Origin of the sequence: Pseudonocardia yuanmonensis, assembly GCF_039542425.1 — a bacterium.
In the GTDB taxonomy this organism is placed as follows: Bacteria; Actinomycetota; Actinomycetes; order Mycobacteriales; family Pseudonocardiaceae; genus Pseudonocardia; species Pseudonocardia yuanmonensis.
The window spans coordinates 56,853-169,272 of record NZ_BAABIC010000012.1 but is presented as its reverse complement, the minus strand read 5'-3'; the positions used below and the strand labels follow the sequence as shown (position 1 = coordinate 169,272).

Sequence of the window (112,420 nt, the reverse complement as noted above, 5' to 3'; positions counted from 1 at the left end):
GAGCGCGGGATCGCGGTTCGCGGCGGGGAGACACGCCAGCACCAACTCGCCCGCCTCGATCCGCCGGCCGGCGATCTCCACCGGTTCGGTGGCGATGCGCGTCGTGGCGGTGGTGATGATGCTCAGCCAACGGAGGAGTTCCTCCACGCCGGCCTCGACGGCGTCGGGTCGGTCCCGCATGATGCGCAGCTGATCGGGGTGCCGTAGCAGGGCCAGGGTGCCCAGGGCGAGCATGTTCGCGGTGGTCTCGTAGCCGGCGAGGAGCATCAGGTGACCGATGGCGGCCAGTTCGTCGGTGGTCAGCTCGTGGCCGTGCTCACGGGCCAGGGTCCCGAGCAGCCCCTCGCCCGGCGCGATCCGGGCGCAGTGGGCCAGGCCGGCCATGTAGGCGCGGACCTGACGGAACGCCGTCGTCCGCTCGCTCGGTGGCAGTGACAGGTCGAGCGGACTGCTCGCGAGGCGCCGGAAGCTGGTCCGATCGCCGTAGGGCACTCCGAGCAGTTCGCAGATCACCAGCGACGGGACCGGCAGGGCGAACGCCTGCACCAGGTCGACCGGAGGTCCGGTGCGTTCCATCCGGTCCAGGTGGTTCTCGACGATCTGCCCGATCCATGGCCCGAGCCGGCGCACCTGATGCACGGTGAAGGCCGGGCCGAGCATCTTCCGCAGGCGCGTGTGCTCGGGCGGGTCCTGGGACAGCAGGTCGCCGGCGCGTTCCCGGAAGACCTCCTCGTCGGTCATGTCCTCGTCGGCGAGGCGCCGGGAGCACTCCGCCGGGAGCTCGATGCCGAACCGCGGGTCGGACAACACCCGTCGAACGTCCGCGTGCCGGGTCACCAGCCAGGCCTCGTAGCCGAACGGGGTGCCGACGCGAGCGATGCCGGCCTGCTCGCGCACGCGCGCGATGCTCGGATCGGGGTCGAACTCGCCGTGCCGGTGCATGTACGGCGGCGCAACTGCGGCGTCGGTCATCAGGGGCTCCTCAGGCGTCGACCTAGATCGGCGCGGGTGCCGGGAACCGGGCGGCGAGAGCGGCGGCACCGGGACCGGTCAGCTGGGGCAGGGCGACGACGCGCCCGCTGCAGACCAGCAGCAGCGCGGCCGTCGGGCCGTGGACCTGCGGGCCCTCGCCGGCCGACCAGGCGGTGTCGGTGGCGGTCAGGCGGAACCCGGCCACCGCACGGGTCGCGGGATGCGGCGGCGGCCATCGCATGGACAGCACCCGGGTGGCGGCGGTGGCCGCGGCACGTGGTGGCATCTCGTGGCGCTGACCGAGGGGGATGGCGATGTCCTGGGCGTGGACGAGGACGTCGATGAGTGTCTCGAGGTGGGTGACGCCGAGGGTGTGGCGTCGTGAGCCGACCATCGCGCGGATCTCGGCGACGATCTGCTCGGTCGACACGGCAGCGGCGTGCCGGCGGGCGGCGTGCTCGATGGTGCGGTCCAGGCTTCCGCGCCATCGGGTCGTCGTCGCGAGCAGGTCGCGGAGGCCGAGCTGTTGCTGGGTCAGGTGCGCGGCGACGTCCCGCACGGTCCATCCCGCGCAGAGCGAGGGCTGCCGCCACTGCTCCTCGGAGAGGTCCTCGAGCAGGTCGGCCAGGCTGCGCCGCTGCGCGTCGACGACCTGCCAGACCTGGTCGGGGTCCAGGACGGCCGGACGGGGCGGCCGGTCGTCGGTCATGTCGGGACCTCCGCGGAGCGTGGGCGGACGACGCTGGTGACGAGCGCGGCGATCTGCGGGTACGGGTCGAACGCCGGGTCGGGAACGGCCAGTTCGTGCAGGACGATCCCGGTCCAGTGGTTCATGAGGATCGGGGCGTCGCGTTCGGGGTCGGTGGAGCCGGCGATGCGCAGCCAGTTCATGAACCAGGTGTTGACGCGGGCGCCGGTGGCCAGCAGCCGGGCCCGCAGTGACGGGTGGATCCCGGCCTCGACCAGGATCGCGTACCGGGCGAGGGTCAGCGTGCGTTGCGGGCCGGTCGCCTCCTGCGCGAACACCGCGAGGGCGCGCGCGAACTCCTGCGGGGTGACCGGGTACATCGTGGTCGCGAGCTCCTCCCAGTTGGCCCGCTCCCGGGCCGCGAACCGCTCCACCACCGCGTCGAGCAGGGCGTCCCGGGTGCGGAAGTGGTTGGAGGTGGACCCGGTGGGCAGGCCGGCGGCGGCGTCCACGGCGCGGTGGGTCAGTCCGTGCATCCCGGACCGGCCGAGCACGGAGATCGCGGCGTCGAGAAGCTGCGCGCGTCGGCTGCTCATGCAGTGATACTACGACCGTAGGGTAGATCACTACAAGTGTAGTGGGCGTCCTCCGCGCTACCGTCCCGCCGTGACCACCTCGCGGGACGACCGGGTCCTGGCGATCTCGCTGTGGGCCTCGGCCGGGTTCGCGGTGCTGGCGCTGGTGTGGGGCGCGCTGGCCGGCTCCCGGCTGATCGTGTTCGACGGCCTCTACTCCTTCGCAAGCGTCGGCCTCACCCTGCTCGCGGTCGTGGCCCTGCGGACCGCGCGCCGCGGCCCGGACGAGCGGTACCCGTGGGGGCGCGAGGCGTGGGAGCCGCTCGCGGTGGTCCTCAAGGCGGCGGCCATGGCGGGCTTGTGCGTCTATGCGCTGGTGGGGGCGGTGCTGGAGCTGATCGCCGGGCCCAGCGGGATCGCCGTGCGCGCAGCGCTGGTCTACGGCGTGGTGTCGACCCTCGGCGGGGTCGTGATCACGGTGCTGCTGCGGCGCCTGTCCGCGCGCGGCGCAGACCTGGCGCGCGCGGAGGCGGCCGAGTGGGCGGGGGACACGCTGCTCAGCGTGGGGGTGCTGGTCGGGTTCGGCGTCGCCTGGGCCCTGGAGGCGACCGGCCGCGGCGAGGCGGCCCGCTACGTCGACCCGGTGATGGTCGTGCTCGCGTCGGCCGCCTTCCTGCCCGTCCCGGTGCGGCTGATCCTGCGCGGCGGCCGCGAGATCCTCGCGATGGCGCCCTCCACGGAGGTCCTCGAGCGCATCCGGGTCGAGGTGCGCGCGGTGGAGGCGGCCCACGGCTTCGCCGAGTCGTTCGTGCGGGCCGGCAAGGTCGGGGGCCGGCTCGACCTGGAGATCGACTTCGTGGTGGACGCCGCCTCGACGGCCCGCACGGTCGAGGACCTCGACGGCGTGCGGGCCGAGTTGGACCGCCGGCTGCGCGACCTCGACCCGCCGCCGTCGATGTCGGTGGGGTTCACCGCGGACCGCGGCTGGGTCAGCTGAGCCGGATCAGCCGGGCCCGCTGCGCCGGGCCCGATCAGGCGGGTCGGACCTGTCGGACGGGATCAGGCGGAGGCCGTCGGGTCCATCCACACGACCTCCCAGTGGTGGCCGTCCGGGTCGAGGAACGAGCGGCCGTACATGAACCCGTGGTCCTGCGGGTCCTGCGCCTTCGCGCCGCCGTTCACGAGCGCGGCGTCGGCGAGGCGGTCGACCTCCTCGCGGCTGTCCACGCCGAGGGCCAGGATCGTCTCGGTCGCGCTGCCGTCGGCGATGGGCTTGACCGTGAACTCGCCGAAGTGCGAGTGGGACAGCAGCATCGCGGAGATCCCGGGCCCGATCTCGAGCGCGAGCGAGTTCTCGCCGGAGAAGTCGGCGTTGAACGTGTAGCCGAGAGCGCTCCAGAAGGCGCGGGTGGTCGCCAGGTCGGTGACCGGCAGGTTGACGAAGATCTGCGTGGTGGCCATCGGGGTGCCTCCTCGGTGCGTCGTGATGTCGCAGGGGGGACCGGGCAGCCGCTGCGGACTCATCGGTGTCCGGATCATCCGATCCCGTGAACCGGATCACAAGGAGCGTGCGCGCCGTGGGTCGGCGGCCGAACGACGAGGGCGGGCCCGGCGCATCGCCGGACCCGCCCCGAGGGTCGTCGGTCAGCCGACCGGCGCCGGCTGGACGACGCGGCGGCGCAGGCCGTGCCGCACGGCGTCCCGGTCGGGCCGCACCACGAGCATCGCGGTGAGGCCGCCCAGCACCATGAGCACGCCGGCGATGTCGAAGGCGCGCGAGTACCCGACGGCGGGGGTGGGCGCGGCGTCGACCAGCACGCCGGTGAGCAGGGGGGACACGACGCTGGCCACGGACACGATGGCGTACCAGATGCCCAGCGTCGCGCCCCGCTGGCGGACCGGGGTCACGTCGGCGACGGCGGCCTGGGACAGCGGGGTCTGCGAGTTGCCGATGCCGAAGGCCAGCGCGACGAACGGGAGCAGCAGGATCGGCGCGTCGACCCGGGTGATCAGCAGCATGCTGATGCCGGCGACGAGGGCGAACGCCCCACCGAGGACGCCCTGGGCCAGGTGCCGGGAGACCCCGCGGCGCAGCAGGCGCTGCGACAGCCAGCCGCCGAGCAGCATGAACACGATCGAGATGTAGGCGGGGACGGTCACCACGAAGCCGAGCGCGGTGCCGCTGAAGCCGACCTGACCCAGGTAGAGCGGCAGGAACGCGATGGCGAGCGCGAGGCCCCAGTAGACGGTGAACCCGGAGAACATGGTGCCCAACCAGGTGCCGGAGGTCAGCAGGCGGCCGTAGGACACCCGCGGCTCGTCGACGACGGCCGGCGTGACCGGGGCGGACTTCGGCGCGGTCGTGGCGTACGGGCCGTCGCCGCCGACGACGATCCAGGCGATCGCCCAGAGCAGCCCGATGGCGCCCAGGATGCCGAACGCCGACCGCCAGCCCCACTCCGCGATGGCCGCGTTGAGCAGCGGGGCACCGATGATCACGCCGAGGCCGGAGCCGACGGTCAGCAGGGCCGCGGTGAACCCGCGCTTGCGCTCCTCCACCCAGGTGAAGGCGACGTGCATGCCGAGCGGGATGCCGGGGCCCTCGCCCGCGCCCAGCAGCACGCGCGTGATCAGCAGGACCGCGAAGCCCGCGGCGGGCACCAGGATCGGCAGCTGCGCGGCGGACCAGATCACCGCGAGCGCCACCAGCATCCACTTGGCGGAGAAGCGGTTGCCCAGGAAGCCGAACACGACGGCGGAGATGCTGAACAGCAGGTAGAACGAGCTCGCGATGGTGCCGTACTCGGTGGCGCTGAGCCCGAGCTCCTTCATCATCGGCGCCGCGGCGAGCCCGATGATCGACTTGTCGGCGAAGTTGATCGCCACGAACAGCATGAGCAGGGCGATCACCCAGCGGGTGCGGGTCTGCGGGGTCAAGAGGTCTCCTGACGTCGTCGTCGAGGTGACAGGGGCACAGTGTCGCGAGCGACCTTAACGTACGTTCGGCAAGGCTTGTCCAGCTTCGACCACGGGGCCGACGGGGCGTCCCACGCGCCCGTCCCAGGGGTCGGCGGGCTCGTCGCCGCCGGCCCAGGCGTGCTGCGTAGGAGTGTCGCCCTCGGTCGTTCGCAACAAGGTAATCACCGGCGTTGCACGGGGAAGAGGTTTCCGGTGACGCAGCCGAACGGCCCTATCCGGGCAGGTCCGGACCGCAGTACGTTGACCGCCCACCGAACCGGCACCGGCCTGCCGAGGGGGAGCGATGACCGCTGTCGCGCCGCGCCCGATCGAGACCCGGCCCTATCCCGCCCGTCGCACGGGCAAGGGGTCGACGTTCCTCAAGATGCTCAAGACGACGGACCCCAAGGACATCGCGATCCTGTACCTGGTCACGTCGTTCGGGTTCTTCATGGCGGGCGGCGCGATGGCGCTGCTGATCCGCGCGGAACTGGCGCGGCCGGGGCAGCAGTTCCTGTCGAGCGAGCAGTACAACCAGCTGTTCACCATGCACGGCACGATCATGCTGCTGCTCTACGCCACGCCGATCCTGTTCGGCTTCGCGAACTACATCGTGCCGCTGCAGATCGGCGCACCCGACGTCGCCTTCCCGCGGCTGAACGCCTTCTCCTACTGGCTGTTCCTGTTCGGCGGGCTGATCGTGATGTCGTCGTTCCTCACGCCGGGCGGCGCCGCGGACTTCGGCTGGTTCGCCTACACCCCGTTGTCCGACGCGATCCGCTCGCCGGGGGCCGGGGGCGACCTGTGGATCGCGGGCCTCATCGTCGCCGGTCTCGGGACGATCCTCGGTGGCGTCAACTTCATCACGACGATCATCTGCCTGCGTGCGCCCGGGATGACCATGTTCCGGATGCCGATCTTCACGTGGAACATCTTCGTGACGGCGCTGCTGGTCCTGATCGCCTTCCCGATCCTCACCTCGGCGCTGTTCGGGCTGCTGATGGACCGGCACCTCGGCTCGCACGTGTTCGACCCGGCCAACGGCGGGGCGATCCTCTGGCAGCACCTGTTCTGGTTCTTCGGCCACCCCGAGGTCTACATCGTGGCGCTGCCGTTCTTCGGCATCATCACCGAGATCATCCCGGTATTCAGCCGCAAGCCGATCTTCGGCTACAAGACGCTGGTCTTCGCCACGATCGCCATCGGCTTCCTCTCGGCGGCGGTCTGGGCGCACCACATGTTCGCCACCGGCGCGGTGCTCCTCGCCTTCTTCTCCCTGGCCACCTTCCTCATCGCGATCCCGACGGGCATCAAGTTCGTCAACTGGATCGGCACGATGTGGAAGGGGAAGCTCACGTTCGAGACGCCGATGCTGTTCGCCGTCGGATTCCTCGTGACCTTCCTCTTCGGCGGGCTCACCGGGATCCTGCTGGCCTCGCCGCCCCTGGACTTCCACGTCTCGGACACGTACTTCGTGGTGGCGCACTTCCACTACGTGCTGTTCGGGACGATCGTGTTCGCGACGTACGGCGGCATCTACTTCTGGTTCCCGAAGATGACCGGCCGGATGCTCGACGAGCCGCTCGGCAAGCTGCACTTCTGGCTCACGTTCATCGGCTTCCACACGACGTTCCTCGTGCAGCACTGGCTGGGGAACGAGGGCATGCCGCGCCGGTACGTCGACTACCTGGCGACGGACGGGTTCACCGCGCTGAACATGGTCTCCTCGATCGGCGCGTTCCTGCTCGGGATGTCCGTGCTCCCGTTCGTCTACAACGTGTTCCGCAGCTACCGCTTCGGCCGCGTGGTGACGGCCGACGACCCCTGGGGTTTCGGCAACTCGCTGGAGTGGGCCACGTCCTGCCCGCCGCCGCGACACAACTTCACCGAGCTGCCACGGATCCGCTCGGAGCGACCCGCCTTCGAGCTGCACTACCCGCACCTGGTCGAGCGGGCACGCGCGGAGGCGCACATCGGCGGGCACGCGGCGGCGGGCGAGCACGCCGCGCAGACCGTCGGGCGCGAGCAGCAGCCGGACGAGGACCCGCGTTCGCGCTGAGGGCGGCACGGGCCGGAGCCGGGGCCGGGCGGGCCGGAGCCGGGGCCGGGGATCAGGACGGACAGGACTGTCGGGGAGGCGACGATGACCCTCGACGACCGGGGCGTCCGCCCGCTGACCACGCGGGAGCGGCGGATCCTCGCCCACCTCGAGCGGAGCCTGACGGGCGGCGGCCCGGCCCCGGGGGACCCCGGGCCCGACGACCGCGCGCCCGACGATCGCAGAACGACGGACCGCAGGATCGACGACCGCAGGCCCGGTGACCGGGGCCTCGGTGACCGCGGGCCGGGCGACGACGGCTCCGGCGACCCGGGCACCGACACCGTCGCACTGCACCGGACGGACCGGGTGGCCGCGGTGATCGGACTGCTGGTCCTCTGCGGCATGACCGCCGAGGCCGCGGTCGCCGGCGGTCCGGTCCTGGGCATCGCCGTCGGCACCGCCTTCCTGCTCATGGTGCTCACGTTGGTCCGGCTGGTGCGCCGCAACCACCGGCGCTGACCGCGGGCCGGTCAGCCCGCGGCGCGCACGACGGCGTCGACGACCGCCGGGCCGTGGCCGAGCTCCGGGTCGTTGTGCCGCGCCCCCGGCACCTCGACGGGCGTGCTCCGGGCGGCCGCGGCGACCGCGCGGCTCTGCTCCACCGGAACGATCTCGTCGGCCCCGCCGGCCACCACCGTGACCGGAGCGGGTACCGAACTTACCGTCCCGAGCACCGGGAAGCGGTCGCGGAGCAGCACCCGGACCGGGAGGAACGGGTAGAGCCGCGCGGCCACGTCGGCCAGTTCGGTGAAGGGGCTGCGCAGGACCACCGCCCGCACCGGCCGTTCCCGGGCGAGCCGGGTCGCGACCGCCGCTCCGACGCTCTCGCCGAACACGACGAGACGTCGTGCGTCCAGGCCCCGGTCCACGGTGAGGTGGCGGTGCGCGGCCAGTGCATCGCTCGCCAGCCCCTCCTCACTGGGCGAGCCCGGGTTGCCGCCGTAGCCGCGGTAGTCCAGGAGGACCACGTCGAGCCCCTCCGCGGTGAGGACGCGGGCGAGCGGCACGCGGTCGGCCCGGCTGCCGGCGTTGCCCGGGAGCACCAGCACCGTGATCCCGCGCGCCGGGGCGGCGGCGGGGGCGTGCCAGGCCTCGAGGACGAGCCCGTCGTCCGTCGGCACCGCGAGCCGCGTCCCGCCCGCCAGCACCTGCTCGGGCCCGACGGACGGGGACCCGCCGGGCAGGAACACCAGCCGCCGCTGGACGGCCCACAGCAACCCCACCAGCACGACGGCGACCACGAGCACGCCGACCGCGAGCCGCAGCGCCGTGCCCATGCCGGTCATCGTGCCAGGGGATGCCGGGCGACCGGCCGACGAAGGCGCAACGGCAGTTGCGTTGAAGCCCTCGGTGAGGTGATGTAGACCACAGGTGGGGGCGCGGAGGGGGTCGTCGGGATGGCGCCGGAGAGACGCCGGCGTCATCCCGCGGCGCCCCCGGACCGGCGGCGGGGGTGGCGGATGACGGTCGTGGAGGGCGGCTCGCTCGCGGTCGAGGCGCCGCGGCCCGGGGTCTGTGTGGTCTACGTGACCGGGCTGCTCGACCAGGCGCTGGCGACGCGTCTGGCCCGGGTGCTCGACGAGCGTCTGCACCCGGCCCTGCGGCACGTGCTCGTGGACCTCGCCGGGGTGGACCGGATGGAGCCGGGGAGCGTGCCGCTGCTGCGCAGCGCGATCCGGATCGCCGGCCGGCGGCGGGTCAGCCTGCACCTCACCGGGGCCGGGGCGCTGGGCGCGCACCTCGGCGTGCGGGACCGGCGGGTGCTCGCCGAGTTCGCCGCGTTCCCCACCGTCCCGGCCGCGCTCGCGGTGCTGGCGGCGGCGCACCGGCACGGCCGCCCCGGGCCCGGACCACGCTGAGCGGCGCGGGCCCGTCCCGGAGCATCACGGCGCGGGCGGGCCGGCCAGGTCGGTGAGCAGTGTCAGCATGCGGCGCAGCGGGCGCCGGACCAGGCCGCCCAACGGCGAATGATCGGCCGCCGAGTGCGCGCGCAGCGCATCGTCGGCCCGGGCCAGGGCGTCGCGGTCCGGGGTGCCCCGCAGTCCGGCCGCCACCGCCTCCGCCAGCGCCAGCACGATCTCCCTGTTCCGTGCGGCCGAGGCGGCCCAGGACGCGCGGGTGTCCGCGCGCCGGTCGAACTCGGCGACGTCGGCGACATGCGCGCGCACCAGCGTGGTGATCTCCGGCGCGACGGCGGCCGGTGCCTCCAGCGCGGCCAGCTCGGCGGTGTGGCGGCGGCGCCAGAGCGGGTTCAGGCGCACCGCGCGCCGCGCCGACGCGAGCTGTCCGGGGAGCTTCCGGGCCGCCTCGTCGCGGCGGTGGGTCCGGTCGGTGAGCCGCGCCGCCAGGTCGTCGCGCGCAGGGTCCTCCGGCGGCGCGAGCCGGTCCGCGGCGGCCCGCAGGTCCTCCGCGGCGCCGTCGGCGACCGCGTGCAGGGCCGCGACGAAGGAGCGCGCCGGGTTCGTGGGCAGGAGCAGCGGCGACAGAACGACCGTGACCACCGCCCCGACCGCTGTCTCCCACAGCCGCACCACGGCGTAGGACGCGGGATCGGCGCTCGCGAAGACGAGCAGGGCGGAGACGGCGACCTGAACGTTCAGCGCGTCGCCGATGCGCAGCACCATCCCGATCACCAGGGCCACGCCGAGGACCAGCGCCACGGTGAGTGCCGACGGACGCAGCCAGGACAGCACCCCGACGCCGAGGGCCAGCCCGGCGACCACGCCGACCAGCCGGGCCAGCGACACGTTGAGGGCGGAGCCGGGGGCGTCCCGGACGGCCACGAGCGGCACGATCACCGCGTAGACCGGGGGCTGCGTCGCCCCGAGCCACACGCAGACCTGCCAGCTCACGGCGGCCGCGACCACGATCCGGACCACCGTCGGTCCCTCGCGGGGCAGGGCGGCCCGCAGGGCGCTCCACGGGCGGACGTCGCGCAGGGCGGGCACCGGGCGAGCAGATCAGGTGGGCGGAGCGCGGGTCACGCCGTCCGCCGGGTGGTTCACGCGCTGTCGCCGTCCCGGTGACCGTCCGTCGTGCGAGCGGAGCGCGGGCCGGCCGTGCCCGCGTCGTCCTGCAGGGCGAGGGCCCGGGCCCGGATTCGGCTCCGCCGGACCGGTTCCGCGCGCCGCCGCGCAGTGGGACCGTGGAGCGGGTCGGGGCGCTGGTGCGGCAGTGCCCCGACCACCCTGGGACTCCGGGGAACCGCGCCGGGGTCCGGCCTGCCGGCGTTCGAGAAGGGCGGTGGTCGTCGTGACCGATCCCTGGTTCACCGATGTGCACGAGACCGATCCGGGCCGCGCCGAGACGGCCCTCGCGCCGCCGGGCTCCGCCGGGCCGTTCGTCCGGCGGCGGGCGGAGTCGCCGTTCACCCTGTGCGTGCGGCGCACCGTGCGCGGGCCGCTCGATGCCGAGGTGGTCCGGTGCACGGACGACGTGCGCCTGCGGCTGGAGCGCGACCCGCGGCACGTCGTGGCCGTCCCGCTGCAGGGGATGCTGCACGTGCACTACCGCGGCAGGGAGATCGACGTGGTGGCCGGCGGCGCCGCCGTGCTGGTGCCCGCGGACGAGGCGACGGTGCTGGTGCCGGCGGGCTCGGCCGTGGCCCTGGTGCGGGTCCCCGGCGACGTGCTCTGCGAGGACCTGGAGGCGCTCCTCGGCCGGACGGTCGTGCGGCCGCTGCGGGCCGGCGTCCCGGTCCCCGCGGCCACGGCACCCGACGCGCTGGGGCCGTTGGCGCCCTTCCTCGGCGACGTGCCGGGTCCCGACTCGGTGCTCGGCAACGCGCTCACCGCCGAGCCCCTCGAGGAGGCGATCCTCGACGGGGTCCTGCACGCGGCCGACGAGCCGGCGCGCGAGGCCCTCGACGCCACCGCCCCCTCCTGGGGTCCCCGGACCGTCCGCGCCTGCCTGGACCTGATCGAGACGTACCCGGAGCGGCCGCACACCGCGCGCACGCTGGCCGACGGGGCGGGGCTCAGCGTGCGCGCCCTGCAGGACTGCTGGCAGCGGCACCGGGGCCGCACCCCCGAGGAGGAGCTCGGCCGCGTGCGGCTCGAACGGGCGCACCGCGACCTCGAGGAGCTCCGGCGCGGCGAGGCCACGGTCGCTTCCGTGGCGACCGCCTGGGGGTTCCGGCACGAGGACTTCACCGCCCGCTACGAGATGCGCTACGGGCGCAGCCCGGAGGTGACGCTGGGGTCGCCGGCCTTCGCCTGACGGTCCAACAGCCACGCCCTTGCCCCGGACGGCCGACGTCTCGGTCAGCAGGGTCGTGCAGCTCGACGACCTCGACCCGCGGGCGCGCATCTCGTCGACGAAGGCGAAGTGGTCGCGGCGGGCGTTGTCCACCCAGATGACGTCGTCGAAGATCAGGTCGTCGCGGTTGCGCGGGGGGTCAGCCGCGAATGCGCCAGGCCCGGTGCGCAGACCAGCACCTTGCGCAGCACACCCACCTCGGAGTGCACCCCGTAGGAGGCCGAGGTGACGGGCGTGGCGACGGGCGTGGCGCTCACGACGATCTCCTCGGTGGACGGCAGGTAGGGGTCGGCGTCTCGTCGCCGACCCGGAGCCGGTCGCAGGTCCGACGTGCCGGTGGACGCGGACGTCGTCGACGACGGCACGGTCGGCCAGGGCGATCGGCCGCGCCGGCCGGCCTCACCTTCCACAGACGAGGCGGGCGTCCGCCGCCGGCCCGGCAGGGTGGCGGACGAACGGACGGCTGCCAGGCCGAGGAGGACGCATGACGCTGTACACCGACATCCCGACCCGCTCCGAGATCGACGCGCTCTGGCAGGCCGGGGCTCCGGCCGCCGTCTCGATCTACCTGGAGACCACGCCCCGCGTCGTCGGGTGACGCGGAGCGGATCGCCTACAAGAACGCGGTCCGGGAGGCGCTGGCGCGGCTGGCGCTGCGGGAGGTGCTGCCCGGGCACGGCGTGCCGCTGGTTCTCGTGGCGACCGAGCCGCTCGACAGCATCTTCCGCGCCCACTGCCGCTACCCGGACCTGGTCCCGCACGGCGTCCTGGGCAATCCGGAGGGCCGCGGCGACGGCGAGCTGGGCGCCGATGCCCGCCAGATCCTCGACGGCTGGTACGCCGATCGGCTGGAGGAGGAGAAGCGGACCTTCGCCGACCGCTCTTCCCGGGGCCGCACCTCGGTCGACGTCGCCGAGCTGGCCCGCTTCGCCACCCGCGGCGCCGTGGAGACGCCGTTCGTCGACATCGACGCCACCGTTCCCGGCAAGGTCGACGAGCTGGGTGAGGTGACGTTCGCGGGCCCGGGACCGGACGGATCGGGCGGTCTCGTCGACGAGATCGCGCGCCGGGCCTGGCTCTCCGGCGCCCGGCTGCTGGCGGTCCGGCACGAGGACGTGCCCGGCGGAGGGGACGTCGCGGGGACCCTGCGGTACGCACCGACCTGACCGGCGCCGGATCAGGGCGGATCGGAGTCAGGTGGCACGTGCGTCGAGGTGCCCTCCGCCGCGCACACATGATCGACGATCCGGAGGCGCTGGCGTTCGCCTGATGACCGGCCGGTCAGACGGCGATCTCGTCCGGCCGGGCGTCCGGCTGGGCGGCCAGCAGCTCCCGGACCCGCGGCGCCACGACCGTGCCGTACAGCTCGATGGACTTCATCAGCTCGGCGTGCGGCAGCGTGCCGGTCGTGTACTTGAGGTCGAAGCGCTGCAGGCCCAGGGCCCGGACGGTGCGGGCGATCTTGCGGGCCACCGTCTCGGGCGACCCGACGTGCTGGGCGCCCCCGCGGACGTCGGCCTCGAAGCGGGCGCGGGTCAGCGGCGGCCAGCCGCGCTCCCGGCCGATCCGGTCGAGCGCGATCTTCGCGTGCGGGAAGAGCGTCTCGACGGCCTCCTCGTCCGTCTCGGCGACGAAGCCCGGCGCGTGCACGGCGATCGGCAGCTGCTCGCGGCCGAGCTGCTCCAGGCTGCGCCGGTAGAGCTCGGCGTACGGGGCGAAGCGCACCGGGTCGCCGCCGATCACCGCGAGGACCAGCGGGAAGCCGTGGCTCGCCGCGCGGACGACCGACTGCGGGCTGCCGCCCACGCCGACCCACGTGGTGATCCGGCCGGACTCGGTCTTGGGGTAGACCTGCTGGTCCCGCAGTGCGGCGCGGACCGTGCCCTCCCAGGTGACCGGGCCCTCCTCGAGCAGGCGGGCCATCAGGTCGAGCTTCTCCTCGAAGAGCGTCTCGTAGTCGGCGAGGTCGTGGCCGAACAGCGGGAAGGACTCGGTGAAGGAGCCGCGGCCGAGCGTGATCTCCGCGCGGCCGTTCGACACGGCGTCGAGGGTGGCGAACCGCTCGAACACCCGGACGGGGTCGTCCGAGCTGAGCACGGTGACGGCCGTGCCGAGCCGGATCCGCTCGGTGCGGCCGGCGATCGCGGCCAGCACGATCTCCGGCGCGGAGATCGCGTAGTCGTCCCGGTGGTGCTCGCCCACGCCGAACACGTCGATCCCGAGCCGGTCGGCGAGGACGGCCTGCTCGACGACGTTCCGGATCACCTGGGCGTACGGCTGCCGGTCACCCTGCCCGTCGACGGTCACGTCGCCGAACGTGTCCAGTCCCAGTTCCACCCTGTCCGTGCTCATGCGTTCCTCCCGGTGTCGCCTCCGACCCTACCGCAAACGCTTGAGCGCTCAACCGTATGCCTCCGGTGTAGCGGGGTTACGCGGAGCGACAGGGGGTACCCGGGGTCACCACCCACAAGGAGGACGCCATGACCATCACGGGCATCATCTCGGCGATCGTCGTCGGACTCGTCATCGGAGCACTCGGGCGGCTCGTGGTGCCCGGCCGTCAGCCCATCCCCATCTGGCTGACGCTGCTCATCGGCATCGTCGCCGCGTTCGTCGGCGGCTTCATCGCCAGTGCACTGGGCTACGGCAACGCCAACGGCGGCTTCCCGTGGATCCTGCTGCTGATCCAGGTCGCGCTCGCCGCGGTCGGCGTCCTCGTCGCGGCGAACGCCTACGGCCGGCGCCGCCGCGGGGTCATGCGCCGCTGACCCTGCCCGACCCTGCCCGACCCCGGCCGACCACTCACCGGCGCGAACCCGCGCCGAACCCGATGCCGACCCCGGCGCCCACCCGGCGCCGGGGTCGGCGTCGGTCGGGGACCGGTCACCCCGCCGGGGTCAGGGCATCCAGGTGGTGAGGTCCCGCCAGGTCAGCCGCGGCCCGCCACGCATCGGGGCCGGTGCGCCGGGTGCGGGGTGGCCGAGGCAGACGACCAGCTCCGGCACCCAGCCCTCGGGCAGCCGCAGGACCACGGCGACGGCCGCGCGGCTGAACGAGGTGACCGGACCGGCACCGAGGCCGATCGCGTGAGCCGCGAGCAGCAGCGTGGCCGCGGCCGTACCGACGTCGACGTGCAGGCCGGGTGCGTCCGGCGGGAACCCGAAGGCCGCGGCGCGCGGTCGGTCGGTGCAGATCGTGATCGCTGCGGCGGGGCGCTGGATCATCCCGGGCGACACCATCCGCAGCACGCGCAGCGTCGCCGGGTCGTCCGTGACGACGAACCGCTGCAGGTGCCGGTTGCCGGCCGTCGGCGCCCAGCGGCCGGCGTCGAGGACGGTCTCCAGGGCCTCGCGGGAGACCGGCTCGTCCGTCATCGCGCGTACCACCCGGCGGCTGCGGATGGCGGCGAGCACGGCCTCGGCCGTCTCCGGGCGCGTGGTGGTCACGGGGTGCCCCGCCCGAAGTGTGCGGTGAGGTGGCCGGCGAGGGCCCGGCACAGCTCGTCGAGCCGGGCGGCGTACTCCTGCCGCCCGTCCCGGGGCACCGCCAGCTCGGGGACCGCGGCCAGGGGTCCGGCGACGAAGTCCGCGGTCGCCGCGGAGGCCCGCGGCGCGATGGCGGCGCCCAGCCGACGAGCGGCCGTGAGCAGCCGCAGCGGACCGTACTCCGCGGCCTCGTCGACCTGCGTGCGGGCGGCCGTGACGAGGTAGGCGAGCAGCTCGAGGGCCGCGTCCTCGTCGAGCACCGCCGGCTTCGGGCCCGGCGTCCCGTCCTCGTCGAGCGCCCGGCGCTCCTCGGGCACGGCGCCGTCCGGCGATCTGCGTTCCATCGCGACCTCCCGGTCCGGGGCTCGCTCGCCGTGCGGCGGGGGTTACCGCGGCGAGGTCCACCCGCCGTGGGCGTCGCCGTCCCGGAGGTCGGACCGGAGTGACCGCATGACGGGCGGGGCTCGCCGGTCGGTCCCGGTCGAACGGGCCGTCGTGCCAGCGGTGGTGGTGGCCGCCCGAGGGGCCGGAGCCGTCGGCATCGGTGGAGGCCGCGGGTGGGTGTGTCGGCTCGCAATGCTCGCGGATTCGCTTGGGGCATGACACACCCGCTCAGGCGCGGGACATCTGCTCGGACCGGGCGGCACACCGGGGAGTGGCTCGCACAGCCGGTCGACGGGGTGTGGTCGGCGCGGGTGGGCGTGTCGGGCCGCAATGCTCGCGGATTCGCTCGGGGGCGCGCCGCACACCTGCTCTGGCGTGGCACATCTGCTCGGACCGGGTGACACATCTGGGGAGTGGCTGACACACCTGGTCGACGGGCTGTGGGCGGCGCGGGTCGGTGTGTCGGGCCCGCAATGCTCGCGAATCCGCTCGGGGCGCGGCCGTCGTCCCGAGGACCGCCATCCCTTCCAGAGAGCGCGGCCGTCATCCGGAAGCGCGCCCTCGTCCAGAGCGCGGCCGTCGTCTCGGTGTTGCGGCCATCGTGGTGCGGACGTCGCGGGGGCGCAGCGGTCGTCGCTCTCGGTCGGCCGACCGGATTACCTCGAGCCAACGACGCCCTCGGCGTTCTCGAGCCGTCCCACCGCTCCCGGACTACCCGGCACACCCCGAAGCGCGCTCCACACCCGGTCGACGGCCTGTGCCACGGTCCTTCCGGCTGTGTCACCCCGTCCGAGCAGGTGTACCGGGCCCCGATGGGTGGTGCCAGCCGGCTCGAGCAGGTGTGCGCCGGGTCGGCGTCCCGGCGGCGGACCACCGGTTCGCTTACATCTCCTGCGGCACCTGGTCACCGGTCGGCGTGGAGCTGGAGAAGCCGGTGCTCGGCGAGGCCGGCCGCACCGCCGGGTTCACCAACGAGCTCGGCGTCGACGGACCGTGCGCTACCTGCGCAACCTCATGGGCTCTGGCTGCTGCAGGAGTCGCTGTGGGCCTGGCGGAACCCGGACCTCGGCCCGCTGCTGGCCGCCGCGGCCGACGTCCCGGCCTTCGCCGCCGTCGTCGACCCGGACGACCCGCGGTTCCTGCCGCCGGGTGACATGCCGGCGCGGATCGCGGAGGTGTGCGCGGAGACCGGGCAGGAGCCGCCGCGGGAACGGCCCGCGGTCGTGCGGTGCATCCTCGACAGCCTCGCCCTGGCCTACCGGCGCACCGTGCGCCGCGCGGCCGAGCTGTCCGGCCCGGAGATCGAGGTCGTGCACCTGGTCGGCGGCGGTGCCCGCAACGAGCTGCTCTGCCGGCTGACCGCGGACGCCTGCGGCCTGCCCGTCCTCGCCGGCCCGGTCGAGGCCGCCGCCCTGGGCAACGCCCTGGTCCAGGCCCGGGCCGCCGGCGTGCTCACCGGCGGCCTGCCCGAGCTGCGTACGGTGCTGCGGTCGACCCAGGAGGTCCGCCGCGACGAGCCCGCGGGCGCGTCGTCGGGCACCGAGGCCGCGCTCACCCGCGCCGCCCGCCGCGCGGGCCTGGATTGCTGAGCGGGCCCCGGCCCCTGCCGACCGCGGTCAGACCGGCTGCGGCCAGCGCGTGTGCTGGGCGTCGATCACGACGCGGTGGGCGTGCACCCATGCCGCGCCGTCCCACTCGGCCCGATCGAGGTGGCCGCGATCGGTCTCGTCGTCGTGGCGGTGCCGGACGATCTCGGTCAGGCCGGTGGGCCAGAGCCGTGCCGCAGCGACCGTGGCGGTCAGGACCAATCCGGCGAGCACCGCCCAGGCGACGGTGAGGCCCGCCAGCGAGCCGGCCCATCCCGTCAACGGGTAGGTGATCAACCAGCAGGCGTGGGACAGCGAGAACTGCGCGGCGAAGACCGCGGGCCGGTCCGACGCCGCGCAGGACGAGCGGACGATCCTCCCGACCGGGACCATGACCAGTCCGCTGCCCAGGCCGATCAGCAACCACACCCCGACCGCGAGGGGCCAGGACGGCCCGTGGGAGAGCGCGACGGCACCGACCACCGCGATCGCGGCGACAGTCGCCCCACTCATCAGGACCGGGCGCTCGGTGGCCCGCCGGAGGAGCACGGGGGCGCCGAGGGCCGCGGCGACCGTGCCGGCACCGGAGACGGCGAGCAGGAGCGGCACCCGCGACTCGGTGGCCCCGAGCAGATCGCGGACGACGTTGACCGTGCTGACGAGCGTGATCGCCCCGGCCCCCGCGACCACCATGTTCAGCGCCAGGACCGCGCGCAGGCGCGGGGTCCCGACGAACACCCGCAGCCCCGCGGAGAGCCGATCGGCGAGACGGGCCCGGGCGCTCCGCTGTGCCGGCGGGATCCTGGCGCCGACGACGAGCAGCGCGGACCCGAGGAAACCGACCGCGGTCCCGAGGAACAACATGCCGAAATCGACGACGAGCAACAGAGCAGCCGCGATCAACGGGCTCACGACGTTCTCCAGGGAAACCGCGACCTGGGACACCGACAGTGCCCGGGTGTAATCATCCTCGTCGGCGACCACGTCGGGCAGGACGGCCTGGAAGGTGGGTGTGAACGTCGCCGACCCGGCCTGCAGGACGACGACGAGGGCGTAGACCTGCCCGACGGCGGTGACCCACGGGAGCGCGACGACGACGGCGAGCCTGACGGCATCGGCCCCGACCATCAGCGCATGCCGCGGAACGCGATCGGCCACGGCCCCGACTAGCGGCGACACGCACACGTAGGCGACCATCTTGATCGCCAGCGCGGTACCGAGGACCTCGCCGGCCCGTGGGCCGGCCAGATAGTAGGCGAGCAGCCCGAGGGCGACCGTCGTGAGTCCGGTGCCGACGAGGGCGATCACCTGCGCGGCGAAGAGCCGTCGGTACGCCTGATTGCGCAACAGTTCGCGCATCGAATACCTGCCGCCCTCCGCAGAATTCTGTGGACAGGGCGAGAATAAGCGCGAGATCGGAATGCGACAACGGAGCTGTTGCAGACGAATGGCAACCAGGATCGCGCGGCAGAAACCGTTTCTGCCTAACCCGCGCGGCGCAGGCCCGTCGGGCAGACCACCGGGATGCCCGCCGGGCCGGTGAGGACCTCGCAGTCCACGCCGTAGAGCCGCCCGACCAGCTCGGCGGTGACGACGGCGGCGGGCTCGCCCTGGGCGACGACCTCGCCGTCGAGCATCGCGACCATGTGGTCGGCGTGGCGGCAGGCGGCGGAGAGGTCGTGCAGCACCATCACGACCGTGCGGCCGCGCCCGGCCAGCCCGTGCAGCATCTCGTGCACCTCGAGCTGGTGGCCGAGGTCGAGGGCGGAGGTGGGCTCGTCGAGCAGCAGCACGCCGGTGTCCTGGGCGACCGTCATCGCGATCCAGGCGCGCTGCCGCTGCCCGCCGGACAGGGTCTCGAGCGGCCGGTCGGCGAGGTCGAGCAGGTCGGCGGCGGCCAGCGCGCCCTCCACCGCGGCCGCGTCGGCCGCGGACCACTGGCGCAGCAGGCCCTGGTGCGGCGCGCGGCCGTAGCGGACGAGGTCGCGCACGGTCAGCCCGTCCGGCGCCGCGGCGGCCTGAGGGAGCAGGCCGAGCCGGCGGGCGACCTCGCGGGTGGGCAGCTCGGCCAGCGCCTCACCGTCGAGCAGGACGGTGCCCGCCCGCGGCGCGAGCACCCGGGCCAGCCCGGCGAGCAGGGTGGACTTGCCGCAGCCGTTGGGCCCGACGATCGCGGTGACCGCGCCGGCCGGGAACTCCAGGTCCAGCCCGCGCACGACCTCGCGGCGCCCGTACCCCAGGCCGAGGCCGGTGGCGCCGAGGGCGCTCCCACGCGTCGCGGGCGGGTCGTCGGTACGCGCGGTCGTCACGGCAGCCTCCGGGTGCGGGTGGTCGGCAGGAGCCACAGCAGGTACGGCCCGCCGACCACGGCGGTGACCAGCCCCGCGGGCAGTTCGATCGGGGCGAACGCGGCCCGCCCGACGAGGTCGGCGAGCAGGGTGAGCACGGCCCCGGCCAGCGCGGAGGACACGACGGGCACCCCGGTGGACCCGGACAGCTTCCGGGCGGCCTCGGGTGCGACCAGAGCGACCGTGCCGAGCGGCCCGGCGACGGCCACGGCGAGCCCGGCGCACACCACCGACGTCACGAGCACGGCGGTGCGGACGGCGCCGACGCGGGTGCCCAGGCCGAGCGCGACGGCGTCGGGGAACCGGAGGAGCGCGAGCGCACGCCCGAGCAGCACGGCCGCGGGCAGGCAGGCGACCAGGCCGAGCTCGAGCAGCGTCACGGCGGTGGGCGTGGCGACCGACAGGCTCCCGACGGTCCACGGGTAGGCCGCCCCGGCGGCGTCGATCGCCGACCGGGAGAGCATCAGGTTGGTCACGGCGCCGAACACCGCGCCGATCCCCAGCCCGACGACGAGGAACCGGTAGCCCTGCCGGCCCGCGCCGCCGCCGAGCGCGAGCGCGAGCACCGCCGCGGTCGCCGCGCCGGTGAGCGCCATGGCCGACGGCAGCGCGGACGTCGCGACCCCGATCACGCTCGCGACGGCGAAGGCGGTGGCGCCGTTGTTCAGGCCGACCGTGTCCGGCGTCGCGAGCCGGTTGCGGGCCAGGGTCTGCATGAGCACGCCGGCCAGGCCGAGCGCGGCACCGACGGCCGCGGCCGCCTCGATCCGGGGCAGCCGCAGCTCGCGGACGAGCAGCACGTCCCGGGCGGGACCGAGGCCGAGCAGCCCGCGCAGCGCCCGCAGCGGGTCGAGCAGCGTGCTGCCGATCCCGAGGCAGACCGCGAGCGTGCCGACGAGCACCACGGCCAGGACGAGCGCGACCAGGGCCGGCCGGCGGTGCACCAGGACGGCCCGGTCGCGAGCCGCCAGGCGCCGGCGGGGGCGGGTGCGCTCACGGCCGATTCCACGGCCGGGTCCACCGCGGGCCTCACAGCCGGGGAAGCCGCGCGGAGCGCACCACCGCGACCAGCACAGGGGCCCCGAGCAGCGCGGTGATCACCCCCAGCGGCATCTCGTAGGGGCGCACGAGCAGCCGGGACAGCACGTCGGCGACCAGCACCACGACCGGGCCGAGCAGCACGCTCACCCCGAGCACCCGGCGCAGCTCCGGCCCGACGAGGGCGCGCGCCGCGAACGGCACCACCAGCCCGACGAAGGCGATCGGGCCGGCGGCGGCGGTCGCCCCGCCCACCAGCAGCGCGACCGCGGCGACGGCGGCGACCCGGGTCCGGGCGGGACGCTGCCCGAGGCCGAGCGCGACGTCGTCGCCCAGGGTGAGGGTGGCCAGCGGCCGGGCGACCAGGGCGGCGAGCAGCAGCCCGGCGAGCATCACGGGCAGCGCGGCCCCGACCGCCGCGAGGTCGCGGCCGGCCACGGAGCCGACGGTCCAGAACCGGACCTCGTCGAGGGTGCGCTGGTCGATCAGCAGCAGCGCGGCGGTGACGGCCCCGAGCAGGCCGCTCACGGCGGCCCCGGCGAGCACGAGGCGGACGGGGTCGTCGCCGGCGCGGCGCAGCCGGGCCGCCGCGACGGCGAGTGCGCAGCCACCGGCCGCGCCGGCCACCGCGACCCACGGCCCGACCGTCGCCGCGGCCGCGCCGGCCGCCACCGCGACCACCACCGCGAAGGACGCCCCGGCGCTGACGCCGAGCAGGCCCGGCTCGGCGAGGGGGTTGCGGGCGACGGCCTGCAGCAGCGAGCCGGCGACGCCGAGGGCCGCCCCGACGGCGACCGCGACCAGCGTGCGCGGCCAGCGCAGCATCCCGACCGTGAAGGTCGCGTCCGGGTCGCCGGCACCGGCGAGGACGGCGAAGGCCCGGGCCGGCGTGACGTCCCCCGCACCGAGCGCGAGGCTCGCGAGCACGGCGAGCGCGAGCAGGACCGCGGCGGGCGCGAGACCGCGGCGGACCAGCGTGGCGGTGTCCACGCCCACACCTCCCGATTCCTTGGTGATCCCTTGACATTGAGGCGAGGCTGACCTTACCTCTGTCCGCAGAGGTTTCTACAGACCTCGCAGGATGAGGAAGGACACGTGATGAGGACTCGCTCCGCTCGCGGCGCCGGCGGCCGGGCCGCGCGCCGGCGCCGTGGCGCCACCGGAGTGCTGCTGGCCGCCGCGGCGCTGCTGCTCGCCGCCTGCAGCTCGGGGGGCCAGGAGGCCCAGGCACCCGCCGCGGACGGCGCGGACGGCGCCACCCGCGCCGTCGCCACCGCGTTCGGCGAGGTGCAGGTCCCGGCCGCGCCGCAGCGCGTCGTCGCGCTGGGCGAGCCGGCGCTGGACACCGCGCTCGCGGTCGGCGTGACCCCGGTCGGGGTCACCGCCAGCCGCGGCGGCACCGCGCCGCCCGCGTACCTGGGTGCGCAGGTTGCGTCGCTGCCGATCGTCGGCACGGTCACCGAGCCGAACGTCGAGGAGGTGCTCGCCGCGCAGCCCGACCTGATCCTCGGGACCACCAGCACCACGCAGGAGCAGTACGACGCGCTGAGCAAGATCGCGCCGACGGTGGCCCCCGCGGCCGCGGAGATGGGGCGCTGGCAGGAGCCCCTGAAGGTCTACGCCCGGGCGCTCGGGAAGGCCGACGAGCTCGGCACCCAGCTCGCCGACCTCGAGCAGCGGGCCGCCGCGCTGCAGCAGCAGGGCACCTTCGCGGTGCTGCGCTGGATGCCGGCCGGCGCGGTCGTGATGAACGCCGGGCTGATGCCGGGCTCGCTGCTGTCGGCCACCGGCGCCGCCCCGGTCCAGCCTGCGACCGCGCTGGGCAAGGCCCCGCACAGCGACCCGCTGTCGCTGGAGAACCTCACCCAGGTCGACGCGGACCGGATCTTCGTGGCGAGCCTGAACGCGGAGGGGCGCACCGCGCTCGAGGCGGCCCGGCAGCAGCCGGCCTTCACCCGGCTCAAGGCGGCCCGCTCCGGGGCCGTGAACAGCGTCGACGGCGCGGTGTGGAGCAGCAGCTCCGGCCCGATCGCCGCCCGCCTCGTGGTGGAGGACATCGAGGAGGCCGTGCGGGGATGATGGCGGGATGATCGAGGACGTCGGGGGCGACGACACCGCCGCGCTCGCGGCGGCCGTCCCCGGCGCGCTCGGTCCCTTCTTCCGCCTGATCCGCGGCGCCGTCCGCGTCGATCTTCCGACGCCCGGGCTGCCGACCGCCGAGGTGGACCTGCTGCGCGTGGTGGAGCGGGATCCCGGCATCACCGTGGCCGCCGCGGCCGAGCGGCTCCGCGTCGCGCCGAACACCGTGAGCACGCGGGTGACCCACCTCGTCCGGGCCGGTCTCCTCGACCGCCGGCCCGGCGTGGCGGACCGGCGGCAGGCGACGCTGTACCTGACCGCGGTGACCGAGGCCCGGTTCGCGGCGTGGGCCGAGCACCGGTCCGCCGTGCTGGACGAGCTGGTCGGCCGGCTGCTCCCGGAGGAGCGCGCCGCGATCACCGCCGCCCTCCCGGCGCTGCGGCACCTGCGCCGGCTGCTCGAGGAGCGGGCCGAGGCCGGCCCCGTCCGGTGAGACCCGCACCTCGATTTGAGGTTCCCCTTACATGCACGTGCGGAACCGTTGGCAGGGCCCTTCCTAGGGTCGACGCCGACCCCGCCGGGTGAGGCCGGCACCCCTTCACGACACTGGACGACGATGCAGCGGACCCTGTTCCTCTCCCGGGAGACCCGCCCCGCGGGTCGGCCCCGGCGCCGGCGGCCGGCCCCGGGCCGCCCCCGGTTCCTCGCAGTGCTCGGCGCCGTCGTCGCCGGCGCGGCCCTCCTCACCGCCGCGCTCCTCCTGCTGCTCGGCGGCGCGGGGAGCACGGGCGGCGCGACCGGCACCGGCACCGCGACGGGCGGATCCACCACGAGCGCGCGCGACGTCGACCAGGTCGTCGGGCAGCTGGTCAGCGTGTTCGAGAACGGCACGCCCGAGATCCAGTACGCCTACGTCGAGGACCTCGACGACGGCCGCGGCTACACCGCGGGCCGGGCGGGCTTCTGCACCGCGTGCGGTGACCTGCTCACCGTGGTCGACCGCTACACCGCGCAGGTCCCGGACAACGCCCTCGCCGGCTACGTCCCCACCCTGACCGGCCTGGCCGCGTCGTTCGGCGACTCCACCGCGGACCTCGACGGCTTCGAGGAGGCCTGGCGCAGCGCGGCCGACGACCCGGTGTTCCGGCAGGTGCAGGACCAGGTCACGGACGAGCTCTACGTCGCGCCCGCCCGGGAGCTCGCCGAGGCCAACGGCGTGCGGTCGGCGCTCGGCCTCGCCGCCCTCGTCGACACCGCCGTGCAGCACGGCACCCAGGACGGGCCCGACGGGCTCCCCGACCTGGTGCGGCGCACGAACGCCGACATGGGCGGCTCCCCGGCGGACGACGTCGACGAGACCGAGTGGCTGCGGGACTTCCTGGACATCCGCCGCACCGTCCTGGAGAACCCGAGCTCGTCCGCGACCAGCGAGGTCTGGAGCGAGTCCGTCGGCCGGGTCGACGCGCTCGACGCCCTGCTCGCCGCCGGCAACCTCGACCTCGCGACCCCCTTCACCGTCGACCCGTGGGGCGACCCGCAGACGATCGGCTGACGCCGCTCAGCGCCGGGTGCCCAGCGCGTCCCGCACCCCGTCCGGCCCGGCCCGCTCGGGGGGTCGGGCGGCCGGTTCGTGCCCGGCGGCACCGTCCGCGGCGGGCTCGGGTGCGGTGGGCTCGGGTGCGGCGGGCTCGGGCGCGGCGGGCCCGGCCGGGGTCGATGCACCCTCCTCGGGCCACGCCGCCGGTACGAACAGCGTGAACACCGGCGGCGCCGAGCGGCCGAGCACCAGCCGTCCGCCCTCCGCCTCGGCGAGCCGGCGGGCCAGCGGCAGCCCGATCCCGTGCACCCCGCCGCCCGCCGACCGCCGCTCGGGCGGGGCGGCGAACGGGTCCGGACCGGGCCCCGCGCCCTCGTCGGTGACGTCCACGGCCAGCGCCTCGCCCGACTCGCGCACCACGATCCGCACCGTGCCCGCCCCGTGCACCTCGGCGTTGTCCAGCAGCACGCCGAGGACCTGGCGGATCGCCGCCGCCGACGCGGCCGCGGGCGGGAGCTGCGGCGCGACGTCGAGGACCAGCCCGCGTCCCGCCGCCGCCAGCCGCTCGGCCCGCGCCGGCCCGAGCTCCCGGACGAGCGCGCCCACGTCCGTCGGATCCCCGCGGCCCGTGCGTTCGCGGGCGAGCTGGAGCAGCTCGTCGATGGTGCGCTCGAGGCGGTCGGCCTCGGCGATCCCCGCGACCAGGGCCGCCCTCAGGTCGGCGTCGGGCCGGTCCAGCGCCGCTTCCAGCCGCAGCCGTAGCCCGGTGAGCGGGGTGCGGAGCTGGTGCGAGGCGTCCTGGGAGAAGGCGCGCTCGCGGGCCAGCAGCGCGTCGAGCCGCTCCGCGGTGCTGTCCAGCGCCCCGCCGACCTGGTCGATCTCGGCGACGCCGGCGCGGCCCGTGCGCACGCTGAAGTCGCCGTCGCCGAGCCGGCGCGCGGCCCCGGCGAGGTCCTCCAGGGGGGTGGCGAGCCTGCGGGCCTGGCGGCGGGCCGACAGCCACACCGTGACCAGCACCGCGCCGGCCAGCCCCGCCATCCCGAGCCAGACGGGGACGAGGCCGGCGTAGACCGCCGACACCGGCATCGCGGCCCGGACGGCCCCGTCCGGCTCGTGCCGCCCGTCGACCGGCACCGTCACGACGAGGTTCCCGTCGACCGTCGCGTGCGAGCCGCGGCCGTCGAGCGCCCGGTCGACCTCGTCGCTGGAGGGATCGGGGCCGTCGCCGAGGAGGAGGTCGCCGTCGCCGTCGTAGACCCCGAGGACGACGTCGGCCGGGAGGTCCGGCAGCACGGTCGGGGAGTCACCGCGGGCCAGCTCGCCCTGCACCGACCGCGCGGTGATGCTGGCGGTCCGCTGCAGCACCGACTCCTGCTCCTCCAGGGTGTACTGCACGAGCCCGACGGCCAGCGGGATGCCGAAGAGCGCCACGGCGATCGCGGCGGTGGCGACGGTCAGGACGACCAGGCGGCGGCGCACCGGCTCGGGCTTCGGCATCGGCTCAGCCCTCCGGGGCGGCGCGGTCGGGGTGCTCCAGGCGGTAGCCGTGCCCGCGCAGTGTGGTGATCCGCGGGACCCGGGCCCCGTCGCAGGAGGCGATGCGGCGGCGCAGCGACGCCACGTGCACGTCCAGGGTGCGGGTGGGCCCGTGCCAGTGCTCGTCCCAGACGTCCGCCATCAGCGTCTCCCGGCTGACGGCGGTGTCGGGCTCCCGGGCGAGCCGGGCCAGCAGGTCGAACTCCTTGCTGCGCAACGCCAGCTCCCGCCCCCGCACGAGCACCCGCCGGCCTCCGACGTCGAGGCTCAGGTCGCCCAGCTGCACCACCGACGGCGCCGCCGGCGGCCCGGCCCGGCGCAGGTGGGCGCGGATGCGGGCGAGCAGCTCGTGCAGCCGGACCGGCTTGGTGAGGTAGTCGTCCGCCCCGGCGTCGAGACCCACCACGACGTCCATCTCCGCCCGGCGCGCCGTCAGCATCACGATCACCGCGGCGGGCAGCCGCTGCCGGAGCCGGCGGCAGACCTCCACCCCGTCCAGGTCGGGCAGGCCGAGGTCCAGCAGCACGAGGTCGACGCCGGGACCGCGGGCGGCGTCGACGGCCGCGACCGCCGCCCCTCCCGTCCGGGCCAGCTCCACCTCGTAGCCGTGGGACCGCAGGCTGGAGGCCACGACGTCACCGATCGTGTCGTCGTCCTCCACCACGAGCACCGAGGGCACGGCCCGATGCTAACGACGCCCGTCCCGTCCGGGGGTGCCCCGGCTGCGGTGGCGCAGGGCCGGCGCCGGGAGCCGGCGGGGGCCGGGATCCCCGACGACGCCGCCACACCGCCCGCGTGATCTCCTGGACCCTCCGCGATCGAGGAGGGCACGTGTCGGAACTGGCGGTCGGGGCCTGGCTGGGCACCACGTGGTCGGCCGAGGACATCGTGGCGGTGGCGCGGGAGGTGGAGGCCGCCGGCTACGACGGCATCTGGGTCGCCGACCACTTCATGGGCAACACGGGCACCGAGGAGCGGTCGGACACGCCGCTGCGCGAGTGCTTCGGCGTGCTCGCCGGCCTGGCCACGGCGGTGCCCCGGGTCCGGCTGGGCAGCCTCGTCGCGTCCATGACCTACCGGCATCCGGCGGTGCTCGCCAACACCGCCGCCACGATCGACGACCTCGGCGGCGGGCGGCTGGTGCTGGGCGTGGGCGCGGGGTGGCAGCTCAACGAGCACGCCGCGTACGGCATCGCGCTGGGCCCGGTCCGCGAGCGGATCGACCGGCTCGAGGAGGGCCTGGCCGTGCTCGACGGCCTGCTCCGGACCCCGCGGACGACCGTCGCCGGCACGCACTACACCGTCACCGACGCCCCGGCCGTCACCTCGGGACGGCGGATCCCGATCATGCTGGGCGCGTCGGGGGAGCAGCGGATGCTCGGCGTCGTGGCCCGGTGGGCGGACGAGTGGAACTGCTGGTCCACCCCGGAGGTGTTCGCGCACAAGTCCGCGGTGCTGGACGAGCACTGCGCGCGGATCGGCCGCGACCCGCGCACGATCCGACGCTCCACCCAGGCGATCCTGCGCATCGGCGGCTCCGAGGCGGACGCGCCCGCGGGCGTGGTGGCGGGGTCGGTGGACCGGATCGTCGACGTGATCGGGCGCTGGCGCGAGGCCGGCCTCGACGAGCTGATCGTGCCGGCCATCCGCGGGGACGCCGACCAGGGCCGCGAGCTGTTCGGCCGCTTCCACACGGAGATCCGGCCGCAGCTCGACTAGCTCATCCCGTCCCGATCGCGGCGAGGCACTCGCCCAGGCCGTTGCAGACCCGGACGGCGGGTTCGAGGGACACGTCGTCCCAGGCGGGGCCCGCGGCGACGACCGCCCCCGGGTCGGGGAGGACGCGGACGGCTCCCCCCGGGTCGTCGAGCCGCATCTGTGCGTAGAGCACGATCCGGCCCGAGGTCGGCAGGCCGGCGGCGGCCAGCACCGTCGCCGCCGGGGTCCGGGCGCCGAGCATGGTCGTGCGCACCGCGCGCTCGGCCAGCGCGGCCGCGAGCACCGTCAACGGCAGCTCGTGCTGCTCGGCGGGGGCGCAGGCCAGCACCACCGCGGGCCGGTCCGCCGGTTCGCGGCCCACCCGGGCGCCCAGCGCCCCGGTCACGACGTGCGAGAGCAGGTGCTCGGCGCCGACCAGGCGGGCGGGCGGCAGCGGCAGGCGCTCCAGCGTGACGAAGGCCGGGCGGACGAGGGACTCCCAGACGCGGACCACCCCCTCGGCGGCGAGGGCCGCGCCGACGAGCTGGCGGACGGCGTGGCCGTCGAGCTCGACGCAGGCTCCGACCAGCCGACGGGCCGCGGGCTCGTCCGGCTCGGGCGTGGTGAGCGGGTGCGGCGGCCCGAGCACGGCCCGCACGGCCGCCGCCGTCGACGCCCCCGCCTGGACCAGGTCGTGCACGGTCCGCAGCCGGACCAGGTCGTCGAAGGTGTACCGGCGATGGCCGCCGGGCGTCACCGCGCTGGCGCCGACGCCGTAGCGTCGCTGCCAGGCCCGCAGGGTCTCGACCGAGACCCCGACGTAGTCGGCCGCGGCCCCGATCGACACTCCGGTGGGTCCGGGACCCGGCAGTTCCGTACACTCATCCGTCACCCGAGCCACCCCCTCGCGGCAAGGTGTCGTCCGCGCCGTCGAGGCCGGGACCTCCGGTCCGAACCTGAACGGCGTGGCCAGCAAATCTACTAGGCCGTGGACAGGTCCGCCCACCGCTGACTACCACTGACACCAGCCGGTCCGGTTTCACCGGATTTCGGCGAGAGCCACGGCATCGTCGCTGGGGAGCCGACGATGCCCGCCCCGCGTGCTGGGCCCGGCGGGAGGGGCACCCGGGCCCAGCACGCAGTAACCGGTGGTTCTCTCAGCGCAGCGACAGGAACCGCGTCGTCTCTCAGCGCCGCTACAGCATCGGCGGCCCACACTCCTCGGCATCGGAGCCCGCCGTCGGCGGGACCGTCGGGACTCCGGACGACGAGGGGGCACGGGTGCGGTTCGCGGATCTGCAGCAGGGCGCCGGGGCGTTCCTGTCGTTGTGCTGGCTCGTCACGGCCGTGGCCCTCTGCGCCTACCGGGTCGGGTTGCGCGCCACGACGACCGGAGGCTCGCCGCTGGGGGTGCCGGCGCCCGGCACCCTGGTCGCGCCGGCCCGCCGGGTGTTGCGTCGGCCCGCGGTCTGGGGGACCGGCACCGCGTCCGTGCTGTTCACCGCGCACGCGACGGTGGTCGACGCCGTCGAGGACCACGGCGGGCTCGCCTCCGCGGACCGGCCCCTGCTGGGCTGGCTCGTCGCCCACCGGGTCCCGGACTGGACCGCGGTGATGGAGGCCGCCAGCCGCTACGGCGGCACCCTCGGCACGCTCGTGCTGGCTCTCGTCACGGTCGCGCTGCTGGTGTGGCGGCGGCACTGGTGGGAGGCCGCGACCGTCACGGTCGCGACCGCAGGGGTCGCGGTCCTCGTGCCCGCCTTCAAGGACCTCTACGCCCGGACCCGCCCACCCGTCGCCACGCAGCTCGTGCCCCAGTTCGACCCGTCGCTGCCCTCCGGGCACGCGCTGGGGTCGATCGTGATCGTCGGGGTGGTGGCGGTGGTCGCCGCCCGGCTCGTGCGGTCGGTCGCCGTGCGCGTGGCCGCCCTGGGCACCGCCGCGGGCACGGTCGTCCTCATCGGGATCTCCCGGCTCTACCTGGGCGTGCACTGGTTCACGGACGTGCTGGCGGGATGGTTCCTCGGCGGCGCGTGGCTGGCGGTCTGCCTGGCCGCGTTGCAGGCGCTCACCGCCGGTCGCGCCCCGGTCCGGCGGGACGGGACGCCCGCGCTCCTCTGATCGATCCGGGCCTTGTGCTCCAGGTCACACGCGGCCAGTATCGGTTCCGAAGGCGTCCAGCACCGTCGCCGCCCCGGGAGCCCGCATGGCCGTGCTCGAACCCCGCAACTTCCTGCAGCCCTGCCTGCTCCTGCTCCTGCGCGAGCAGGCCGACCACGGCTACGAGCTGGTCTCCCGGCTCGGCCCCCTGCACGACGGGGAGGGGGACTCCGGGGGCGTCTACCGCGCGCTCCGCGGCCTGGAGCGGCGCGGCCTCGTCCGCTCGCAGTGGTCCATCCCGAAGGCCGGGCCCGCCCGCCGCACCTACCACCTGACCATGGAGGGCGAGGCCTTCCTCGACCTGCAGGCCGCCGAGCTGCGGCAGGTCGACGACGCCCTCCACCTCTTCCTGGACCGCTACGAGCGCTCGACGGTCGTTCCGCCCGGTGCGGAGGAGGTGCCGGACGGCGGGTTCGGACCCGGCCGCGACCACGCCCGGCCGGGGGCCCGCTGACCGCACGCCCGGGCCCGCGGCCGTCCGTCGCTCGTGGGCGCCCGCAGGGGAATGAAGATCGACTTGCGGGGTCCGCGCCCGGCCTCGACGCTTCGACCGTCGAGACGATCGGGAGGCGGTGGCGCGGGTGGCGCGGATACTGAAGGACCTCGGCCGGCCGCGGCCGGCACCCGGCGGGACGCTGCGCCGGGCACTGGTGCTGCTGCCGTTGATCGGCTCGCTGGTGCGCAGGGCGCCCCGCGCCTGACCCTTCCGCACCGGGTGCCGGGGCTGCTTCACTCGGCCCATGTCGACCGGCCCGCGGTTGCGCCTCGCCGAGGAACGCCACGGGTCGCTCCCGGTGCTGCTGCTCGTCCTCACCCTGGTCACCGGGGTGATCGACGCCATCAGCATCCTCACCTTCGGCCGGGTCTTCGTGGCCAACATGACCGGCAACGTCGTCGTCACCGGCTTCGCGATCGCCGGCGTCCCGGAGTTCTCGCTGCGCACCTCCCTGGCGGTGCTGGCGGCCTTCCTGGTGGGCGCCACGGCCGAGGGGTTCCTCATCGACCGGATCGACGGCCGGGGAGGGCTGCTCCGCGCGGCGGTGCTGATCGAGTGGGTGCTCCTGGCCGTGTGCTTCGTCCTGGTGCTCGTGCACCCGCCGGTGGTCGACTCGGCGTCCACCCTGGCGGCCGCCGTGATCGCGGCCGTCGCGATGGGCATCCAGAACGCCGTGGCCCGCCGCATCGGGGTGCCCGACCTCAACACCAGCGTGATCTCGATGTCCATGACCGGGCTCGTCGCGGACCGCACGCACTCGACCCGGGAGGCCGCCCTGCGCCGGGCGTTGGCGGTGCTCAGCCTGCTCGTGGGCGCGTTCGTGGGTGCGGTGCTCGTCCGGACCCTGGGCGCTGCCGCGGCGTTCGGGCTGATCCTCGCGCTGTTGGCGGCGGTGGGCCTCACGGCCCATACGCTGCTGCGGCGGGGTCCGGACTGGGAGGGCTGACGGGACCTTCGGCTCTGCCCGGGCGTCGGGTCGGGACCGCAACGTGAGGGGGTCGTTCCCCGATCGAGGAGCCCGCGTGCGCCTGCACCTCCGCGCGGCCGCGCGCCGTGTCCCGCCCCTGCGCACCGCAACCCGGCTCGACGCGGCCGTCGCGGCGCCGGCGCTGCCCTGGGACCCGGCGGAACGCCCGGTCGTGACCGAGGAGGAACTGGCCGCCCTGCCGGTGCCTGCACAGCGGCACCTGCGCGCGATGCGCGTGGTGGGGCGGCCGCGGCCGCGAGCGTTCCGCGTGCGACTGCGCGGCCGGTTCCGCCTGCGGCGCACCGGCAACTGGCTGCCGTGCGAGGCGTGGCAGTACACCCTGGCCGACCCCGTCACCCGAGTGTTCGCAATGCAGCTGCGGGTCGGCGGCGTGATCCCGATGCTCGGCACCGACACGTACGCGGCCGGGCGCGGCCGGATGCGGGGCACGCTGCTCGGCCTGGTCCCGGTCGTCGACGGGCGGGGACCGGAGTTCGACCTCGGCGAGCTCGCCACCTGGGTCGACGACGCCTGCCTGCTCGCCCCGGCCATGCTCCTGACCCCGGCCGCGACCTGGCGGCCGGTCGACGACTCGTCGTTCGACGTCGTGGTCACGGACTCGGGCCTCGCCGTCACCGTGCGCCTCACGGTCGACGCGCGAGGACTGCCCACGGACGTCTCCACCACGGACCGCTTCTGCGCCCTGCCCTCGGGACCGGTCCGCGCCCGCTGACCACGCCGGTCGACGGCTGGCAGGAGGTCGGCGGGCGGATGCTGCCCACCCGGGCGAGGGCGGTGTGGCACCTCGACGACGGCGACCACTGCTACGTCGACGGGCGCTTCGAGCCGGACAGCCTCCGGTTCGACGTGCCGCCGCGCTAGACGATTCCCAACGCGGCCAGGCCGAGCACGACGAGGCCGCCGACCTTGAGGATCTCCAGCGCGACGTAGGCGAGGTGCGCCCGGGAGCCGGTGTGCGGGTCGCCGGCGAGGACGCGACGGGTGCGCGCGGCCAGGGCGGGCCGGACAGCCCCGAGCTGCACGAGCAGGAGGAGGGCGACCGCGGACGCCGCCCACCCGACCGGCGACGGCCGTGGCCCGGCGTACAGCGCGATCCCGACGCCGAGGAGCAGCGCGACCTCGACGGCGTTCAGCGCGCGGAACACCAGCCGCCCGATGCCCAGGCCGAGCGGCACCGTGATGCCGGGGGCGCGGAACTTCAGCGGCGCCTCCAGGAACGACAACGCCAGCACCATGCCCAGCCACACGAAGGCGATCGCGCCGACCGCGAGGTTCACGGCCCCTCCTTCCTTCATCGGTCAGGGTGTGCACATCCTGCACCGGGTGGGGGAGGGGAGCTGGGTGGGAGGGCGGTCCGGTCGCTGGTGTCCTCGGCTCATGCGACGCCGAAGCCGGGTTGTCGGACGTGTGCAAGGGGTGTCGGCGCGGGCACTCGTTCGAATCGGAGGAGCGACGGGGTAGGCCGGTGCAGCCCCGTTGCTCGGGCGGCAGGAGTAGTCGGTCGATGTGGCACTCCGATCTGCCTGTGGCGGCTGCCGAGGATCCATTCTGGAGGGTCCTCTGCGGACTTGATCCATGCCGTACGAAGCGCTAGACTCGAACATGTGTTCGAGTCTGGGGTGCCCGAGGGCTATGTCCCGGCCTTCGTGCGGGCGTGGGCCCAGGAAGCACCCGGTGTGCTGACGCCGAACCCGGCTCTGTTGTGGGGCGCCTACACCGACCCGGACCCGGTGCGCGAGCTCGCCGATACCGAGCCCTCGGCCGATCTGGCCATCGCTCTCGACAACCTGTGCGCTGCCCTCCGGGTGAAGCGCGAGTCCGGCGCGACGCTGACGGCGTCCCGGGCGGTGGTCGACGACGCCGCCCTGGTCGACGCGGTGATCGGGGCCGAGCACCTGCAGCGGTGGGCCGGGGCGCTGCGCGCCGAGTTGATCGCCGAACTGGACCGGCGCCGACCCGGGGACGAACCCAGCTACGTCTCCGGCGACGGCCCGCACCTGGGCTCACGGTGGGCCCCCGACGAACTCGGGCTCGCCCTGGATGCGACCCGGCTGACCGCGAAGACGCTGCTCGCCCGGTCCGAACGGCTCACCCGGCTGTTCCCCGCCACGCTGACCGCCTGGCGGGAAGGCCGTCTCGACGAGGCCCGGGTGCTGGACCTGCTCGACATCACCGCCGTGCTGCCCGACGACCTGGCCGTGATCGTCGAGGCACGGGCGCTGGAACGGGCCGCGGGCAAGACCCGCCCGCAGTGGCGGGCGGCGATGCGGCGGATCATCGCCCGGCTCGACCCCGACGGCGAACACCGCCGCCACACCGCCGCCCGCACCACCCGCGAGGTCACCTACCGCGCCCTGCCGGACGGAATGGGCTCGATCTGGGCCCGGCTGTCGGCGACCGACACCGAGGCGGTCTGGCAGACGCTGTGCCGCCTGGCCAAGGGCCTGGGCCCCGACGACCCGCGCACCATGGACCAGCGTCGCGCCGACCTGCTGGTCGACCTGTGCACCGGCCGGCTCACCCTCACCGACACCACCCAGGTCACAGCCCAGGTCGCCGGAGCCCTCGCGCGCCTCGGCGACACCGACACCGGCAACACCGAGGGCCCCGACCACGACGCCGTCGACCGCGACGCCGTCGACATCGCCGCCGATCACGGCACCGACCGCGAGGCCGCCGATGACGAGGTCGGCGGCGACGGCGCCCACGGAAACGCCGAGGCCGAGGGCGCCGGCACCGGTCCCGCCGACACCGGCTCCTCCGGCACCGGTGACACGGACGACGGGCCACCACGGACGCGGCGACGAGCAGAGCCGAGCGGTGAGGCGCTCGGCGAGGCGGTGCTGGCCTGGAGCGAGGCTCGACTCGCCGCCGCGGTCCGAGCCGTGCTCGAACACCGCCCCCAGCCTCGAACGGTCAGCGGCGGCGGAAAGCCGCTGGTGCACGTCGTGGTCGGCTACGACACCCTCTCCGGCGCCTTCGACGCACCGGCCGAACTCGTCGGCTACGGACCCATCCCCGCCGCCCTGGCCCGCGAAGCCGCGGCCCACGGGGTGTGGAAACGCCTGGTCAGCGACCCCCTCTCCGGAGCGTTGCTCGACCACGGCCGCACGGTCTACCGCCCACCCGCCGCGCTGCGCGACTTCGTCGTCGCCCGCGACCAGACCTGCCGGTTCCCCACCTGCAACCGCCGGGCGATCGACTGCGACCTCGACCACCACCAGCGTGCCGCCGACTGCGGTCCCACGTGCGAAGCCAACCTGCACGGGCTGTGCAAGCACCACCACACCCTCAAGGAGCAGGAGGACTGGCAGGTCCTCGCGCGCCCGGACGGCTCGCTCGTGTGGATCACACCCACCGGGCACCGGTACACCAGCCACCCCTACGACTACCGGCCCTTCACCGACGGCCTCGACGGCGACGGCACCGATCTGGCCGCGTGCGCCCAGGAACCGGGGCCGGGAACGGCGGTGGTGCCGGACCCGGAGGCCGCCGCCGTATTCGCCGCCCACGCCCGACAGGACACCGAGGCCGCCGCAGCCAGCGCCACACCGACCGTTCCGCCGGGCGGCTGGAGCCTCGCGGGCATGCGCGGCGAAGTCGTCCCCGCCGACCTCGACGAGCCGCCCCCGTTCTGACCTGGAGGGCCCCATGCGGCCCTTGAGCAGGAACTGCAGCAGCAGGAGTCCGGAAACCGGGTCATAGGATCGGCGCCGTCGCCGTGGGCCGCCGCTCGCACGAGCTGCTGTGGCCTCGGCCTGCGGCTGAGGGGAGAGGCTGATGGGCTCGTTCGATGTGCCGCTCGAGGACGAACGCACCCAGATCGAGGCGTTCGTCGAGGAGTACCGCAGCGCCCTCGAGGCGACGCTCGACGGCCTCACCGAGGAGCAGGCCCGCCGCCGGCTCGTCCCGTCGGCGACGACGGTGCTCGGGCTGCTCAAGCACGTCACGTGGATGCAGCGGGTGTGGTTCGAGGAGTGCGTCGGCGGTACGTCCCGTCGAGAGCTCGGCCTGGTGCAGAGCCCGGACGAGTCCTTCCGGCTCGCCGACGACGACACCATCGCCTCCGTCACGGCGGCCTACCGGAAGGCCTGCGCGACGGCCCGCGCGGCGGTCGCCGGCCTGCCGCTGGACGCCGTCGTGACCGGCCACCGGGCCGGGCCGCGCACACTGCGCTGGGTGTACCTGCAGGTCCTGCGCGAGCTGGCCCACCACTGCGGGCACGCCGACATCCTGCGCGAACAGGTGCTCGCCGGCTGACCTGTCCGCAGAGGACCCCTGACACACCGCGGCCGTGCCGACGCACGAGCGTCGGCACGGCCGCGTGGAGAACTCCGATCCTCCCTCGACGGTCGGGGCCGCCGGCGGGAGGCGTCGCGGGGGAGAGCCGCGACGGGATCACGCTCCTCAGAAATAGTGCCTGCGCCCGCCGACCGCCCGGCCGGCCGAGCCGAGGATCGCCAGGACGGCGCCGACGACCAGCAGGATGATGCCGAGGATCCACAGCAGCGAGATCTTCAGCAGGAATCCCAGCACCAGCAGGATCAGGCCGAGAATGATCATTGTTCCGTTTCCTCCACAGTGTCACGCCCCCTTCGGGCAGAGTCTCCAGAGGACGGAATCCCCAAGCGTCGACTCACGTTTCGATGCGAAACCGTGATGCCGAACCGGGGCCCGCCGGAGCGTTCACCCCCGCGGCGGGCGGCGCTCCGCGGCCGTCGACCCGGAGGGGTCGCTTTTGACCGGCGAACCGGTGTCGCCGGCGACGGCGCGGCGGACCCGGGCGAGGTTGTCGCAGAGGGCGTGCAGCCAGCCCCACCCGTCGAGCAGCCGGGGGTCGCCCTCGCCGGGGATCGGCGGGAACCGGCTCCGGCACTCCTCGGCGAGGCCCTCCGGCACCCGTCCCGCACCGATCGCGTCGGCGGTGCGCCGGTACGCCCGGGCGACGTCGGCGGTGGCCTCGCGCAGCGCGTCCGCGTCGGGCGCGGCGTGCCCTACGCGCACGCTGAGCAGCGCGGGATGGCGCTCGCGGAGGGCACCGCTGTAGGCGTCGAGCCGGTGGACCACGAGGACGACGGTCAGCCAGTCCGGGCCCGCGGCCCCGCGCGGCATCGGCTCGGTGCGGTACTGCACGTAGGCGTGCTCGAGCAGGGTGGCGGCGGCGTGCAGCCGGGCGGGCTCGTCGGCGTGCGGCACCGGGGACCGGGCCAGCTCCGCGGCGACGACCTCGGCGTCGTCGGCCACCGCCCGCAGGGCCTCGGCGGCGACCCGCCCCACCTCCCCGCCGCCACCCCGGGGCCACACGGCCGCGCCGATCACGGCCCCGATCAGCCCGCCCACCAGGACGTCGACCAGCCGGACCTCGGCGAGCTGCCAGGTCGGCGGGGCGAGCTGCGCGAACAGCGCCGCGACCAGCACGGTGAACCCCGCCTGCGCGGCAGCGACGCCCAGGAGCGGGCCCGCCGCGAACGTCACGAGCATGACGACGGGCAGCAGCCACGCGTAGACGGTCCGGTCGTCGCCGACCAGGACCAGCATTCCGGCGGCCAGGACCGCGCCGACGAGCGTGCCCGCGAAGGCCCGGATCAGCACCGGCCGGTCGGCCGACGCCGAGGTGCGCATGAGGCTGAGCGTCGCGAGCAGCACCCAGAACCCGTGCGCGAGGTCGAACACCCCGGCGACCACCCGCGCGACGGCCAGGCCGAGCGCGAGGCGGACGGCGTTCTGCAGGTAGACCGAGCGCGGGGTGAGGTGCGACCGCAGCCGCCGCCCCCACAGCTCGGCCGGCCCGGCGTGGAGGAACCAGAGCATCGGCGGGGCGTCCGCGGGCGCCGGGCGCGGCGCACCGGACCAGCCCGAGATCGCGAGGGCGGCGAGCCGGGTCTCCTCGGCGAGGGCGACGGCGGCGAGCCCGGCCCGCAGGGTCACCGCAGGCCCGGGGGTGCGGGCGGCGTCGTGGGCGCCGAGCGCGGCGTCGAGTGCGGCCGTGTCGACGGGCAGGGCCTCCCGCCCGGCCCGCAGGGTGCGGGCGAGTCCGCGGAGCACCCGCGCGGTCTCGGCGACGAGGTCGGCGGTCCGCGGGTGCGCCGTCGCGCCCGGGCCGGTGAGCAGGTCCGCCAGCGCCACCGACCGGTCCGCCGCGGCCCGCACGGCCGCGGCGGTGGTGAGCAGGCTGCGGTCCCGCCGTCCCGGGCCGAGCGGCCGTTCGGCGCGGGCGAGGCGGGTGATCCGCAGGTCCTCCGAGGACTGCAGCACCTCGCGTTGGTGGGCGAGCTCCGGCGCGGCCGCGCCGGGGACGCGGAGGGACTCGGCCAGCGCTGCCGCGAACCCCGCGACCTTGTCCGCGAGCACGGCCATCCGGTCGGGCACGGGCGTCGGGACCGGCGGGGGCAGGAGCCAGCGGTCGGCGGCGATCAGCAGCGCGGCACCGAGGACGAGGCCGAGCAGCCGCTGGTCGAGGGTGTCCGGCTGGAAGGGCGGGAAGCAGGGGAGCACGTAGAGCAGCTGCAGCCCGTTGGCCACGCCCACCACGCGCGGCCCGCCGGTCCCGGCGTAGGCGACCACGAACCCGACGACGAGCATGCCGGCCGCCGCGGCCCAGGTCCCGACGGCGAGCAGGGTGCCCAGGCCGACCAGCACGACCCCTGCGGCGGTCGCGGCCAGGAAGGTGCGCAGCCGCCGGTCCGGCGGGCCGGTGACCTCCGACAGCGCACCCAGCGCGATGACCGTGAACAGCGCGTAGACCGCGATCACCGAGTCGCCGAGGCCGTAGAGGCAGCCGTAGAAGCCGGCGAGCGCGGCCACCGAGATCCGGATCGCGCGGCGCAGGACCGGCGCGGCCGGCGACCTCACCGGGCGAGGGCTCCCTCCGGCACGGCCCGCGACGCCGGGGTGGACGCGGCGGCGGGCGCCGCCGGCGGCAGGGGGACCCAGCCGTCGGGCCCCGGCACCCGCTCGGCGGCCTCCGGCCCCCACGAGCCCCGCGGGTACGGCGCCGGCGCCGTCGCCGGGTCGAGGATCGGCTCGACGATCCGCCAGGCCTGCTCGATCGTGTCCATCCGGGCGAAGTGGGCCGGGTCGCCCGCGAGCGCGTCGCCGAAGATCCGCTCGTACGGGGCGTGGACGGGCCCCAGCACCTCCCGGAAGTCGACGGCGAGCGGGATCTCGGTCGGCACGTCCCCGCGGCCCGGTTGCTTGGCCAGCAGCGAGATCGTGATGCCGGCGCGGGGCTGCAGGCGCAGCCGGACCCGGTCCGGCGGCATCGTGCCGGTGCCGCCGGAGAACAGGGCGCGCGGCGGCGGGCGCAGCACGGCGACGATGTCCAGCAGGGTCTCCGGGAGGGCCTTGCCGGCGCGGAGGTGCACGGGCACGCCGGCCCACCGCCAGTCGTCGACGTGGAAGGTCGCCGCGACCAAGGTCTCCGTGGTGGAGTCCGCTGCGACGCCCGGGGTGTCGAGGTACCCGTCGTACCGCCCGCGGACCACCTCCGCGGGGTCGAGCCGGCGCACGGCCCGCAGCAGCCGTGCCTTGGCGTCCCGCTGGTCGTCGGCGGCGTCGGAGAGCGGGGCGTCCATCAGCAGGTAGGCCATGACCTGCAGCAGGTGGTTCTGCACGACGTCCCGGACGGTGCCCACGGCGTCGTAGAACGAGCCGCGGTCGGCGACGTCGAAGTCCTCGGCCATGGTGATCTCGAACCGGTCGATCCACTGCCGGTTCCACAGCGGCTCCAGCAGCGTGTTCGCGAACCGCAGCACCAGGAGGTCCTCCACCGGCTCCTTGCCGAGGAAGTGGTCCACCCGGAAGATCCGGTCCTCCGGGTAGTGCTTCGCGAGCAGGGCCTGCAGCGCGCGGGCCGAGGCGAGGTCGCGGCCGAAGGGCTTCTCGACGACGAGCCGGGACCGGGTGTGCAGGCCGACCCCGGCGAGCCCGTCGGCGACCGTGCCGAACAACGACGGCGGGACGGCGAGGTAGTGCACCGCGAACGCCGTGGGCCCGGCCTGCGCGGTGATCGCGTCGGCGAGCCGGGTGAACACGGCCGGATCGGTGTAGTTGCCCGCCACCAGGTGCGTCGAGCGCTGCAGCCGGTCGAGGGCGGCCTCGTCGACCTGGCCCTCGACCGCCCGGACGCAGTCGGCCATGTGGGCGCGCAGCCGGTCGTCGTCCCAGTCCGTGAGCGCGACGCCGAGGACCGGCACGGTCAGCTCGCCGCGGGTCGTGAGCCGGTAGAGCGCCGGGATGATCATCTTCTTGGCGAGGTCGCCCGTGATGCCGAACAGCACGAGGACGTCGCCCGCGGGAGCACTCACGCGGAGCCCTTCTCCAGGTGCCCGCCGAACTCCAGCCGCTGCGCGGACTCGACCTTGTCGGCGAACAGCTCGCTGCCGCGGGAGGCGAACCGGCTGTACAGCGCGGCGGTGAGCAGCGGCGCCGACACCCCCTCCTCGATCGCGGCGATCGAGGTCCAGCGGCCCTCGCCCGAGTCGGACACCCGGCCGGCGAACTGCTCCAGCCCCGGGTCGTGCTGCAACGCCTCGGCGGTGAGGTCGAGCAGCCAGGACCCGATCACGCTGCCGCGCCGCCAGACCTCGGACACCTCGGCCAGGTCGATGCCGTCGTAGGGGTAGTACTTCGGCTCGCGCAGCGGGGCGGTCTCCGCGTCGGCCTCCGCCGGCCGGACGCCGGCGCCCGCGTTGCGGATGACGTTCAGGCCCTCCGCGTAGGCCGCCATCAGGGCGTACTCGATGCCGTTGTGCACCATCTTCACGAAGTGCCCCGCGCCGGACGGCCCGCAGTGCAGCCAGCCCTGCTCGGCCGGGCTCGGGTCACCGGTGCGGCCCGGCGTGCGCGGCGCGGCCGCGACGCCCGGGGCGAGCGAGGCGAACACCGGGCGCAGCCGGGAGACCGCGCGGTCCGGTCCGCCGATCATCAGGCAGTAGCCGCGGCCGAGGCCCCACACCCCGCCGCTGGTGCCGCAGTCGACGTAGTCGATGCCGCTCGCCGCGGCCTGCTCGGCACGGTCGATGTCGTCCCGGTAGGACGAGTTCCCGCCGTCGACGATCGCGTCGCCGGCGTCCAGCACCTTCAGCAGCGCGGACACGGTGTCACCGGTGATCGCGGCGGGCAGCATCAGCCAGACGGAGCGGGGTGCCTCGAGGCCGGCGACCAGCTCCTCGGGTGAGCCGGCGCCCCGCGCGCCCTCGGCCTCCAGGGCGGCGACGGCGTCGGCGGAGACGTCGTACACGTGGCACTCGTGCCCCGCGCGCAACAGCCTGCGCACCATGTTGGCGCCCATCCGGCCGAGCCCGATCATCGCGATCTGCATGCGTGGTCCTCCGGTGTCTCAGGTGAGTACGTGCGGGCCGGAGCCGCGCGCGACCCGCCCGGCGCCGTGGTCGAGCTGGTGGTCGAGATCCACCGCCGCACTGATCAGCGCGAGGTGGCTGAAGGCCTGCGGGAAGTTGCCGAGCTGCTCGCCCGTCGCCCCGATCTCCTCCGAGTACAGGCCGAGATGGTTGGCGTAGGTCAGCATCTTCTCGAAGGCGGTGCGGGCGTCGCCGAGCCGGCCGGAGCGGGCCAGCGCGTCGACGTACCAGAAGCTGCAGAGCGAGAAGGTCCCCTCGGTGCCGGTGAGCCCGTCCGGCGACGCGGCGGGGTCGTAGCGGAAGACCAGCCCGTCGGACACCAGGGTCTCGTCGATCGCCCGGAGCGTGGACTGCCACAGCGGATCGCTCGGCACCACGAACCCGGCCCGGGGCATCATCAGCACGGCCGCGTCGAGGACGTCGCCCCCCAGGTACTGCACGAACGCCTGTCGCCCGGCGTCGAAGCCCTTGGCCATCACCTGGTCGTAGACGGCGTCGCGCTGCCGGGTCCAGTCCGGGATGTCGCCGGGCCTGGCCCGCTCGCGGGACATCCGGATGGCCCGGTCGAACGCCACCCACGACATCAACCGCCCGTAGACGAAGTCCTTGCGCCCGCCGCGGGTCTCCCACACGCCCTCGCCCGGCCGGTCCCAGTTCTCGCAGAGCCAGCCGAGCATGTCCCGCACCGCCTGCCACCCGCGGTGGTCGAGCCGCACGGCGTGCTGGTCGGCGAGGCTCAACGAGTCCAGCGCCTCGCCGAAGATGTCGAGCTGCAGCTGGTCGGCGGCGCCGTTGCCGATGCGGACCGGCCGCGAGCCCCGGTAGCCCTCCAGGTGGCCGAGGGTCTCCTCGGTGAGGTCCGCGCTGCCGTCGACCCGGTACATGATCCGCAGCGGCCTGCCGTCGGGGCCGTCGTGCTCCCCGACCCGGTCGGCCAGCCACCGCCCGAACGCCGCGGCCTCCTCCGTGTAGCCCAGGCTGAGCAGGGCGTGCACCGAGAACGAGGCGTCCCGGATCCAGGTGTAGCGGTAGTCCCAGTTGCGTTCGCCGCCGACCTGCTCGGGCAACCCGGCCGTGGGTGCGGCGACGAGCGCGCCCGTCGGCGCGTAGGTCATGAGCTTGAGCGACATCGCCGACCGGTGCACCGTCTCGCGCCAGCGGCCGACGTAGGTCGAGCGCCGGAGCCAGGCCCGCCAGAACTCGACCGTGTCCTCGAAGCGGGCGTCGGCCTCGCCGATCGGGATCCGGCGGGGCCGCAGCCCGGCGCCGGACTCCAGCACCGCGCCGACGGCCTGCCCGGCCGAGAGGGTGACGGTGGCCCGGACGTCCGGCCCGTCGCGCTGCCAGTCGAGCGCGCCCCCGCCGTCGACGATCGTGTTCAGGCAGAGATCGAAGTCGGGGCCGTGGAAGACCGCACCGTCCGCCGTGATCTCGGTGGTGTGGCCGGCGCGGCCGTAGTCGAAGCGCGGCCGGCACTCGAGGGTGAACCGCAGGGTGCCCCGCACCACGCGCAGCACCCGGACGATCTCGTGCCGGTCGGTGGCCGCCCCCGCCCGGACGGGCATGAAGTCGTAGAGCGCGCCGACGCCGTCCTCGGTCATGAACCGGGTCATCAGCACGGCGGTGTCGTGGAAGTACCACTGCCGCCGCGTGATCTCCCCGTCCGTGTCGGGCGCGATCCGGAAGAACCCGCCGCGGGCGCGGTCCAGCAGCGCGCCGAAGACGCTCGGCGAGTCGAACCGCGGGCAGCAGAACCAGTCGACGCTCCCGTCCGTGGTCACCAGTGCCGCGGTCTGCAGGTCGCCGATCATGCCGTGCTCGGCGATCGGGGGATAGTCGTCGGGATAGGCCACGCCGCGCTCCTCCCTCGCCCGGACGCGGGCGACCCGTGGTCGCGCTCGTCCTGATCACATCGGCCGTTAACCGGGCCGTGACGGGCGGCGAGATCCGGGTACTGCGTCGGCATGACCGAGTACGAGGCCGAGCGCCGGCTGCACCATCCCGCGGAGACCGTGTTCGCGGTCGTCGCCGATCTGCACCGTGCGGACGACTGGGGCCCGGGCGATCTCCACGTCCGGAGCCAGGACGGGGACCTGACGACCGTCGACAAGGGCGGGGACGAGGACGGCGGGACCGACGACGGGGACGCGACCGGGCTGGCCCGGGTCCGGCCGGAGCAGCTGCGCGTGGAGTGGGGCGTGCAGGGTTCCCCGGACTACACGGGCTGGATCCAGGTGATGCACGCCGACGAGGGGCACTCGCGGGTCGTGGTGCACCTGTCCTTCCTCGGCGACCGGCCCGAGGCGCACCCCGGGCCGGCGGCGGACGCGGTGCAGCGGCGGCTCGAGGAGGGGCTCACGCGGCTGGCGGAGCGGCTCGAGGCCTGACGGTCAGCCGGGCGGCAAGAGCGCCTGCAGCACGCGCGCGGCGCGTGTGCCGTCCGGCTCCTCCCCGGTGATCGTGCGCAGGTAGACGTAGGACTCGATCACCCGCACCAGGGTGTAGGCCAGGTCGTCGAGCGGGATCGGGCTGGCCAGCCGGCCCGCCGCCGTCTCCGCCGCGGCCAGCTCCCGGACCAGGCCGACCAGCCTGGGCTGGAAGCCGCCCGACGACAGCGTGAGCAGCCGGAGCGCGAACTCGCCCTCCTCCTCGAGGAACCGTCGCATCCCGCGGTGGGCGAGGGTGTCCGTGACGAACCGGCTCAGCAGCGCGGCGAGGGTCGAGACCCCGGCAGGGGCCGCGATCTCCCGCCGCAGCGTGCGCTCGGTGAGCGACCAGACGACCTCGCACAGCAGCAGCTCCCGCGAGCCGACCCAGCGGTAGAGCGTGGCCCGGTTGACGCCGAGCTCTGCCGCGAGCGCCTGCATGTCGATCCGCTCGCCCGCCTGGAACCGGCGGCGGGCCAGCAGGAACGCGTCGAACGCGCCGGGCCGGGCGGCGCCGGACCCCGCGAGCCGCCGCTGCAGCGGGGTGGGGGTGGGTGGCACGGGGCACGTCCCCTCGTTGACGCTCGCTGTGACGCCGCTCATACTAGCGACACTTCCGCGTTCTGTCGCATCGATGCGACGCGCGGACGCCTGTGACGCAGCAGCCGGTCCCGACCGCCGATCTCGACGAGGAGAGCGCCCATGACCACGGACGTGCCGACCGCCCCGAAAGCTCACACCGCCCCCGGCCGGCTGGGGGACCCCGCCCTGACGATCGGCACCGATCCGCGGGCCGATCCGCGGATGGTCGCGGTGATGGGGGAGCTCGGGCTCCTCGACCACGCCGACGGCGCCCCGCTCACCCCCGACGCCGGGCGCGAGACGCTACTGCAGTTCGTCGACGCCGTCGAGGAGGGGTTCGAGGGACTCTTCGCGAGGCTCGCGGAGGGCCTGCCGCCGATCCACGGCGTCACGTCCGAGCTGCGCACGATCACCGGCGACGGCGGCCACGAGATCGGGCTGCACGTGCACCGGCCCGAGGGGGTCGACGGCCCGCTGCCGGTGATCTACCAGGTGCACGGCGGCGGGATGGTCATGCTGGCCGCGACGGGCGGGCTCTACACGCGCTGGCGGAACGAGCTGGCGGCGGCCGGCGCCGTCGTCGTCGGGGTGGAGTACCGCAACGGCGGCGGCGCGCTCGGCCCGCACCCGTTCCCGGCGGGGCTGGAGGACTGCGCGACGGGGCTGCGCTGGGTCGCCCAGCACCTCGAGGAGCTCGGCGGCACGCACATCGTGGTCACCGGGGACTCGGGCGGCGGCAACCTCGCGCTCGCCCTGCCGATCAAGGCGAAGCGGGAGGGCTGGGCGGACGCGATCGCGGGTGTCTACGCGCAGTGCCCGTACATCCTTGGCGACTGGACCGACGCCTCGCTCCCGTCCCTGGTCGAGAACGACCGGTACTGGCTCAACCGCAGCCTGTTCCCGCTGCTCGCGGAGGTGTACGACCCGGGGGCGGGCAACGCGACGGAGGCGACCTGCTGGCCGTACCACGCGACGGCCGACGACCTGGCCGGGCTGCCGCCGCACGTCATCTCGTGCAACGAGCTGGACCCGCTGCGGGACGAGGGGATCGCGTACCACCGGGCGCTGCTCGCGGCCGGCGTGCCGTCCGTGGGGAAGGTCAACCTGGGGCTCTGCCACGTGGGCGAGCTGATGTTCCGGGCGGCGATGCCGGACGTCTACGCCCAGGCCGTCCGGGACGTCCTCGGCTTCGCCCGGTCGCTCGGCTGACCCACCGGAGGGCCGGCCGGACGCACCGGCCGGCCCCGTCACGCTCCGGGGCGGCCGGGGTCGCGCGAGGGTGGCGAGCGCCAGCACCGCCAGGCCGGAGGCCACCACCATCACCACGGCCATGACCAGCGGGCTCGCCCCGACCAGCGGTGACACGACGGCGCCGAGGCCGAACTGCAGCGCGCCGAGCAGTGCGGAGCCGGTGCCGGCGATGTCCCGCATCTCCGCGGAGGCCAGGGCGGCGCCGTTGCCCAGCACGAGGCCCAGGCTGGTCACGGCCAGGAAGAGCACGACGAGCGCGGGCCACCGCGGCGTGCCCGCCAGCACCACGACGAGGAACGCCACGGCGAGGACCAGCAGCGCGACCACCCCGACGCCGAGCAGCCGCCGCGGGCCCACCCGCCCGGCCAGCCGGCCGCCGACCAGGCTCGCGACCGTGAGGCCGGAGAACAGCCGCACCGCCCGGTCGCCCGAGGTCCGATCGGTGATCACCGCGCGGCTCAGCACGACCCCGGCCGCCCCGCCGAAGCCCTGCAGGAACCGCGCCACGACCAGCTGCTCTCCCGGACCCTGCGGCGGTCCGGGGAGCAGCACGTCGGACCGGATCCGCTGCCGGCCTCCGAGTTCGACGTCCTGCAGTTCGTCTCCGCCCTGCTGCGGACGAGCGAGCGGGCGCGGCAGCATTGCGCGCTCCTGGAACGGGCGTGGGCGCGGACTGTCGCCGGCGCCCTCGGCGCGCTGTCCGCCGACGAGGCCGCGGCGGTGCGGGCCGCCGTCCCGGGTCTGATGAGGCTGGCCGAGGCGCTGTCGCTGGGGGAGCGGGGGGCCTGAGCCCGTCGCGTCCCCTACTGCCGGGGCCTACTCCCAGACGACGACGTTGCGGCGCACCGGCACCGAACCCGACGCCGAGGCGAACAGCTCCGGCGAGCGCTCGCGGATGGCCTCGACGTCGTCGAACACCGCGCGCAGGTGGGTGCGCATGGCGGCGCGCGCCCGGCCGACGTCCCCGGACAGCACGGCCTCGAGGATGTCGACGTGCTGCTCGGCGAACCCGGAGGGCGGCGTCTCCTGCAGCCCCAGCCGTCGGGCCCGGTCCAGGTGGCCCTTCGCCGAGACCACGGTGGCCCAGGCGCTGCCGTGCCCGGCGAGCCGCAGCAGCCCGTGGTGGAACGCCTCGTCCAGCGCGAAGAAGTCCTCCACCGTGAGCCCGGGCCGGCGCTGCTCCTCGAGGTTGCGGCGCAGCTCCGCGACGATCTCCGGGTCGGGCTCGGCCGGGAGGTCCTCCAGCGACGCCAGCTCCACGGCCTCCCGCAGGAACTGCGCGTCGGCCACCTTGTCCGGGTCGACCCGGGAGACGAACGAGCCCACCTGCGGGAAGACCTGCACCAGGCCCTCCTCCACGAGCAGGATCAGGCTCTCCCGCACCGGGGTGCGGCTCACCCCGAGGGAGGCCGCCAGCTCGTTCTCCGACAGGGCGGCACCCGGCGGCAGCTCGAGGGTGAGGACCTTGCGGCGCAACGTCTCGTAGACGGCGCGACGGCTGGTCCGCGGGCTGGTCGTCCGGGTCACGTCCCCACGATATCCCGTGGGCGGCGTCACTGATCGATCGTCCGGCCCGGTCTTGCGCACCTTCGCGACCGATGCTTGTATACAAGTACTGCGCGACCAGCCGTGGGACGCGTGCGTGGACCGGATCGTCCGAAGGAGTGGGACCTGGTGAGCAGGATCGAGCGGGCCGAGGTGTTCGTCGCCTCCCCGGGCCGGACGTTCGTGACCCTGCGGATCACGACGTCCGACGGGGTCGTCGGGCTCGGCGACGCGACCCTCAACGGCCGCGAGCTCGCCGTCGCGAGCTACCTGCGCGACCACCTCGTCCCGCTGCTGATCGGCAAGGACCCGGCGCGCATCGAGGACATGTGGCAGTACCTCTACCGGGGCGCCTACTGGCGCCGCGGCCCGGTCACCATGACCGCGATCGCAGCCGTCGACACCGCGCTGTGGGACATCAAGGGCAAGGTCGCGGGCCTGCCCGTCTACCAGCTGCTCGGCGGCCGCTCCCGGGACGGCGTGCTGGTCTACTCGCACGCCAGCGGCCGGGACACCGCGGAGCTGCTCGACGACGTCGAGCGCTTCCTGTCCCTGGGCTACGAGGCCGTGCGCGCCCAGGCCGCGGTGCCGGAGGTCGGCGGTACCTACGGTGTCCGCAAGGGCAAGCTGTACGAGCCCGCTGCCGCCGCGCTGCCGGACGAGCAGCCGTGGGACACCGAGGCCTACCTGAACTTCGCGCCCACCTACCTCGAGGCCGTCCGCGAGCGCTTCGGCTTCGGCTTCCACCTGCTGCACGACGTCCACCACCGGCTCACGCCGCTCGAGGCGGCCCGGTTCGGCAAGGCCGTCGAGCCGTGCCGGCTGTTCTGGATGGAGGACCCGACGCCGGCCGAGAACCAGGAGGCGTTCCGGCTCATCCGGCAGCACACCACCACGCCGATCGCCACCGGCGAGGTGCTCAACTCGATCTGGGACGTCCAGACGCTGATCACCGAGCAGCTGATCGACTACGTCCGGACCACAGTCGTGCACGCCGGCGGGCTCACCCACCTTCGCCGGATCTTCGACCTCGCCGCGCTGTACGGGGTCCGCACCGGCTCACACGGCGCCACGGACCTCTCGCCGGTCAGCATGGCCGCGGCGGTGCACCTGGACGTCGCCGTGCCGAACTTCGGCATCCAGGAGTACATGGGCCACGCCGACGAGACCCTCGAGGTGTTCCGCGGTGGGCCCACCCTGGCCGACGGCATGCTGCACCCGACGGAGGTGCCCGGCCTCGGCGTCGAGTACGACGAGAAGGCGGCGGAGCGCTTCCCGTACCAGGCCCGCTACCTGCCGGTCGCCCGCCGGCTCGACGGGTCGGTGCACGACTGGTGAGCACCCTGGTCACCGGCCTGGACCGCGCGGCGCTCGCCCGGGTCCCCGCCGACGCCCGCCCGCTCGTCGAGCCCGGCGCGCTGCGGCCGCGGGTCCTGCACCTCGGCCTGGGCGCCTTCCACCGCGCCCACCAGGCCGTCTACACCGAGCGCGCGGCTGCCGCCACGGGCGAGCCGTGGGGGATCGCGGTCGTCGCGCCCCGCTCCGCGGACACCGCGGCCGCGCTGCGCGCGCAGGACTGCCTGTGGTCGGTGACCGAGCGGGGCGCGGCCGGCAGCCGGACGTACGTGGTCGGGTCCGTGGTCGAGGCGCTCGCCCTCGTGCCCGACGCCGCGCGCGTCGACGCCCTGCTGGCCGACCCGGAGGTCTCGGTCGTCACGCTGACGATCACGGAGAAGGGGCACCACCGCCGGCCCGACGGCTCCCTCGACACCGCCGACCCGGCGGTCGCCGCGGACCTCGCCGCGGGGCCGGACGGGGCCCGGACCGTCGTCGGCCGGCTCGCCGCGGGCCTGGCCGCGCGGATGCGGGCCGGGGCCGCGCCGATCAGCGTGGTGTCCTGCGACAACATGTCCTCGAACGGCACCGCGCTGGCCGCCGTCGTGCGCGGCTTCGTCGAGGCGGCGAGCCCACCGGACCGGGACCTCGTCCTGGACCGGTTGGCCGCGGCCGTCACCTTCCCGTCGACCATCGTGGACCGGATCGTGCCGGCTACGACGGAGGCCGACCGCGAGGCGGCCGCCGCCGCGCTCGGCGTCGCCGACGCGCTGCCGGTGGTGGGGGAGCCCTACCGGCAGTGGGTGCTGGAGGACCGCTTCGCCGGCCTGCGCCCGGCGTGGGAGCGCGACGGCGCCCTGGTCGTGCCGGACGTCGCGCCCTACCAGCTCACCAAGCTGCGGCTGCTCAACGGCGCCCACTCCGCGCTGGCCTACCTCGGCCTCGCGGCCGGGGCCACGACGATCGCCGACGCCATGGCGACGGGCTGGGGCGAGACCCTCGTCCGGACCCTGGCCGCCGAGGTCGCGCCGACCCTGCCCCCCGACGGCCCGGACCCGGCCGCGTACGCCGCGGACCTCGTCGAGCGCTTCCGCAACCCCGGGATCCGGCACCTGCTGCGGCAGATCGGCTCGGACGGATCGCTCAAGGTCCCGGAGCGGTGGCTCCCGGTGCTGCGCGAGCGAGGAACGGGACAGTGCCCCGTGCTGGAGCTGGCCCTGGCCGGATGGGTGCACGCGACCCGGCCCGGCGCTCGGGGACAGCTGCACGGCACCACCGACCCGGCCGCCGAGGCCCTCGCCGCCTGCTGGCGCGGCAGGGACCCCGAGGCGACCGTCCGGGGACTGCTCGACGCGATCGGCGCCCCCGACCTGGCGGCGACGGACGGCCTGGTCACCTCGCTGGCCGCCCACCTTCCCGCCCTCTCCGCGGGGCGCGTCGAGCTCTGACCAGGGCCCGGCAGCCTCCCTCGAACGACACCCCACCCAGCGGTCACTGAGCAACGGAGTTCACGATGACGGACAGCACGACGGACAGCACCAGGACGGAACCCCCCGGCGTGGCCACCCGCACGACGCGCGACCTCACCAAGGCCGCCGTGTCCGGGTGGCTCGGCACCGCCATGGAGTTCATGGACTTCCAGCTCTACTCGCTGGCGGCCGCGATCGTGTTCAACACGGTCTTCTTCCCGGACGTCAGCCCGGCGATCGGCCTGATCGCCGCCATGGCGACCTACGGCGTCGGGTACGTCGCCCGGCTCGCCGGCGCCGTCTACTTCGGTCGGATGGGCGACCGGCTGGGCCGCAAGAAGGTGCTGTTCATCACGATCCTGCTGATGGGCGTGTCCACCACGCTGATCGGCGCCCTGCCGACCTACGCGACCATCGGCATCCTCGCCCCGATCCTGCTGGTCGCACTGCGGCTCCTGCAGGGCTTCGGCGCGGGCGCGGAGATCGCGGGCGCCACGGTGATGCTCGCCGAGTACGCCCCGGCCCGCCGCCGCGGCCTCATCTCCTCGCTGGTGTCGCTGGGCACCAACTCCGGCACCCTGGCCGCGTCCGGGATCTGGGCGATCCTGCTCGCCGTGCTCTCCGAGGAGCAGCTGGTCGAGTGGGGCTGGCGGATCCCGTTCCTGCTCAGCTTCGCGCTGATGATCTTCGCGGTGTGGCTGCGTCGGAACCTCAAGGAGAGCCCGGTCTTCGAGGAGCGGGCCGACGTCGTCGACGGCGTCGCGCTGTCCCGCACCGAGGCCGCCCAGGAGGGTGTGCTCGAGGCGGGCCTCAAGCAGCGCAAGGGCAAGGCGTTCTTCCTCGCCCTGGGCCTGCGCTTCGGGCAGGCGGGCAACTCCGGCCTGGTCCAGACGTTCCTCGTCGGCTACATCGCCACCACGCTGCTCGTCGACCGCTCCATCCCGACCGACGCGATCGTCTACGGCTCGCTGCTCGGCTTCGCCACCGTGCCCCTCATCGGCCTGCTCGGGGACAAGGTCGGGCGCCGCCCGGTCTACGTCGGCCTCACCATCGCGACCATGCTCGTCGCCTTCCCGGCGATGCTGCTGATCACCAGCGGGAGCGCCGTCGCCATCACGCTCGGCATGATCCTCGCGCTCAACATCGGTGTCCTCGGCCTCTTCTCCATGGAGAGCGTGACGATGGCGGAGCTGTTCGGCGCCCGGACCCGGTTCACCCAGCTCGCGCTGGCCAAGGAGATCGGCGGCATTCTCGCCACCGCCATCGGGCCGGTCCTCGCCGCCACCCTCACCGCCGTGACCGGCAGCTGGTGGCCGATCGCCGCGATGCTCGTCGTCTACTCGGCGATCACCCTCGTGTCGACCCTGCTCTCCCCGGAGACCCGCGGGCGCGACCTGGTGAAGCTGGAGGACGCGGCGTGAGATCTGTTGTCGTCCACGGGGCGGGCGACCTGCGGGTCGACGAGCGCCCCGACCCCGTCGGCGGGCCCGGCGAGGTCCTGGTCGCCATGGAGTGGGGCGGGATCTGCGGTTCCGACGTGGCCTACTGGAAGAACGGCGCGTCCGGCACCGCCTCCCTGCGCCACCCGCTGGTGCTCGGGCACGAGGTGGCCGGCCGGGTCGCCGCGCTCGGGCCCGGGGTGACCGGCCCCGAGGTCGGCACGCCGGTCACGGTCCACCCGGCCGAGCTGGTCGGCGACGGGCACCTGCCGGAGCGGATCGCCGGGCGCACCAACCTGTACCCGCAGGTCAGGTACTTCGGGTCGGCGGCCTTCGACCCGCACACCGACGGCGGCTTCAGCGGCCTGCGCGCCGTCCGCGCCGACCAGCTGCGGGTCCTGCCCACGGGCGTCGACACGCTGTCCGGTGCCCTCGCCGAGCCGCTCGCGGTGGCGATGCACGCCGTGGCCCGGGCCGGGGAACTGCGCGGGCGCACCGTGCTGGTCAACGGCGCCGGCCCGATCGGCTCGCTGGTCGTGGCCGCGGCGAAGCACGCCGGGGCGGCGACCGTGGTGGCCTCGGACATCGCGGAGGTGTCCCTCGACGTGGCCCGCGCGATGGGCGCGGACGAGACCGTCGACGTCTCCGCGGGATCCCTGCCCGAGGACGTCGAGATCGTCTTCGAGGCCTCCGGCGCCCCCGCCGCACTGGGGTCGGTGCTGCGCGCCACGGCCCGCGGCGGCACGCTCGTGCAGGTCGGGAACCTGCCCGGTGCCGCCGTGTCCGCCGCGCTCGGCGACCTCGTCACCCGCGAGATCACCTGGATCGGCTCGTACCGGTTCGTCGAGGAGATCTCCGACGCGCTCGCGGCGATGGCCGCCGGCCTCGACGTCACCCCGGTGATCAGCCACCGCTTCCCGATCGACGCCGCCGCCGACGCCCTCGCGGTGGCCGCGGCACCCGGGAGCAGCAAGGTCATGCTGGAGCTGTCGTGAGCGCAGTGGTGACCCTCGGCGAGACCATGGCCCTGCTGACCCCCCAGGGCCGGCTGATCGCGGGTTCCGCGATGACCGTCGGCATCGGCGGGGCGGAGTCGAACGTGGCCATCGGGCTGGCCCGGCTCGGCGTCGACGCCACCTGGGTCTCCCGGGTAGGCGACGACGACCTCGGGCGCGCGGTGGTCCGCGAGATCCGCGCCGAGGGGGTGCGGGTGCTCGCCGGCACCGACCCCGACGCGCCCACCGGGATGATGCTCAAGGAGTTCCGTGGCGGGCGGCCGCACCGGGTGCGGTACTACCGCGCCGGCAGCGCCGCCTCGCGGCTGGCGCCCGCGCACGTCGACGCGGTCGCGGACGAGATCGCCGCGGCCCGGGTGCTGCACCTGACCGGGATCACCCCGGCCCTCGGCACCGGTCCCCGGGCCGCGGTCGTCCGGGCGGTGGAGATCGCGCGGGAGGCGGGCGTGCTCGTCTCGCTCGACGTGAACCACCGCCGCACCCTCTGGTCCGACGCGGAGGCCCGCGCGGTCCTCGCCGACCTCGTCGCGACCTGCGACCTGGTCCTCGCCGGACCGGAGGAGGCCGCGCTCGTCCTGGGCCTGGACCCGGGCCCGGTCGACGCCGAGTGGGGCGCCGACCTGGCCGCCCGGCTCGCCAAGCTCGGACCCGCCACCGCGGTGGTGAAGCTGGGCCCGCTGGGGGCCGTCGCGGTCGCCGACGGCGCGCCCGTCCACGCCCCGACCCGCGCGGTCGAGGTGGTCGACGCCGTCGGCGCCGGCGACGCGTTCGTCGCGGGTTACCTCGCCGAGCTCGTCGAGGGCCGGCCCGCCGAGGCCGCCCTCGCGCTCGGCAACGCCGCGGGAGGCGCGGTCTGCCTGGTCCCGGGGGACTGGGAGGGGCTGCCCACCCGCGCCGAGCTCGCGGCCCTGCAGGCCGACCCGATCACGGACGTCGTCCGGTGAACCGCTCAGGAGAAGCCGTGTCCCTGCTCGCCCGCTGTCCGGTCCTCCCGGTCGTCGTGCTCGACGATCCCGGCCAGGCGCTGCCGCTCGGCGAGGCCCTGCTCGCCGGGGGCGTCGACGTCGTCGAGATCACCCTGCGGACCGCGGCGGGTCTCGCCGGGATCCGCACCCTGACCGCGCTGCCCGGGATGCACGTCGGCGCGGGGTCGGTCGTCGTGCCGCGGCACGTCGACGAGGTCGTCGACGCCGGGGCCCGGTTCGTCGTGAGCCCCGGGCTGTCCACGTCCGTACTGGACCGCGCCGCGCAGCTCGACGTGCCCGCCCTGCCCGGGGTCTCCGGCGCGTCGGACCTCATGGTCGCGGCGGAGCGCGGGCTCAGCGAGGTGAAGTTCTTCCCGGCGAACCTGCTCGGCGGGCCCGCCGGGATCCGCGCGCTGGCCGCGCCCTTCCCGGGGATGTCCTTCCTGCCCTCCGGCGGGGTCAAGCCGGAGAACATGGCGGACTACCTGGCCCTGCCGAGCGTCCCCGCCGTCAGCGGCAGCTGGATGGTCGACCCGGAGCTGCTCGCCGCCGGCCGGTGGGACGAGGTGACCGCCCGCGCCGCCGACGCGCTGCGGCGGGCAGGGCGAGCGGTGCCGGTCGGCTGATCAGCGGGCACCCATGAGGTGCTCGACGGCGAGCTGGTGCAGCCGGACGAACCCGTACCCGCGCTGCCCGGCCGTGTCGGCGTCGAAGTTCTCGAACGACGACCGGTCGGCCAGCAGCTCGGCGTACCCCTCGCCCGGGGCGAGGGTCGGGGTCGACAGCTCGGGGACCCCCGCCGTCGCCAGTGCCTCCTGCACCTCGGGATCGGCGCGGAAGGCCGCGGCCCGCTCCTTGAGCAGGAGATAGGTGCGCATGTTGGCGGCCGCCGAGTCCCAGACGCCGGTGTAGCTCTCGGTGCGCGAGGGCTTGTAGTCGAAGTGCCGCGGGCCGTCGTAGGCCGGGCCGCCGCCGGGACCGCCGTTCTCCAGCAGGTCCACCAGGGCGAAGGCGTTGAGCAGGTCGCCGTGGCCGAAGACCAGGTCCTGGTCGTACTTGATGCCGCGCTGGCCGTTGAGGTCGAGGTGGAACAACTTCCCGGCCCACAGCGCCTGCGCGATGCCGTGCACGTAGTTCAGCCCGGCCATCTGCTCGTGGCCGACCTCGGGGTTCACCCCGACCAGCTCCGGGTGCGCCAGCTTCTCGATGAACGCCAGCGCGTGCCCGACCGTCGGCAGCAGGATGTCCCCGCGGGGCTCGTTGGGCTTGGGCTCGAGCGCGAACCGGATGTCGTAGCCGCGGTCGAGGACGAAGCCGCACAGCAGGTCCATGGCCTCGCGGTAGCGGTCGAGCGCCGCCGGGACGTCCTTCGCCGAGTCGTACTCCGAGCCCTCGCGGCCACCCCACAGCACGAAGGTCCGGGCGCCCAGTTCGGCGGCCAGCTCGATGTTGCGCAGCACCTTACGCAGCGCGAACCGGCGCACCGAGCGGTCGTTGCTGGTGAACCCGCCGTCCTTGAACACGGGGTGGGAGAACAGGTTCGTCGTGACCATCGGGACGACCATGCCGGTCGCGTCGAGCGCCTCGCGCAACCGCGTGACCTGCTTGTCCCGGGTGCCGGCATCGGGACCGAAGCCGAACAGGTCGTCGTCGTGGAAGGTCAGGCCCCACGCACCGAGGGCGGCCAGCCGCTCGACCGCCTCGACGACGTCCAGTGCGGGGCGGGTGGCCTCGCCGAAGGGGTCCCGGCCCAGCCACCCGACGGTCCAGAGGCCGAAGGAGAAGCGGTCGGCCTGCGACGGCGTCGGTGCGGTCATCGGACGGCTCCTTTATTAGTCCAGATCACGAACTAAACGGTGACGCTAGACCTGCCGTCCGGCCGGGGCAAGGGGCGGAAGGCCCGCGAGTCGCGCTGTGGGCTTCCGCGAGTCGCGCTGTGGGCTCCCGCGAGTCGCGCTGTGAGCTTCGGCGAGTCGCTGCCCGGTCAGGCGGGCATGATCCGCACCGGGTCGGCGAGCACCGCGTCGACGACGCTCAGCGCGGCCCCGAGCACCGCCGCGTCGGGACCGAGGGCGGAGGTGGTGACCGGGGGAGCGGTGCCGCGCAGCGCCCCGACCTGGGCGGCGAGGGCGGCGTCGAGCCGCGGGACCAGGACCGGGCCGAGGGCGGCGAGCGTCCCGCCGAGCACGATCAGCCCGGGCGCGAGGAGGTGCACCGCGGCGGTGAGGGCCAGGGCGAGCCCGGCGGCGGCGTCGTCGACGGCGGCGCGGGCGGCGTCGCCGGCTGGGTCGCCCGAGGGGCGGTCCAGGGCGTCGAGCAGCGGCGTGAGGCCGCCGTCGGGATCCAGCCCGGCGGCCCGGAGCAGGGCGGGCAGCCCCGCGACCGTCTCCAGGCAGCCCCGCCCGCCGCAGGCGCAGGGCGCGCCGCCGGGCACGACGACCACGTGCCCCAGCTCGCCGGCGAAGCCGTCGGCGCCGGAGTACAGCCCCGACCCGACGACCAGCCCCGCCCCGATGCCCACCTCGCCCGTGACGACGAGGAAGGACGGGTGCGCGCTTCCGGCGCCGAGCCGTAGCTCGCCCAGCGCGGCCAGGTTGGCCTCGTTGTCCACCCCCACCGGCAGGCCCGGCAGACCCGTCCGGGACGGGAGGCCGGCGAGGTACGGGTCGAGCGGGACGTCCCGCCAACCCAGGTTCGGCGCCGCGACCACGCAGCGGCCGACGGTCGAGTGGTCGAGCAGGCCGGGGATCGCGAGCCTGGTGCCGACGAGGGTGAGCCCCTCCGCGTCCGCCCGCCGATCGGCCTCGGCGGCCAGCGCCGCCAGCTCCCCGAACACGGCGCCGGGGGAGCGCCGGTTGGTGCCCACCTGCTCCAGCCGCACCCGGGTCCGCCCGCGGAGGTCGACGACCGCCACCGCGAGCCGGCGCGCCCCGATCTCGCACCCGAGCCCGGCGACGTGCCCGCCGTCGAGCGCCAGCCCGATGCCCGGCCGGCCCCGCTCGCCCTCGCCCGTGCGGCCCTCGGCCACCAGCAGACGCGCGTCCACCAGCTCGTTTACCAGCGAGGACACGGTGGACTTGGTCAGCCCGGTCGCCACCGCCAGGCCGGCGCGGCTGACCGTGCCCCGCCGCGCCACCTCGCCCAGCACCACGCCCAGGTTGTGGTCCCGCATGCTGCGGTGCCGCATGGCGGGGGCGACGGCCGGGCGGTCGGTCATGGGCGCATCCTGCCCTGTCGCGCCGCGCCGCGGACCGACCCGCCCGGCTCGGCGTCCCGCCCGGCCCCGCTCAGCCGCCCGATGCTCAGCCGGCCCCTGCTCAGCCGGCCCGGCGCCGGACCATCGCCTCCTGCGTGACCGTGGCGACGAGCCGGCCCGACCGCTCGAAGAACCGCCCGTGGCAGAGCGCCCGCCCGTCCGCCGCCCAACTGCTCTCCTGCTCGTAGCAGAGCCACTCGTCGGCGCGGACGGCGCCGTGGAACCAGACGGCGTGGTCGAGGCTGGCCGCGGTGACCTCCGGGGCGCCGAACATCGTCGCGTGCGGGGCCAGCGCGGTGGACAGCAGCATCATGTCCGAGGCGTACGCGACCACGCAGTGGTGCAGCAGCGGGTCGGCGGGGAGGGGTTCGCGCGTGCGCACCCAGAACCGGTGGTGCGGCGGCGCCGGCTCGCCCCGGTGGGCGGCGCTGCGCGGCAGCTCGCCCTCGAACCGGAGGTCGACCGGGTGCAGCCGGGCGAGCCGGGTCCACCAGCCGCGGACCGTCGCGTCGGCCCCGGCGACCTGCTCCAGCGGCGTCGGGAGATCCACGGGGTCGGTCGCGGCCGAACCGAGCCGCGGCACCTGGTGCGCCCACCCCTCCTGCGGCACCTCGAACGAGGCGGTGAGCAGGAAGATCTCCTTGCCGCGCTGCTCGGCGACGACCTGCCGGACGCTGACCGTGGCGCCGTCGCGGACGGGCGTGACGTGGAAGCGGGTCGGGGCGGAGGCGTCGGCGGGGCGCAGGAAGTGGCCGTGGATCGAGTGGACGGGGCGGCCGTGTCCCACGGACGACCCGGCGGCCCGCAGCGCCCGTCCGACGACGATGCCGCCGAACCCCCGCTCGACCAGGCCCTCCTGCCCGGGCGCCGCGTAGCAGTGCGGTCCGGCGGGACGGACGTCCAGCAGGGTCTCGACGCCCGTCGGGCCCGGTGCGGTGGCGCGTGACCCGGTGTCGCCTGACGCGGTGTCGAGCTCGGTCACGTCGTCCCTCCCGGAGCCGGGCGCCGGTGCACCGATCCCGCCGTCAGTCTGCGGCGCCGGGCGGGCGCGTTTCCAGAGGATCTTCCCGTGGTCCGGCTCACAACCGCCGGGTGCGGGCGGCGCGGGCGCTGGGCGGGGTGAGGCCCCGGGAGGTGAAGAAGCTGTCGTCGAGCTTGCCCGGGTTGAGCAGGGTCGTCGGGTCGCAGGAGGTCTCGAGCTCGACGACCTGCCCGCAGCCACGACGACGCCGGGTCGGCCTTGCGGCTCCGCAAGACGGTGTGGCTGAAGGGGAACTGGCTGATGTGGGTGGGGGTCGGCCACTCCCGCGTCAGCCGGCCGCCGTGCGCCTCGACGTGCGCGGCCACCGCGTCGACGTCCTCGGCCGCCACCCACAGCAGGGCGAGGTGGGCGGCGGGGTCGACCGCGCCGCGCAGCGGGCTGAGCATCGTGCCGATCGGCGCCTGCTGCAGCGAGACGAGCCGGGCGTGGGCGGGTGAGGAGACGAGGTCGTAGCCGAACGCGGCGGTGGCGGCGATGTCGTCGAACTGGACCAGCAAGGGCACGTACTCGCGGGCGGGGACCAGTCGGAGCTCGACCCGGGTCAGCACGCCGATGGTGCCGTAGGTGTGCAGCACGGGCGGCGGCAGGTCGGGATGGTGGTGACCTCCGCGTCCGGCCGGCCGGAGAAGAAGAACGGCATCGAGTACCGCTCAGCGCCGGAGGTGTTGACGACCCGGTGCAGGGTCGATCGGTAGAGATCGTTGGTCCACCGTTGGGGTCTGCCCGCCGACGTGCTCGTAGCCGCGGCCGTAGTTGTCCCTCGTCATCGCGACCCGGTGCTTCTCCTCCGCGGGCAGCGTGAAGAAGGTCCGCGCCTCGGCGAACGCGGCCTCGAGCAGCTCGGGCTCGATGCCGTGCCCGGACACGGAGAAGAAGCCCTTGTCGACGCACGCCGCATGCAGCGCACCGCCGACGGCGGCACGGGCCTCGGGGTCGTCCGTGCGCAGCGCGGAGATGTCGACGACGGGCAGTGAGCCGGTCTCGACGGTCCGGGCGGTGAGCTCGGCGGACTCGGTCATGGTTCCTCCGTGGGATGGGGGACGGCCCGCCCGGCGGGAGGCCGGGCGGGCCGTGCTCGGCGACGAGGTGGCGGTCGCCCGCGTCAGCTGGTCGTGGCGGTGATCGCCGGCGCCGCGCCCTGGAAGGAGCCGGCGGGGGCGTCCGGCAGGCTGTCGAGCTGCGGCATGACCTCGTCCGACAGGAAGGAGTTGTCGAAGAGCGGGCCGCTCGGGGTCCAGTCGGCGGGCAGTGCGCCCATCTGCTTCATCTGGTCGATCGTGGTGTTCCAGCGCTCCTCGCCCATGGCGCCCATCTGCTGGCCGCCGCGGCTGCCGATCACGAACGGCCGCTGCCCGGCCCAGGTGAACCAGTTGGTGTCCGCGGCGAGCTGGTTGTTCTCCGTGAGCATCTTGTCGTTGGCCTTGGTGGCCGCGTCGACGTCCGTGAGGTAGGACGTCCAGCCCTTCGACAGCGCGCCCAGCGCCCGCTTGAGCGTGTCGCCGTGGTTCTTCGCGTAGTCCTCGGTCACGGCAAGGATCTGGCCGTACGGGTTGAAGCCGGCCGAGGCGTAGCTGAAGTAGTTGACGTCGATGTTCTGCTTGCGGGCCTCGTAGACCGTGTTGGTCGGGTAGCCCTGGACCACGCCGTCGGGCGAGGCGAAGAACGCGGCGTAGGTGCCGTTGAAGTTCTGCGTGGTGAACTGGATGTTCTGGCTGCGCTGCACCCACTGCCAGCCGAGGCTGATCGGGGCCACGGTCCAGGACTTGCCCGCGAGGTCGCCCCACTTCGTCCAGCCGGTCGACTGTTTGACGAGCACGCCGGTCGGCGGGGTGTCGAACTCGTTGTAGACCGCGGTGATCGGCAGGCCCTGCGCCTTGGCCTGCAGGTAGGACTCGGCGGTGGTCACCGCGATGTCGGCGCGGCCGGAGGCCAGCAGCTGGATGCCGGAGACGTTGGGGCCGCCGGGGAGGATCGTGACGTTCGAGAAGCCGGCGTCGGCCAGGTAGCCCTGGGTCTGCGCGGCGGTCCAGCCGCCGTTCTGCGCGTTGCTGAACCAGGACAGCTGCACGGTGAGGCTGTCGTCGCCGGAGGACCCGGAGCTCGACGCGGCCGCACCGCCGGCGCCGCCGCCGCACGCGGCGAGGACGAGGGCGGTCGCCAGCGCCACGAGGGCGAGCGGCAGGCGCGCCCGGCGGGTGGGTGACAGGGACATGGGGGCTCCAACATCTCACGGCGGAAACGGTTCCCGGACAGATGGGAGAACGGTTCACGACGTCCTTGGGGAAAAGGGGTGTGAACCATTTCCGTGGGTCGGCGGAAACGGTCGGGGGTCGGCCCGGGAGCCCGTGGCTCCCGGGTCCGGTCGAGGGGAGGGGACGGCGGCGTCCGAGCCGAGCGGGTGACCGGGCCGGCTCCGGCACCGCGGGTCCGCCCGAGCGGGATCGAGCCGGGCGCAGCGGGCGCGTCCGGCGTCGTCCCAGTTCGACGGGGTTCTCGTGGTCCCGGAGGGGATTCGGTCGGGATGGTCCGACCAACCGGACCGCCCAGACCTTCGGCCGTCCGGGCCTCTCGCGTCAACGGTTGAGCGTCGAACTTCACCTACGCGAAACACGGTGTCCGGAGCATTGCGACCGCGACTGTTCCACCCGTCCGTGTCGGCGATGTGTCCCGTGTGAACAAACGGTTTCCTGATCGTCCGACGGCTGTTCGGCGACCATTCCGGCGCCTACGGTCGGATTGGTCAGGCCAACCACCCCGGGTGGTTCGGCGCCGGAAGTCAGGAAGGACCGGGTGTGGACAGCACCACCGGAGCACCGGGCGGCGATCGCCGCCCGGTGCCGTCCTCCGCGCTCGAGCTGCCGCGGCTCGCGCCGGGCGCGTTCCGCGGCAGCGTCAGCACCGAGATCTCGGCGCACCTGGAGAAGCTGATCGCGGTCGGCGAGCTCAGGCCGGGGGACCGGTTGCCGTCGGAGCGCGAGCTGGCGGCGAGCCTCGGTGTGTCCCGGGCGTCGCTGCGCGAGGCCATGCACGAGCTGGAGGCCAAGCACCTCGTCGCGCGCCGGCCCGGCCGCGGCACCACCGTGCTGCCCGCGCCGGAGCACGTCCAGACGCTCTACTCGCAGCTCTCCGACGCCGACCACCAGCTGCGGGACGTCGCGGAGCTGCGCGGCGCGATCGAGCCCCGGCTGGCCGAGCTGGCCGCCGAGCGGGCCACCGCCGCCAACCTCGTCGAGCTCGAGAACGTCCTGCGCAACCCGGTCGCCGAGGCCGCGCCCGAGGAGTCGCTGCGGCTCGACCTCGAGTTCCACATGCTCATCGCGGCCGCGTCGCAGAACCCGCTGATGTCGGCGATCAACACGCTCGCGTGCTCCTGGACGTCGTCGACCCGGGTGCTCTCGCACTCCACCCGCTACGCCCGCGAGGTCTCCTACCTCGGGCACCGGGCGATCCTCGCCGCGGTCGCCGCCGCCAACCCCGCCGAGGCGCGGGACGCGATGACCCGCCATCTCGCCGACGTCGCCGAGCTGACCCGCGACCGGTTCGAGGACCGCGCCGCCGGGCCGGAGGAGACGCCGTGACCGCGTCCGAGCTGGCGCCGACCGCCGCCGTCGGCACGCCGGTGCTGCAGCCGCTCACCGGCACCCCCGACGGCGCCTACCTTCCTGCGACCCCCGCCACCACGACCTGGGGCCGGCTGCCCTGCGCCGACGACGCGCCCGCGCTGTCCGTCGAGCCCGGCACCGCGGTCGTCGTCGACACCGTCAGCCACGAGGGGATCCTCGAGGACCAGGGCCGCGACCCGGTCGGCTTCTTCGGCGCCCACGGCGTCGCGTCCACGGACGTCCTGCTCGACGCGATCGCCGTCGCCGCCGACGGGCACCACGACCTCACCGGCGGCCCGCACGTGGTGACCGGCCCGATCGAGGTCCGCGGCGCCGAGCCCGGGGACCTGCTCGCCGTCCGGGTCGACGCGCTCGTCCCCCGGGTGCCCTACGGCGTGATCTCCAGCCGGCACGGGAAGGGCCTGCTCCCCGGCAGCTTTCCCGCCGACGGCCCGCTGACCAGCGTGTTCTGCCTCGTCGAGGACCTGGAGCTCGGGCTCGACGCCGCGCGCGGCACGCTCCCGCTGCGCCCCGGCGACGGCGCCCACCCGGTCCGCTTCCCGCTGGCGCCCTTCCTCGGCGTCATGGGCGTGGCGACACCCGGCCCGCGCCGGCACTCCACCCCGCCCGGCCTGCACGGCGGCAACATCGACATCCGGCTGCTGGTCGCCGGCACCACGCTCTACCTGCCCGTCCAGGTGCCGGGCGCCGGACTGTACGTCGGTGACCCGCACTTCGCCCAGGGCAACGGCGAGATCGCGCTGACCGCGCTGGAGGCGCCGCTGCGCGCCACCCTGACCGTCGACCTCGTGCCCGCCGCGGAGGCCGCGGCCCGCTACGGCGCGGTGGCCGGACCGTTCGTCCGCACCACGGAGTTCCTCGTGCCGACCGGGCTCGACGAGGACCTCGACGTCGCCGTCCAGAAGTGCGGCCGCAACGCGATCGCCCTCCTCGGCGCGCTCTACGGGATGGCCCCGGAGCTGGCCTACGCCTACCTGTCCGCGGCCACGGACTTCGAGATCTCGCAGGTGGTCGACGTGGTGAAGGGCTCGCACGCCCGGATCCGGCTCGCCGACTTCGCGGCCGTGGACCGGCGGGAGGTGCCGCGGTGATCGCCGAGGCCGTGCAGGTCGTCTCGCCCGGGCCGGTGCCCGAGGGCCTGCTCGCGGCGTTCGACGCCTACGAGACCGCGCTGCTGACCAACGACGTCGCCACCCTGGACGCGCTCTTCGCGCCCGGCCCGGCCACCGTCCGGGGCGACGGGACCACCCTGCTCGTCGGGCACGCGGCCATCGCCGGGTTCCGGTCCGGCCGCGCGGTGATCCCCACCCGGCAGGTCGCCGAGCTGCACGTCCGGCCGGTCGGCGACGACGCCGCGCTCGTCATGGCGTCCACCGTGGAGCCCGCGACCGGCGCGACGGGCCTGCAGACCCAGCTCTGGCAGCGGCTCGCCGGCGACTGGAAGGTCACCGCCGCGCACGTCACCCTCCCGAGGACGCAGCCGGCGACGCCCTCCCGCGCCGCGGCCGCGGCTCTCGACCGGTCCGTGTGGCGGGTCGTGGGGACCCCGCTGGTCGCGCCGACCGGCTCCGGTCCGCTCGACGGCGTCACGGTCGCGGTGAAGGACCTGTTCGCCGTGGCGGGGGAGCGGCTCGGCGCCGGCAACCCCGCCTGGCTCGCCGAGCAGGAGCCGCAGGCGTCGACGGCCCCCGCCGTCGCCGCGCTGCTCGCCGCGGGGGCCGAGGTCACCGGCCTCGCCCGCACGGACGAGTTCGCCTACAGCCTCGCCGGGCAGAACGCCCACTACGGCACCGCGCCGAACCCTGCCGTGCCCGGCGGGATCGGCGGCGGCTCGACGAGCGGACCCGCCTCCGCGGTCGCCCTCGGCCAGGTCCTCGTCGGACTGGGGACGGACACCGCCGGGTCGATCCGCGTGCCGGCCTCCTACCAGGGCCTGGTCGGGATCCGCACCACCCACGGCGCGGTACCCCTGGACGGGGTGCTGCCGCTCGCCCCGTCGTTCGACACGGTCGGCTGGCTGGCCCGCGAGGTCGGCCCGGCCCTGCGGGTGGCGGAGGTGCTGCTCCCCGGCGTCTCCGCCACCCCGGCCGCGGTCGCCCCGCCTGCCCGGACGGTCGTGCTGCCCACCGTCGAGACCCACGCGATCCCGGCGGTCGCCGCCGCCTGCGCCGATCGCCGGGCCGCCCTCGTCGGGGAAGGGCTGCTGCCGACCGCCGAGATCGTCGACCTCGCCCCGGAGATCCTCGAGGGGTGGTTCGCCGCGTTCCGCACGCTGCAGGCCTTCGAGGCCTGGGCGGCGCACGGCGACTGGATCACGGCGCATCCCGGTGCCCTGGGCGCGGACGTCGGCGGGCGGTTCGCGGCGGCGGCCGACGTCACGGCGGCCCAGGCCGACGCGGCTCGGGCGACGATCGCCGAGGCCCGGGCGTGGCTCCGCGAGGTGCTCGCCGGGGCCGTGCTCGTCGTGCCCAGCAGCGCCGGCGGCGCCCCCGCCCGGGACTCGAGCGCCGCGGTGGTCGAGGCCGAGCGGGCCGGGACCCTGCGCATGACCTGCCTCGCCGGGCTCGCCGGCGCCCCCGCCGTCTCGGTCCCGCTGCTGCACACCGCCGACGGCCGCCCCGCGGGATTGTGCCTGGTCGGGGCACCGGGCACCGATCTCGACCTGCTCCGCCTCGCCGCGACCCTGGAGGGAGCCGCGTGATCCCCAACCGCTGGGCCTTCGCCGACGGTCGGGTCGACCTCCGCCGGCCCCACCGCGAGCCCCGGCCGGTCGAGCTCAAGGCCCTGCCCGCGCCCGTCACCGCCGACCTCGCGCGCAGCGCGCTGATCGTCGTGGACGTGCAGAACGACTTCTGCACCGAGGGCGGCTGGTTGCACTCGATCGGCGTGGACGTCTCCCCGCTGGCCCCGGCGATCACCGCGCTGCTGGAACTCGTCCCGGCCGCCCGCGCCGCCGGCCTGCCGGTGGTGTGGGTGAACTGGGGGAACCGCGAGGACCGGGCCAACGTCCCGCCCGGCGTCGCGCACGTCTACGACCCCGAGGGCCGCGGCGAGGGCATCGGCGCGGTCATGCCGAACGGCTCCCGGGTCCTCACCAAGGGCTCCTGGGGCGCGGCGCTGGTCGACGGCCTCGTCGCCGAGCCCGGCGACGTGCACGTCGACAAGTACCGGATGAGCGGGTTCTGGGACACCCCGCTCGACTCGATCCTGCGCAACCTGCGCGTGGACACCCTCTTCCTCGCCGGCGTCAACTCCGACCAGTGCGTCTCCTCGACGCTGGTCGACGGCGCCTGCCTGGGCTACGACGTGGTGCTGGTCGACGGCGCCTCCGCCACCACGTCGCCGGCGTTCTGCCACGAGGCGACGCTCTACAACACCCGCCAGTGCTACGGCTTCTCCTGCGACGTCGCGGACCTGCTCGCAGCCCTCCCCGTGAAGGACGGATCGTGACCACCCCTCCGCCGATCCTGCGGCACCTCGACGACATGGCGCCCCGGCTCATCTCGCCCGCCGACACCGTGAAGCTGGCCCTGCTCGCCGGCCCCGCGGACGGCTCGTCCACCAGCGTGTTCTTCGAGGTCTGGGAGCCGGGCGGCAGCCAGCCGGACAACTCGCACCCGGACTCCACGGAGATCTTCGTGATCCTCTCCGGCACCGGTCGCGCGCACTCCGACGAGCACGTCGTGGACCTCGGGGCGGGCGACGCCCTGGTGCTCCACCCCGGCTCGACCCACCGGATCGTCAACACCTCGGCCACCGAGCGGCTCTACGCCGTCACGGTCATGGCCGACGACGACGGCGCCCTCCCCGGCGGCTTCGCCGAGCTCGTCGCCAAGGGCACCGTCACCGAGTGGGACGGCACCGACAGGCAGGTGCTCGCGCGATGAGGCTCGCCCACCTCTCCACGACGGACGTCGCGGCGATCGACAAGACGATTGCCCTCGTCGTCCAGCCCATCGGCGCGATCGAGCAGCACGGCCCGCACCTGCCGGTCATGACCGACACGTTCGTCGGCGAGCAGATCGCGACCCTGGCCGCGGAGCAGACGGACGCCGAGGTCTGGATCCTCCCGACGCTCAGCTACGGAAAGTCCACGGAGCACCTGGGCTGGGCCGGGACCATGAGCCTGTCGAGCGAGACCCTGCTCGCGGTGCTCAAGGACGTCGGCCGCTCGGTCGCCGCCTCGGGCTTCACCCGGCTCGCGTTCGTCAACGGGCACGGCGGCAACCCCGCCTCGCTCGACGTCGCCGCACGCGACATCCGCACCGAGTCCGGCCTGCTGGTCTTCCCCGTGACGACCGGGCGGCTCGGCGCGCCGCAGGGGCTCGAGCTGCCGGACGCCGAGTTCTCCATCCACGGTGGACACCTCGAGACCTCGGTGATGCTGCACCTGGCGCCGGAGACCGTCCACACCGACCGGTTCGTCCTCGGCGGCGACCACCTTCCGGAGCTGTTCCCCGGCGAGCTCAGCCTCGAGGGCGCCCTGCCCACCGCGTGGATCAGCGACGACCTCACCACCAACGGCGTGATCGGCGACCCGCGGGCCGCCACCGCCGAGATCGGCAAGGAGATCGTGACGCACTGGACCGGCCGCCTCGCCTCGGCCTACGCACAGATGTCCGCTTTCGAGTTCCGGACTGCGCGGTGAAGCGCCTGCTGACCGCCGCACTCGGCGGACTCCTCGCGCTCGGCCTGGCCGCCTGCGGCACGTCGGCGGCGCCGGAGAACGCGGGCGCCGAGCCGGTGAGCGTCGTGCTGGGTTGGTACCCGACCGCCGAGTCCGGCGGGTTCTACGCCGCCGAGGAGCAGGGCCTCTACGCGCAGCAGGGCCTGGACGTCGACATCCGGCCCGGCGGCCCGCAGGTCTCGCAGACCCAGGTCGTGGCCTCGGGCCGCGCCGACTTCGGGCTGAGCGACGCCACCACGGTCGCCAACGCGAAGGCGACCGGGATCCCGATCGTCGCCGTCGCCGCGCTGTTCCAGGAGAACCCGGTCGGTGTGATGGTCCACGCGGACAGCGGTGCCCAGGACTGGAAGGACCTCGCGGGCCGCACCTGGTACGTCCAGACCGGCCAGCTCGGCCAGGAGTGGGTCAAGCGCTCCCAGGGCATCGACTTCACCACCGCCGCCTACAACGGCTCGATCGCCACCTTCGTGCACGACGACGCCGCGGTCCAGCAGGGCTGGCCGACCAACGAGGCGTACACAGCGCAGAAGGAGGGCGTGCAGACCCGCTTCCTGAGCTACGCCAGCGCGGGCTACAACCCCTACAACGACGTCATCTTCACGACCGAGGACTTCCTCCGCGACAACCCGGAGAAGGTCAGGTCCTTCCTCGACGCGACGATGCGCGGCTGGTCCGCGTACATGTCGGACACCGCTCTGGCGGAGAAGGTCAACGCCACCCTCCAGCAGGAGAACCCGCAACTCGACGCCGCCGCGAACTGGTTCGCGTGGGACGCCCAGCGGCAGTTCCTCACCGCGGGCGACGGCGCCGCCGCGCTCGGCTCCATGAGCGCCGAGCGCTGGTCCACCCTCGTCGACCAGATGACCCAGCTCGGGGCGCTGAAGCCGGGGCTGGACCCGGCGAGCCTGTTCGACACCTCGGCCCTGCCCACCGTCCCCGCACCCGCGTCGCTGCCGCCGGCACCCGCGGCCTGACCCCACCCGTCGAAGGAGAACCCATGTCGGCATCCCCGTCGACGCAGGCACCCCCGGCCACCGACCTGGTCCGGTTCGCCGGCGTCACCAAGACCTACTCGAACGGCTTCACCGCCCTCGCCCCGGTCGACCTGACGATCGGCGCGGGCAGGATCGTGAGCATCGTCGGCCCGTCGGGCTGCGGCAAGACGACGCTGCTGCGGATGGCGGGCGGGCTGTCCTCGCCCACGACCGGCGAGCTGGCCGTCCACTCCGCGCAGAACTCCTACGTCTTCCAGGACCCCACGCTGATGGCCTGGCGGAGCGTGCTGGCCAACACCGAGCTGGTCTCGAAGATCCGCAAGGTGCCGCGGGCCGAGTGCCGCCGCCGCGCCGTCGAGGCGTTGCGCCTGGTCGGGCTGGAGAACGTGCAGAAGTCCCTGCCGCGGGAGCTGTCCGGCGGCATGAAGATGCGGGTCTCGCTGGCCCGGGCGCTGGCCAGCGAGCCGGACCTGATGCTGATGGACGAGCCCTTCGCCGCGCTCGACGAGTTCACCCGCGACCGCATGGCCGACGAGCTGATCCGGCTGTGGCGCGAGCGGCGCTTCGGCGTCCTGTTCATCACCCACTCCATCCGCGAGGCCGTGAAGATCGCGCACGAGGTCGTGGTCATGGCCTCGGGCCCCGGCCGGATCGTGGAGACCGTGGAGTCCCCGAGCCCGCCGCAGGCGGACGCGGACGCGGCGCGGGACACCGACGCCCTCGACGAGACCGTGAAGTACATCGGCGCGCGATTGGCGGCGGCATGAGCATCGCAGAGAAGACGAGCACCGAGCAGACCCCGCAGACCTCGCGTGCGGAGCAGGTGGCGACCCCGCAGGCGGCGGCCCGCCCGAAGCCGCCGCGCAAGACCCCCTCCGGCCGGACCCTGCTGTCCTTCGTGCTGCCGCCGCTGGTGGTCCTGGTGGTCGCGGTCGCCCTCTGGCAGGCGCTGATCAGCGTCTTCGGCGTGCCGAAGTTCCTGGTCCCCGCCCCCGGGGACGTCCTCGCCGAGATCGGCCCGGCGATCGGCACGCTCGTCGAACCGACCCTGGTCACCATGGGCGAGGCGTACGGCGGGTTCCTGCTCGCCGCCGTCGTCGGGTTCGCGGTGGCGTTCGTGATGGCGCGGTGGAACGTCGCCGAGCGCGGCCTCTACCCGTACATGGTGCTGCTGCAGACCATCCCGATCATCGCGGTCGCGCCGATCCTGGTGGTCTGGCTCGGCCCCGGCCCGACGACGAACACCGTGGTCGCGGCCATGATCGCCGTCTTCCCGGTCACCGCGAACACCCTCACCGGGCTCAAGTCCACCGACCGGAACCTCGTGCAGCTGTTCGCCATGGCCGGCGCCACCAGGCGCTACGAGATGGGCGTGCTGCGGATCCCGTACGCGCTGCCCTACGTCCTGACCGGCCTGCGGATCGCCGCCGGCTCGTCCGTCATCGGCGCCATCGTCGGCGAGTTCGTCGCCGGCATCGGCGGTGGCCAGGGCGGCCTGGGCTACGTCATCACCTCGACGGCCCAGCAGCTGCTCATGCCCCGCCTCTTCCTGGCCGTCATCGCCGCGAGCTGCGTCTCGCTGCTGCTGTTCGGGCTCGTCCGGCTGGTGGAGGTGCTCACGCTGCGGCGCTGGCACGAGTCCGCCATGTCCCACGACGACTGAACCCGGCCGACCGACCCTGATCCCCGGGAGCTCCCCCATGCGCATCGACACGAACATCCTCGGCGCCGTCCGGATGCCCGACGCCGGCGTCGACGGTCCGCCCGCCACCTCGCGCCGTTACGGCCGCGAGGACTACGCCACCGCCTTCGGCGACTTCGTCGCCCTCTCGCAGGTCGCCGACGAGGCCGGCTTCGACACCTTCTGGTACACCGAGCACCACTTCCAGCACGAGGGCTACGAGGTCGTCCCGAACCAGGTCCTGCTGGGCCTGTACTCCGCGGCCGTGACCCGGCGCATCCACTTCGGGCAGATGTTCAACATCGTCCCGCAGTGGAACCCGCTGCGGCTGGCCGAGGACTTCGCCGCGGCGGACATCCTCACCGGCGGCCGGATGCGGTTCGGCGTCGGCCGCGGCACCGTGCCCCGCGAGATGCAGACCCTCGGCGCTCGGATCGAGTCCGGCGACAACGCCATGGACGCCTCCGCCGAGCAGGCCAACCGCGAGCACTTCGCGGAGGCCATGGCCGCGATCCGCGCCGCGTTCGGCCAGGACCGCTTCGCGCACCGGGGGACCCACTTCGCGTTCCCACCGGACGGCATCCCGGACCGCGGCGGCTTCGTGCAGGACCTCGCGTTGGTGCCGAACGTGACCCGCGAGGTCGAGATCTACCAGGCCTGCACGTCGCCGCGCACCGTCGACTACGTGGCCGAGCACGGGCACGTCGGCGTCTACACGCGACAGTCGCCGCAGCGGCTGGCCACGGCCTGGGCGCAGCACGCCGAGCTGACCGCGAAGCACGGCCGGCCGACGGAGGTGGGGGAGGAGCAGATGCTCGTCCTGCACGTCAACGTCGCGCCCACGCACGAGGAGGCCGTCGCGCTGGCCCGCCCCGGGCACGACGAGCTGGTCAAGCTGCTCTCGCCCTACGGCCGGTTCGCCACCTACGACCCGCCCGCGGGGCTCGACGTCACGCCGTTCGACTTCGCGCCGACGCTGGAGGAGTCGATGCGGCAGCGCATCTACGTCGTCGGCGACTTCGACACCGTCGCCGAGCAGATCGCCGAGTACCGCGAGATGCTGGGCCTGCGCCGGCTGTCGGTGGCGATGGACGCGCTGGGTCTCACCCCCGAGCAGCAGCAGGACCAGCTGCGGATGTTCGCCGCCGAGGTGGCGCCGCGGCTCGGGATCGCGATGTCGGCCTCGGGCCAGCAGGGGCTCGAGGTCGCGGCGTGACCGCGACGACTCCCGGCCTGGCGGCGATCCGGTCGCTCGCCGCGACCGACGGCACGCGGATGCTGGCGGACCTGGAGTCCGGCGCCGTCACCGCCGTCGAGCTGCTCGAACGGCACCTCGCCCTGCTGGACGGGCCCGGGGCCGCGCTGAACGCGGTGGTCGACACCGACCGGGCCGGGGCGCGCCTGGCCGCCGAGGCCGTCGACGCGGCCCGGGCGGCCGGGGAGCCGGTCGGCCCGCTGGCCGGGCTGCCCGTCACGATCAAGGACGCGTTCGACGCGGCCGGCACGCGCACCTCGCACGGGCGGCTCTCCGACGCGCGGCGGGCCAGGGTGGACTCGCCGCTGGTCCGGCGGCTGCGCGAGGCCGGCGCCGTGGTCGTCGGCAAGACGAACGTGCCGGTCTACCTCGCCGACCACCAGTCGGTGAACGAGGACTTCGGGCGCACCCGCAACCCGTTCGACCCAGAGCGCTCGCCGGGCGGGTCGTCGGGCGGGTCGGGGGCCGCGGTGGCGGCCGGGCTCGCGGTGGCGGACTTCGGCAGCGACCTCGCCGGGTCGCTGCGGGTCCCGGCCGCGTGGTGCGGGCTGTTCGGCCACCGGCCCTCCAACGGCATCGTGTCCAAGCTCGGGCACATGCCGTGGCCGGAGGGCGGGCTGCTGGAGCCGATGGTCTCGGCCGTGGGCCCGATGACCCGCTCCGCCGCGGACTCCGCCCGGTTCCTCGACGCGATCGCCGGCGCCGAGGGGCTGGACGCAAACGCCTGGCGGCTGGAGCTGCCGCCCGCGCGAGTAGCGTCGCTGGCCGGCACGCGGGTGGCCGTGTGGCTCGAGGACCCCGCCTGCCCGGTCGACACCGAGACCCGGGATGCGATCCGTGCCTTCGCCGACGCCCTGGACCGGGCGGGTGCGCAGGTCGAGGAGCTGACCGACCCGCCGGTGCGGGGGGAACAGGCGATCGAGCTGTTCGTGCGCCTGCAGGCCGGCGAGGTCGTGCACGGGCTGGACCCCGAGGCGTTCGCGCGCAGCGTGCACCTGGCCGGGGCCGGCGCGGCCGGTCGCGCGGGTGCCATGGCCCGCGGGCACGTCCAGTCCTTGCGCGACGCGCTGAACGACTTCGAGGCGCAGCGCGCGATCGCCGCCCGCTGGGCGGAGATCCACGAGCGGCACCACGTGGTGCTGTGCCCGGCGGCACCGTGCGCGGCGCCGCTCCACTCGGACGTCCCCGCCGACCGTCGCACGCTGCTCCTCGACGGGCTCGAGGTGCCGGCCGCCGACGCCGTCGGCGCCTGGAGCCGGATCTCCAGCCTCGGTCGGGGTCCGGCGACCGTCGTGCCGCTGGGTGCGGGTGCGGTGTCCGGGCTGCCGATCGGCGCCCAGCTGCTGGGCCCCTACCTCGACGACCGCACGCCGCTCGCCGTGGCCGCGCTCGCCGAGGAGGCCGGGCTCGTCGGGTTCACGGCACCGGAGGGCTTCTGATGCCCGACACCCTTCCCGACGCCCTCGCCGAGGAGCTGCAGGCCCTGCTCGGCGACGCCGCCGAGGTCGGCGCCGACGAGGCCGCCCGCAAGGCCGCGACCAAGGACTTCTCCTGGGTCTCGCCGATCATCCACGGCAGCATCCCCCGGACCCTGCCCGACGCCGTCGTCACGGTGCGGTCGGTCGACGCCGTCCGCGCCCTGGCCCGTTTCGCGCACGAGCGCGGCATCCCGCTCACCGCACGCGGCAAGGGCACGTCGAACTACGGGCAGATCATCCCGCTGGCGCGGGGGATCATGGTGGACTTCCACGAGCTCGCCGGCGACATCGCACTGGACGACGGCGTGGTCACCGCCCTGCCCGGGACCACCTGGCACGACCTGTTCGCCTTCCTCGAGGGCACCGGCCGCGAGCCGGCGATGTTCCCGACCACGCTGAACAGCACCGTCGCCGGGTACGTCGGCGGCGGCGCCGGGGGACCGGGCTCGATCGAGCACGGCTTCAACCACGAGGGGTTCGTGCAGAGCCTGACGCTCGTGCCCGTCACGGCGGACGCCGAGCCCGTCGAGGTGCGGTTCCCGGAGACCACCCCGCACGTGCACGCCTTCGGCACCACCGGCTTGATCGTGCGGGTCGGCCTGCGGACCGTGCCGGCGCTGGAGCGGACCGCCGTGTTCGCCTCCGTGCCGGACCTCGACGCCGGCGCCGCGATGGCGCTGGAGATCCTGCGGTTCCGGCCGGCACCGCAGATCCTGGCGGTCACCGAGCCCGAGCTGGCGGCACTCTTCCCCGAGGACCCGGGCTTCGAGCCGGGTCGGACCAACCTGCGCGCGGTCGTCGACGTCGACCAGGCGGACGCGGTGCGGGAGATCGTCGAACGGGGCGGTGGCCGGGTGACCGGCGTGCGGCCCGACGCGGTCCGCTACCTCGCGACCTTCATCAACAACCACACCACGGTGCGGGCCAAGGCCAAGCGCCCCGAGCTGTACCACGTCCTGGTGCGCGGGAACGCGATCCTCGGCAAGCGCGCCCTGATCGCCGACGCCTTCGCCGACGCGACGGTGCAGCTGGAGGGCATCCGCGGCCCCGAGGGCCCCTGCCTGATGGCGCGGATCCTCGCCCCGCACCGCGACGACGCCCTGGTGCACGCGGGCATGGACCGGCTGCGCGCCGAGGGCCTCGCCGTCGACAGCCCGCACAGCTGGGTGGTGCACGAGGACATGCCGCCCCGCTGGGCCGCGGCGGACCGCTTCGACCCGCTCGGCCTGCTCAACCCCGGCAAGCTCCCGCGGGACCGACGGGCCGCCGAGCAGGAGCCGAGGGCCGAGGATCATGGTCCGTCGACCCTCAGCCCCTGCTGATCAGCGCGGTCGGGCGCCGGCGCAGGCGCGCGGTGCGCCAGGAGCGGTTGCCGACGCGGGTCCGGTGCGCCTCCCACCAGGAGGTCCTCCGGGCCGACGCGACGGCGGCGACGGCATGCCGGGCCGGTCCCCCGGAGCGGGCGACTGCGCGGAATTCCTCGTCCATCGGGATGACTCCGAATCGGATGTAGGAGTGATTGCGGTCACTCCGAGCGTATCCACGCACTACGCGGAGTGGTCCATGGCGCGGTCCGGAACCGTCGGTGAATGGCGAGGTCAGGACGCCGAGCGGGGGAGCGTGTCGCACGGTTGCCGGACGGTCCGTGCCCGGCGCCGGCGCCGGCGTTCGGACGTGGGCGAGATCGCGCAGGCGGGGCGTTCCCGAGCCGGTAGACAGACTCCGTGAACACCGCGCCGACCACCGCGCACACGAGCGCGCCCCGTCCGGTCTACCTCGACTGCGACACCGGCATCGACGACTCCATGGCGCTGGCCTACCTGCTGCGCTCGCCGGAGGTCGAGCTGGTGGGGGTCGGCACGGTCAGCGGGAACGTCGACGCCGCCCGCGCCGCCCGCAACACGCTGGACCTGCTCGCGCTCGCGGGCCGGCCGGACGTCCCGGTCGCCGTCGGGGCGCACCACCCGCTGGCCGGGGAGTTCGCCGGCCCGGTGCCGCACATCCACGGGGAGAACGGGGTCGGCGGGATCGCCCTGGCCCCGTCGGACCGCCGGCCGGTGGCGGAGGACGCCGCGACCCTGCTCGGGCGCCTCGCCCGCGAGCACGCCGGGGCGCTGTCGGTGATCACGGTCGGCCCCACCACGAACATCGCCACCGCGCTGCGCCGGGACCCGGAGCTGCCCGGCCTGGTCCGGGACGTCACCACCATGGGCGGCGCCGCGCTCGTGCCCGGCAACGTCACCGCGGTCGCCGAGGCCAACGTCCGGAACGACCCGGAGGCCGCGGCCGAGCTGATCGCCGCGCCGTGGGACGTCATGCTGGTACCGCTCGACGTGACCCTCGAGAACCAGCTGACCGAGGCCGACCGCGAGGCCCTCCTCGGCGCCGACGACCCGTTGGCACAGGCCGTCGGGGCCATGCTCGACCACTACTTCGGCTTCTACACGCCGCTCTACGGGAGGCGGGGCTGCGCGCTGCACGACCCGCTCGCCGCGGCGATCGCCGTCGGCTCGGTCCAGCCGACCCGCGCCCCCGCCGTCGAGCTCGTGATCGACACGACCCACGGCCCCGGGCGCGGGCAGACCATCGCGGACCTGCGTGGGCAGCGGCTCGGCCCCGTCGACCGGCCGGGGGTGCGCACCCGGGTGGTGCTCGACACCGACCGCCCGCTCGGCCCGCTCCTCGTGGAGCGGCTGCTCGGCACCGCCCGCGCGGCGGCCTGACGGCACGGGGGCGTCCGCGCTGCTCCTTCGCGCCGCGCGCTGGTCGCGCGCGCGGCCTCCGTTCGGGGTACCGTCGGCGCAGGGTGAAGCAGGCCGCCCGTTCGTCCTCGAGAGGAGAGGCGGCCGATGACGCTCGCCCATCCCGCTCCGATGGCCATCGACGTTCCCGACCCGGGCGCGTACACCATCCGGCTCCGTGGCCACCTCGACCGGCTGACCGGCGCACGGCTGCTCCGCCTGGTCGACGCGCGGCTGCAGCTGGCCCGGCACGGGCACGCCGCCACCCGGCACGTGCTCGTCGACGTCACGGAGGTCGACTCGATCGGCCCGGGCGCGCTGGCCGCCCTGCGGCACGCCCACCACGCGGCCGACCGGTACGGCGTGACCCTCGACCTCGTCGGCGCGAGCGTGCTCGCCGGACGGCTGGGCACGACGGACCGGCAGGCGCTGTCGCGGTTCCGGTCGTTCCCGACCGTCGCCGCGGCACTGGCGGCCCTGGAGGCGGAGGCCTGACCCGGGGACCGCTCAGGGGCGTGGGGGCGCAGGAGGTCCTGCACCTCCGGGCCGGAAGAAGTCCGCGGTGGCGACCGCCGACTGCCCGCCCGGCGCAGGTCAGCCGCCGGTCGCGGCGCGGTGCGCGGCGGTGACCACCGCGGCGACGACCTCCACCTCGGCCTCGTCGCGCGGCGCCGGCACGAGCACCAGCCCGGCGGCGAGCCGGACGCCGGCGAGCGGGTGCGCGAGCGCCCAGCCCTTGCCGAGGGCGTCGTAGGCCAGGGCGTCGGGCAGGGCGAGGTGCAGGCTGCCGTCGGGGTGCAGGTGGGCGAGCTCCCGCTCGGCGGGGTGGACCAGGGTCGCGGGATCGGCGGGACCGTCGAGGAACACCGACCGAGTGCCCGCCGGGCCGATCACCGCCGGCCCCTCCCGGCCCAGGTCGCGGATCCCGCACGGCCACGTACGCCACGGGCCCGTGCGGCAGCCACGGCGAATCTCGATCATGGAGTGCTCGCTGGTGCCGTTGCCGTGCAGCACCACGACCAGGGGTGCCGCCGGGTGCGGTGACCCCCACCGCGCGACCATCGGCTCGTCGCCGGGACCGGTGGAGCGCGCGCCGACCGTCATCCGGCGACCGTAGGACGGGGACGGGGCCGGGTCCGTCTCAGTTCGACGCACCCGCCGGCCCGGCGGGATCGGACCCCGGACCGTCCTCCCGGACCGCGGGTCAGCCCTCCCGGAGGTCCCCGTACGCCACCACGGACAGGAACCGGATCGGCAGGGACACGAGCTCCCGCGGGCCGTGCACGCCCTCGCCGTCGAGCTGCAGGGCGTCGCCGGGGCGCAGGGTGTAGCTCGACTCGCCGTGCCCGTAGACCATCTCGCCCTCGAGCATGTAGAGCAGCTCGGTGCCGGGGTGCTGGAAGAGCGGGAACTCCTCGCTGCGCTCGGTGAGCGTGACGAGGTGGGCCTCCATCCGCTTGTGCGGCCCGCGCAGCGCGCCCAGCAGCGTGTAGTCGTGGCCCACGCGGGTGCCGCGGGCGACGATCCGGGCGCCGGACCCGGCCGGCGTGAACACGGCCTCGCGCGGGGTGTCGGCGCCGCGGAAGAGTGAGGTCACCGGGACGTCGAGGGCGTCGGCGAGGCGGGCGAGCGTGGTCAGGCTGCACGAGGTCTGCGCGTTCTCGATCTTGGACAGCATCGGCTTCGAGACGCCGGTCCGCACGGCCATGTCCGCCAGCGTCAGCCCCGCGGCCTGCCGCAGCCGCCGGACCTGGACCGCGATCGCACGCTCGAGCCTGCCCTCCTGCGGCGCGGGCTCGACGACCTCGCGAGCCGCCGGACCGTGCTCCGGCACCGACGGAACCTGTTCGCTCGCACCCTCCACGGGCCGAGGCTAGCCCAGGAGGCGGCGAGGCCCGGTCGCGCCGAGTGCCGGCGATGGCGAGGTCCCGGGGCAGGTGGCCGCTCGTCCCCTCCGGACGGACGCGGCCGGGCCGTTGATCGTGCACAGAGCGTCGTTCGGCGCCGAATCATCACTCGGACGTGTGAACTCCGGCCGTCCCGGTAATCATCTGACAGCGACGTGAACGAGCCCTTCAGGAGTGCCGCAGTGCGAGACGATTCCTCCGGCGTCACCGCCGCGGATGTCCGCGGAGTCACCTGGGCGGAGGGTCATCCGCCCTGGTGGAAGGCCTGCGCGGGGCGTCGCGGGCGGGCCGGTCCGTCGGCCGCCTGACCGCTCCCCGTCCCTTTCCGACCGTTTCCGCCGTCCGATTCGACGTGGCGCGGAACGGTTCGACGTGGCGACGTCCGGAAACCGGGGCAGGCTCCCCGTGACCCGGCCCCGACCGTCGCCCGCACCGCCCCGGCGGTCACGGGGGTGGTGATCCGGTGCCGCCCCGGCCCGCGTGCCCCCGAACGCGGGTCCGGGGCGGCCCCGCGTCCGGCGTGTCCGGAGCGCCACGGCACCGTTCCGTCGGGCCGCTCCGGATGGCACGATCGGACCCGTCCTGAACGATCGATCAGGACGGCGTGCGACGACGGACGGGAGCGGGCGTGATCGACCTGACGGGCCTCAACGCGGTGGTCACCGGCGGCAACGGCGGCATCGGGCTGGGCATGGCGACCGGCATGGCGAAGGCCGGCGCGAACATCGCGATCTGGGCGCGGAACGAGGCGAAGAGCGCGGAGGCGGTCGCCGGGCTCGAGAAGCTGGGCGTGCGCGCGCTGGCCCTGACCTGCGACGTCGCCGACGAGGCCCAGGTGGCGGACGCGATGGAGCGCACGGTCGCGGAGCTCGGCCCGCTGGGCTGCCTGGTCGCGAACTCCGGCACCTCGGGCCGGCACACCGTCGTCGAGAGCTCGCTCGAGGACTGGCGGCGGATCATGAGCGTGAACCTCGACGGCGCGTTCCTGTCCTGCCGGGAGGCCGCGCGCCGGTTCGTCGACCAGGGCTCCGGCGGCTCGATCGTCGTCGTCAGCTCCATGATCAGCGCCTTCGGCGGCATGGGGCAGTCGGCCTACGCGGCGAGCAAGACCGGGTTGCTCGGCCTGAGCCGGACGCTCGCCGTCGAGCTGGCCCGGCACCGGGTGCGCGTCAACGCCCTGATCCCGGGCTGGACGGTCACCGGGCTGAGCTCCGGCGGGTACGCCGACGACCGCTTCCGGACCGCCACCACCCAGCGCACGCCGGTGCGGCGGTGGGCGGACCCGGCGGAGTTCGAGGAGATCGGGGCCTACCTCGCGGACCCGTCGCTGACCTTCCACACCGGTGACGAGGTCCGGCTCGACGGCGGCTACACGATCTTCTGAGCGGAGCTCGCGGAGCGAGCATCCCTCTGAGCGGAGCTCGCGGAGCGAGCATCCCTCTGAGCGGAGCGAGCATCGGTACCGACGCTCTGGAACCCTGGACGGGGTGAGCACGACGAGGCGGACCGGCGTGGCCGGGGCCGTGGTCGGCGCGGCGGCGGCCGGGATCGGCTGGGCCGCGCGCGACTACCGGCGATGGAAGGCCCTGGGCCCGGGCGGCGTCCCGGCGAACCCGGTCGGATGGCTGGCGGTCAGCGGGATGCGGCTGCGCGCCCGCGAGCCCTACACGTGGCGGCAGGCGGGCAGCGGGGACGTCGACCGCGCGCTGCTCACCCTGCCCCCGCGGGCGGGGGAGCGGCCGGAGGTGGGCCCGTACCCCGTCCCGCACCGGGTTCTGACCCAGCACGCGGACCAGGCGCAGGTCGCGGCTCTGCAGGACGTGGTCGAGGAGTTCGCCGGGCGCGAGGGCCTCGAGATGCGCACCAGCGGGTGGGAGAAGCACCATCCCGCGCTGTGGCGGGTGGGCGAGGGTGGCCGCACGGCCGAGATCGGGCACGTCCACCCGGGGGACGGCTCGATGCACGTCGCGTTGTCCCCGCTCGACGCCCGCGTGGTCGTCGCCCGCCGGTGGGGCGAGTTCCATCCGCTGGCGGGTGTGATGCTCGGGCTGCCCGAGGGCTACGTGCTGCTCTATTCGCCGCGGAACGAGACGGAGATCGGGCACCTGCGGTCGATCCTGGAGGCCGCGGCCCGCTGAGGCGCCCGCGCGGCACAGGCCACGCCGGGCGCGGCGCCCACCCCCCGGTCGGCGCCGCGCCCACGCCGGAGCCCGCTCAGTGGCGGCTGCCGCAGGGCCGACGTCCGGTGAGCGTGCCCAGCAGCAGGACCGCGCCCCACGGGCCCGCGACCCACACCGGCCAGAAGGGCAGCGGGTGCCCGGCGCCGAGCGAGGTCGCCACCCACACGACCAGACAGATCGCGTTCACCACGACCCACGGCACCCACGCCGCCGCGAGCGGCAGGCCGGGCGGCAGCGGGGGGAACGGCGGGACCGGTCGCCTGCGGGGTGCCGTCTGGCGTGCCGCCGCCTGCGGGGCGGGGAGGTCGGCGAAGACCGCGTCGAGCTCCGCCCGGGTACGCGCGGCGTACACCCGCCCCACCCGTTCCTCGTACTCCGCCAGATCGAGCCGGCCCGCGCCCACCTGCCCGGCGAGCCGGGCCGCCCCGCGCTCCCGCTCGTCGTCCCCGATGCGCAGGTCCGTCCGCGGTCCCGTCCGCAGGTCCGTGCGGCCCGGCTGTCCGGTCGACGCGTCCTGGTGCGCCATCACCACCACCCCCGTCCGAGGACACGAGTGTGCTCCGGACAGGTCCGACATGTCAAGTTCGACATGTCGATTCAGGAAGGCGGCACGGCGCACCTCAGCACGAGCATCGAGCGGGGCGCCAGACGCAGCCGCGCCCCCGCCTTCTGGTTGCGCCGGCGGGTGTTCGCCAGCAGGGGGTCCGAGGTGTCGACGGCCGTCTCCCACACCCGGCCGTACTCCTCACCGGGCAGCGTGAACTGGACCTGCTGGTGGTGCGCGTTGATCAGCAGCAGGAAGGAGTCGTCCACGACCTGCACGCCGAGGTGGTCGCGGTCCGGGATGCCCTTCCCGTTGAGGTAGATCGCCAGCGACTGGGTGTGCGCGCGCTCCCAGTCCTCGTCGGCCATGTAGTTGCCGTCGGGCCGCAGCCAGGCGATGTCCTCCATGCTCGACCCCTGGATGGGCCGGCCCTGGAAGAACCGCTGCCGCCGGAAGATCGGGTGCTTCGCGCGCAGCGCCGTGAGACAGCCGACGAACTCGGTGAGCACCTCGTGCTCGCGCGCGCGTTCCCAGTCCACCCAGGACAGCTCGTTGTCCTGGCAGTAGACGTTGTTGTTGCCCTGCTGGGTGCGGCCGAGCTCGTCGCCGTGCGCGATCATCGGGACGCCCTGCGAGAGCAGGAGAGTGGTGAGGATGTTGCGCTTCTGCCGCTCGCGCAGCGCGTGGACCTGGACGTCCTCGGTCGGGCCCTCCGCGCCGTGGTTCCACGAGCGGTTGTGGCTCTCCCCGTCCCGGTTGCCCTCGCCGTTGGCCTCGTTGTGCTTCTCGTTGTAGGAGACGAGGTCCTCGAGGGTGAAGCCGTCGTGCGCGGTCACGAAGTTGATGGACGCGATCGGCCGCCGGTTGTCCGTCTCGTACAGGTCCGACGAGCCGGTGAACCGGGCGGCGAACTCGCCGAGGCTGGCCGGCTCGCCGCGCCAGAAGTCCCGGACCGTGTCGCGGTAGCGCCCGTTCCACTCCGTCCACAGCGGCGGGAACCCGCCCACCTGGTAGCCGCCGTCGCCGACGTCCCACGGCTCGGCGATCAGCTTCACCTGGCTCACCACCGGGTCCTGGTTGACCAGGTCGAAGAAGGCGGACAGCCGGTCGACGGCGTGGAACTCGCGGGCGAGGGAGGAGGCGAGGTCGAACCGGAAGCCGTCGACGTGCATCTCGGTGACCCAGTAGCGCAGCGAGTCCATGAGCAGCCGCAGCGACTCGTGGTGGCGGACGTTGAGGCTGTTCCCGGTGCCCGTGGTGTCGAAGTAGTACATCGGGTCGCCGTCGACCAGCCGGTAGTAGGCGTGGTTGTCGATGCCGCGGAAGGAGAGCGTCGGGCCCAGGTGGTTGCCCTCGGCCGTGTGGTTGTAGACGACGTCGAGGATCACCTCGATGCCCGCCCGGTGCAGCGCCCGCACCATCGACTTGAACTCCGCGACCTGCTCGCCCCGGGTACCGAAGCAGGCGTAGCCGTTGTGCGGGGCGAAGAAGCCGATGGTGTTGTAGCCCCAGTAGTTGCGCAGGCCCTTGTCGTGCAGCGTCGAGTCGTGCACGAACTGGTGCACCGGCATGAGCTCGACGGCGGTGATCCCGAGCCTGCGGAAGTGCTCGATCATGACCGGGTGCGCCAGGCCGGCGTAGGTGCCCCGGACGTCCTTCGGGATGTCCGGGTGCCGCATGGTCATGCCGCGGACGTGCGCCTCGTAGACGACGGTCTCGTTGTACGGGATCCGCAGCGGGCGGTCGTCCTGCCAGTCGAAGTACGGGCTGACCACGACGGACGTCATCGCGTACGGGCCCGAGTCCATGTCGTTGTAGGAGTTCGGGTCGCCGAAGCGGTAGGAGAACAGCGCCTCGTTCCAGCGGTACTCGCCGTCGACGGCCTTCGCGTAGGGGTCGAGCAGCAGCTTCGACGGGTTGCACCGCAGCCCGGCGCGCGGGTCGTACCGGCCGTGCACCCGATAGCCGTAGCGCTGGCCCGGCCCGACGCGCGGCAGGTACCCGTGCCAGATCAGGCCGTTGCGCTCGGGGAGGACGACGCGCTCCTCGGCGCCGTCGTCGTTCACCAGGCAGAGTTCGATCCGCTCCGCGACCTCCGAGAAGATGGCGAAGTTGGTCCCGCCGCCGTCGAAGGTGGAACCCAGCGGGTAGGGCGAGCCGGGCCAGATGTGCACGTGTCCTCCGGGCGTGACGAGCGAAGGACAGTTCTAACCCGGCCGGGCGAGGTCGGCCACTCCGGGCGAACCGGGCGTGTCGGCGTTGCGCCGTGCGGGCGTGCCCGGGAGGGCGGGTGGGGGAGGGGGAGGACGCAGTGGGTGCCCCTCCCGAGGGGGTGTCCCGGCCGCGGGCCGACCGCGATGATGGGCCCGGCCGCACCGCCGACCGGAAGGACCGTCGTGGACTTCACGCTCCCCGAGACCGCCCTCGCCGTCCAGGAGGGCGTGCGCGCGATCGGCGCCCGCTACGACCACGCCTACTGGTCGCGGCTGGAGGAGGAGCACCGCTTCCCGTGGGAGGTCTGGACGGACCTGGCCGACGGCGGCTGGCTCGGGCTGACCGTGCCGGAGGAGTACGGCGGCGGCGGGCAGGGGATGCTCGAGCTGGCCGTGGCCTGCGAGACCCTGGCTGCGTCGGGCGGGACCGGCGGGACCTTCCTCTACGTCCTCACCCCCGGCTTCGGTGCGACCACGCTCGCCCGGCACGGCAGCGAGGAACAGAAGAAGCGGCTGCTGCCCGGCCTCGCCTCGGGCGGGACCCAGTTCTGCATGGCCCTCACCGAGCCGGACGCGGGCAGCGACGCGCTGCGCATCCGCACCCGCGCGGTCCGGGACGGCGGCGACTTCGTGATCAACGGACAGAAGATCTGGATCTCCGGGCTGGAGAACGCCGACTGGATGATCGCGATCACCCGCACCGTGCCCGCCGAGGAGGCGAAGCCCCGGACCAGCGGGTTCACCCTGTTCCTGGTCGACGTCAAGGAGGCCGTGGCCGCGGGGACCCTGCAGTACACCCCGATCCCGAAGCTGGGCAGCAACGTCGTCACCTCCAGCCAGGTCTTCTTCGACGACGTGCGGGTCCCGGCCGAGAACGTCCTCGGCGAGGTCGACGGCGGGTTCGCCGTGCTGTGGGACGTCCTCAACCCCGAGCGCATCCTCGCCGCCGCCGGCGGCGTGGGCACCGCCGACGCCGCGCTGGACGTCGCGGTGCGGTACGCGAAGGAGCGCCAGGTCTTCGGTCGCCCCATCGGCGCCAACCAGGGCATCCAGTTCCCGCTCGCGCAGATCAAGGCCAAGACCGAGCTCGGCAGGCTGATGACCTACAAGGCCGCGTGGCTCTTCGACCGGGGCCTGCCGTGCCACGCCGAGACCAACATCGCGAAGCTCACCGGCGCGCAGGTCGGGTGGGAGGCCGCCAACCAGGCCTTCCAGACCTTCGGCGGCATGGCGTACTCGAAGGAGTACCCGGTGGAGCGGCTGTTCCGCGACTCCCGCATCGCCCGCAACATCCCGGTCGCCGAGGAACTGGTCCTCGCCCACATCGGCACGCAGGTTCTGGGCCTGCCCCGCAGCTACTAGTCAGGTCAGGACGAGCGGCGGGCCCGAGTCGAGCAGCAGGCGCATCGACGGCGCGCCGTCCGGGCTCAGCGAGATGCCGGGGAGGCGCGGACCCGGCGCGACGACGCCCGTCATCCGGGTGGCGACGATCCCGCTCGCGCCCCCCGGGTGCGGCGGGACCGGCCGGTGCGACAGGCCGGCCAGCGTGGCGTCCGACAGCTCCGCGACGGCGAGGAAGGGCATGTCCGGCTCGCCCTCGTGGACCGCGAGGGTCGGTCCGTTCGGCACGGTGTACCGGCGGAAACGGCCCTCGGGCACCGTGCCGCGCAGCACGATCCCGAACGGGTACGCGGTGCGGGCGCAGCGCGCCGCGAACCCCAGCCCGGACGCCCGCTCGACCTCCGGCTCGTCGATCCACAGCAGCTCGACGTAGTGCCGGGAGAAGACGATCCGCCGGTTGCGGGTGCCCTGCCCGACGTGCCGGGTGCCGTCGTCGAGCAGCAACCCCTCGGGCGGGTCCGGGGGACCGGGCAGGAAGGCGATCAGGTGGTCCAGCTCCAACACCGGTCCAGCATCCCGTGCAGGCGTGGGAGTGCGGACGCGGGTATGCAGTGGGGGTGATCGATCGGTTCGACGGCTGGATCGCAGGCCTGGGCACGCGCGCAGGGCTGCGCGTCGTCGTGGGGCACTGGCCGCGCTCCCCGCTGGGCTCCTTCACCGACGTCATGGTGGAGCGCCCGGACGGGCACCGGATGCTGCTCGCGCCCGACGACCGCGTCGCCGGGTTCGTCTCGGCCACCTACACCTTCGACGAGGTGCGGCTCGGCCCGGTCGACCACGAGATCCGCGGCGACCGCCGGCAGGTCCGGGCGGGCCCGCTGGAGTGCGCGTTCGGGGTCGGCGGCCGGACCCCGCTCGGCCTGCTGCTCCGCGCGGTGCCCCGCCGGCTCGCGACCGCGCCCCGGTGGATCGGGACGATCGACGCCGTCGCCCGCCGCGTCCTGCCGGGGGTCCGGACCGTCGGCAGCGCGGGCGGTGGCCGCACGGAGTACTACGGCGCCCTCGACCTGCACCGCCTCACCGCCGCCGTGGTCCGGTGGGAGGGCGAGGACCAGGGCCCCCTCGCCCCCGTGCACCCACCCGTCCGCTTCGGCTTCGGCTCCACCCCCACGGCACCCAGCCTGGTCCGCATCACGACCCTCGTCGAGAGGCCCTGAGGCGCCTCGTCAGGCCGCGTGCAGCGGCGGGAAGAGCCGGTTCGCCAGGCATCCCTGCAGGTAGGGCACCCCGGCGGTGTAGCCCGAGCCCGGTGCGGTGCCGAGCATCCTGACGGTGAGCCCGCGGTGCGCGGACTTCCAGCGCTGCTGGGAGTCCTCCAGCGCGTGCAGCGCCCGGTCCGGCGCGAGGCGGTCCTCGGGCCGCAGGCGGTCGCGGCGCTCCCGGTAGGCGGCGCAGAGCGAGTCCTGGTCCTGCACGGCCAGAACCGCGGCGCGCACGCCACGGACGTTGCCGAAGGCCTCGGACCCCAGCCGCGCGCGGTCCGGACGGCCGCACGCGGCCTCGAAGCGCTTGTCCTGCGCGGACCGGATCGCGCTGGCGCCCTCGGTGAAGCGGCGCCGTTCGCTCCCGTGCCCGACCCGACGCTGCAGCGGGTTCGCCCCCTGGGGGTGCGGCAACCGAACGCACCCGCCGGAACGCCTTCCGCGCTCGCCCAGGTGGGGAGGCGCTTCCCGCGGGTACGTCCCCGCCGATGGTGCAGACCTTCCTCCCGTACCCCGACTTCGCCGCCAGCGCGAAGGTGCTCGACGACCGGCGGCTGGGCAAGCAGCGCGTCGAGGCGCTGCAGATCCTGCGCGCGCAGACCCGGGCGGGCTACGGCTGGCAGCACCATCCGGCGGTGCGGATGTGGCGCGGCCACCCCGAGGGCATCGCCGCGTACGCGCTGGCGATCTGCGAGGAGTGGGTGGCCCGCGGCAAGGCCGACACGGTGGCCGACTCGGTACGGGCCGACCTCGAGGCCGCGGGGCTCCCGCCGCCCCGAACCCAGGCCGAGCTCGCCGCGGCCGGCCGGCTCCCGGACTGGCTGGGCGACGACCGGCTCCACGGCAGCCACCGCCGCGTCCTGGTCGGGAAGCTGCCGGAGCACTACGCCCCGCTCTTCCCCGACGACGAGCCCGACCCGACGTACTACTGGCCGGTCTGACCCGGTGCTCAGCCCTTCGGCTTCAGGCTCGCCCCCGCGTCAGAGACCAGGGTGGTGCCCGTGATGTGCTCCGCGCCCTCGTCGCAGAGGAAGACGACGGCGACGGCGATGTCCTCGGGCGTGCCCGCCCGGCGCAGTGGTGTCGTCTTCTCCACCCGGCCGACCAGCTCCTCGTACCGCTCCTGGCCGAGGGGCCCGGAGAACCAGCGGGTGCCGATGAAGCCGGGGACCACGGCGTTGACCCGGATCTCCGGGGCGAGCGCCCGGGACAGCGACACGGTGAGCGTGTTCAGCGCGCCCTTCGACGCCGCGTAGGCGATCGACGAGCCCTCGCCGTCGAGGCTGCTGGTCGAGGACACGTTGACCACGGCCCCGTAGCCGACCTCGCGCATGTGCGGCACCACGGCGCGGGTCATCTGGTAGGCGCCGACGACGTTGGTGCGGTAGATCGCCTCGAAGTCCTCGGCGGTGAGCCCGTCGAGGTCGGAGTGGGGGACGATCCTGGTGCGGCCGGCGTTGTTGACCAGCACGTCGATGCGGCCCCAGCGCTCCGCGACCTCGGTGGCGACGGCCCGGCAGGCCGCGTCGTCGCCGACGTCGCCGCGCAGGGCGACGGCGTCGACGCCGAGCGCACGACACTCCTCCGCCGTGGCCTCGGCCTCGTCCGCGCTGCGGGAGTACGTGATCGCGACGCGGGCGCCGCGGCCGGCCAGGCGGCGGCCGACCGCCGCCCCCAGACCGGTCGCGCCCCCGGTGACGACGGCGACCTTGCCGTCCATGCTGCCCATGCCAGCAGCTTAACGATTGTTCAGCAGCGCGTCAGCTGAGGCGCTCGTAGATCACGGCCATGCCCTGCCCACCGCCGACGCACATGGTCTCCAGGCCGATGCTCTTGTCCTCCGCGCGCAGGCCGTTGAGCAGCGTCGCGGTGATCCGGGCGCCGGTCATGCCGAAGGGGTGGCCGACGGCGATGGCGCCGCCGTGCACGTTGAGCTTGTCGCCGAACGGGTCGATGCCGAGGTCGCGGGCCGAGGGGATGACCTGGGCGGCGAAGGCCTCGTTGATCTCGACGAGGTCGACGTCGTCGATGGTCATGCCGGCGCGGGCGAGCGCCTGCTTCGATGCCTCGACCGGGCCCAGCCCCATGATCTCGGGGGAGAGCCCGGTGACGCCGGTGGAGATGATCCGGGCCAGCGGGGTGATCCCGAGGTCGCGGGCCTTCGTGTCGGACATCACGATCAGGGCCGCGGCGCCGTCGTTGAGCGGGCAGCAGTTGCCGGCGGTGACGACCCCGTCCGGTCGGAAGACCGGCTTGAGCTGGGACACCGCGTCGTAGGTGACGCCGGCGCGGGGGCCGTCGTCGGTGTCGACGACGGTGCCGTCGGGCAGCGTGACGGGCGCGATCTCGTCGGCGAAGAACCCGTTCCTGATGGACTCCTCGGCGAGGTTCTGCGAGCGGACGCCGAAGCGGTCCATGTCCTCGCGCGACACGCCCTTGGCGCGGGCAAGGTTCTCCGCGGTCTGGCCCATGGCGATGTAGACGTCCGGCAGGGTGCCGTCGAGCCGCGGGTCGGTCCAGGTGTCGGTGCCGGACTCGGCGGTGGCCGCGGTGCGGGCCTCGGCGTCGGCGAAGGCCGGGTTGTGCGTGTTCGGCCAGGAGTCCGAGCTGCCGTTGGCGAACCGGGACACGGTCTCGACGCCGGCCGAGACGAACACGTCGCCCTCGCCGGCCTTGATCGCGTGCAGGGCCATGCGGGTGGTCTGCACCGACGAGGAGCAGTACCGGGTGACGGTGGTGCCGGGCACGGTGTCGAGCCCGAGCAGGACCGAGACGATGCGGCCCATGTTGTTGCCCTGCTCGCCGCCGGGCAGGCCGCAGCCGAGCATCAGGTCGTCGATCTCGGTCGGGTCGAGCGCGGGCACCTGGTCCAGGGCGGCGCGGACCATCTGGACGGTCAGGTCGTCCGGACGCATGTCCTTCAGGGAGCCCTTGCGCGCGCGGCCGATCGGGGAACGGGCCGCCGCGACGATCACTGCCTCGGGCACGGGTGTCTCCTTCGCTGGAGGGGTGGTGCTGGGTTCGAGTGTGCACCCCGGGCGGACGCCGGGGTTACCCGACGGTAGGGAATCACACGGGTTGTCGCGGTGCGCGCGGGCGGCGAGGGTACGGGGCCATGGACCGACCACCCGTGATCGTCGAGGTCGCCGTGAACGGGGCCACCCCGCGCAGGGTCAACCCGCACGTCCCCCGCACCCCGGCCGAGATCACCGCCGACGCCCTGGCCTGCGCGCGGCTGGGGGCCACGATCGTGCACAACCACAACGACGAGCCGATGTTCACCGCGGACGGCGTGCACGCGGCCGGGCCCTACCGCGCGGCGTGGGGACCGGTGCGGGAGCGGCACCCCGACCTGCTGCTCTACCCGACGATGGCGGCCGGCGCCCGGGGCATCCCGGTCGAGCGGCGATGGGCGCACGTCGCCGAGCTCGCCGGCCTCGGCGGCATGACCCTGATCGACCCGGGCTCGGTGAACGTGGGGCTGACGACGGACGGCCGGTGCCCGGCCCCGGCCGCCGCCGAGCCCTACCAGAACTCGATCGCCGACACCGAGTACATGTGCGCGCGCACCCGCGAGCTGGGCGCGCTGCCGAGCTTCTCGATCTTCGAACCGGGGTTCCTGCGCACGGTGGCCACGCTGCAGCGCGCCGGCCGCCTGCCGGCGGGCGGGATCGTCAAGCTCTACTTCGGCGGGACCCTGGAGTTCGGCCTGCCGCCGACGGGGACGGCGCTCGAGGCCTACCTGGAGCTGCTGCGCCCGACCGGCCTGCCGTGGTCGGTCGCGGTCCTCGGCGGCGACGTCGTGGGCTGCGGGCTCGCCGAGATCGCGATCGAGCGGGGTGGGCACGTCCGCGTCGGGCTGGAGGACCACGCGGGCGACCGCCGGCCGTCGAACACCGAGCTGGTGGAGGAGCTGCTCGCCCTCCTCGACCGCCTCGGCACCCGCCCCGCGACCCCCGCCGAGACCCGCGCGCTCCTCACCCCGTGAGTGCCTACTGCCCCTGGAACGGCAGTAGGCACTCACGACCACGGCGGACCTGCTACTTCGCGCGCAGGTCACGGAGGCGCTGCAGCTTGCCGACCGAGCGCTCCAGGGTGTCCGGGTCGACGACGTCGCAGGTCACCGAGACTCCGATGGTGTCCTTGACCGCCTTGACCAGCTCGACGGCCGCGGCCCGGCGGCGCTCCGCGGACGCGTCCGGCCGGGCCTCGACGCGGACGGTGAGGGCGTCCATCCGGCCCTGCGTGGTGAGCTCGAGCTGGAAGTGCGGCGCGAACCCGGGGGTGCGCAGCACGATCTCCTCGATCTGGGTGGGGAAGAGGTTCACCCCGCGCAGGATGATCATGTCGTCGCTGCGGCCCGTGATCTTCTCCATCCGGCGCATGGACGGCCGGGCCGTGCCAGGCAGCAGCCGGGTCAGGTCGCGGGTGCGGTAGCGGATGATCGGCAGGGCCTGCTTGGTCAGCGAGGTGAAGACGAGCTCGCCCTCCTCACCGTCCGCCACCACGGTCCCGTCCAGCGGGTCGATGACCTCGGGCAGGAAGTGGTCCTCCCAGATGTGCAGCCCGTCCTTGGTCTCCACGCACTCCTGGGAGACGCCGGGCCCCATGACCTCGGACAGGCCGTAGATGTCGACCGCGTGCATGTCCATGCGGTCCTCGATCTCGGTGCGCATCTGCTCGGTCCACGGCTCGGCGCCGAAGATCCCGACCTTCAGCGAGGTCGAGCGGGGGTCGACGCCCTGCCGCTCGAACTCGTCGAGCAGCGTGAGCATGTAGCTGGGGGTCAGCATGATCACGTCCGGCTCGAAGTCCCGGATCAGCTGGACCTGGCGCGGGGTCATGCCGCCGGAGACCGGGATCGCGGTCGCGCCCAGCTTCTCGATGCCGTAGTGCGCGCCGAGCCCGCCGGTGAACAGGCCGTAGCCGTAGGCGTTGTGCACCTTGTGCCCCGGGCGCCCGCCCGCGGCCCGGATCGACCGGGCGACGAGGCCCGCCCAGGTGTCGATGTCCCGCTCGGTGTAGCCGACGACCGTCGGCCGGCCCGTGGTGCCGGACGACGCGTGGATCCGCCGGACCTCGGCCTGCGGCACCGCGAACATCCCGAACGGGTAGTTCTCCCGCAGGTCGGCCTTGCTCGTGGTCGGGAACTTGGCGAGGTCGGCGAGGTCCTTGCAGTCGTCCGGGTGCACTCCGGCGGCGTCGAAGGACCGGCGGTAGTGCCGCACGTTGTCGTAGGCGTGCCGCAGGCTCCACTGCAGCCGCTCGAGCTGCAGCGCCCGCAGCTCGTCCGTCGACATGCGCTCGGCCGGGTCGAGGGTCTGCGGGTGCGGCGCCTCGCCCAGCCGGCGGGCGGTGGTCGGGGTGCTCACTGACCGGCCTCCTTCTTGGCGACGAGGGTGAGGACGTCGTACCGGGCGACGGACTGGCCGTCCTGACGGGTGACGTCGGCGTCCCAGCGGACCTCGCCGTAGCCGGCGGACTCGCGCGGGGTGAGCTGCTTGCAGGTCAGGGTCACGGTGAGCTCGTCGTCGAACGTGACCGGGGTGAGGAACCGGAGGTTGTCCACGCCGAAGTTGGCCAGCACGGGGCCGGGGTCGGGGTCGACGAACAGCCCGGCGGCCAGGGAGACGATGAGGTAGCCGTGCGCGACGCGCTCGCCGAACAACGGGTTCGCGGCGGCGGCCTCGGCGTCCATGTGGGCGTAGAAGGTGTCCCCGGTGAACTCGGCGAAGTGCTCGACGTCCTCCTGGGTCACCCGCCGCGGGCCGGCGACGATGGTGTCGCCGGGCTTCAGCTCCTCGAGGTGCAGCCGGAACGGGTGCCGCTCGGTCTCGCGGCGCTCGGCGCCGGCGACCCAGCGGCCGGTGATCGCGGCGAGGGTGTCCGGGTCGGCCTGGACGGCGGTGCGCTGCATGTGGTGCAGCACGCCGCGGATGCCGCCCATCTCCTCGCCGCCGCCCGCGCGACCGGGCCCGCCGTGCACGAGCTGGGGCAGCGGCGAGCCGTGCCCGGTGGACTCCTTGGCGTCCTTCTCGTTCAGCACGAGGAGCCGGCCGTGGAAGGCGGCGGTGCCCAGCACGACCTCGCGGGCGAACGCGGGATCCGCGGTGACGATCGAGCCGGCGAGGCTGCCCTGGCCGCGCGCCGCGTAGTCGATCAGCTGCGCCGTGGACTCGTAGGGGAGGATCGTCGAGACCGGGCCGAACGCCTCGACCTCGTGCGGCTCGGCCCGCCGCGGGTCGCCGACCAGCAGTATCGGCGAGACGAACGCGCCGCGGTCGGCGTCGGCGTCGACCACCTCGACCTTCTCCGGGTCGCCGAACACGATCCGGCCGGCGTCGGCGAGGGCCTTGACGCTGCGGCGGACCTCCTCGCGCTGGTCCAGGCTCGCCAGCGCGCCCATCCGGACGCCCTCGCTGGCCGGATTGCCGATCACGGTCTTCGCGAGCCTGGCGGTGACGGCCTCGACGACGGCGTCGACCTGCGCGGCGGGGACGAAGGCGCGGCGGATCGCGGTGCACTTCTGCCCGGCCTTGACCGTCATCTCCGCGACCAGGCCCTTGACGAACAGGTCGAACTCCGCCGTGCCCGGGGTGGCGTCGGGCCCGAGGGCGGAGAGGTTGAGCGAGTCGGCCTCGGCGGTGAACCGGACGGCGTTGCGGACGATCGCGGGATGGGTGCGCAGGGTCTGCGCGGTGCTGGCAGAGCCGGTGAAGGAGACCAGGTCCTGGCCGGTGAGGTGGTCGAAGGTGTCGCCGAGCGAGCCGGCCACGAACTGCAGGCTGCCGGCCGGCAGGATCCCGGAGTCGACGATCAGCTCGACCAGCTTCGCGGTCAGGAAGGCCGTCGGGCTCGCGGGCTTGACCAGGCTCGGGACGCCGGCGAGGAAGGCCGGGGCGAGCTTCTCCAGCGGGCCCCAGACCGGGAAGTTGAACGCGTTGACCTGCACCGCGACGCCGCGCAGCGGTACGCAGAGGTGCTGGCCGAGGAAGGTGCCGCCGCGGCCGAGCGGCTCGACGTCGCCGTCGACGTGGACGGTGTCGTTGGGCAGTTCGCGCTTGGCCTTGGAGGCGTAGGCGAGCAGCACGCCTATGCCGCCGTCGACGTCGAACTTCGAGTCGCCGAGCGTGGCGCCGGTCCGGGCGGAGACGGCGTAGAGCTCCTCGCGGTGCTCGCGCAGGTGCTGGCCCAACGCCTTCAGCAGGGCCGCGCGCTGGTGGAAGGTCAGCTCACGCAGCGCCGGCCCGCCGGTCTCGCGGCCGTAGCGCAGGGCCGCGCCGAAGTCGATCCCGGCGGAGGAGATCCGGGCGATCTCCTCGCCCGTCACGGCGTCGTACAGGGGGCGGCCCTCGTCGGTCGGCGTGTGCCAGTTACCGGAGACGTGGCTGCGCAGGACCGGGATGCTCACGGGCGGTCTCCTCGTCGTCGGGAAGCCGGTGCGTCCGCCGCGGTCACTCGATCTCGCGGCGAACGATCGTTCGGTTGCTCGGAGACGCTAGCATGACCGCGTGCAGACGAACAGTGGTGCGGCCGAACCCGAGGGCCCGGCGGTCCTCGTCACCGCCGACGAGAAGGACCCGGCCGTCGCGATCGTCACGCTGAACCGGCCGCGGAAGCGCAACTCCCTGACCGTCGAGGTCAAGGAGGCGCTGCTCGAGGCGCTGCAGCGGGTGGGGTCGGACGCCGCGGTCCGCGCGGTCGTCCTGACCGGGACCGGCAAGTCGTTCTGCGTCGGGCAGGACCTCGGCGAGCACGTCGAGTCGCTGCGGGGCGACGCCTCGACCTCCTTCGACACGGTCGAGAAGCACTACAACCCGATCGTTCGGGCGATCGCCACGATGCCGAAGCCGGTCGTCTGCGCGATCAACGGTGGCGCCGTCGGCGCGGGCCTCGGCTTCGCGCTGGCCTGCGACCTGCGCGTCGCGGCCGAGGGCACCACGTTCGCCACGGCCTTCGCCGCCATCGGGCTCACCGCGGACTCCGGGCTCTCGGCCAGCCTGGTGCACTCGCTCGGCGCCGCCCGGGCGACCGAGCTGCTGCTGCTCGGCGAGTCCTTCGACGCGCAGCAGGCGCTGGCGTCCGGCCTGGTCCGGGCCGTGGTGCCGGCCGAGGAGGTGCTCGGCGCCGGGCTCGAGCTGGCCCGCCGGCTCGCGGCCGGCCCCACCCTCGCCTACGCAGAGATCAAGAAGGCGGTCGCGATCGGCGCGGTGTCCTCGCTCGACACCGTGCTGGCGAACGAGGGGGAGGGGCAGGCGCGGCTCGGCGTCACCCGCGACCACCGCGAGGCCGTCGAGGCGTTCCTGGAGAAGCGCACGCCCGTGTTCGAGGGCCGATGACCGCCGCGCCGTCCGAACCGCCCCCCTCCGCGCGCACCCGCCGCGCGCGGGGCGCCGCCGGTGCGCGCCGGCCGGTCTACGACGCGTCCTCCCTGCTCGCGGTGGCCGTGCAGGAGTTCAACACCCGCGGCTACGACGCGACGTCGATGGAGGACCTCTCGCGCGCCGCGGGGATCACGAAGTCCTCCTTCTACCACCACGTCAGCGGCAAGGAGGACCTGCTGCGGGCCGCGCTCAGCCGGGCGCTCGACGGCCTGTTCGGCATCCTCGAGGAGCCCGCGGCGCAGGAGGGCTCGGCCCTGGACCGCCTGCGGCACATCATCTTCCGCCAGGTCGAGGTGCTCACCTCCGAGCTGCCGTACGTCACGCTGCTGCTGCGGGTGCGGGGCAACACCGAGACCGAACGGTGGGCCCTGGCGCGCCGCCGGGCGTTCGACGCCTCGATCGCCTCGCTGGTCGCCGAGGCCGTGGCCGACGGCGAGGTCCGGGCCGGGGTGGAGCCCTCGCTCGCCGCCCGCCTGCTCTCCGGCACCGTCAACTCGATCATCGAGTGGTACCGGCCCGGGCGGCCCGGGTCCGAGTCGCTGCCGGCCGAGGTCGTCCGGATCGTCTCCGAGGGGATCATCCCGCCCGCCTGAGCCCGCGACCCCGCGGCCCGAACTCCCGACCCCGGTTGCGTTCATGGCACCCGTGCGTCATCATCAGACGAACGAACATTCGGTACGGAGGTTCCCGATGACGGTGACCGACCAGCCCGGCGCGGAGCTGGAGGCGGGGTTCGACCGGCTGATCCAGGCGGACCAGCGGATCGAGCCGCGGGACTGGATGCCCGAGGCCTACCGCAAGACGCTGATCCGCCAGATCGCGCAGCACGCGCACTCGGAGATCATCGGCATGCAGCCGGAGGGGAACTGGATCACCCGGGCCCCGTCGCTGCGGCGCAAGGCGATCCTGCTGGCCAAGGTGCAGGACGAGGCCGGCCACGGGATGTACCTCTACGCGGCGGCCGAGACGCTCGGGGTGGACCGCGAGGAGCTGACCGAGAAGCTGATCGAGTCGAAGCAGAAGTACTCCTCGATCTTCAACTACCCCACGCTGACCTACGCCGACGTCGGCGTGATCGGCTGGCTGGTCGACGGCGCCGCGATCTGCAACCAGGTCCCGCTGTGCCGCTGCTCCTACGGGCCGTACGCGCGGGCGATGGTGCGGATCTGCAAGGAGGAGTCGTTCCACCAGCGGCAGGGCTACGAGCTGCTGCTGGCGATGGTGAACGGCACGCCGGAGCAGAAGGCGATGGTCCAGGAGTCGGTGGACCGGTGGTGGTGGCCGTCGCTGATGATGTTCGGTCCGCCGGACGGGGACTCGCCCAACACCCAGCAGTCGATGGCGTGGGGCATCAAGCGGCACACCAACGACGAGCTGCGCCAGCGGTTCGTCGACATGACCGTGCCGCAGGCCGAGGCGCTGGGCGTCACGCTGCCGGACCCGAACCTGGTGTGGAACCCCGAGCGGCAGGCGCACGACTACGGCGAGCCGGACTGGAGCGAGTTCAAGGCCGTCATCACCGGTGCCGGCCCGACCAACGCGCAGCGGCTGGCGCACCGCCGCCGCGCCCACGAGAACGGGGCCTGGGTGCGCGAGGCGGCCCGGGCCTACGCGGACAAGCAGAAGCAGGTGTCGGCATGATCCCGGGCGACGAGACCCCCGAGGTGACCGAGGTGACCGCGGAGGGCGGGCACGGCGCCGTCCCGACGACGGGCGTGGAGACCGGGCAGGGCGAGCGGCCGAGCCGGCGGACCTGGCCGCTGTACGAGGTGTTCGTGCGCGGCAAGCGCGGGCTGAACCACGTGCACGTCGGCTCGCTGCACGCCGCGGACGCGGAGATGGCGCTGCACAACGCGCGCGACCTCTACACCCGGCGCAACGAGGGCGTGTCGATCTGGGTGGTCAAGGCCGAGGACATCACCGCGTCCAGCCCGGCGGAGAAGGACCCGTTCTTCGCCCCGGCCGGCGACAAGGTCTACCGGCATCCGACCTTCTACGCGATCCCGGAGGAGGTGCCGCACCTGTGAGCGAGCTTGCGAGCGAACCCTGGGCACAGCGTCCCGGCGAAGCGTCGGCCGAGCGCAGCGAGGCCGGACGATGAGCCCCCACGCGATGGAGGAGGACGCGACCAACGCCTACCAGTCGCTGTCGGAGACCGCCGGGCACGACGACCCCCGCTGGGCGTTCGGCACCGGGATCGTCGAGGAGGAGGGCGCCGAGATCACCTCGCCGGCGCCCGAGGGCGCCGACCCGGCCGATCTGGCCGCCTACTGCCTGATGCTCGGCGACGACGCGCTGGTCCTGCAGCACCGCCTCTCCGAGTGGGTCGCGAACGCCCCGGAGCTGGAGGAGGAGGTCGCGCTGGCCAACGTGGCGCTGGACCTGCTCGGCCAGGCCCGGGTGCTGCTGGCCCGCGCCGGCCACCTCGGCGCGCGACCGGCGAGCGGCGCGCCCGCGGAGTGGACGGACGAGGACGCCCTCGCCTACCTGCGCTCCGAGGCCGAGTTCCGCAACGTCCGGCTCGTCGAGCCCACGGACGACCTCGACTTCGCGCACTGCGTCGCCCGGCTGCTGCTGTTCGCGAGCTGGCGGCTCGCCGTGCTGCACCGGCTGCAGGACTCGGCGGACCCGGTGCTCGCCGCGGTCGCGGCCAAGGGCGTCAAGGAGCTGACCTACCACCGGGACTACGCGGCCCGCTGGGTCGTCCGGCTCGGCGACGGCACCGCGCTCTCGCACGAGCGCGTGCAGGCCGGCCTCGACGCCGTGTGGCCGTACCTCGAGGAGCTCTTCCGCACCTCGGACGTCGAGCGCCGGCTCGCCGGGCAGGGCGTCGCGGTCGACCCCGCGACCGTCCGCGAGGAGGTCGACGCCGTGCTGGACCAGGTGATCGGCACCGCGACGCTGCGCCGCCCGGGGATCCCGGCCGCCGGCACGATCGGCGGGCGCGGTGGCCGCGAGGGTGTGCACACCGAGAAGCTCGGGCACGTCCTGGCCGACCTGCAGGGCCTGGCCCGCCAGCACCCGGGGGCGACGTGGTGACCGGGGTGGCCCGGTCGACGGCGCGGGAGGTCGTCGCCGAGGTCGTCGACCCGGAGATGCCGATGCTCACGCTCGCGGACCTCGGGGTGGTCCGTGCGGTCGACGAGACGGCCGACGGGGTCACCGTGACCCTCACCCCGACCTACTCGGGCTGCCCCGCCATCGAGGTCATGCAGGCGGACGTCCGCGCCGCGCTGACCGCCGCCGGGTACCGGGACGTGCGGGTCCGCACCGTGTTCTCGCCCGCGTGGAGCACGGACTGGATCTCCGACACCGGCCGCCGCAAGCTGGCCGAGGCCGGGATCGCGCCGCCCGGGCCGGCCCCGCGCACCGGGGCCGGGCCCGTCCCGCTGACCCTCGCGCCGCCGTCGACCCGGGTCCGGTGCCCGCGCTGCGACTCGCCGGCGACCGAGGAGTTCTCCCGCTTCGGCCCCACGGCCTGCACCGCGCTGCGCCGGTGCCCGGAGTGCCGCGAGCCGTTCGAGCACATGAAGGAGATCTGAGTGAGCACCGCGACGGACGCCCGCGCCGGCACGTCCGGCACCGCTCCCGGCACGGGCACCGACACCGAGGTCGTCACCCCGCGGGCCGCCGGCTTCCACACGCTCACGGTCGGCGCGGTGGAGCGGCTGTGCGACGACGCCGTGGCCGTCACCTTCGCCGTGCCCGCGGACCTGCAGGACACCTACGTCTTCCGGCCCGGCCAGTACCTCACCCTGAGGCTGGGGGAGGAGCGCCGCTCGTACTCGATCTGCGCCCCCGCCGGCGCGGCCCCGCGGGTCGGCGTTCGCCGGGTGGACGGCGGGCTGTTCTCCGAATGGCTGGTCGACCGCGTGCAGCCCGGCGACGAGGTCGAGGTCGGGCCGCCGTCCGGCAGCTTCACCCCGGAGCTGACGGCCGGCACGCACCACGGGCTGATCGCCGCCGGGTCGGGGATCACGCCCGTGCTGTCCATCGTGGCCTCGCTGCTGGCCGCGCACGACGACACCCGGGTCACCCTGCTGTACGGCAACCGCCGCACCGACACGGTGATGTTCACCGAGGAGATCGCCGACCTCAAGAACCAGTACGGCCCCCGGCTGCACCTGCTCACGGTGCTGTCCCGGGAGCCCACCGAGGCGGAGATCTTCTCCGGCCGGCTCGACGCCGAGCGGATCCGCACGCTGCTCGGCGGGCTGGTCGACGTCGAGGGCGTGGACCACTGGTGGCTCTGCGGGCCGCTCGGCATGACCGAGGACGCGGTCGCCGTGCTGACGGAGTTCGGCGTCGACCGCAAGCGGGTCCACCGGGAGCTGTTCTACGTCGACGAGCCGCCGCCCGAGCTGCACCGCCCGGACGACGCCCCCACCGGCGAGACCGCCCAGGTCACGGTGGTGCTCAACGGCCGGTCGACGGAGCTGGCGCTGCCCCGGGACGAGACGGTGCTCGACGCCGCCCAGCGGGTCCGCGGCGACCTCCCGTTCGCCTGCAAGGGCGGGGTCTGCGGCACGTGCCGGGCGAAGGTCACCGACGGCGAGGTCAGCATGCGCCGCAACTACGCGCTGGAGGACGAGGAGGTCGACGCGGGCTTCGTGCTGACCTGCCAGACCCTGCCGGTCTCGGAGCGGGTCACCGTCGACTACGACGCCTGACCGGCGCCTTCTCGGCGGCTCCGGTCACCGGGCCACCACGCGGACCGTGTCCAGCTGCGGGTCGGCCGGGTCCGGCAGCACCATCCCGGCCGGCAGGCCCGTGGCCAGGTAGTCGACGACCTCCCGGGTGATCCGCTCGCCGGGCAGGAGCACGGGGATCCCGGGCGGGTACGGCGTGACCTGCTCCGCGCAGACCCGGCCCTCCGCCTCGCGCAGCGGGATTTCCTCGAGCCGGGAGAAGAAGGCGTCCCGCGGGAGCATCACCGCGTCCGTCTCGAGCGCCTCGGGGCTCGGCAGGTCGACCGGCGGGGGCGTCGGCAGCCCGTCGGCCGCCCTGGCCAGCGCCGACAGGGCCTCGAGCAGGACGCCGGCGGTCTCGGCGTCGTCGGCGAGCGAGAGCTGCGCCTCGATCCGGCGGTGGTCGGACAGCCCGACGTCGACGGCCCGGTGCACCCGCAGCCAGTCCGCGGCCTGGTAGCCGCTGATCCCCAGCTCGTCCAGGTCGACGAGCACCTTGAGCTCGTCGAGCTCGTGCGACGCCTCCTTGCCGATCAGCTGGTCGCGCAGGGGCAGTAGCCCCGGGATCGCGGCGATCTGCTCGCGGACGTCGTCGGCGAGGTCGAGCGCGCGGCCGAGCAGCTCGTGGCCGTGCTCGACCATCTGCCGCCGCCAGCCGTCCATCCCCGCCCACAACAGGACGTTGGGGCTGGTGGTCGAGAGCATGTCGGCGCAGGCCGCGAGGAAGGTCGGGTCGATCAGGTCGCCCTGCTGGTGGAACACCGACCCCTGCTCCAGCCCGGCACCCATCTTGTGGATGCTGACCACGCACAGGTCCGCGCCCGCGTCCATCGCCCAGGTCGGCAGCCGCTCGTGGAAGGGCAGGTGCGCGCCCCAGGCCTCGTCGACGATCAGCGGGATCGCGCGCGCGTGGCACAGGTCGGCGATCGCGGCGATGTCGGCGCAGGTGCCGTACGGGGTCGGGCTGGTGACGAGCACCCCGGCGACGTCCGAGTCCCGGTCGAGGGCCCGCTCGACGTCGGCCGGCGACGGCGGGTGGGCCAGGTGCTGCTCGCCGTCGTAGCGGGGGTGGACCCACACCGGCTGCAGGCCCGAGAGCACCAGGCCGGAGATCACGGACTTGTGGGCGTCCCGACCGACGAGCAGCCGGCCGTGCCCGCCGGCGACGGCGAGCATCGCGCTCTTCACCGACAACGAGCTCCCGCAGGTGGAGAAGAAGGCGTTCTCGGCGCCGACCGCGTCGGCCATGAGCTCCTGCGCCCGGGCGACGATCCCCGACGACGAGGCCCGGTCGTCGAGCCCGCTGGAGGCGAGGACGTCGGCCCGGAAGACGTCCTCGCCCAGGACCGCCCGCACGCGCGGATCGGCGCCGCGGCCCTGCTTGTGCCCCGGCGGGGTGAAGGGCGTGTGCCGCTCGCGGTGGTACGCCTCGAGCGCCTCCAGCACCGGTGCCTGCGTGTGGTCCACCCGGCATCGACCTCCGTCCGTGCCCTCCGTGCCCCTCGTCGCCGCTCGGCAACCCCAGGTCCTACCCGGACCCGTGCGGCGCGAAACGGGGGTGTCCCCGGATGCGGGATCGGGGAGGGCTCAGGGCAGGTCGGCCACCCAGGCGGCCAGCCGCGCGACGTTCTCGGCGTTGCGGCCCTGGTCGACGAGGGTGAACGGGACCAGCGGCCGGCTGCGCAGCACGACCCGCGCGGCCGGTCCCTGCGGCAGCACCTCGACCTCCACGCGCTCGCCCCAGCTGCGCCAGGAGACCCCGGTCCGCAGCAGGGCACGGCCGGCGTCGACGGCCGTCACCCGGCCGCCGGGCAGCAGGGCGGCGGCCTCGGCGACCCGGGCGAGCACCTCCGGTCCGGGGACCGCGGCGCGCACCGTTCCGTACGCGACCACGCCGGGCACGCCGCTCTGCTGCACCGCCCGCTCCTGCAGGTGGCCGAGGACCAGGGCCATGGCCGCGCCGAACAGGACCCCCGCCACGACCGACGCGCCGGCCAGGATCGCGTAGGCCGCGGGGCCCGCGTCGCCGACCGGGCCGTCCTGCAGGGCGACGATCACGCCCCAGAACAGGCCGAACGGCACGCCGGTGACCAGGGCGAGGTGCAGGCGGCTCGGTGGTCTCGTGGTGCGTACGGCGTCGTGCTCCGACATGGGTTCCTCCCCCCGACGGGCCCGCTGCTGCGGGTGGTGCCGAGAAGGGTCGGGGCTCGCGGCCCCGCGGGGGAGGGAGCGGCCCCCCGGAGCACCGGGGGACAACCCCCGCCCGGGTCAGGGGGAACACTCCGTGACCTCGGGTATCTGCCCCAATGTCCCTGGGCTCTCCCCAGAGCATTCTCGTTCCCGTCGAACCGCACCGACCGCGGACGACGAACCGGGGGAACGCAGCACCGAGGCTGCACGATGGGGGGAGGCCGCAATGCCGATCGTGAGTGGTCCGCACGAATACACCGAGGAGCGACTGTTCGTCGACCTGCGCTCCGTCGTCGGGCACGAGCTCTACCTCAAGTGCGAGGGCTTCAACTTCGCCGGCTCCGTGAAGCTCAAGGCCGCGGCGTCGATGATCGAGGCCGCGGAGCGGGCCGGGGAGATCGGTCCCGGGTCGACCCTGGTCGAGTCGTCGTCCGGCAACCTGGGCGTGGCGCTGAGCATCATCGCCGCCAACAAGGGCTACCGCTTCATCTGCGTCACCGACGTCCGCTGCAACGCCGCCACCATCGCGCTGATGGAGGCCATGGGCACGGACGTCCGCGTGATCCGCGAGGCCGGTTCCGAGGGCTTCCTCGGCGCGCGGCAGGCGTACGTGCGGGCCGTCCTCGCGTCCGACCCGAACGCGCACTGCCTGAACCAGTACAGCAACCCCAACAGCTGGAAGGCGCACTTCCGCACCACCGCGCCGGCCATCGCCGAGGAGTTCCCGCAGCTCGACGTCCTGTTCGTCGGGGCGGGCACCACCGGCACGCTGATGGGCTGCGCCCGCTGGTTCCGCCAGTACCGGCCGGACGTGCACGTCGTCGCCGTCGACGCCGTCGGCTCGGTGACCTTCGGCCAGCCCTCCGGGCGCCGGATGATCCCCGGCCTGGGCACCAGCGTCGTGCCGGACATCTTCGACCGGTCCTACATCGACGACGTCGTGTTCGTCGAGGAGCCGGACGCGATCGCCATGTGCCACCGCATCGCCAGAAAGGGCTTTCTCTTCGGCGGCTCGACGGGCACGGTGGTCGCGGGCGCGAAGGCCTGGCTGGACCAGAACTCGGCCGGGCACCTCACGTCGGTAACGCTGGCCCCCGACCTGGGCGAGCGCTACCTGGAGACGCTGTACCGGGCCGAGTGGGTCCGGGACAACTTCGGCGACGACGTGCTCGCCGCCGAGCCGGTCGACGAGAGCCTGGTGGCCTGAGTCATGACGATGTCGGAAGCCGGCGACCGCACCGACGCGGCGCCGGTCCCGCTCTCGGAGCTGGTCCTGGTGGACCGGCACGAGGCGCAGGGCTGGCGCGTGCGCCGGCACGAGCGTCTCGACTCGGTGTTCGAGGAGCGGTGCGACTGGATCCGGGAGTACGGCCGGGCGGGCCAGCTCGCCGTGGACGGCGTGGGGATCACGCTGACCTACGACGAGCTGGACGCCCGCGCCAACCGGCTCGCCCGGTTCCTCCGCCTGCACGGGGCCGAGGCGGGGGACCGGGTCGCCCTGCTGTTCGACGACCGGGTCGAGTCCTACGTGGCCCTGCTCGCCGTGCTGAAGATCGGTGCCACCTGCGTGCCGCTCGACCCCGCCGCCCCGGCCGAGCGGCTCGGGTACGTCGTCGCGGACGCCGCGGCCCGGCTCGTGCTCACGCGCGCGCACCTGCGCGGGCGCGTCGCCGTCGTCGGGGCACTGCCGGCCGGGGCCGAGGTGCTCGCGGTCGACGACGCCGCCGCCCTGATCGCCGAGATGAGCCCCCAGCGGCTGCAGCCCGCCGAACGCGGCGAACCCGCCGACCGGCCCGCGTACGTCCTGTACGTACCCGGCCCCGCCGGCTGGTCCGAGCGCGTCGAGGTGGACCACCGCAGCATCTGCAACGTCGTCCGCGTCGCGTCCGAGTCCTTCGGCGTGCGCGGGCACCGCCTCTACCAGTGGCGCGCCCCGTTCTCCGGTGGCGGCGTCGAGGAGGTGTGGATGGCCTGGGCGGCAGGCGCCACCCTGGTACCCGCACCCGAGGGCCCGAACCTCACCGGCAGCGCCCTGCACGACGAGCTCAGCGACCGGCGCGTCACCGCGCTGTGCACCACGCCCTCGGTGCTGGCCACTTTGGAGCAGGACCTCGCCGAGCTGCGTTTCCTCCTCGTGACGGGCGAGGCCTGCCCGCAGGGGCTGGTCGCCCGCTGGCACCGGCCCGGGCGCCGGTTCCTCGTCGCCTACGTGCCGCCCGGCGCGACCGTGACCGCGACGTGGACCGAGGCACACCCGGACAAGCCGGTGACCATCGGTGTGCCGCTGCCGACCTACGCCGCCGTCGTGCTCGACCCGGACACCCCGCGGCGCGCCCTGCGGCACGGCGAGACCGGCGAGATCGGCGTGGCCGGGCTCGGTCTCGCCTGCGGCTACCCCGACCCGTCCGGCGACGCGTTCGTCGAGGACTTCCTCGGCATCCCCGGCAACCCGTCGGGCCGGATCTACCGGACCGGCGACCTCGGTCGGGTCGACGACGCCGGCGAGATCGAGTACCGCGGCCGCATCGCGCTGCAGGTGACCGTGGACGGCGAGCGCGTCGACCTCACGGCCGTCGAGTCGGTGATGCTGGCGGTGCCCGGGGTCGCGTCCGCGGTCGTGGCCGCGCACGAGGCGGCACCGGGTGAGCCGGAGCTGATCGGCTTCTACACGCTGCGCGCCGACAGCCCGGGGCTGACCGAGCGGGAGATCGGGTTGTGGCTGCGCGAGCGGCTGGCCTCGGACCACGTGCCGGCCCGTCTGGAGCGGCTCGGGTCCCTGCCGCTGACCGCCGACGGGCGGGTGGACCGGGCGGCCCTGCCGCTGCGCGGCGGCGAGATGACCCGGCTGCGCGCGGAGAACGCGCGGCTGCAGGAGCAGCTCTCGCGGCTGCGGCCGGAGGGGGTCGCGCCCGAGGCGCCTTCCCCCGCGCCGAGTTCCCCGCCGATCTCCCCGCCGCCGTCCCCGTCGCTGTCCTCCCCGCGGCCTTCGCCGACGCGGCGGCCGAAGCCCTCGCCGACGCCGCGGTCGGCGCCTGCACCCCTGCCCGAGCTCGGACCCGCGCCGAAGCCCGAGCCCGCGCCGAAGCCCGACATCCTCATCCTCGACCAGATCCTGGGGACGACCTCCGCGGCGCCCTCGGCACCACCCGCACCCCCGGCGCCGCCCGCCTCCTCCCCGGCTGCTCCGGCCCCGGCGCCGCCCGCCTCCTCCCCGGCTGCTCCGGCCCCGGCTCCGGCTGCTCCGGCCCCGGCTGCATCTCCGGCTCCGTCCTCGGCTGCCCCGGCTCCGGCGACCCGGCGGCCCACGCCGTACCCGCGACCGGCCACGATCCCCCCGCGGCCCACGCCCTTTCCCCGGTCGTCCGCACCCGCACGGCCCACTCCGTTCCCGCGGAGCACACCCGGGCCCGGTCCGGTCGCGCCCGCCGCTTTCACCTCGGCCCCGCTCCCGCCGCCCGCCCCGCCCCGACCGGCCCCGGCCGCGTTCGCCCCTCCGTCAGCCGCCCCGACTCCCGCCCCGACTCCCGCCCCGGCCGCGCCCGCTCCGGCCGCGTTCACCCCTGTCCCGCCCGCGCCGCCCCCGGTCCGGCAGGCTCCGCCCACCCCGGCGCCGCGTCCCTCGGCCCCGGCCCGCACGCCGGCCGGCGGGGCGTCGACGGCGGGCCTGGCCGCGGCGCTCGCGAGCGTGCTGGCCGAGGTGCTCGCGGTCGAGCACGTCCCGACCGACCGCAACGTGTTCGACGACCTCGGCGCCGACTCGATGGTGATGACCCGGTTCTGCGCGCGGCTGCGCAAGCGGGACGACCTGCCGTCGATCTCGATCAAGGACGTCTACGCGCACCCGACCATCGCCGGCCTCGCGACCGCGTTCGCGCCGTCGATGCCCGCCGCCGCGCCGGTGGTCCCGGCCGGAGCCCCGGGCGACGACGTCGTCCAGGGGCTCGCGCAGGTCCTGGCCGAGGTGCTGGGCGTCGACCGGGTGCCGACCGACCGCAACGTGTTCGACGACCTCGGCGCCGACTCCATGGTGATGACCCGGTTCTGCGCGCGGCTGCGCAAGCGCGAGGACCTGCCGTCGATCTCCATCCGGGACGTCTACGCCAACCCGACGATCGCCGGGATGGCGGCCGCGGCGGGCGTGCTCCCGTCGTCGGGTCCCGCCCCGCGGCCCGCCGCCCCGGAGCCGGTCCGCCCCGTGCGGCACAGCACCGTGGGCTACTACCTCACGGGCTTCCTGCAGCTGCTGCTCTTCCTGCTCTACGTCACGGGCGCCGGCTACGTGATGGACCGCGCCTACACGTGGATCTCCACGAGCACCACGGTGCTGGAGACCTACCTCCGGTCGGTCGAGGCGGGCGCGGGCGCCTTCCTGGCGCTGTGCCTGCTGCCGATCGCGGCGAAGTGGCTGCTGGTCGGGCGGTGGAAGGAGACGGAGTTCCCGGTCTGGGGCCTGCGCTACTTCCGGTTCTGGCTGGTGAAGACCCTCGTCCGGGGCAACCCGATCGCGCTGCTGATGGTCGGCTCGCCGATCTACACGCTCTACCTGCGGGCCCTCGGGGCGAAGGTCGGCAAGGACGTCGTGATCCTGTCCCGCAACCTGCCGGTCTGCACCGACCTCGTGACGATCGGGTCGGGCACCGTGATCCGCAAGGACGCGTTCCTGCTCGGCTACCGGGCGCACGCCGGCCGCATCCAGACCGGGCGGGTCACGCTGGGCCGGGACGTCGTGGTCGGTGAGAAGAGCGTGCTCGACATCGGCACGGCCATGGGCGACGGCGCGCAGCTCGGCCACGCCTCCGCGCTGCACCGCGGCCAGAGCGTCCCGGCCGGGCAGAGCCGGCACGGTTCACCGGCGGTCCCGACGGACACCGACTTCCGGGCCGTGCCGCCGGTCCGGCCCCGTTCGCTGCGCAAGGTCACCTACGTGACGAGCCAGCTGGCGAAGCTGTTCGGGATCTACCTGCCCCTCGGTTTCGGCGGCCTGTTCCTCGTGGTCAACGCGGTCCCGCGGTTCAAGGAGCTGCTGCAGCCCGGTGCGCTGGGGTACACGACCTCCACGTTCTACGTCGAGGCCGTGGCCGAGTCGGCGATCATCGTCTTCGGCGGCCTGTTCGTCGGGCTGCTGCTGGTGCTCACCCTGCCGCGGCTGGCAGCCCTGTTCGTCAGGCCGGACCGCGTGTACCCGGTCTACGGCTGGCGCTACTCCCTGCACCGCACCGTCACCCGGCTGACGAACGTCAAGACCTTCGTCTACCTGTTCGGCGACAGCTCCTTCATCACCGGCTACCTCTACCTGCTCGGCTACGACCTGGGGAAGGTCGAGCAGACCGGCTCGAACTTCGGCTCGGCCGTCGCCCACGAGACGCCGTACCTCACCTCGGTGGGCCGCGGCACCGTCGTCGCCGACGGGCTGTCGGTGAACAACGCGGACTTCTCCAACACCTCGTTCCGGACCGCCCGGGTCGCCATCGGCGGGAACAACTTCCTGGGCAACGCCATCGCCTACCCGATCGGCGGCCGGACCGGCGACAACTGCCTGCTCGCCACCAAGGTCGCCGTGCCGATCGACGGGCCGGTGCGCACCGGCGTGGGCCTGCTCGGCTCGCCCGCCTTCGAGATCCCCCGCACCGTCCAGCGGGACCGCGTGCTGGAGATCGACCTCCGGGAGCGCCGCCGGCGGCTGCGCCGCAAGAACGCGCACAACCTGGTCACCATCGGCCTCGCCCTGTTCGTGCGCTGGGGTCACGTCCTCGGGCTGCTGCTGCTCGGGCTGCTCGCCCTGGACCACTTCCACGACTTCGGCCCGGCGGCCTTCGCCCTGGAGCTCGTCGCCAGCCTGCTGTTCACGATCGTCTGGTTCGTGCTCTGGGAGCGGCTCGTGGTCGGCTTCCGCCGGCTCCGCCCCAAGTCCTGCTCCATCTACGACCCGGTCTTCTGGCGGCACGAGCGGTTCTGGAAGCTCGTGGTCCCGCCGATGGAGAAGCTGCTCGGCGGCACCCCGTACAAGAACGTGGTCGCGCGCATGCTCGGCGTCCGCATCGGGCGCCGCGTCTACGACGAGGGCCTCGGCCTCACCGAGCGCACCCTGACCACGATCGGCGACGACTGCACGATCAACTTCGGCACGACCATCCAGTGCCACTCGCAGGAGGACGGCGCCTTCAAGTCCGACCGCACCACGCTCGGTGCGGGCGTGACGCTCGGCGTCGGCGCCTTCGTCCACTACGGCGTCACGGTCGGCGACGCCGTGGAGATCGCCCCCGACTCGTTCGTCATGAAGGGCGAGGAGATCCCGGCGGGGGCGCGGTGGGGCGGCAACCCGGCCCACGAGATGCCCGGGACCCCGCAGGCGGCGGGGTCGACCTCGCCGGCCGCGCCCGCCCTTCCGCCCCCGACCGCCCCGGGCGCGTCCGACTGGACCGCCGCCCTGCTCACGGCCCGCTAGGAGCCCGCCCGATGACCACCCCGATCACCCCCACGACCACCCCGATGATCACCCGGGAGAGCCTGATGACCTCGCCGACCGCCGCCCCGACCTGCGCCCCCGGCAGCGCGGCCCGCGTCTGGTGGACCGCCGCGCTCACCGCGGGCGGGCACACGACGGTCCCGCGGTGGACCCGCGAGCCGCGCCCGGGTGTCGCGACCGTCGAGCCGGCCCTGCCGGGCCCCGTCACCGAGGCCGCGCTGATCGCCGCGCACGCGAAGGTGCTGGCCGCGCTGTCCGGCGAGCCCGAGACCGTCACCGGGATCATGACCCCGGCGGGTCCGCTGCCGCTGCGGCTCGCCGTGGAGCCCGGCCCGTGGCGCGCCCTGCTCACGGCGGCCGAGAAGACCGTCGCCGAGCTGCGTGCTCACCAGGACTTCCCGGTCGACGCGCTGCGTGCCGAGCTGGGCGTCGCCGGGCCGGTGTTCGAGACCGTCCTCGACCCCACGGGCCCTGCGCCGGAGCCGGCCGGGGAGGTCGTGCTCACCGTCGGCGTCCGCGACGGGCGACTGGAGCTGCGGCACCGCACGGAGGTCCTCGACGCCGCCGCGGGTGCCCGGATCGCCGGCTACCACGTCGCCGCGCTCGCGCAGCTCGCCGAGGACCCCGAGGCCGACCACACGGCGTCGACCCTGCTGTCGCGCGACGAGCGCACGTACCAGCTCGAGGGCCTCGCGGGCCCGCGCCGGCCGCTGCCCGACCGGCGCTTCCACGAGCTGGTCGAGGAGCGCGTCCGGCGGCACCCCGACGCGCTCGCCGCCGTCCAGGGCGACGTGCGCTGGACCTACACCGAGTTCAACGACCGCGCCAACCGCCTCGCACGGGCGCTGCTCGCCCGCGGGCTGGAGCGCGAGGGCGTCGTCGGCGTGGTGATGGAGCGCAACCTCGACTGGATGACCGCCGTGCTCGCCGTGTTCAAGGCGGGTGGGGTGTACCTGCCGATCGAGCCGGGCTTCCCGGACGAGCGCATCCGCAAGACGCTGACCCGGGCGGAGGCGGCGCTCGTCGTCACCGAGCCGGGCAGCACGGAGTCGCTGGACCGCGCGCTCGCCGTGATGCCCGAGGTTCGCGTGCTCACCCTCGACACCGCGCTCGCCGAGGAGTCCGACGGGTCCGACCTCGGCGTCGCCGTCGGGCCCGACCAGGCCGCCTACGTCTACTTCACCTCCGGCTCCACCGGCGAGCCCAAGGGTGCGATGTGCGAGCACGCCGGGATGCTCAACCACCTGCTCGCCAAGATCGAGGACCTGGAGATCGCCGAGGGCGCGGTCGTCGCGCAGACCGCGCCGCAGTGCTTCGACATCTCGTTGTGGCAGCTGGTGTCCGCACTGCTGGTGGGCGGCCGGACCGTCGTCGTGGGGCAGGACGCGATCCTGGACGTCGAGCGGTTCGTCGACACGCTCGTCGGTGAGCGGGTCGCGGTGGTGCAGGTCGTGCCGTCCTACCTCGAGGTCGTGCTGTCCTACCTGGAGCGCACCGGCCGGACACTGCCGGACCTGCGATGCGTGTCGGCCACCGGCGAGGCGCTCAAGACCGAGCTCGCGCAGCGGTTCTTCGCACAGGTGCAGGGCGTCGCGCTGGTCAACGCCTACGGCCTGACCGAGACCTCGGACGACACCAACCACGAGGTCATGCGGTCCGCGCCGGCCAAGGTCGTGCTCGGCCCGGCCGTGCGCAACGTACGTGTCTACGTCACCGACGAGAACCTCGAGCCGGTCCCGCTCGGCGCCCCCGGCCTGATCTGCTTCGCCGGGGTCTGCGTCGGCCGCGGCTACGTCAACGACCCGGAGCGCACGCGCGCGGTCTACCTGACCGACCCGCACGTGCCGGGGGAGCGGCTCTACCGCGGCGGCGACTACGGCCGCTGGACGCCGGAGGGCAAGCTCGAGTTCCTCGGACGCCGGGACAGCCAGGTCAAGATCCGGGGCTTCCGCATCGAGATCGGCGAGATCGAGAACGCGCTGCTGGGCATCCCCGGCGTGCGCGACGGCGCGGTCGTGGTCGCCGAGCGGCCGGGTGCGGGTGCGCAGCTGGTCGCCTTCTACGCCGCGGCCGAGGACCTGCCGGTCGACCTGCTGCGCGACGGCCTGGCCCGCACGCTGCCGGTGTACATGGTCCCCGCGGCGTTCCACCGCCGGGAGCCGCTGCCGCTCACGGCCAACGGCAAGATCGACAAGAAGGTCCTGACGGCGCTCGCGGCCGAGCTGGCCCAGGAGCCGGCGCCGACCGACCAGGAGCCGCCCGCGACCCCGGCGGAGCGGCGACTGGCCGCGGCGTTCGCGCAGATCCTGGGCGTGCCGGAGGCGGAGATCGGGCGCCACGACCACTTCTTCGACCGCGGCGGCTCGTCGCTCTCGGCGGTCAAGCTGGCGGTCGCGCTGGACCGGGCGGTGTCGCTCAAGGACATCACCCGCAACCCGGTGCTCGCGGACCTGGCCACGCTGCTCGAGCCGGCCGGTGCCGCCGAAGCCGCCGCCCCGCAGGGGCCCGCGGAGCTGCTGCAGCCGCTCGCCACCGGGGGTGACCCGGCGCGGGCGCTGGTCTGCTTCCCGCCGGCCGGCGGCAACGCCGTCAACTTCCGGCCGCTCGCGGCCCAGCTCGGCGGGCTGACCGTGTACGGCGTCGAGCCGCCCGGGCACGACCCGTCCACCACGGAGAAGTTCGCCCCGCTCGCCCGGATCGTCGACCGCGTCGCCGCCGAGATCACGGCCAAGGGGCTCACGTCCGTGCTGCTGTGGGGACACTCCTCGGGTTCGGCGTTCGCCGTCGCGGCCGAGCAGGAGCTGGCGAAGCGCGGCGTCGCCGTCGAGCTGGTCGTCCTGTCCTCGCAGCAGCTCGGCGACCCGACGACCCGGCGGAACGGCATCGTCGAGCTGTCCGGCCGGTCGGACGCCGCGCTCGTCGACCGGCTGCGCGAGACCGGTCTGTACCCCGAGCTCGGCCAGCTCGACGCGGAGGGCGCCCAGCGGGTCGCGGCGGCCTACCGCCACGACTGCATCGAGGCGCACCGGTACCTGGCCGACGCGGCCGGCTCCGGGATGCGCATCACCGCGCCGGTCCTGGTCGTGCGGGCCGCCGACGACCCGAGCACGGCGGACGAGACCCGGCGGCGGGACTGGGAGCTCCTCGCCGGGGAGGTGCAGACCCGAGAGCTCGACGGGGGCGGGCACCACTTCCTGCGGAGCCGGCCCCACGAGGCGGCCGCGGTCGTACTCGACGCCGTCCGCGCGCCCTCTTCCTGATCACACCCCTCCGCGTCCACACCGTTCGAGAGGACACCGAGATGACCCAGCCCGCACCCGCCCTGGACCTCACGCAGCGCCCCGGTGGGCCCGTCGTCCTGACCACGACCGCCCCCTCCGGACCCGCCGGGTGGGCCGCGGAGAACCGGGACGCCGTCCGGAACCTGGTCGCGCAGTACGGGCACCTGTTCGTCCGCGGCCTCGGCCTGCAGGACTGGGCGGCCACGGCGGCCGTCTTCCGCGGTCTGACGAACCAGCTGCTCGGCGAGCGGGAGGCGTTCGCACCCCGGCAGCACTTCGGCGACGGCGTGCACTCCTCGACCGCCTGGCCCGCCAACCAGCAGATGTGCATGCACCACGAGCTCAGCTACACGCTCGAGTTCCCGGGCCTGATGCTGTTCGCGTGCCTCAGCCCGCCCGCGGCCGGCGGGGCCACCACGGTCTCCGACGCCGCCGCGGTGCTGCAGGCGCTGCCCGCCGACCTCGTCGCCCGGTTCGAGCGCGAGGGCTGGATGCTCACCCGCACCTACAACGACGAGATCGGCGCGTCGTGGCCGGACGCCTTCGGCACGGACGACCGCGCCGCCGTCGAGGCCTACTGCCGCGCCAACGCGATCGAGTTCGAGTGGACCTCCGACGGCGGCCTCAAGACCCGGCAGCGCCGGCTCGCCGTGGTCCGGCACCCGGTCAGCGGGGCGCGCTGCTGGTTCAACCAGATCGCCTTCCTCAACGAGTTCACCCTCGACCCGGACGTCCGGGAGTTCCTCGTCGACACCTACGGGCCCGACGGCCTGCCCTTCACCACCCGGTTCGGCAACGGCGAACCGATCGGCCCCGAGGTGATCGCGCTGATCAACGACGTCTACACCGCCCACACGCTGCGCGAGCCGTGGCAGGCCGGGGACCTGCTGCTCGTCGACAACGTCCGGTGCGCGCACAGCCGCGAGGCCTACCAGGGCGACCGGCAGGTGCTCGTCGGGCTCGCCGACTCGGTCAAGCTCGCCGACTGCGCCCCCACGGCGGGTGCCCAGTGACCGCCGTCGACCCCGCTGCGGCGCCTGCGAGCGCCGGGCTCACCGTGCCGCCCTTCGCCGTGGTGTCGGGGGCGCAGGTCCAGCAGGCGCTGCAGGGCCGGGAACGGGAGATCACCGACCTGGTGGAGGCCACCTACCGGCTGCACGGGGCGGGGGACACGGTCAACCCGCCCTCGTACTTCCTGCGGTTCCCGGACCGGCCGACCTCGCGGATCATCGCGTTGCCGGCCTCGCTCGGCGGGCCCACGCCGGTCGACGGGCTGAAGTGGATCTCCAGCTTCCCGGGCAACGTCCAGGCCGGGATCCCGCGCGCCTCGGCGGTACTGATCCTCAACGACCACGACACCGGCTACCCGTTCGCCTGCATGGAGAGCTCGATCATCAGCGCCACCCGAACGGCGTCGTCGGCGGCGCTGGCGGCGGAGCGGCTGAGCGAGGGGCGCAAGCGGCCCACCCGGGTCGGCTTCTTCGGCACGGGCCTGATCGCGCGCTACATCCAGACCTTCCTCGCCGGGACCGGCTGGGAGTTCGAGGAGATCGGCGTGTTCGACCTCTCGGCGGACAGCGCCGCCGGCTTCCGCGGGCACCTCGAGCGCACGGGCACGCCGGGCCGGATCACGCTGCACGAAACCCCCGAGCAGCTCATCCGGAACAGCGACCTCGTCGTCTTCGCGACGATCGCCGGGACGCCGCACGTCACCGAGGTGTCGTGGTTCGACCACGGGCCGCTGGTCCTGCACGTGTCCCTGCGCGACCTCGCGCCGGAGATCCTCCTGGCCGCGACCAACTACGTCGACGACGTCGAGCACTGCCTCAAGGCGGACACCTCGCCGCACCTCGTGGAGCAGCGGCTCGGACACCGGGACTTCCTGGCCGGGACGCTGGACGACGTCCTGGAGCGCAGGGTGTCGGTGCCGGCCGAGGGCACGGTGGTCTTCTCGCCGTTCGGGCTCGGCGTGCTGGACCTCGCCGTCGGGAAGTACGTGTACGACCAGGTCGTGCGTGCGGGGGAGCTGCAGGTCGTGGACGGGTTCTTCCACGAGCTGAAGCGGCACGGGTGAGGGGACGCCGGCCCCGCGGGGCCGGCGTCCCGGCCCCGCCGGGCGGCGCGCCGCCGGGTTCGCCGGTTTCGTCGGTGGGGCCCGCTAGCGTCCGCGTCGATGGGTGCGACGTGGATGAGCTTCCTGGGCGGGCTCCTCGGCGCGCTGCTCGGTGCCCTGGCCAACATCCTGGTCGGCGAGGGCAAGCGGCGCCGCGAGGAGGACACCGCCCTGCTCGGCTGGTGCAGCCAGGTCTACGACTGGGTCGTCGAGGGCAAGGTCGCGCCGGAGGCCGCGCGGCACATGCTGGAGGAGCGGCGGATCGCCGGGCACTGGTACGCCTTCAACCGGCGCTACGCGAAGCGGGTCGACGCTATCCTGGACGAGCTCGACCGGGCCTTCGCGCCGCCGGAACCACCGGGCGCGGCCCGGGAGGTGTTCGTGCTCGACACGGAGGACGACGATGGCCGACCAGGATGACGGGCACGTGGTCACCGAGGTGACCGCGCGCCAGGTCCGCGCCGCCCGCTTCCGGGTGGAGCGGGACTCGAGACAGGGCCGGGTCACCCCGGAGCGCATCCGCAGGCTCGCCCGGGTGCTGCTGCCGGGGGAGGAGTCCCCGCAGCCCGGCTGATCCGGTCCTGCGCGCCCGGGATCCGCCGGATTCCGGCGCGGTTCCGGGTGCCTGCCGGAGGCATACGTGCGGGTCAGCCCTCGCCGTCGGCGTCGGCCACGTCCGGGCTGTCGCCGTGCGGATCCTGCGTGCCGCCGTCCGGCCGGTCCTCCGGCGGCGCCGTCATCGTGGGCTCGGCGTCCTGGTCCACGGGGTCGTCGGGCAGCGCCGGCTCGTCCTCGGCCCTGCTGTGCTCGGGGTTCTGCGGGTCGGTCATGGTCCCCGCCTACCCGGGTGGGGGTGGGGTATGCGGGCGCGCCGACGCACGGCCCGCGTCAGAACGGGATCAGCGGGACGATCGCGGTGCGCAGGATCAGCACGCCGACGAAGACGATGATGAAGGCGAGGTCGAGGCTGATCCCGCCCAGGTTGACCGGCTTCACGACCCGGCGGACCGGCGCGATCACGGGTTCGGTGATGCCGTGCGTCACGCGGCGGGCCTGGTAGAGGGCGGAGCCGCCGCTGCCGGGGGAGAGCACCCCGATCCAGTCGACGACCACCCGCGCGAGCAGGACCACCTGGAACAGCACCAGCAGCAGCCCGAGGAGGGAGGCGATCACGGCGGTCTCCTTTCCGGTTCCCCTCCGAGTGTCCCGGTCCCAGGTGAGAGGGGCCTGAGAGTTTCTGTCGGTGCTCCCTTCTAAGGTCGACGACCATGACGGCCGGGAGGGTGGGTGGCGCCATCGTGTCGCCCGCGGCGGACGCGACCGCCCGGGCGCGGTGGCGTGCGCTCGCGCTCACGGACCCGATCGCCCGGCTGGTGCGCAACGCCGCGCACGCCGGGATCGACGACGAGCTGTTCGACCTCCGGCAGCTCGCGCTGGCCGCCGTCGACCTGGTCGTCGGGTCGATGGGATTCGCCCGCGAGGCCACCCTGGAGGAGGTCGCGGACGACCTGACGGCCCTGGCCGCCCGGATGCGGCCGGACCGCGCGCACCAGGCCCGGGACGTCGCGCAGGTGGTACTGAAGGGCCTGCTCAACGAGGCGCACGAGCACCGCCGCTTCACCTACTGGTTCGCCGACCTCTCCGGCGAGCGGGTGGCGCGCGAGCCCTACAGCTTCCGGCTGCTCTCGCTGCGGGACGCGGAGTACGGGCCGGTGCTGGTCGCGTCGGACCAGGCGATCACGCTGTTCCTGCACGGGCTCGACGTCGACCTGGAGGACGCGGACCGCGCCCTGGCCCACGTGCTGCAGCGGCAGCTGGACGACCGCCGGTTCGACGCCGCCGTGCGCACCGCCGCCCAGGCGGAGCGCACCTCCGTCGGCATCGCCGCCACGCTGTCGGAGCTGCTCGACGCGACCCGGCGGGACGTCGGCACCCACGACTGGTTGGTCGACGTGCCCGAGCGGCTCGCGATCGCCCGCCGGCACGTGGAGGAGCGGATCGCGGAGGACGACCGGTTCCTCGAGCACGTGCAGAGCGGGCTCGACGCCGAGACGAGCGCCGACGTCCGCGCGGCGTCCGGGCGGATCGTCGACCTGCTCGGGCGGGTCCGGCAGGTCCACCTCGACCTCGAACGGCGGCTGGTGGGCGCCCGCGAGGTGTTCCTCGCCGCCCAGGTCCGGCAGCGGCTGGCCAGGCGCCGCCGGCTGCGGATGCTCGCCCTGGGTGAGGACCTCCTGCGGCCGGCCCTGGACCTGCCGCGCGAGCAGGCCGTGGAGGTCACCACGGCGTTCGCCGACCGGTCGCTCGGGATCAGCGTGCCGCGGCTGGTCCGGTTCGACGACCTGCTCGACCAGCTGTGGGCGCCGCCGCGGCAGCGCGAGACCGTCGAGCCGGTGTCGGAGGAGGCCGCCCTCGAGGAGACGGTCGAGGAGGACGTCCAGCGCTACCCCGCCGCCGTCGTCGAGGCGGCGCGCGGCGTCCTCGACACCGCCCGCGCGGTGCCGGCCCGGTTGTCGGACCTGCTCGACGCGTGCGGGTCGGACGAGGTGGCCGAGCTGGTGCTGCTCTCCGCGCTGTGGGCGTTCGCGCCCGACCCGGTGGCGGACGAGGAGGAGCCGGACGGCTCGGTCGAGCTGGCCGCCGGGCTCGCGGCCGAGGACGACGGAGCGCGCCTCGACCATCGGCTGGCCCGCGGGCGGGACCTGCTGCTCCGCGCCGTCCGGCCGGACGAGGCCGGACCCGCGCAGGACGAGGTCGGGGAGGACGAACTGGAGCTGGTGTCGCGGTGAGTGGTTCCGTTGCGGCCGACCTGACCGA

The 112,420-nt window shown here is 74.6% G+C and carries 110 protein-coding genes and 1 pseudogene (2 of these 111 only partly in view); 63 read left to right on the top strand and 48 right to left on the bottom strand.

Annotation, left to right across the window (positions count from 1 at the left end; all coding sequences use genetic code 11):
* The 3 genes in view from ABD990_RS19040 to ABD990_RS19030 are tightly spaced (at most 22 nt apart) and all read right to left on the bottom strand, a layout consistent with a single transcriptional unit that may run on beyond the window.
* Nucleotides 1-972, bottom strand: the 5' portion of a protein-coding gene (locus ABD990_RS19040; protein WP_345381927.1) for a cytochrome P450. Its footprint begins 234 nt before the window's first position; only the first 972 of its 1,206 coding nucleotides appear in the window; it begins with the start codon at nt 970-972; its stop codon lies off the left edge, out of view.
* A gap of 22 nt (nt 973-994) precedes the next feature.
* Complete coding sequence (locus ABD990_RS19035) at nt 995-1,681, bottom strand: maleylpyruvate isomerase family mycothiol-dependent enzyme (RefSeq protein WP_345381926.1); 687 nt, start codon at nt 1,679-1,681, stop codon at nt 995-997.
* Nucleotides 1,678-2,256: a TetR/AcrR family transcriptional regulator gene (locus ABD990_RS19030; protein ID WP_345381925.1), complete on the bottom strand. Its 579-nt coding sequence runs from the start codon at nt 2,254-2,256 to the stop codon at nt 1,678-1,680. Before ABD990_RS19030 ends, ABD990_RS19035 begins: the two co-directional genes overlap by 4 nt.
* Nucleotides 2,257-2,326: 70 nt before the next feature.
* Between ABD990_RS19030 and ABD990_RS19025 the strand changes: the two genes are divergently transcribed.
* Nucleotides 2,327-3,232 (top strand): cation diffusion facilitator family transporter, encoded by a 906-nt coding sequence (locus tag ABD990_RS19025; protein WP_345381924.1) that lies wholly within the window; start codon nt 2,327-2,329, stop codon nt 3,230-3,232.
* Between the two features lie 62 nt (nt 3,233-3,294).
* On the opposite strand, the gene ABD990_RS19020 is transcribed toward ABD990_RS19025, so the two are convergent.
* On the bottom strand, nt 3,295-3,696 hold the full coding sequence (locus tag ABD990_RS19020) for a VOC family protein (RefSeq protein WP_345381923.1): 402 nt from the start codon (nt 3,694-3,696) through the stop codon (nt 3,295-3,297).
* 183 nt (nt 3,697-3,879) lie between these two features.
* On the bottom strand, nt 3,880-5,172 hold the full coding sequence (locus tag ABD990_RS19015; protein WP_345381922.1) for an MFS transporter: 1,293 nt from the start codon (nt 5,170-5,172) through the stop codon (nt 3,880-3,882).
* 325 nt (nt 5,173-5,497) lie between these two features.
* Between ABD990_RS19015 and ctaD the strand changes: the two genes are divergently transcribed.
* Together ctaD and ABD990_RS19005 are read left to right on the top strand one after the other, a co-directional pair.
* Nucleotides 5,498-7,252, top strand: coding sequence for an aa3-type cytochrome oxidase subunit I (gene ctaD, locus ABD990_RS19010; RefSeq protein WP_345381921.1), 1,755 nt, complete (start codon nt 5,498-5,500; stop codon nt 7,250-7,252).
* Nucleotides 7,253-7,336: 84 nt separating this feature from the next.
* Nucleotides 7,337-7,753 (top strand): hypothetical protein, encoded by a 417-nt coding sequence (locus tag ABD990_RS19005; protein ID WP_345381920.1) that lies wholly within the window; start codon nt 7,337-7,339, stop codon nt 7,751-7,753.
* An 11-nt stretch (nt 7,754-7,764) separates the two neighbouring features.
* Here ABD990_RS19005 and ABD990_RS19000 read toward each other — a convergent pair whose 3' ends face one another.
* Nucleotides 7,765-8,571, bottom strand: coding sequence for an alpha/beta hydrolase (locus ABD990_RS19000; protein WP_345381919.1), 807 nt, complete (start codon nt 8,569-8,571; stop codon nt 7,765-7,767).
* A 183-nt stretch (nt 8,572-8,754) separates the two neighbouring features.
* Here ABD990_RS19000 and ABD990_RS18995 point away from each other — a divergent pair, with 183 nt between their 5' ends.
* A complete protein-coding gene (locus tag ABD990_RS18995) occupies nt 8,755-9,153 on the top strand; it encodes an STAS domain-containing protein (RefSeq protein WP_345381918.1) in 399 nt (132 codons plus the stop codon).
* 24 nt (nt 9,154-9,177) lie between these two features.
* On the opposite strand, the gene ABD990_RS18990 is transcribed toward ABD990_RS18995, so the two are convergent.
* Nucleotides 9,178-10,242 (bottom strand): aromatic acid exporter family protein, encoded by a 1,065-nt coding sequence (locus ABD990_RS18990; protein WP_345381917.1) that lies wholly within the window; start codon nt 10,240-10,242, stop codon nt 9,178-9,180.
* Nucleotides 10,243-10,546: 304 nt separating this feature from the next.
* On the opposite strand from ABD990_RS18990, the gene ABD990_RS18985 reads away from it, so the two are divergent.
* A complete protein-coding gene (locus tag ABD990_RS18985) occupies nt 10,547-11,512 on the top strand; it encodes a helix-turn-helix transcriptional regulator (RefSeq protein ID WP_345381916.1) in 966 nt (321 codons plus the stop codon).
* 152 nt (nt 11,513-11,664) lie between these two features.
* Here the strand turns inward: ABD990_RS18985 and ABD990_RS18980 are convergent, their stop codons facing one another.
* Nucleotides 11,665-11,808 carry a hypothetical protein gene (locus ABD990_RS18980; protein ID WP_345381915.1) on the bottom strand — a complete coding sequence of 48 codons (144 nt, stop codon included), beginning with the start codon at nt 11,806-11,808 and terminating at the stop codon, nt 11,665-11,667.
* Between the two features lie 405 nt (nt 11,809-12,213).
* Here ABD990_RS18980 and ABD990_RS18975 point away from each other — a divergent pair, with 405 nt between their 5' ends.
* Complete coding sequence (locus ABD990_RS18975; protein ID WP_345381914.1) at nt 12,214-12,717, top strand: baeRF11 domain-containing protein; 504 nt, start codon at nt 12,214-12,216, stop codon at nt 12,715-12,717.
* Between the two features lie 115 nt (nt 12,718-12,832).
* Here the strand turns inward: ABD990_RS18975 and ABD990_RS18970 are convergent, their stop codons facing one another.
* Complete coding sequence (locus tag ABD990_RS18970) at nt 12,833-13,903, bottom strand: LLM class flavin-dependent oxidoreductase (protein WP_345381912.1); 1,071 nt, start codon at nt 13,901-13,903, stop codon at nt 12,833-12,835.
* 128 nt (nt 13,904-14,031) lie between these two features.
* Between ABD990_RS18970 and ABD990_RS18965 the strand changes: the two genes are divergently transcribed.
* Complete coding sequence (locus tag ABD990_RS18965; protein ID WP_345381911.1) at nt 14,032-14,319, top strand: GlsB/YeaQ/YmgE family stress response membrane protein; 288 nt, start codon at nt 14,032-14,034, stop codon at nt 14,317-14,319.
* Between the two features lie 129 nt (nt 14,320-14,448).
* Here the strand turns inward: ABD990_RS18965 and ABD990_RS18960 are convergent, their stop codons facing one another.
* Nucleotides 14,449-14,997 (bottom strand): nitroreductase family protein, encoded by a 549-nt coding sequence (locus tag ABD990_RS18960; protein ID WP_345381910.1) that lies wholly within the window; start codon nt 14,995-14,997, stop codon nt 14,449-14,451.
* Nucleotides 14,994-15,380, bottom strand: coding sequence for a DUF6092 family protein (locus tag ABD990_RS18955; protein ID WP_345381909.1), 387 nt, complete (start codon nt 15,378-15,380; stop codon nt 14,994-14,996). The genes ABD990_RS18960 and ABD990_RS18955 overlap by 4 nt, the downstream gene beginning before the upstream one ends.
* A gap of 890 nt (nt 15,381-16,270) precedes the next feature.
* Here ABD990_RS18955 and ABD990_RS18950 point away from each other — a divergent pair.
* Nucleotides 16,271-17,009, top strand: a pseudogene (locus ABD990_RS18950) (FGGY-family carbohydrate kinase); the annotation flags it as partial.
* A gap of 27 nt (nt 17,010-17,036) precedes the next feature.
* Here the strand turns inward: ABD990_RS18950 and ABD990_RS18945 are convergent.
* The 4 genes from ABD990_RS18945 to ABD990_RS18930 all read right to left on the bottom strand — a co-directional run bounded on the left by ABD990_RS18945 (nt 17,037) and on the right by ABD990_RS18930 (nt 21,382).
* Nucleotides 17,037-18,365 (bottom strand): MFS transporter, encoded by a 1,329-nt coding sequence (locus ABD990_RS18945; RefSeq protein ID WP_345381908.1) that lies wholly within the window; start codon nt 18,363-18,365, stop codon nt 17,037-17,039.
* A gap of 125 nt (nt 18,366-18,490) precedes the next feature.
* On the bottom strand, nt 18,491-19,315 hold the full coding sequence (locus tag ABD990_RS18940) for an ABC transporter ATP-binding protein (RefSeq protein WP_345381907.1): 825 nt from the start codon (nt 19,313-19,315) through the stop codon (nt 18,491-18,493).
* On the bottom strand, nt 19,312-20,298 hold the full coding sequence (locus ABD990_RS18935; protein WP_345381905.1) for a FecCD family ABC transporter permease: 987 nt from the start codon (nt 20,296-20,298) through the stop codon (nt 19,312-19,314). The genes ABD990_RS18940 and ABD990_RS18935 overlap by 4 nt, the downstream gene beginning before the upstream one ends.
* A gap of 85 nt (nt 20,299-20,383) precedes the next feature.
* Nucleotides 20,384-21,382: a FecCD family ABC transporter permease gene (locus ABD990_RS18930; RefSeq protein ID WP_345381904.1), complete on the bottom strand. Its 999-nt coding sequence runs from the start codon at nt 21,380-21,382 to the stop codon at nt 20,384-20,386.
* A 108-nt stretch (nt 21,383-21,490) separates the two neighbouring features.
* Here ABD990_RS18930 and ABD990_RS18925 point away from each other — a divergent pair, with 108 nt between their 5' ends.
* From ABD990_RS18925 to ABD990_RS18915, 3 genes are all read left to right on the top strand, one after another.
* Nucleotides 21,491-22,471: an ABC transporter substrate-binding protein gene (locus ABD990_RS18925; protein WP_345381903.1), complete on the top strand. Its 981-nt coding sequence runs from the start codon at nt 21,491-21,493 to the stop codon at nt 22,469-22,471.
* Between the two features lie 7 nt (nt 22,472-22,478).
* A complete protein-coding gene (locus ABD990_RS18920) occupies nt 22,479-22,964 on the top strand; it encodes a MarR family winged helix-turn-helix transcriptional regulator (RefSeq protein WP_345381902.1) in 486 nt (161 codons plus the stop codon).
* 123 nt (nt 22,965-23,087) lie between these two features.
* A complete protein-coding gene (locus ABD990_RS18915; protein WP_345381901.1) occupies nt 23,088-24,023 on the top strand; it encodes a chitosanase in 936 nt (311 codons plus the stop codon).
* 6 nt (nt 24,024-24,029) lie between these two features.
* Here ABD990_RS18915 and ABD990_RS18910 read toward each other — a convergent pair whose 3' ends face one another.
* Both ABD990_RS18910 and ABD990_RS18905 read right to left on the bottom strand, forming a co-directional pair.
* Nucleotides 24,030-25,505: a sensor histidine kinase gene (locus ABD990_RS18910; protein WP_345381900.1), complete on the bottom strand. Its 1,476-nt coding sequence runs from the start codon at nt 25,503-25,505 to the stop codon at nt 24,030-24,032.
* Between the two features lie 4 nt (nt 25,506-25,509).
* Nucleotides 25,510-26,223, bottom strand: a complete 714-nt coding sequence (locus ABD990_RS18905) for a response regulator transcription factor (RefSeq protein ID WP_345381899.1) — start codon at nt 26,221-26,223, stop codon at nt 25,510-25,512.
* A gap of 152 nt (nt 26,224-26,375) precedes the next feature.
* Here ABD990_RS18905 and ABD990_RS18900 point away from each other — a divergent pair, with 152 nt between their 5' ends.
* Nucleotides 26,376-27,263, top strand: a complete 888-nt coding sequence (locus ABD990_RS18900) for an LLM class flavin-dependent oxidoreductase (protein ID WP_345381898.1) — start codon at nt 26,376-26,378, stop codon at nt 27,261-27,263.
* A gap of 1 nt (nt 27,264) precedes the next feature.
* Here the strand turns inward: ABD990_RS18900 and ABD990_RS18895 are convergent, their stop codons facing one another.
* Nucleotides 27,265-28,089: a MerR family transcriptional regulator gene (locus ABD990_RS18895; protein ID WP_345381897.1), complete on the bottom strand. Its 825-nt coding sequence runs from the start codon at nt 28,087-28,089 to the stop codon at nt 27,265-27,267.
* Between the two features lie 434 nt (nt 28,090-28,523).
* Between ABD990_RS18895 and ABD990_RS18890 the strand changes: the two genes are divergently transcribed.
* The 5 genes from ABD990_RS18890 (at nt 28,524) to ABD990_RS18870 (ending at nt 31,747) form a co-directional block, all read left to right on the top strand.
* Nucleotides 28,524-29,363: a phosphatase PAP2 family protein gene (locus tag ABD990_RS18890; RefSeq protein ID WP_345381896.1), complete on the top strand. Its 840-nt coding sequence runs from the start codon at nt 28,524-28,526 to the stop codon at nt 29,361-29,363.
* Nucleotides 29,364-29,448: 85 nt separating this feature from the next.
* A complete protein-coding gene (locus ABD990_RS18885; protein ID WP_345381895.1) occupies nt 29,449-29,856 on the top strand; it encodes a helix-turn-helix transcriptional regulator in 408 nt (135 codons plus the stop codon).
* A gap of 286 nt (nt 29,857-30,142) precedes the next feature.
* The gene (locus ABD990_RS18880) at nt 30,143-30,844 is read left to right on the top strand and encodes a YoaK family protein (RefSeq protein WP_345381894.1); all 702 of its coding nucleotides are present in this window, start codon (nt 30,143-30,145) and stop codon (nt 30,842-30,844) included.
* Nucleotides 30,845-30,920: 76 nt separating this feature from the next.
* Complete coding sequence (locus ABD990_RS18875; protein WP_345381893.1) at nt 30,921-31,598, top strand: DUF6544 family protein; 678 nt, start codon at nt 30,921-30,923, stop codon at nt 31,596-31,598.
* 38 nt (nt 31,599-31,636) lie between these two features.
* Nucleotides 31,637-31,747, top strand: a complete 111-nt coding sequence (locus tag ABD990_RS18870) for a hypothetical protein (protein WP_345381892.1) — start codon at nt 31,637-31,639, stop codon at nt 31,745-31,747.
* Here ABD990_RS18870 and ABD990_RS18865 read toward each other — a convergent pair.
* Nucleotides 31,744-32,181 carry a hypothetical protein gene (locus ABD990_RS18865; protein WP_345381891.1) on the bottom strand — a complete coding sequence of 146 codons (438 nt, stop codon included), beginning with the start codon at nt 32,179-32,181 and terminating at the stop codon, nt 31,744-31,746. The two genes, ABD990_RS18870 and ABD990_RS18865, sit on opposite strands and share 4 nt — an antisense overlap.
* A gap of 309 nt (nt 32,182-32,490) precedes the next feature.
* On the opposite strand from ABD990_RS18865, the gene ABD990_RS18860 reads away from it, so the two are divergent.
* Nucleotides 32,491-34,524 (top strand): HNH endonuclease signature motif containing protein, encoded by a 2,034-nt coding sequence (locus ABD990_RS18860; protein ID WP_345381890.1) that lies wholly within the window; start codon nt 32,491-32,493, stop codon nt 34,522-34,524.
* Between the two features lie 142 nt (nt 34,525-34,666).
* On the top strand, nt 34,667-35,146 hold the full coding sequence (locus tag ABD990_RS18855; RefSeq protein WP_345381889.1) for a DinB family protein: 480 nt from the start codon (nt 34,667-34,669) through the stop codon (nt 35,144-35,146).
* Nucleotides 35,147-35,293: 147 nt separating this feature from the next.
* On the opposite strand, the gene ABD990_RS18850 is transcribed toward ABD990_RS18855, so the two are convergent.
* From ABD990_RS18850 to ABD990_RS18830, 5 genes are all read right to left on the bottom strand, one after another.
* A complete protein-coding gene (locus ABD990_RS18850) occupies nt 35,294-35,449 on the bottom strand; it encodes a DUF6131 family protein (RefSeq protein WP_345381888.1) in 156 nt (51 codons plus the stop codon).
* Between the two features lie 123 nt (nt 35,450-35,572).
* Nucleotides 35,573-37,738, bottom strand: coding sequence for an FUSC family protein (locus ABD990_RS18845; RefSeq protein ID WP_345381887.1), 2,166 nt, complete (start codon nt 37,736-37,738; stop codon nt 35,573-35,575).
* Nucleotides 37,735-39,192: a glucose-6-phosphate dehydrogenase gene (gene zwf, locus ABD990_RS18840; RefSeq protein ID WP_345381886.1), complete on the bottom strand. Its 1,458-nt coding sequence runs from the start codon at nt 39,190-39,192 to the stop codon at nt 37,735-37,737. Before zwf ends, ABD990_RS18845 begins: the two co-directional genes overlap by 4 nt.
* Nucleotides 39,189-40,208, bottom strand: coding sequence for a phosphogluconate dehydrogenase (NAD(+)-dependent, decarboxylating) (gene gnd / locus ABD990_RS18835; RefSeq protein ID WP_345381885.1), 1,020 nt, complete (start codon nt 40,206-40,208; stop codon nt 39,189-39,191). Before gnd ends, zwf begins: the two co-directional genes overlap by 4 nt.
* Before the next feature lie 18 nt (nt 40,209-40,226).
* Entirely contained in the window at nt 40,227-42,101 is a 1,875-nt protein-coding gene (locus ABD990_RS18830; RefSeq protein ID WP_345381884.1) for a glycoside hydrolase family 15 protein, read from the bottom strand.
* A 111-nt stretch (nt 42,102-42,212) separates the two neighbouring features.
* On the opposite strand from ABD990_RS18830, the gene ABD990_RS18825 reads away from it, so the two are divergent.
* Nucleotides 42,213-42,635 (top strand): SRPBCC family protein, encoded by a 423-nt coding sequence (locus ABD990_RS18825; protein ID WP_345381883.1) that lies wholly within the window; start codon nt 42,213-42,215, stop codon nt 42,633-42,635.
* 3 nt (nt 42,636-42,638) lie between these two features.
* Here ABD990_RS18825 and ABD990_RS18820 read toward each other — a convergent pair whose 3' ends face one another.
* The gene (locus ABD990_RS18820) at nt 42,639-43,235 is read right to left on the bottom strand and encodes a QsdR family transcriptional regulator (RefSeq protein WP_345381882.1); all 597 of its coding nucleotides are present in this window, start codon (nt 43,233-43,235) and stop codon (nt 42,639-42,641) included.
* Between the two features lie 141 nt (nt 43,236-43,376).
* Between ABD990_RS18820 and ABD990_RS18815 the strand changes: the two genes are divergently transcribed.
* Nucleotides 43,377-44,465, top strand: a complete 1,089-nt coding sequence (locus ABD990_RS18815) for an alpha/beta hydrolase (RefSeq protein ID WP_345381881.1) — start codon at nt 43,377-43,379, stop codon at nt 44,463-44,465.
* An 858-nt stretch (nt 44,466-45,323) separates the two neighbouring features.
* On the opposite strand, the gene ABD990_RS18810 is transcribed toward ABD990_RS18815, so the two are convergent.
* Nucleotides 45,324-46,034 (bottom strand): GntR family transcriptional regulator, encoded by a 711-nt coding sequence (locus tag ABD990_RS18810; RefSeq protein WP_345381880.1) that lies wholly within the window; start codon nt 46,032-46,034, stop codon nt 45,324-45,326.
* A gap of 147 nt (nt 46,035-46,181) precedes the next feature.
* Between ABD990_RS18810 and manD the strand changes: the two genes are divergently transcribed.
* From manD to eda, 6 genes are all read left to right on the top strand, one after another.
* Entirely contained in the window at nt 46,182-47,390 is a 1,209-nt protein-coding gene (gene manD / locus ABD990_RS18805; RefSeq protein WP_345381879.1) for a D-mannonate dehydratase ManD, read from the top strand.
* Nucleotides 47,387-48,835, top strand: coding sequence for a mannitol dehydrogenase family protein (locus tag ABD990_RS18800; protein ID WP_345381878.1), 1,449 nt, complete (start codon nt 47,387-47,389; stop codon nt 48,833-48,835). The genes manD and ABD990_RS18800 overlap by 4 nt, the downstream gene beginning before the upstream one ends.
* Before the next feature lie 65 nt (nt 48,836-48,900).
* Nucleotides 48,901-50,277 (top strand): MFS transporter, encoded by a 1,377-nt coding sequence (locus tag ABD990_RS18795; RefSeq protein WP_345381877.1) that lies wholly within the window; start codon nt 48,901-48,903, stop codon nt 50,275-50,277.
* Nucleotides 50,274-51,290 carry an L-idonate 5-dehydrogenase gene (locus tag ABD990_RS18790; protein ID WP_345381876.1) on the top strand — a complete coding sequence of 339 codons (1,017 nt, stop codon included), beginning with the start codon at nt 50,274-50,276 and terminating at the stop codon, nt 51,288-51,290. The genes ABD990_RS18795 and ABD990_RS18790 overlap by 4 nt, the downstream gene beginning before the upstream one ends.
* Complete coding sequence (locus ABD990_RS18785) at nt 51,287-52,255, top strand: sugar kinase (RefSeq protein WP_345381875.1); 969 nt, start codon at nt 51,287-51,289, stop codon at nt 52,253-52,255. The genes ABD990_RS18790 and ABD990_RS18785 overlap by 4 nt, the downstream gene beginning before the upstream one ends.
* 17 nt (nt 52,256-52,272) lie before the next feature.
* Nucleotides 52,273-52,902 carry a bifunctional 4-hydroxy-2-oxoglutarate aldolase/2-dehydro-3-deoxy-phosphogluconate aldolase gene (gene eda / locus ABD990_RS18780; protein WP_345381874.1) on the top strand — a complete coding sequence of 210 codons (630 nt, stop codon included), beginning with the start codon at nt 52,273-52,275 and terminating at the stop codon, nt 52,900-52,902.
* Here eda and xylA read toward each other — a convergent pair whose 3' ends face one another.
* The 7 genes from xylA to ABD990_RS18750 all read right to left on the bottom strand — a co-directional run bounded on the left by xylA (nt 52,903) and on the right by ABD990_RS18750 (nt 58,786).
* A complete protein-coding gene (gene xylA, locus ABD990_RS18775; RefSeq protein WP_345381873.1) occupies nt 52,903-54,093 on the bottom strand; it encodes a xylose isomerase in 1,191 nt (396 codons plus the stop codon). It abuts the gene before it with no gap.
* Nucleotides 54,094-54,260: 167 nt separating this feature from the next.
* Entirely contained in the window at nt 54,261-55,493 is a 1,233-nt protein-coding gene (locus tag ABD990_RS18770; protein ID WP_345381872.1) for an ROK family transcriptional regulator, read from the bottom strand.
* A gap of 100 nt (nt 55,494-55,593) precedes the next feature.
* A complete protein-coding gene (locus ABD990_RS18765) occupies nt 55,594-56,514 on the bottom strand; it encodes an acyl-CoA thioesterase (RefSeq protein ID WP_345381871.1) in 921 nt (306 codons plus the stop codon).
* Nucleotides 56,511-57,149 carry a hypothetical protein gene (locus tag ABD990_RS18760; protein WP_345381870.1) on the bottom strand — a complete coding sequence of 213 codons (639 nt, stop codon included), beginning with the start codon at nt 57,147-57,149 and terminating at the stop codon, nt 56,511-56,513. Before ABD990_RS18760 ends, ABD990_RS18765 begins: the two co-directional genes overlap by 4 nt.
* Entirely contained in the window at nt 57,116-57,256 is a 141-nt protein-coding gene (locus ABD990_RS34435; RefSeq protein ID WP_425569626.1) for a hypothetical protein, read from the bottom strand. Before ABD990_RS34435 ends, ABD990_RS18760 begins: the two co-directional genes overlap by 34 nt.
* Nucleotides 57,225-57,593 carry a 2-oxoglutarate and iron-dependent oxygenase domain-containing protein gene (locus tag ABD990_RS18755; protein WP_345381869.1) on the bottom strand — a complete coding sequence of 123 codons (369 nt, stop codon included), beginning with the start codon at nt 57,591-57,593 and terminating at the stop codon, nt 57,225-57,227. Before ABD990_RS18755 ends, ABD990_RS34435 begins: the two co-directional genes overlap by 32 nt.
* An 83-nt stretch (nt 57,594-57,676) precedes the next feature.
* Complete coding sequence (locus ABD990_RS18750) at nt 57,677-58,786, bottom strand: ABC transporter substrate-binding protein (RefSeq protein WP_345381868.1); 1,110 nt, start codon at nt 58,784-58,786, stop codon at nt 57,677-57,679.
* A 580-nt stretch (nt 58,787-59,366) separates the two neighbouring features.
* Here ABD990_RS18750 and ABD990_RS18745 point away from each other — a divergent pair.
* The 12 genes from ABD990_RS18745 to ABD990_RS18690 are packed head-to-tail and all read left to right on the top strand — an operon-like array spanning nt 59,367 to nt 71,615.
* Nucleotides 59,367-60,152: a FadR/GntR family transcriptional regulator gene (locus ABD990_RS18745; protein ID WP_345381867.1), complete on the top strand. Its 786-nt coding sequence runs from the start codon at nt 59,367-59,369 to the stop codon at nt 60,150-60,152.
* The gene (locus ABD990_RS18740; protein WP_345381866.1) at nt 60,149-61,288 is read left to right on the top strand and encodes an acetamidase/formamidase family protein; all 1,140 of its coding nucleotides are present in this window, start codon (nt 60,149-60,151) and stop codon (nt 61,286-61,288) included. Before ABD990_RS18745 ends, ABD990_RS18740 begins: the two co-directional genes overlap by 4 nt.
* Nucleotides 61,285-62,898, top strand: a complete 1,614-nt coding sequence (locus tag ABD990_RS18735) for an AtzH-like domain-containing protein (RefSeq protein WP_345381865.1) — start codon at nt 61,285-61,287, stop codon at nt 62,896-62,898. Before ABD990_RS18740 ends, ABD990_RS18735 begins: the two co-directional genes overlap by 4 nt.
* Nucleotides 62,895-63,647 carry a cysteine hydrolase family protein gene (locus ABD990_RS18730; protein WP_345381864.1) on the top strand — a complete coding sequence of 251 codons (753 nt, stop codon included), beginning with the start codon at nt 62,895-62,897 and terminating at the stop codon, nt 63,645-63,647. The genes ABD990_RS18735 and ABD990_RS18730 overlap by 4 nt, the downstream gene beginning before the upstream one ends.
* Nucleotides 63,644-64,084: a cupin domain-containing protein gene (locus ABD990_RS18725; protein WP_345381863.1), complete on the top strand. Its 441-nt coding sequence runs from the start codon at nt 63,644-63,646 to the stop codon at nt 64,082-64,084. The genes ABD990_RS18730 and ABD990_RS18725 overlap by 4 nt, the downstream gene beginning before the upstream one ends.
* Nucleotides 64,081-64,845 (top strand): creatininase family protein, encoded by a 765-nt coding sequence (locus ABD990_RS18720; protein WP_345381861.1) that lies wholly within the window; start codon nt 64,081-64,083, stop codon nt 64,843-64,845. The genes ABD990_RS18725 and ABD990_RS18720 overlap by 4 nt, the downstream gene beginning before the upstream one ends.
* Nucleotides 64,842-65,858, top strand: coding sequence for an ABC transporter substrate-binding protein (locus tag ABD990_RS18715; RefSeq protein WP_345381860.1), 1,017 nt, complete (start codon nt 64,842-64,844; stop codon nt 65,856-65,858). The genes ABD990_RS18720 and ABD990_RS18715 overlap by 4 nt, the downstream gene beginning before the upstream one ends.
* A 23-nt stretch (nt 65,859-65,881) precedes the next feature.
* Nucleotides 65,882-66,646, top strand: a complete 765-nt coding sequence (locus ABD990_RS18710) for an ABC transporter ATP-binding protein (protein WP_345381859.1) — start codon at nt 65,882-65,884, stop codon at nt 66,644-66,646.
* The gene (locus ABD990_RS18705) at nt 66,643-67,542 is read left to right on the top strand and encodes an ABC transporter permease (protein WP_345381858.1); all 900 of its coding nucleotides are present in this window, start codon (nt 66,643-66,645) and stop codon (nt 67,540-67,542) included. Before ABD990_RS18710 ends, ABD990_RS18705 begins: the two co-directional genes overlap by 4 nt.
* Before the next feature lie 37 nt (nt 67,543-67,579).
* Nucleotides 67,580-68,776 carry an LLM class flavin-dependent oxidoreductase gene (locus ABD990_RS18700; RefSeq protein WP_345381857.1) on the top strand — a complete coding sequence of 399 codons (1,197 nt, stop codon included), beginning with the start codon at nt 67,580-67,582 and terminating at the stop codon, nt 68,774-68,776.
* Complete coding sequence (locus tag ABD990_RS18695) at nt 68,773-70,254, top strand: amidase family protein (RefSeq protein WP_345381856.1); 1,482 nt, start codon at nt 68,773-68,775, stop codon at nt 70,252-70,254. Before ABD990_RS18700 ends, ABD990_RS18695 begins: the two co-directional genes overlap by 4 nt.
* On the top strand, nt 70,254-71,615 hold the full coding sequence (locus ABD990_RS18690) for an FAD-binding oxidoreductase (protein WP_345381855.1): 1,362 nt from the start codon (nt 70,254-70,256) through the stop codon (nt 71,613-71,615). The genes ABD990_RS18695 and ABD990_RS18690 overlap by 1 nt, the downstream gene beginning before the upstream one ends.
* On the opposite strand, the gene ABD990_RS18685 is transcribed toward ABD990_RS18690, so the two are convergent.
* Nucleotides 71,602-71,781 carry a hypothetical protein gene (locus ABD990_RS18685; protein ID WP_345381854.1) on the bottom strand — a complete coding sequence of 60 codons (180 nt, stop codon included), beginning with the start codon at nt 71,779-71,781 and terminating at the stop codon, nt 71,602-71,604. The genes ABD990_RS18690 and ABD990_RS18685 overlap by 14 nt on opposite strands.
* A 236-nt stretch (nt 71,782-72,017) precedes the next feature.
* Between ABD990_RS18685 and ABD990_RS18680 the strand changes: the two genes are divergently transcribed.
* Both ABD990_RS18680 and ABD990_RS18675 read left to right on the top strand, forming a co-directional pair.
* On the top strand, nt 72,018-73,016 hold the full coding sequence (locus ABD990_RS18680) for a nucleoside hydrolase (protein ID WP_345381853.1): 999 nt from the start codon (nt 72,018-72,020) through the stop codon (nt 73,014-73,016).
* 126 nt (nt 73,017-73,142) lie between these two features.
* Nucleotides 73,143-73,529 carry a hypothetical protein gene (locus ABD990_RS18675; RefSeq protein WP_345381852.1) on the top strand — a complete coding sequence of 129 codons (387 nt, stop codon included), beginning with the start codon at nt 73,143-73,145 and terminating at the stop codon, nt 73,527-73,529.
* 99 nt (nt 73,530-73,628) lie between these two features.
* Here the strand turns inward: ABD990_RS18675 and ABD990_RS18670 are convergent, their stop codons facing one another.
* Together ABD990_RS18670 and ABD990_RS18665 are read right to left on the bottom strand one after the other, a co-directional pair.
* Complete coding sequence (locus ABD990_RS18670) at nt 73,629-74,138, bottom strand: luciferase domain-containing protein (RefSeq protein WP_345381851.1); 510 nt, start codon at nt 74,136-74,138, stop codon at nt 73,629-73,631.
* 100 nt (nt 74,139-74,238) lie between these two features.
* Nucleotides 74,239-74,898, bottom strand: a complete 660-nt coding sequence (locus ABD990_RS18665; protein WP_345381850.1) for a helix-turn-helix domain-containing protein — start codon at nt 74,896-74,898, stop codon at nt 74,239-74,241.
* Between the two features lie 671 nt (nt 74,899-75,569).
* Between ABD990_RS18665 and ABD990_RS18660 the strand changes: the two genes are divergently transcribed.
* Complete coding sequence (locus ABD990_RS18660) at nt 75,570-76,325, top strand: SDR family NAD(P)-dependent oxidoreductase (RefSeq protein ID WP_345381849.1); 756 nt, start codon at nt 75,570-75,572, stop codon at nt 76,323-76,325.
* A gap of 103 nt (nt 76,326-76,428) precedes the next feature.
* Nucleotides 76,429-77,079 carry a luciferase domain-containing protein gene (locus ABD990_RS18655; RefSeq protein WP_345381848.1) on the top strand — a complete coding sequence of 217 codons (651 nt, stop codon included), beginning with the start codon at nt 76,429-76,431 and terminating at the stop codon, nt 77,077-77,079.
* Between the two features lie 76 nt (nt 77,080-77,155).
* Here the strand turns inward: ABD990_RS18655 and ABD990_RS18650 are convergent, their stop codons facing one another.
* Nucleotides 77,156-77,647, bottom strand: coding sequence for a DUF1707 SHOCT-like domain-containing protein (locus tag ABD990_RS18650; protein ID WP_345381847.1), 492 nt, complete (start codon nt 77,645-77,647; stop codon nt 77,156-77,158).
* 71 nt (nt 77,648-77,718) lie between these two features.
* Nucleotides 77,719-79,839 carry a glycogen debranching protein GlgX gene (glgX, locus tag ABD990_RS18645; RefSeq protein ID WP_345381846.1) on the bottom strand — a complete coding sequence of 707 codons (2,121 nt, stop codon included), beginning with the start codon at nt 79,837-79,839 and terminating at the stop codon, nt 77,719-77,721.
* A 222-nt stretch (nt 79,840-80,061) separates the two neighbouring features.
* Here glgX and ABD990_RS18640 point away from each other — a divergent pair, with 222 nt between their 5' ends.
* Nucleotides 80,062-81,240: an acyl-CoA dehydrogenase family protein gene (locus ABD990_RS18640; RefSeq protein WP_345381845.1), complete on the top strand. Its 1,179-nt coding sequence runs from the start codon at nt 80,062-80,064 to the stop codon at nt 81,238-81,240.
* Here ABD990_RS18640 and ABD990_RS18635 read toward each other — a convergent pair whose 3' ends face one another.
* A complete protein-coding gene (locus ABD990_RS18635; protein WP_345381844.1) occupies nt 81,241-81,783 on the bottom strand; it encodes a VOC family protein in 543 nt (180 codons plus the stop codon).
* Between the two features lie 53 nt (nt 81,784-81,836).
* Here ABD990_RS18635 and ABD990_RS18630 point away from each other — a divergent pair, with 53 nt between their 5' ends.
* Nucleotides 81,837-82,436, top strand: coding sequence for a hypothetical protein (locus tag ABD990_RS18630; protein ID WP_345381843.1), 600 nt, complete (start codon nt 81,837-81,839; stop codon nt 82,434-82,436).
* Between the two features lie 9 nt (nt 82,437-82,445).
* On the opposite strand, the gene ABD990_RS18625 is transcribed toward ABD990_RS18630, so the two are convergent.
* Nucleotides 82,446-82,895 carry a tryptophan 2,3-dioxygenase gene (locus ABD990_RS18625; RefSeq protein WP_345381842.1) on the bottom strand — a complete coding sequence of 150 codons (450 nt, stop codon included), beginning with the start codon at nt 82,893-82,895 and terminating at the stop codon, nt 82,446-82,448.
* A 74-nt stretch (nt 82,896-82,969) separates the two neighbouring features.
* Here ABD990_RS18625 and ABD990_RS18620 point away from each other — a divergent pair, with 74 nt between their 5' ends.
* Nucleotides 82,970-83,422, top strand: coding sequence for an MSMEG_6728 family protein (locus ABD990_RS18620; protein ID WP_345381841.1), 453 nt, complete (start codon nt 82,970-82,972; stop codon nt 83,420-83,422).
* Nucleotides 83,423-83,430: 8 nt separating this feature from the next.
* Here ABD990_RS18620 and ABD990_RS18615 read toward each other — a convergent pair whose 3' ends face one another.
* Nucleotides 83,431-84,210 (bottom strand): SDR family NAD(P)-dependent oxidoreductase, encoded by a 780-nt coding sequence (locus tag ABD990_RS18615; protein WP_345381840.1) that lies wholly within the window; start codon nt 84,208-84,210, stop codon nt 83,431-83,433.
* Between the two features lie 31 nt (nt 84,211-84,241).
* A complete protein-coding gene (locus ABD990_RS18610; RefSeq protein WP_345381839.1) occupies nt 84,242-85,468 on the bottom strand; it encodes an acetyl-CoA C-acetyltransferase in 1,227 nt (408 codons plus the stop codon).
* Nucleotides 85,469-85,596: 128 nt separating this feature from the next.
* On the opposite strand from ABD990_RS18610, the gene ABD990_RS18605 reads away from it, so the two are divergent.
* A complete protein-coding gene (locus ABD990_RS18605; RefSeq protein ID WP_345381838.1) occupies nt 85,597-86,469 on the top strand; it encodes a beta-keto acid cleavage family enzyme in 873 nt (290 codons plus the stop codon).
* 52 nt (nt 86,470-86,521) lie between these two features.
* Here ABD990_RS18605 and paaK read toward each other — a convergent pair whose 3' ends face one another.
* Both paaK and paaZ read right to left on the bottom strand, forming a co-directional pair.
* A complete protein-coding gene (gene paaK, locus ABD990_RS18600) occupies nt 86,522-87,781 on the bottom strand; it encodes a phenylacetate--CoA ligase PaaK (protein WP_345381999.1) in 1,260 nt (419 codons plus the stop codon).
* A gap of 68 nt (nt 87,782-87,849) precedes the next feature.
* On the bottom strand, nt 87,850-89,886 hold the full coding sequence (gene paaZ, locus ABD990_RS18595; RefSeq protein ID WP_345381998.1) for a phenylacetic acid degradation bifunctional protein PaaZ: 2,037 nt from the start codon (nt 89,884-89,886) through the stop codon (nt 87,850-87,852).
* A gap of 106 nt (nt 89,887-89,992) precedes the next feature.
* On the opposite strand from paaZ, the gene ABD990_RS18590 reads away from it, so the two are divergent.
* The 7 genes from ABD990_RS18590 (at nt 89,993) to paaE (ending at nt 95,535) form a co-directional block, all read left to right on the top strand.
* Nucleotides 89,993-90,820 carry an enoyl-CoA hydratase/isomerase family protein gene (locus tag ABD990_RS18590; protein ID WP_345381836.1) on the top strand — a complete coding sequence of 276 codons (828 nt, stop codon included), beginning with the start codon at nt 89,993-89,995 and terminating at the stop codon, nt 90,818-90,820.
* Nucleotides 90,817-91,458 (top strand): TetR/AcrR family transcriptional regulator, encoded by a 642-nt coding sequence (locus tag ABD990_RS18585; RefSeq protein ID WP_345381835.1) that lies wholly within the window; start codon nt 90,817-90,819, stop codon nt 91,456-91,458. The genes ABD990_RS18590 and ABD990_RS18585 overlap by 4 nt, the downstream gene beginning before the upstream one ends.
* Nucleotides 91,459-91,555: 97 nt before the next feature.
* Entirely contained in the window at nt 91,556-92,506 is a 951-nt protein-coding gene (gene paaA / locus ABD990_RS18580; RefSeq protein WP_345381834.1) for a 1,2-phenylacetyl-CoA epoxidase subunit PaaA, read from the top strand.
* Between the two features lie 74 nt (nt 92,507-92,580).
* Complete coding sequence (gene paaB, locus ABD990_RS18575; protein ID WP_345381997.1) at nt 92,581-92,892, top strand: 1,2-phenylacetyl-CoA epoxidase subunit PaaB; 312 nt, start codon at nt 92,581-92,583, stop codon at nt 92,890-92,892.
* A gap of 70 nt (nt 92,893-92,962) precedes the next feature.
* Nucleotides 92,963-93,904 carry a 1,2-phenylacetyl-CoA epoxidase subunit PaaC gene (gene paaC / locus ABD990_RS18570; protein ID WP_345381833.1) on the top strand — a complete coding sequence of 314 codons (942 nt, stop codon included), beginning with the start codon at nt 92,963-92,965 and terminating at the stop codon, nt 93,902-93,904.
* A gap of 5 nt (nt 93,905-93,909) precedes the next feature.
* Nucleotides 93,910-94,407, top strand: coding sequence for a 1,2-phenylacetyl-CoA epoxidase subunit PaaD (gene paaD, locus ABD990_RS18565; RefSeq protein ID WP_425569624.1), 498 nt, complete (start codon nt 93,910-93,912; stop codon nt 94,405-94,407).
* 117 nt (nt 94,408-94,524) lie between these two features.
* On the top strand, nt 94,525-95,535 hold the full coding sequence (gene paaE / locus ABD990_RS18560) for a 1,2-phenylacetyl-CoA epoxidase subunit PaaE (protein WP_345381996.1): 1,011 nt from the start codon (nt 94,525-94,527) through the stop codon (nt 95,533-95,535).
* A gap of 24 nt (nt 95,536-95,559) precedes the next feature.
* On the opposite strand, the gene ABD990_RS18555 is transcribed toward paaE, so the two are convergent.
* Together ABD990_RS18555 and ABD990_RS18550 are read right to left on the bottom strand one after the other, a co-directional pair.
* Nucleotides 95,560-97,020 carry an aminotransferase class I/II-fold pyridoxal phosphate-dependent enzyme gene (locus tag ABD990_RS18555; protein ID WP_345381830.1) on the bottom strand — a complete coding sequence of 487 codons (1,461 nt, stop codon included), beginning with the start codon at nt 97,018-97,020 and terminating at the stop codon, nt 95,560-95,562.
* A 120-nt stretch (nt 97,021-97,140) separates the two neighbouring features.
* On the bottom strand, nt 97,141-97,704 hold the full coding sequence (locus ABD990_RS18550; RefSeq protein ID WP_345381829.1) for a hypothetical protein: 564 nt from the start codon (nt 97,702-97,704) through the stop codon (nt 97,141-97,143).
* 265 nt (nt 97,705-97,969) lie between these two features.
* Between ABD990_RS18550 and sbnA the strand changes: the two genes are divergently transcribed.
* From sbnA to ABD990_RS18515, 7 genes are all read left to right on the top strand, one after another.
* A complete protein-coding gene (gene sbnA / locus ABD990_RS18545; RefSeq protein WP_345381828.1) occupies nt 97,970-98,950 on the top strand; it encodes a 2,3-diaminopropionate biosynthesis protein SbnA in 981 nt (326 codons plus the stop codon).
* Between the two features lie 3 nt (nt 98,951-98,953).
* Complete coding sequence (locus ABD990_RS18540; RefSeq protein WP_345381827.1) at nt 98,954-104,188, top strand: Pls/PosA family non-ribosomal peptide synthetase; 5,235 nt, start codon at nt 98,954-98,956, stop codon at nt 104,186-104,188.
* Nucleotides 104,189-104,199: 11 nt separating this feature from the next.
* Nucleotides 104,200-107,469, top strand: coding sequence for a non-ribosomal peptide synthetase (locus ABD990_RS18535; RefSeq protein ID WP_345381826.1), 3,270 nt, complete (start codon nt 104,200-104,202; stop codon nt 107,467-107,469).
* A 41-nt stretch (nt 107,470-107,510) separates the two neighbouring features.
* Nucleotides 107,511-108,503, top strand: coding sequence for a TauD/TfdA family dioxygenase (locus ABD990_RS18530; RefSeq protein ID WP_345381825.1), 993 nt, complete (start codon nt 107,511-107,513; stop codon nt 108,501-108,503).
* Nucleotides 108,500-109,564, top strand: coding sequence for a 2,3-diaminopropionate biosynthesis protein SbnB (gene sbnB, locus ABD990_RS18525; RefSeq protein WP_345381824.1), 1,065 nt, complete (start codon nt 108,500-108,502; stop codon nt 109,562-109,564). The genes ABD990_RS18530 and sbnB overlap by 4 nt, the downstream gene beginning before the upstream one ends.
* A gap of 99 nt (nt 109,565-109,663) precedes the next feature.
* On the top strand, nt 109,664-110,023 hold the full coding sequence (locus tag ABD990_RS18520) for a hypothetical protein (RefSeq protein WP_345381823.1): 360 nt from the start codon (nt 109,664-109,666) through the stop codon (nt 110,021-110,023).
* Entirely contained in the window at nt 110,007-110,177 is a 171-nt protein-coding gene (locus ABD990_RS18515) for a hypothetical protein (RefSeq protein WP_345381822.1), read from the top strand. The genes ABD990_RS18520 and ABD990_RS18515 overlap by 17 nt, the downstream gene beginning before the upstream one ends.
* 73 nt (nt 110,178-110,250) lie before the next feature.
* Here the strand turns inward: ABD990_RS18515 and ABD990_RS18510 are convergent, their stop codons facing one another.
* Nucleotides 110,251-110,433, bottom strand: a complete 183-nt coding sequence (locus tag ABD990_RS18510; RefSeq protein WP_345381821.1) for a hypothetical protein — start codon at nt 110,431-110,433, stop codon at nt 110,251-110,253.
* A gap of 58 nt (nt 110,434-110,491) precedes the next feature.
* Nucleotides 110,492-110,776, bottom strand: coding sequence for a YggT family protein (locus ABD990_RS18505; RefSeq protein WP_345381820.1), 285 nt, complete (start codon nt 110,774-110,776; stop codon nt 110,492-110,494).
* A gap of 95 nt (nt 110,777-110,871) precedes the next feature.
* Here ABD990_RS18505 and ABD990_RS18500 point away from each other — a divergent pair, with 95 nt between their 5' ends.
* Nucleotides 110,872-112,392 (top strand): hypothetical protein, encoded by a 1,521-nt coding sequence (locus tag ABD990_RS18500; protein ID WP_345381818.1) that lies wholly within the window; start codon nt 110,872-110,874, stop codon nt 112,390-112,392.
* Nucleotides 112,389-112,420, top strand: partial view of a hypothetical protein gene (locus ABD990_RS18495; RefSeq protein ID WP_345381817.1) — the 5' end (the start) only. The gene runs 697 nt beyond the window's last position; 32 of the gene's 729 nt are visible here — the first part of the coding sequence; its start codon is at nt 112,389-112,391; the stop codon falls past the right edge of the window. The genes ABD990_RS18500 and ABD990_RS18495 overlap by 4 nt, the downstream gene beginning before the upstream one ends.

Bases quoted from the DNA above. Each gene is read 5' to 3' on its own strand.
- ABD990_RS18530 (WP_345381825.1), top strand. From the start codon at position 107,511: ATGACCCAGCCCGCACCCGCCCTGGACCTCACGCAGCGCCCCGGTGGG.
- ABD990_RS18825 (WP_345381883.1), top strand. From the start codon at position 42,213: ATGACCGAGTACGAGGCCGAGCGCCGGCTGCACCATCCCGCGGAGACC.
- ABD990_RS18965 (WP_345381911.1), top strand. From the start codon at position 14,032: ATGACCATCACGGGCATCATCTCGGCGATCGTCGTCGGACTCGTCATC.
- ABD990_RS18850 (WP_345381888.1), bottom strand. From the start codon at position 35,449: ATGATCATTCTCGGCCTGATCCTGCTGGTGCTGGGATTCCTGCTGAAG.
- ABD990_RS18770 (WP_345381872.1), bottom strand. From the start codon at position 55,493: ATGACCGACCGCCCGGCCGTCGCCCCCGCCATGCGGCACCGCAGCATG.
- ABD990_RS18795 (WP_345381877.1), top strand. From the start codon at position 48,901: ATGACGGACAGCACGACGGACAGCACCAGGACGGAACCCCCCGGCGTG.
- ABD990_RS18535 (WP_345381826.1), top strand. From the start codon at position 104,200: ATGACCACCCCGATCACCCCCACGACCACCCCGATGATCACCCGGGAG.
- ABD990_RS19030 (WP_345381925.1), bottom strand. From the start codon at position 2,256: ATGAGCAGCCGACGCGCGCAGCTTCTCGACGCCGCGATCTCCGTGCTC.
- ABD990_RS18920 (WP_345381902.1), top strand. From the start codon at position 22,479: ATGATCGAGGACGTCGGGGGCGACGACACCGCCGCGCTCGCGGCGGCC.
- ABD990_RS18970 (WP_345381912.1), bottom strand. From the start codon at position 13,903: ATGAGCACGGACAGGGTGGAACTGGGACTGGACACGTTCGGCGACGTG.
- ABD990_RS18995 (WP_345381918.1), top strand. From the start codon at position 8,755: ATGACGGTCGTGGAGGGCGGCTCGCTCGCGGTCGAGGCGCCGCGGCCC.
- ABD990_RS18650 (WP_345381847.1), bottom strand. From the start codon at position 77,647: ATGGCGCACCAGGACGCGTCGACCGGACAGCCGGGCCGCACGGACCTG.
- ABD990_RS18670 (WP_345381851.1), bottom strand. From the start codon at position 74,138: ATGACGGTCGGCGCGCGCTCCACCGGTCCCGGCGACGAGCCGATGGTC.
- ctaD (WP_345381921.1), top strand. From the start codon at position 5,498: ATGACCGCTGTCGCGCCGCGCCCGATCGAGACCCGGCCCTATCCCGCC.
- ABD990_RS18585 (WP_345381835.1), top strand. From the start codon at position 90,817: ATGACCGCCGCGCCGTCCGAACCGCCCCCCTCCGCGCGCACCCGCCGC.
- ABD990_RS18910 (WP_345381900.1), bottom strand. From the start codon at position 25,505: ATGCCGAAGCCCGAGCCGGTGCGCCGCCGCCTGGTCGTCCTGACCGTC.
- ABD990_RS18620 (WP_345381841.1), top strand. From the start codon at position 82,970: ATGGTGCAGACCTTCCTCCCGTACCCCGACTTCGCCGCCAGCGCGAAG.
- paaA (WP_345381834.1), top strand. From the start codon at position 91,556: ATGACGGTGACCGACCAGCCCGGCGCGGAGCTGGAGGCGGGGTTCGAC.
- ABD990_RS19005 (WP_345381920.1), top strand. From the start codon at position 7,337: ATGACCCTCGACGACCGGGGCGTCCGCCCGCTGACCACGCGGGAGCGG.
- ABD990_RS18915 (WP_345381901.1), top strand. From the start codon at position 23,088: ATGCAGCGGACCCTGTTCCTCTCCCGGGAGACCCGCCCCGCGGGTCGG.
- ABD990_RS18705 (WP_345381858.1), top strand. From the start codon at position 66,643: ATGAGCATCGCAGAGAAGACGAGCACCGAGCAGACCCCGCAGACCTCG.
- ABD990_RS18885 (WP_345381895.1), top strand. From the start codon at position 29,449: ATGGCCGTGCTCGAACCCCGCAACTTCCTGCAGCCCTGCCTGCTCCTG.
- ABD990_RS18550 (WP_345381829.1), bottom strand. From the start codon at position 97,704: ATGTCGGAGCACGACGCCGTACGCACCACGAGACCACCGAGCCGCCTG.
- ABD990_RS18520 (WP_345381823.1), top strand. From the start codon at position 109,664: ATGGGTGCGACGTGGATGAGCTTCCTGGGCGGGCTCCTCGGCGCGCTG.
- ABD990_RS18750 (WP_345381868.1), bottom strand. From the start codon at position 58,786: ATGTCCCTGTCACCCACCCGCCGGGCGCGCCTGCCGCTCGCCCTCGTG.
- ABD990_RS18755 (WP_345381869.1), bottom strand. From the start codon at position 57,593: ATGACCGAGTCCGCCGAGCTCACCGCCCGGACCGTCGAGACCGGCTCA.
- sbnA (WP_345381828.1), top strand. From the start codon at position 97,970: ATGCCGATCGTGAGTGGTCCGCACGAATACACCGAGGAGCGACTGTTC.
- ABD990_RS18710 (WP_345381859.1), top strand. From the start codon at position 65,882: ATGTCGGCATCCCCGTCGACGCAGGCACCCCCGGCCACCGACCTGGTC.
- ABD990_RS18870 (WP_345381892.1), top strand. From the start codon at position 31,637: ATGCTGCCCACCCGGGCGAGGGCGGTGTGGCACCTCGACGACGGCGAC.
- ABD990_RS18685 (WP_345381854.1), bottom strand. From the start codon at position 71,781: ATGGACGAGGAATTCCGCGCAGTCGCCCGCTCCGGGGGACCGGCCCGG.
- ABD990_RS18955 (WP_345381909.1), bottom strand. From the start codon at position 15,380: ATGGAACGCAGATCGCCGGACGGCGCCGTGCCCGAGGAGCGCCGGGCG.
- ABD990_RS18540 (WP_345381827.1), top strand. From the start codon at position 98,954: ATGACGATGTCGGAAGCCGGCGACCGCACCGACGCGGCGCCGGTCCCG.
- ABD990_RS18510 (WP_345381821.1), bottom strand. From the start codon at position 110,433: ATGACCGACCCGCAGAACCCCGAGCACAGCAGGGCCGAGGACGAGCCG.
- ABD990_RS19035 (WP_345381926.1), bottom strand. From the start codon at position 1,681: ATGACCGACGACCGGCCGCCCCGTCCGGCCGTCCTGGACCCCGACCAG.
- paaK (WP_345381999.1), bottom strand. From the start codon at position 87,781: ATGTCGACGGACGAGCTGCGGGCGCTGCAGCTCGAGCGGCTGCAGTGG.
- ABD990_RS18880 (WP_345381894.1), top strand. From the start codon at position 30,143: ATGTCGACCGGCCCGCGGTTGCGCCTCGCCGAGGAACGCCACGGGTCG.
- xylA (WP_345381873.1), bottom strand. From the start codon at position 54,093: ATGACCGCACCGACGCCGTCGCAGGCCGACCGCTTCTCCTTCGGCCTC.
- ABD990_RS18675 (WP_345381852.1), top strand. From the start codon at position 73,143: ATGACGCTCGCCCATCCCGCTCCGATGGCCATCGACGTTCCCGACCCG.
- ABD990_RS18700 (WP_345381857.1), top strand. From the start codon at position 67,580: ATGCGCATCGACACGAACATCCTCGGCGCCGTCCGGATGCCCGACGCC.
- ABD990_RS19020 (WP_345381923.1), bottom strand. From the start codon at position 3,696: ATGGCCACCACGCAGATCTTCGTCAACCTGCCGGTCACCGACCTGGCG.
- ABD990_RS18515 (WP_345381822.1), top strand. From the start codon at position 110,007: ATGGCCGACCAGGATGACGGGCACGTGGTCACCGAGGTGACCGCGCGC.
- ABD990_RS18605 (WP_345381838.1), top strand. From the start codon at position 85,597: ATGGACCGACCACCCGTGATCGTCGAGGTCGCCGTGAACGGGGCCACC.
- ABD990_RS18855 (WP_345381889.1), top strand. From the start codon at position 34,667: ATGGGCTCGTTCGATGTGCCGCTCGAGGACGAACGCACCCAGATCGAG.
- paaC (WP_345381833.1), top strand. From the start codon at position 92,963: ATGAGCCCCCACGCGATGGAGGAGGACGCGACCAACGCCTACCAGTCG.
- ABD990_RS18690 (WP_345381855.1), top strand. From the start codon at position 70,254: ATGCCCGACACCCTTCCCGACGCCCTCGCCGAGGAGCTGCAGGCCCTG.
- ABD990_RS18720 (WP_345381861.1), top strand. From the start codon at position 64,081: ATGAGGCTCGCCCACCTCTCCACGACGGACGTCGCGGCGATCGACAAG.
- ABD990_RS18500 (WP_345381818.1), top strand. From the start codon at position 110,872: ATGACGGCCGGGAGGGTGGGTGGCGCCATCGTGTCGCCCGCGGCGGAC.
- ABD990_RS18945 (WP_345381908.1), bottom strand. From the start codon at position 18,365: ATGCGCGAACTGTTGCGCAATCAGGCGTACCGACGGCTCTTCGCCGCG.
- ABD990_RS18865 (WP_345381891.1), bottom strand. From the start codon at position 32,181: ATGAAGGAAGGAGGGGCCGTGAACCTCGCGGTCGGCGCGATCGCCTTC.
- ABD990_RS18925 (WP_345381903.1), top strand. From the start codon at position 21,491: ATGAGGACTCGCTCCGCTCGCGGCGCCGGCGGCCGGGCCGCGCGCCGG.
- ABD990_RS19000 (WP_345381919.1), bottom strand. From the start codon at position 8,571: ATGGGCACGGCGCTGCGGCTCGCGGTCGGCGTGCTCGTGGTCGCCGTC.
- ABD990_RS18615 (WP_345381840.1), bottom strand. From the start codon at position 84,210: ATGGGCAGCATGGACGGCAAGGTCGCCGTCGTCACCGGGGGCGCGACC.
- ABD990_RS18815 (WP_345381881.1), top strand. From the start codon at position 43,377: ATGACCACGGACGTGCCGACCGCCCCGAAAGCTCACACCGCCCCCGGC.
- gnd (WP_345381885.1), bottom strand. From the start codon at position 40,208: ATGCAGATCGCGATGATCGGGCTCGGCCGGATGGGCGCCAACATGGTG.